This window comes from Cellulomonas sp. URHD0024 (assembly GCF_000426185.1).
Lineage (GTDB): Bacteria > Actinomycetota > Actinomycetes > Actinomycetales > Cellulomonadaceae > Cellulomonas.
Genome location: NZ_KE384506.1, coordinates 1 through 115,343, shown reverse-complemented (window position 1 = coordinate 115,343; position 115,343 = coordinate 1). Strand labels below are relative to the sequence as shown.

107 protein-coding genes and 3 tRNA genes (1 of these 110 running past the window's edge) are annotated in these 115,343 nt (G+C 69.9%); 40 read left to right on the top strand and 70 right to left on the bottom strand.

From position 1 onward, the window contains the following. Together I847_RS0120200 and map are read right to left on the bottom strand one after the other, a co-directional pair. Nucleotides 1-1,009 carry the 5' portion of a CoA-acylating methylmalonate-semialdehyde dehydrogenase gene (locus I847_RS0120200; RefSeq protein ID WP_028051151.1) on the bottom strand. Its footprint begins 509 nt before the window's first position, so 1,009 of the gene's 1,518 nt are visible here — the first part of the coding sequence; its start codon is at nt 1,007-1,009; its stop codon lies beyond the left edge, outside the window. Nucleotides 1,010-1,232: 223 nt separating this feature from the next. Continuing rightward, nucleotides 1,233-1,997 carry a type I methionyl aminopeptidase gene (map, locus tag I847_RS0120195; RefSeq protein ID WP_028051150.1) on the bottom strand — a complete coding sequence of 255 codons (765 nt, stop codon included), beginning with the start codon at nt 1,995-1,997 and terminating at the stop codon, nt 1,233-1,235. A 315-nt stretch (nt 1,998-2,312) separates the two neighbouring features. On the opposite strand from map, the gene I847_RS0120190 reads away from it, so the two are divergent. Then, nucleotides 2,313-2,720, top strand: coding sequence for a VOC family protein (locus I847_RS0120190; protein ID WP_028051149.1), 408 nt, complete (start codon nt 2,313-2,315; stop codon nt 2,718-2,720). Nucleotides 2,721-2,742: 22 nt separating this feature from the next. On the opposite strand, the gene I847_RS0120185 is transcribed toward I847_RS0120190, so the two are convergent. The 10 genes from I847_RS0120185 to I847_RS0120140 form a co-directional block, all read right to left on the bottom strand. Beyond that, nucleotides 2,743-3,513 (bottom strand): SDR family oxidoreductase, encoded by a 771-nt coding sequence (locus I847_RS0120185; RefSeq protein WP_028051148.1) that lies wholly within the window; start codon nt 3,511-3,513, stop codon nt 2,743-2,745. 38 nt (nt 3,514-3,551) lie between these two features. Beyond that, entirely contained in the window at nt 3,552-4,103 is a 552-nt protein-coding gene (locus I847_RS0120180) for a hypothetical protein (protein WP_028051147.1), read from the bottom strand. After that, nucleotides 4,100-4,780, bottom strand: coding sequence for a pyridoxamine 5'-phosphate oxidase family protein (locus I847_RS25050; protein WP_051275118.1), 681 nt, complete (start codon nt 4,778-4,780; stop codon nt 4,100-4,102). Before I847_RS25050 ends, I847_RS0120180 begins: the two co-directional genes overlap by 4 nt. Nucleotides 4,781-4,829: 49 nt before the next feature. Continuing rightward, nucleotides 4,830-5,150: a hypothetical protein gene (locus I847_RS0120170; RefSeq protein WP_028051146.1), complete on the bottom strand. Its 321-nt coding sequence runs from the start codon at nt 5,148-5,150 to the stop codon at nt 4,830-4,832. 38 nt (nt 5,151-5,188) lie between these two features. After that, nucleotides 5,189-5,752 (bottom strand): hypothetical protein, encoded by a 564-nt coding sequence (locus I847_RS27250; protein ID WP_028051145.1) that lies wholly within the window; start codon nt 5,750-5,752, stop codon nt 5,189-5,191. 145 nt (nt 5,753-5,897) lie between these two features. Beyond that, entirely contained in the window at nt 5,898-6,437 is a 540-nt protein-coding gene (locus I847_RS26930; protein ID WP_028051144.1) for a hypothetical protein, read from the bottom strand. Beyond that, nucleotides 6,437-7,186, bottom strand: a complete 750-nt coding sequence (locus tag I847_RS0120155) for a hypothetical protein (protein ID WP_155856244.1) — start codon at nt 7,184-7,186, stop codon at nt 6,437-6,439. The genes I847_RS26930 and I847_RS0120155 overlap by 1 nt, the downstream gene beginning before the upstream one ends. Before the next feature lie 13 nt (nt 7,187-7,199). Next, nucleotides 7,200-8,483, bottom strand: coding sequence for a WXG100 family type VII secretion target (locus tag I847_RS0120150; protein ID WP_028051142.1), 1,284 nt, complete (start codon nt 8,481-8,483; stop codon nt 7,200-7,202). Beyond that, on the bottom strand, nt 8,480-8,779 hold the full coding sequence (locus I847_RS0120145; protein WP_028051141.1) for a hypothetical protein: 300 nt from the start codon (nt 8,777-8,779) through the stop codon (nt 8,480-8,482). Before I847_RS0120145 ends, I847_RS0120150 begins: the two co-directional genes overlap by 4 nt. Before the next feature lie 29 nt (nt 8,780-8,808). Further along, nucleotides 8,809-9,252 (bottom strand): hypothetical protein, encoded by a 444-nt coding sequence (locus tag I847_RS0120140; protein WP_028051140.1) that lies wholly within the window; start codon nt 9,250-9,252, stop codon nt 8,809-8,811. A gap of 188 nt (nt 9,253-9,440) precedes the next feature. Here I847_RS0120140 and I847_RS0120135 point away from each other — a divergent pair, with 188 nt between their 5' ends. From I847_RS0120135 to I847_RS0120125, 3 genes are all read left to right on the top strand, one after another. Beyond that, nucleotides 9,441-9,809, top strand: coding sequence for an HNH endonuclease (locus tag I847_RS0120135; protein WP_028051139.1), 369 nt, complete (start codon nt 9,441-9,443; stop codon nt 9,807-9,809). Nucleotides 9,810-9,919: 110 nt separating this feature from the next. After that, nucleotides 9,920-10,648 carry an ABC transporter ATP-binding protein gene (locus tag I847_RS0120130; RefSeq protein WP_028051138.1) on the top strand — a complete coding sequence of 243 codons (729 nt, stop codon included), beginning with the start codon at nt 9,920-9,922 and terminating at the stop codon, nt 10,646-10,648. Between the two features lie 28 nt (nt 10,649-10,676). Then, nucleotides 10,677-13,478 carry an FtsX-like permease family protein gene (locus tag I847_RS0120125; RefSeq protein ID WP_028051137.1) on the top strand — a complete coding sequence of 934 codons (2,802 nt, stop codon included), beginning with the start codon at nt 10,677-10,679 and terminating at the stop codon, nt 13,476-13,478. A 3-nt stretch (nt 13,479-13,481) separates the two neighbouring features. On the opposite strand, the gene I847_RS0120120 is transcribed toward I847_RS0120125, so the two are convergent. The 6 genes from I847_RS0120120 to I847_RS0120095 form a co-directional block, all read right to left on the bottom strand. Continuing rightward, complete coding sequence (locus I847_RS0120120; protein WP_034611356.1) at nt 13,482-15,047, bottom strand: AMP-binding protein; 1,566 nt, start codon at nt 15,045-15,047, stop codon at nt 13,482-13,484. Between the two features lie 132 nt (nt 15,048-15,179). Continuing rightward, nucleotides 15,180-15,812, bottom strand: coding sequence for a GyrI-like domain-containing protein (locus I847_RS0120115; RefSeq protein ID WP_196804636.1), 633 nt, complete (start codon nt 15,810-15,812; stop codon nt 15,180-15,182). Between the two features lie 44 nt (nt 15,813-15,856). Next, entirely contained in the window at nt 15,857-16,333 is a 477-nt protein-coding gene (locus I847_RS0120110) for an SRPBCC domain-containing protein (RefSeq protein WP_028051134.1), read from the bottom strand. Then, a complete protein-coding gene (locus I847_RS0120105; RefSeq protein ID WP_028051133.1) occupies nt 16,330-16,698 on the bottom strand; it encodes a helix-turn-helix transcriptional regulator in 369 nt (122 codons plus the stop codon). The genes I847_RS0120110 and I847_RS0120105 overlap by 4 nt, the downstream gene beginning before the upstream one ends. 91 nt (nt 16,699-16,789) lie before the next feature. Continuing rightward, nucleotides 16,790-17,224 carry an NAD(+)--rifampin ADP-ribosyltransferase gene (gene arr / locus I847_RS0120100; protein ID WP_028051132.1) on the bottom strand — a complete coding sequence of 145 codons (435 nt, stop codon included), beginning with the start codon at nt 17,222-17,224 and terminating at the stop codon, nt 16,790-16,792. Nucleotides 17,225-17,539: 315 nt separating this feature from the next. Continuing rightward, a tRNA-Leu gene (locus I847_RS0120095) sits at nt 17,540-17,622 on the bottom strand. Between the two features lie 227 nt (nt 17,623-17,849). Between I847_RS0120095 and I847_RS0120090 the strand changes: the two genes are divergently transcribed. The 7 genes from I847_RS0120090 to pknB are packed head-to-tail and all read left to right on the top strand — an operon-like array spanning nt 17,850 to nt 26,515. Continuing rightward, nucleotides 17,850-18,560, top strand: a complete 711-nt coding sequence (locus I847_RS0120090; RefSeq protein ID WP_028051131.1) for a DUF3662 and FHA domain-containing protein — start codon at nt 17,850-17,852, stop codon at nt 18,558-18,560. 9 nt (nt 18,561-18,569) lie between these two features. Continuing rightward, nucleotides 18,570-19,061 carry an FHA domain-containing protein gene (locus I847_RS0120085; RefSeq protein ID WP_028051130.1) on the top strand — a complete coding sequence of 164 codons (492 nt, stop codon included), beginning with the start codon at nt 18,570-18,572 and terminating at the stop codon, nt 19,059-19,061. Nucleotides 19,062-19,065: 4 nt separating this feature from the next. After that, entirely contained in the window at nt 19,066-20,289 is a 1,224-nt protein-coding gene (locus tag I847_RS25045) for a Stp1/IreP family PP2C-type Ser/Thr phosphatase (protein ID WP_081681190.1), read from the top strand. Nucleotides 20,290-20,323: 34 nt separating this feature from the next. Further along, nucleotides 20,324-21,751, top strand: a complete 1,428-nt coding sequence (locus I847_RS25040; protein ID WP_034611355.1) for an FtsW/RodA/SpoVE family cell cycle protein — start codon at nt 20,324-20,326, stop codon at nt 21,749-21,751. Then, nucleotides 21,748-23,199, top strand: coding sequence for a penicillin-binding protein 2 (locus tag I847_RS0120070; RefSeq protein WP_028051129.1), 1,452 nt, complete (start codon nt 21,748-21,750; stop codon nt 23,197-23,199). The genes I847_RS25040 and I847_RS0120070 overlap by 4 nt, the downstream gene beginning before the upstream one ends. Then, the gene (locus I847_RS26385) at nt 23,196-24,506 is read left to right on the top strand and encodes a serine/threonine-protein kinase (protein ID WP_081681189.1); all 1,311 of its coding nucleotides are present in this window, start codon (nt 23,196-23,198) and stop codon (nt 24,504-24,506) included. Before I847_RS0120070 ends, I847_RS26385 begins: the two co-directional genes overlap by 4 nt. After that, the gene (pknB, locus tag I847_RS0120060; protein ID WP_034611353.1) at nt 24,506-26,515 is read left to right on the top strand and encodes a Stk1 family PASTA domain-containing Ser/Thr kinase; all 2,010 of its coding nucleotides are present in this window, start codon (nt 24,506-24,508) and stop codon (nt 26,513-26,515) included. The genes I847_RS26385 and pknB overlap by 1 nt, the downstream gene beginning before the upstream one ends. A 64-nt stretch (nt 26,516-26,579) precedes the next feature. Here pknB and I847_RS0120055 read toward each other — a convergent pair whose 3' ends face one another. The 4 genes from I847_RS0120055 to I847_RS0120040 are packed head-to-tail and all read right to left on the bottom strand — an operon-like array spanning nt 26,580 to nt 28,956. Beyond that, nucleotides 26,580-27,203 (bottom strand): aminodeoxychorismate/anthranilate synthase component II, encoded by a 624-nt coding sequence (locus I847_RS0120055; RefSeq protein WP_028051127.1) that lies wholly within the window; start codon nt 27,201-27,203, stop codon nt 26,580-26,582. 1 nt (nt 27,204) lies between these two features. After that, entirely contained in the window at nt 27,205-27,363 is a 159-nt protein-coding gene (locus I847_RS27245; RefSeq protein WP_034611351.1) for a hypothetical protein, read from the bottom strand. Nucleotides 27,364-27,376: 13 nt separating this feature from the next. Further along, nucleotides 27,377-28,120, bottom strand: coding sequence for a class E sortase (locus tag I847_RS0120045; RefSeq protein WP_028051126.1), 744 nt, complete (start codon nt 28,118-28,120; stop codon nt 27,377-27,379). Further along, nucleotides 28,117-28,956 carry a DUF881 domain-containing protein gene (locus tag I847_RS0120040; protein WP_028051125.1) on the bottom strand — a complete coding sequence of 280 codons (840 nt, stop codon included), beginning with the start codon at nt 28,954-28,956 and terminating at the stop codon, nt 28,117-28,119. Before I847_RS0120040 ends, I847_RS0120045 begins: the two co-directional genes overlap by 4 nt. 215 nt (nt 28,957-29,171) lie before the next feature. Here I847_RS0120040 and I847_RS0120035 point away from each other — a divergent pair, with 215 nt between their 5' ends. Next, nucleotides 29,172-29,420, top strand: coding sequence for a cell division protein CrgA (locus I847_RS0120035; RefSeq protein ID WP_028051124.1), 249 nt, complete (start codon nt 29,172-29,174; stop codon nt 29,418-29,420). Between the two features lie 109 nt (nt 29,421-29,529). On the opposite strand, the gene I847_RS0120030 is transcribed toward I847_RS0120035, so the two are convergent. After that, nucleotides 29,530-30,426 (bottom strand): rhomboid family intramembrane serine protease, encoded by an 897-nt coding sequence (locus I847_RS0120030; protein ID WP_028051123.1) that lies wholly within the window; start codon nt 30,424-30,426, stop codon nt 29,530-29,532. A gap of 7 nt (nt 30,427-30,433) precedes the next feature. Further along, complete coding sequence (locus tag I847_RS0120025) at nt 30,434-30,973, bottom strand: peptidylprolyl isomerase (RefSeq protein ID WP_028051122.1); 540 nt, start codon at nt 30,971-30,973, stop codon at nt 30,434-30,436. A 131-nt stretch (nt 30,974-31,104) separates the two neighbouring features. Between I847_RS0120025 and I847_RS25025 the strand changes: the two genes are divergently transcribed. Continuing rightward, the gene (locus I847_RS25025) at nt 31,105-31,974 is read left to right on the top strand and encodes a hypothetical protein (protein WP_196804635.1); all 870 of its coding nucleotides are present in this window, start codon (nt 31,105-31,107) and stop codon (nt 31,972-31,974) included. Nucleotides 31,975-32,077: 103 nt separating this feature from the next. On the opposite strand, the gene hisF is transcribed toward I847_RS25025, so the two are convergent. From hisF to I847_RS25010, 10 genes are all read right to left on the bottom strand, one after another. Next, nucleotides 32,078-32,872, bottom strand: coding sequence for an imidazole glycerol phosphate synthase subunit HisF (hisF, locus tag I847_RS0120015; protein WP_028051121.1), 795 nt, complete (start codon nt 32,870-32,872; stop codon nt 32,078-32,080). Then, on the bottom strand, nt 32,862-33,482 hold the full coding sequence (gene hisH / locus I847_RS0120010) for an imidazole glycerol phosphate synthase subunit HisH (protein WP_028051120.1): 621 nt from the start codon (nt 33,480-33,482) through the stop codon (nt 32,862-32,864). The genes hisF and hisH overlap by 11 nt, the downstream gene beginning before the upstream one ends. A gap of 46 nt (nt 33,483-33,528) precedes the next feature. Continuing rightward, nucleotides 33,529-34,347 carry an ABC transporter permease gene (locus I847_RS0120005; RefSeq protein ID WP_034611348.1) on the bottom strand — a complete coding sequence of 273 codons (819 nt, stop codon included), beginning with the start codon at nt 34,345-34,347 and terminating at the stop codon, nt 33,529-33,531. Beyond that, the gene (locus tag I847_RS25020; RefSeq protein WP_034611346.1) at nt 34,347-35,156 is read right to left on the bottom strand and encodes an ABC transporter permease; all 810 of its coding nucleotides are present in this window, start codon (nt 35,154-35,156) and stop codon (nt 34,347-34,349) included. The genes I847_RS0120005 and I847_RS25020 overlap by 1 nt, the downstream gene beginning before the upstream one ends. Then, nucleotides 35,153-36,079, bottom strand: a complete 927-nt coding sequence (locus I847_RS0119995; protein WP_028051118.1) for an ATP-binding cassette domain-containing protein — start codon at nt 36,077-36,079, stop codon at nt 35,153-35,155. The genes I847_RS25020 and I847_RS0119995 overlap by 4 nt, the downstream gene beginning before the upstream one ends. Before the next feature lie 70 nt (nt 36,080-36,149). Continuing rightward, entirely contained in the window at nt 36,150-37,814 is a 1,665-nt protein-coding gene (locus I847_RS0119990; protein ID WP_028051117.1) for a lectin, read from the bottom strand. A gap of 294 nt (nt 37,815-38,108) precedes the next feature. Beyond that, a complete protein-coding gene (locus tag I847_RS0119985; RefSeq protein WP_028051116.1) occupies nt 38,109-40,130 on the bottom strand; it encodes a glycosyl hydrolase in 2,022 nt (673 codons plus the stop codon). Continuing rightward, nucleotides 40,127-40,858 (bottom strand): HlyD family efflux transporter periplasmic adaptor subunit, encoded by a 732-nt coding sequence (locus tag I847_RS0119980; protein WP_028051115.1) that lies wholly within the window; start codon nt 40,856-40,858, stop codon nt 40,127-40,129. Before I847_RS0119980 ends, I847_RS0119985 begins: the two co-directional genes overlap by 4 nt. Next, entirely contained in the window at nt 40,855-42,411 is a 1,557-nt protein-coding gene (locus tag I847_RS25015) for a glycosyltransferase (RefSeq protein WP_231384309.1), read from the bottom strand. The genes I847_RS0119980 and I847_RS25015 overlap by 4 nt, the downstream gene beginning before the upstream one ends. 452 nt (nt 42,412-42,863) lie before the next feature. Then, on the bottom strand, nt 42,864-43,943 hold the full coding sequence (locus tag I847_RS25010; RefSeq protein WP_051275116.1) for a glycoside hydrolase family protein: 1,080 nt from the start codon (nt 43,941-43,943) through the stop codon (nt 42,864-42,866). Between the two features lie 387 nt (nt 43,944-44,330). On the opposite strand from I847_RS25010, the gene I847_RS0119960 reads away from it, so the two are divergent. After that, on the top strand, nt 44,331-46,868 hold the full coding sequence (locus I847_RS0119960; RefSeq protein WP_028051113.1) for a DUF4157 domain-containing protein: 2,538 nt from the start codon (nt 44,331-44,333) through the stop codon (nt 46,866-46,868). 281 nt (nt 46,869-47,149) lie between these two features. Here I847_RS0119960 and I847_RS0119955 read toward each other — a convergent pair. The 11 genes from I847_RS0119955 to dnaA all read right to left on the bottom strand — a co-directional run bounded on the left by I847_RS0119955 (nt 47,150) and on the right by dnaA (nt 59,748). Beyond that, a tRNA-Ala gene (locus I847_RS0119955) sits at nt 47,150-47,222 on the bottom strand. Between the two features lie 33 nt (nt 47,223-47,255). Then, on the bottom strand, nt 47,256-47,375 hold the full coding sequence (locus tag I847_RS27520) for a DLW-39 family protein (protein WP_231384308.1): 120 nt from the start codon (nt 47,373-47,375) through the stop codon (nt 47,256-47,258). Nucleotides 47,376-47,399: 24 nt separating this feature from the next. Continuing rightward, nucleotides 47,400-47,473 (bottom strand) — tRNA-Ile (locus tag I847_RS0119945). A gap of 67 nt (nt 47,474-47,540) precedes the next feature. Beyond that, nucleotides 47,541-48,455: a DUF3566 domain-containing protein gene (locus I847_RS0119940; protein ID WP_231384306.1), complete on the bottom strand. Its 915-nt coding sequence runs from the start codon at nt 48,453-48,455 to the stop codon at nt 47,541-47,543. An 83-nt stretch (nt 48,456-48,538) separates the two neighbouring features. Beyond that, nucleotides 48,539-51,154, bottom strand: a complete 2,616-nt coding sequence (gene gyrA, locus I847_RS25005; protein WP_051275115.1) for a DNA gyrase subunit A — start codon at nt 51,152-51,154, stop codon at nt 48,539-48,541. Nucleotides 51,155-51,254: 100 nt separating this feature from the next. Next, on the bottom strand, nt 51,255-53,228 hold the full coding sequence (gene gyrB, locus I847_RS0119930; RefSeq protein ID WP_231384315.1) for a DNA topoisomerase (ATP-hydrolyzing) subunit B: 1,974 nt from the start codon (nt 53,226-53,228) through the stop codon (nt 51,255-51,257). 276 nt (nt 53,229-53,504) lie between these two features. Beyond that, a complete protein-coding gene (locus tag I847_RS0119925; RefSeq protein ID WP_081681187.1) occupies nt 53,505-54,062 on the bottom strand; it encodes a DUF721 domain-containing protein in 558 nt (185 codons plus the stop codon). Continuing rightward, nucleotides 54,052-55,242 (bottom strand): DNA replication/repair protein RecF, encoded by a 1,191-nt coding sequence (gene recF / locus I847_RS0119920; protein ID WP_028051109.1) that lies wholly within the window; start codon nt 55,240-55,242, stop codon nt 54,052-54,054. Before recF ends, I847_RS0119925 begins: the two co-directional genes overlap by 11 nt. Before the next feature lie 10 nt (nt 55,243-55,252). Continuing rightward, nucleotides 55,253-56,200, bottom strand: a complete 948-nt coding sequence (gene gnd / locus I847_RS0119915; RefSeq protein ID WP_028051108.1) for a phosphogluconate dehydrogenase (NAD(+)-dependent, decarboxylating) — start codon at nt 56,198-56,200, stop codon at nt 55,253-55,255. A gap of 100 nt (nt 56,201-56,300) precedes the next feature. Beyond that, nucleotides 56,301-57,431, bottom strand: coding sequence for a DNA polymerase III subunit beta (gene dnaN, locus I847_RS0119910; RefSeq protein WP_028051107.1), 1,131 nt, complete (start codon nt 57,429-57,431; stop codon nt 56,301-56,303). Between the two features lie 751 nt (nt 57,432-58,182). After that, a complete protein-coding gene (gene dnaA / locus I847_RS0119905) occupies nt 58,183-59,748 on the bottom strand; it encodes a chromosomal replication initiator protein DnaA (protein ID WP_028051106.1) in 1,566 nt (521 codons plus the stop codon). Between the two features lie 512 nt (nt 59,749-60,260). On the opposite strand from dnaA, the gene rpmH reads away from it, so the two are divergent. From rpmH to I847_RS0119865, 8 genes are all read left to right on the top strand, one after another. Further along, a complete protein-coding gene (gene rpmH / locus I847_RS0119900; protein WP_028051105.1) occupies nt 60,261-60,398 on the top strand; it encodes a 50S ribosomal protein L34 in 138 nt (45 codons plus the stop codon). An 11-nt stretch (nt 60,399-60,409) separates the two neighbouring features. Next, nucleotides 60,410-60,775 (top strand): ribonuclease P protein component, encoded by a 366-nt coding sequence (gene rnpA / locus I847_RS0119895; RefSeq protein WP_028051104.1) that lies wholly within the window; start codon nt 60,410-60,412, stop codon nt 60,773-60,775. 7 nt (nt 60,776-60,782) lie between these two features. Further along, nucleotides 60,783-61,079 carry a membrane protein insertion efficiency factor YidD gene (yidD, locus tag I847_RS0119890; protein WP_028051103.1) on the top strand — a complete coding sequence of 99 codons (297 nt, stop codon included), beginning with the start codon at nt 60,783-60,785 and terminating at the stop codon, nt 61,077-61,079. Between the two features lie 25 nt (nt 61,080-61,104). After that, entirely contained in the window at nt 61,105-62,160 is a 1,056-nt protein-coding gene (gene yidC / locus I847_RS25000; protein ID WP_081681186.1) for a membrane protein insertase YidC, read from the top strand. Between the two features lie 22 nt (nt 62,161-62,182). Next, nucleotides 62,183-62,695: a R3H domain-containing nucleic acid-binding protein gene (locus I847_RS0119880; protein ID WP_028051102.1), complete on the top strand. Its 513-nt coding sequence runs from the start codon at nt 62,183-62,185 to the stop codon at nt 62,693-62,695. Between the two features lie 1,671 nt (nt 62,696-64,366). After that, nucleotides 64,367-65,044 carry a 16S rRNA (guanine(527)-N(7))-methyltransferase RsmG gene (gene rsmG / locus I847_RS0119875; protein ID WP_028051101.1) on the top strand — a complete coding sequence of 226 codons (678 nt, stop codon included), beginning with the start codon at nt 64,367-64,369 and terminating at the stop codon, nt 65,042-65,044. A gap of 169 nt (nt 65,045-65,213) precedes the next feature. After that, nucleotides 65,214-67,340, top strand: a complete 2,127-nt coding sequence (locus I847_RS27640) for an AAA family ATPase (RefSeq protein WP_304412693.1) — start codon at nt 65,214-65,216, stop codon at nt 67,338-67,340. Further along, entirely contained in the window at nt 67,337-68,668 is a 1,332-nt protein-coding gene (locus I847_RS0119865; RefSeq protein ID WP_028051100.1) for a ParB/RepB/Spo0J family partition protein, read from the top strand. Before I847_RS27640 ends, I847_RS0119865 begins: the two co-directional genes overlap by 4 nt. A 129-nt stretch (nt 68,669-68,797) precedes the next feature. Here the strand turns inward: I847_RS0119865 and I847_RS0119860 are convergent, their stop codons facing one another. From I847_RS0119860 to I847_RS0119825, 8 genes are all read right to left on the bottom strand, one after another. Continuing rightward, nucleotides 68,798-69,748, bottom strand: coding sequence for a D-alanine--D-alanine ligase (locus tag I847_RS0119860; protein WP_028051099.1), 951 nt, complete (start codon nt 69,746-69,748; stop codon nt 68,798-68,800). Between the two features lie 55 nt (nt 69,749-69,803). Next, nucleotides 69,804-71,153 carry a PLP-dependent aminotransferase family protein gene (locus I847_RS0119855; protein WP_028051098.1) on the bottom strand — a complete coding sequence of 450 codons (1,350 nt, stop codon included), beginning with the start codon at nt 71,151-71,153 and terminating at the stop codon, nt 69,804-69,806. Between the two features lie 129 nt (nt 71,154-71,282). Continuing rightward, nucleotides 71,283-71,612: a thioredoxin gene (trxA, locus tag I847_RS0119850; RefSeq protein WP_028051097.1), complete on the bottom strand. Its 330-nt coding sequence runs from the start codon at nt 71,610-71,612 to the stop codon at nt 71,283-71,285. After that, nucleotides 71,609-72,616 carry a thioredoxin-disulfide reductase gene (trxB, locus tag I847_RS0119845; RefSeq protein ID WP_028051096.1) on the bottom strand — a complete coding sequence of 336 codons (1,008 nt, stop codon included), beginning with the start codon at nt 72,614-72,616 and terminating at the stop codon, nt 71,609-71,611. The genes trxA and trxB overlap by 4 nt, the downstream gene beginning before the upstream one ends. Nucleotides 72,617-72,719: 103 nt before the next feature. Beyond that, complete coding sequence (locus I847_RS0119840) at nt 72,720-74,615, bottom strand: protein kinase family protein (RefSeq protein ID WP_034611429.1); 1,896 nt, start codon at nt 74,613-74,615, stop codon at nt 72,720-72,722. A gap of 68 nt (nt 74,616-74,683) precedes the next feature. Continuing rightward, nucleotides 74,684-76,339, bottom strand: a complete 1,656-nt coding sequence (gene murJ, locus I847_RS24990) for a murein biosynthesis integral membrane protein MurJ (protein WP_034611340.1) — start codon at nt 76,337-76,339, stop codon at nt 74,684-74,686. Beyond that, nucleotides 76,336-78,417 carry a DUF6049 family protein gene (locus tag I847_RS0119830; RefSeq protein ID WP_028051094.1) on the bottom strand — a complete coding sequence of 694 codons (2,082 nt, stop codon included), beginning with the start codon at nt 78,415-78,417 and terminating at the stop codon, nt 76,336-76,338. Before I847_RS0119830 ends, murJ begins: the two co-directional genes overlap by 4 nt. Further along, nucleotides 78,414-78,968, bottom strand: a complete 555-nt coding sequence (locus I847_RS0119825; protein ID WP_081681185.1) for an NUDIX hydrolase — start codon at nt 78,966-78,968, stop codon at nt 78,414-78,416. Before I847_RS0119825 ends, I847_RS0119830 begins: the two co-directional genes overlap by 4 nt. A gap of 82 nt (nt 78,969-79,050) precedes the next feature. Here I847_RS0119825 and I847_RS0119820 point away from each other — a divergent pair, with 82 nt between their 5' ends. Continuing rightward, entirely contained in the window at nt 79,051-80,535 is a 1,485-nt protein-coding gene (locus I847_RS0119820; RefSeq protein WP_051275114.1) for a CCA tRNA nucleotidyltransferase, read from the top strand. On the opposite strand, the gene I847_RS24985 is transcribed toward I847_RS0119820, so the two are convergent. After that, nucleotides 80,522-82,174 (bottom strand): SpoIIE family protein phosphatase, encoded by a 1,653-nt coding sequence (locus I847_RS24985; RefSeq protein WP_034611337.1) that lies wholly within the window; start codon nt 82,172-82,174, stop codon nt 80,522-80,524. The two genes, I847_RS0119820 and I847_RS24985, sit on opposite strands and share 14 nt — an antisense overlap. Further along, nucleotides 82,171-83,481 (bottom strand): MFS transporter, encoded by a 1,311-nt coding sequence (locus I847_RS0119810; RefSeq protein WP_028051091.1) that lies wholly within the window; start codon nt 83,479-83,481, stop codon nt 82,171-82,173. Before I847_RS0119810 ends, I847_RS24985 begins: the two co-directional genes overlap by 4 nt. A 374-nt stretch (nt 83,482-83,855) precedes the next feature. Here I847_RS0119810 and I847_RS27590 point away from each other — a divergent pair, with 374 nt between their 5' ends. The 3 genes from I847_RS27590 (at nt 83,856) to I847_RS0119795 (ending at nt 86,386) form a co-directional block, all read left to right on the top strand. Next, the gene (locus I847_RS27590; protein ID WP_255346403.1) at nt 83,856-83,990 is read left to right on the top strand and encodes a hypothetical protein; all 135 of its coding nucleotides are present in this window, start codon (nt 83,856-83,858) and stop codon (nt 83,988-83,990) included. 430 nt (nt 83,991-84,420) lie between these two features. Further along, nucleotides 84,421-84,975, top strand: a complete 555-nt coding sequence (locus I847_RS0119800) for an RNA polymerase sigma factor (RefSeq protein ID WP_028051090.1) — start codon at nt 84,421-84,423, stop codon at nt 84,973-84,975. Beyond that, nucleotides 84,965-86,386: a hypothetical protein gene (locus I847_RS0119795; RefSeq protein WP_028051089.1), complete on the top strand. Its 1,422-nt coding sequence runs from the start codon at nt 84,965-84,967 to the stop codon at nt 86,384-86,386. Before I847_RS0119800 ends, I847_RS0119795 begins: the two co-directional genes overlap by 11 nt. A 55-nt stretch (nt 86,387-86,441) precedes the next feature. Here the strand turns inward: I847_RS0119795 and I847_RS0119790 are convergent, their stop codons facing one another. Together I847_RS0119790 and I847_RS0119785 are read right to left on the bottom strand one after the other, a co-directional pair. After that, nucleotides 86,442-87,533: an inositol-3-phosphate synthase gene (locus tag I847_RS0119790; protein WP_028051088.1), complete on the bottom strand. Its 1,092-nt coding sequence runs from the start codon at nt 87,531-87,533 to the stop codon at nt 86,442-86,444. Then, nucleotides 87,530-88,180, bottom strand: coding sequence for a PadR family transcriptional regulator (locus I847_RS0119785; protein WP_028051087.1), 651 nt, complete (start codon nt 88,178-88,180; stop codon nt 87,530-87,532). Before I847_RS0119785 ends, I847_RS0119790 begins: the two co-directional genes overlap by 4 nt. A 304-nt stretch (nt 88,181-88,484) precedes the next feature. Here I847_RS0119785 and I847_RS0119780 point away from each other — a divergent pair, with 304 nt between their 5' ends. From I847_RS0119780 to rplI, 5 genes are all read left to right on the top strand, one after another. Then, on the top strand, nt 88,485-90,905 hold the full coding sequence (locus I847_RS0119780; protein ID WP_028051086.1) for a transglycosylase domain-containing protein: 2,421 nt from the start codon (nt 88,485-88,487) through the stop codon (nt 90,903-90,905). Nucleotides 90,906-91,107: 202 nt separating this feature from the next. Beyond that, a complete protein-coding gene (rpsF, locus tag I847_RS0119775) occupies nt 91,108-91,401 on the top strand; it encodes a 30S ribosomal protein S6 (RefSeq protein WP_034611334.1) in 294 nt (97 codons plus the stop codon). Between the two features lie 77 nt (nt 91,402-91,478). Continuing rightward, nucleotides 91,479-92,003 (top strand): single-stranded DNA-binding protein, encoded by a 525-nt coding sequence (locus I847_RS0119770; RefSeq protein ID WP_028051085.1) that lies wholly within the window; start codon nt 91,479-91,481, stop codon nt 92,001-92,003. A gap of 78 nt (nt 92,004-92,081) precedes the next feature. Further along, the gene (gene rpsR / locus I847_RS0119765) at nt 92,082-92,318 is read left to right on the top strand and encodes a 30S ribosomal protein S18 (protein WP_028051084.1); all 237 of its coding nucleotides are present in this window, start codon (nt 92,082-92,084) and stop codon (nt 92,316-92,318) included. Nucleotides 92,319-92,332: 14 nt separating this feature from the next. Further along, nucleotides 92,333-92,782, top strand: coding sequence for a 50S ribosomal protein L9 (gene rplI, locus I847_RS0119760; protein WP_028051083.1), 450 nt, complete (start codon nt 92,333-92,335; stop codon nt 92,780-92,782). A gap of 248 nt (nt 92,783-93,030) precedes the next feature. On the opposite strand, the gene I847_RS0119755 is transcribed toward rplI, so the two are convergent. The 6 genes from I847_RS0119755 to I847_RS0119730 all read right to left on the bottom strand — a co-directional run bounded on the left by I847_RS0119755 (nt 93,031) and on the right by I847_RS0119730 (nt 99,973). Continuing rightward, the gene (locus tag I847_RS0119755) at nt 93,031-93,744 is read right to left on the bottom strand and encodes an ABC transporter ATP-binding protein (protein WP_369751771.1); all 714 of its coding nucleotides are present in this window, start codon (nt 93,742-93,744) and stop codon (nt 93,031-93,033) included. Next, complete coding sequence (locus I847_RS0119750) at nt 93,737-94,738, bottom strand: ABC transporter ATP-binding protein (RefSeq protein ID WP_081681183.1); 1,002 nt, start codon at nt 94,736-94,738, stop codon at nt 93,737-93,739. The genes I847_RS0119755 and I847_RS0119750 overlap by 8 nt, the downstream gene beginning before the upstream one ends. Beyond that, a complete protein-coding gene (locus I847_RS24980; protein ID WP_081681182.1) occupies nt 94,735-96,012 on the bottom strand; it encodes a branched-chain amino acid ABC transporter permease in 1,278 nt (425 codons plus the stop codon). The genes I847_RS0119750 and I847_RS24980 overlap by 4 nt, the downstream gene beginning before the upstream one ends. Further along, nucleotides 96,009-97,049 (bottom strand): branched-chain amino acid ABC transporter permease, encoded by a 1,041-nt coding sequence (locus I847_RS0119740; protein ID WP_051275113.1) that lies wholly within the window; start codon nt 97,047-97,049, stop codon nt 96,009-96,011. The genes I847_RS24980 and I847_RS0119740 overlap by 4 nt, the downstream gene beginning before the upstream one ends. Before the next feature lie 76 nt (nt 97,050-97,125). Then, nucleotides 97,126-98,355: a branched-chain amino acid ABC transporter substrate-binding protein gene (locus I847_RS0119735; protein WP_028051079.1), complete on the bottom strand. Its 1,230-nt coding sequence runs from the start codon at nt 98,353-98,355 to the stop codon at nt 97,126-97,128. A gap of 268 nt (nt 98,356-98,623) precedes the next feature. Then, the gene (locus tag I847_RS0119730) at nt 98,624-99,973 is read right to left on the bottom strand and encodes an MATE family efflux transporter (protein WP_051275148.1); all 1,350 of its coding nucleotides are present in this window, start codon (nt 99,971-99,973) and stop codon (nt 98,624-98,626) included. A 283-nt stretch (nt 99,974-100,256) separates the two neighbouring features. Here I847_RS0119730 and dnaB point away from each other — a divergent pair, with 283 nt between their 5' ends. From dnaB to I847_RS0119715, 3 genes are all read left to right on the top strand, one after another. Further along, nucleotides 100,257-102,854, top strand: coding sequence for a replicative DNA helicase (dnaB, locus tag I847_RS0119725; protein WP_028051077.1), 2,598 nt, complete (start codon nt 100,257-100,259; stop codon nt 102,852-102,854). A gap of 465 nt (nt 102,855-103,319) precedes the next feature. Next, nucleotides 103,320-103,748 (top strand): hypothetical protein, encoded by a 429-nt coding sequence (locus I847_RS27635; protein WP_155856242.1) that lies wholly within the window; start codon nt 103,320-103,322, stop codon nt 103,746-103,748. Between the two features lie 28 nt (nt 103,749-103,776). Then, nucleotides 103,777-104,052, top strand: coding sequence for a hypothetical protein (locus tag I847_RS0119715; RefSeq protein WP_028051076.1), 276 nt, complete (start codon nt 103,777-103,779; stop codon nt 104,050-104,052). Between the two features lie 57 nt (nt 104,053-104,109). On the opposite strand, the gene I847_RS0119710 is transcribed toward I847_RS0119715, so the two are convergent. Next, on the bottom strand, nt 104,110-104,712 hold the full coding sequence (locus I847_RS0119710; protein WP_155856241.1) for a hypothetical protein: 603 nt from the start codon (nt 104,710-104,712) through the stop codon (nt 104,110-104,112). 290 nt (nt 104,713-105,002) lie between these two features. Next, on the bottom strand, nt 105,003-105,647 hold the full coding sequence (locus tag I847_RS0119705; protein ID WP_028051074.1) for a hypothetical protein: 645 nt from the start codon (nt 105,645-105,647) through the stop codon (nt 105,003-105,005). Nucleotides 105,648-106,038: 391 nt separating this feature from the next. Here I847_RS0119705 and I847_RS0119700 point away from each other — a divergent pair, with 391 nt between their 5' ends. Beyond that, nucleotides 106,039-106,251 carry a hypothetical protein gene (locus tag I847_RS0119700; RefSeq protein WP_028051073.1) on the top strand — a complete coding sequence of 71 codons (213 nt, stop codon included), beginning with the start codon at nt 106,039-106,041 and terminating at the stop codon, nt 106,249-106,251. Nucleotides 106,252-106,400: 149 nt separating this feature from the next. On the opposite strand, the gene I847_RS0119695 is transcribed toward I847_RS0119700, so the two are convergent. Beyond that, nucleotides 106,401-107,504, bottom strand: coding sequence for an NADH:flavin oxidoreductase (locus I847_RS0119695; RefSeq protein ID WP_196804634.1), 1,104 nt, complete (start codon nt 107,502-107,504; stop codon nt 106,401-106,403). A gap of 68 nt (nt 107,505-107,572) precedes the next feature. On the opposite strand from I847_RS0119695, the gene I847_RS0119690 reads away from it, so the two are divergent. Next, a complete protein-coding gene (locus I847_RS0119690; protein ID WP_034611424.1) occupies nt 107,573-107,881 on the top strand; it encodes a helix-turn-helix transcriptional regulator in 309 nt (102 codons plus the stop codon). A gap of 342 nt (nt 107,882-108,223) precedes the next feature. Here the strand turns inward: I847_RS0119690 and I847_RS0119685 are convergent, their stop codons facing one another. Then, entirely contained in the window at nt 108,224-108,919 is a 696-nt protein-coding gene (locus I847_RS0119685) for a hypothetical protein (RefSeq protein WP_028051071.1), read from the bottom strand. A gap of 849 nt (nt 108,920-109,768) precedes the next feature. Continuing rightward, nucleotides 109,769-110,170 (bottom strand): hypothetical protein, encoded by a 402-nt coding sequence (locus I847_RS0119680; protein WP_028051070.1) that lies wholly within the window; start codon nt 110,168-110,170, stop codon nt 109,769-109,771. A gap of 65 nt (nt 110,171-110,235) precedes the next feature. Between I847_RS0119680 and I847_RS0119675 the strand changes: the two genes are divergently transcribed. The 4 genes from I847_RS0119675 (at nt 110,236) to I847_RS24965 (ending at nt 114,420) form a co-directional block, all read left to right on the top strand. Further along, a complete protein-coding gene (locus I847_RS0119675; protein ID WP_028051069.1) occupies nt 110,236-110,901 on the top strand; it encodes a TetR/AcrR family transcriptional regulator in 666 nt (221 codons plus the stop codon). Nucleotides 110,902-111,235: 334 nt separating this feature from the next. Continuing rightward, entirely contained in the window at nt 111,236-111,886 is a 651-nt protein-coding gene (locus I847_RS24970) for a PadR family transcriptional regulator (protein ID WP_196804633.1), read from the top strand. Continuing rightward, nucleotides 111,837-112,568 carry an ABC transporter ATP-binding protein gene (locus I847_RS0119665; protein WP_034611330.1) on the top strand — a complete coding sequence of 244 codons (732 nt, stop codon included), beginning with the start codon at nt 111,837-111,839 and terminating at the stop codon, nt 112,566-112,568. Before I847_RS24970 ends, I847_RS0119665 begins: the two co-directional genes overlap by 50 nt. A 1-nt stretch (nt 112,569) precedes the next feature. Continuing rightward, nucleotides 112,570-114,420: an FtsX-like permease family protein gene (locus tag I847_RS24965; RefSeq protein ID WP_034611326.1), complete on the top strand. Its 1,851-nt coding sequence runs from the start codon at nt 112,570-112,572 to the stop codon at nt 114,418-114,420. Nucleotides 114,421-114,833: 413 nt separating this feature from the next. Here the strand turns inward: I847_RS24965 and I847_RS27240 are convergent, their stop codons facing one another. Further along, complete coding sequence (locus I847_RS27240; RefSeq protein WP_196804632.1) at nt 114,834-115,007, bottom strand: hypothetical protein; 174 nt, start codon at nt 115,005-115,007, stop codon at nt 114,834-114,836. A gap of 67 nt (nt 115,008-115,074) precedes the next feature. Then, nucleotides 115,075-115,343 (bottom strand): hypothetical protein (locus tag I847_RS0119650; RefSeq protein ID WP_028051067.1); only part of this gene is annotated, 269 nt, incomplete at its 5' end.

Here is a 115,343-nt window from a genome sequence, read left to right as displayed (position 1 = left end):
GCTGCGCCGCCCTCGTGATGACGGGCCCCATGTCCGAGGCCGGGTCGTTCCCGGGCGCCACGCGCACCTTCAGCGCCGCCGCCTTCAGACGCTCCAGCAGTGCGTCGGCCACCTCGTCGACCACCACGGCCACCGAGATCGCCATGCACCGCTCGCCGGCCGCGCCGAACGCCGCACCGGTCAGGTGCGTCGCGGCGAGGTCCAGGTCGGCGTCGGCCAGCACGACGGCATGGTTCTTCGCGCCACCGAGGGCCTGCACGCGCTTCCCGTGCGCGGTCGCGGTCGCGTGCACATGACGGGCGACGGTCGTCGACCCGACGAACGACACCGCGCTGATGTCCGGGTGCGTGAGCAGCCCGTCGACGGCCACGCGGTCGCCCTGGAGCACCGAGAACACCCCGTCGGGAAGTCCGGCGTCCTTCCACAGGCGCGCGAGCAGGAGCGACGACGAGGGGTCGCGCTCGGACGGCTTCAGCACGAACGCGTTGCCGGTGGCGATGGCCATGGGCGCCATCCACAGCGGCACCATCGCCGGGAAGTTGAACGGCGTGATGCCGGCGACCACACCCAGCGGCTCGCGGAAGGAGAACACGTCGACGCCCGTGGCGGCCTGGTCGGTGTACTCCCCTTTCAGCAGCTGGGGGATCCCGCACGCGTACTCGACGACCTCGAGCCCTCGACCCACCTCGCCGAGCGAGTCCGCGGTGACCTTGCCGTGCTCCGCCGTGATCGTCGCAGCGAGCTCGTCGGTGTGGGCGACCAGCTGCTCCCGGAACGCGAACAAGACGCCGGCCCGCTTCCCGATGGGCTCCTGCGCCCAGCTGTGCGACGCCGCGAGCGCTCCCGCGACGACCGCGTCGACCTCCGCCTGGTCCGCGAGGAGAACGCGCCCGGACACCTCGCCGGTCGCGGGGTTGTGCACGTCCTGGGTCCGTGATCCCTCGGGCGTGCTCACCTGGCCCCCGACGACGTGACCGATGAGCGGAGCGGTATCGACGAGCGCGGACATGACAGCCCTCTTCCGTACTGGCGGTGACGGGTACGCCGGACCGATCCAATCTATCCCCGCCCCAATGCCCCGCCCGGACGCAGCCGAGCCCGAGCCCAACGTCCGCACAAGTTGGCGCTATCACCCTCACGAGTGCGGACGCTGCCGGAGGGCCCGCGACGACGTCCGCACTCGTGGGGGCTGTACGCCACACGAGTGCGGACGTTGCGGGGGGTGGACGAGGTCAGTCGCGGGCCGTCAGCACCAGGGGGCCGTCCGGGGTAATGGCGATCGTGTGCTCGGCGTGGGCGGCCACGGAGCCGTCCGCGGTGCGGATCGTCCAGCCGTCCGGGTCGATCGTGTAGTCGTCGCCACCCGCCATGAACCACGGCTCGATGGCGATCACCAGGCCGGTCTTGAGCTTCAGCCCCGTCCCGGGACGACCGAGGTTGGGCACGTGCGGGTCCTCGTGCATGGTCCGCCCGACGCCGTGGCCGCCGAAGTCGGCGTTGATCCCGTACCCGCCGGCGCGGCCGATGGCGCCGATCGCCGCCGAGATGTCGCCCATCCGCGCACCGTTGCGCGCGGCGGCGATGCCGGCGTCCAGCGCCCGCTCGGTCGTCTCGATCAGGGCGGTCACCTCAGGGGTCGTCGTGCCGATCTGGAAGGTCAGCGCCGAGTCGGCGACCCACCCCTGCAGCTGTGCGGCGAAGTCGATCGACAGGACGTCGCCGTCGGCGAGCACGTGGTCCGACGGCAGTCCGTGCAGCGCTGCGTCGTTCACCGATGTGCACAGGACGCCGGGATACGGCATCGCGCCGAACGAGGGGTGGTAGCCCAGGTAGACCGAGTGCGCGCCGGCGGCGTCGATCATCTGGTGCGCGTGCGTGTCGAGCTGCTTGAGGGTCATCCCCTCTCGCGCGACGTCACGCAGGGAAGAGAGGACACCGGCGACGAACCGGCCGGCGGGACGCATCGCGTCGATCTGAGCGGGATTCTTGAGAGCCACAGCACCACCCTGCCACGGGCAGGCAACAGCCCGTGGGCCGGACCCCTTGACAGGGCCTGCCGCGAAGGACGAGGTCGCGGCTCCCACGGGCTGCGGTGACTGCCTGGATTCGCTCGCCGACCGGGTGGTCTGCGGGCGGAGCAATCCGTCCGAGAACTGACGGGCGACTAGCGGACAGTCACCTCACGCGTCCAAGAAGAAATCATGTCTTGAACCACCTCCTTCCCGTGTGCCTTGAACGTACGTCCGTACGGAGCGTCTGCCAAGACCTTTTCTCCGGTGGCGAACCGGCCGAGCCCCGAGAACCCTGGTGAGATGAGCACGCCACCACCGGCAGCAGCGAACGAACATGCGGGTCGCCGCTTCCTGCTCTCGGCGACCGTCCTGGAGTCGCGGGACGCCAACGCACTCGCGGACTTCTACCACCGGCTCCTCGGCTGGCCCGTCATTGCCGACGAGCCGGGTTGGGTCATGCTCCGCCCGCCGGAGGGCGGCAGCGGGCTGTCGTTCAGCTCCGACCCTCTGTACCGGGAGCCGGTCTGGCCGGCGACGACGGACCAGAACCAGATGCAGCTGCACCTGGACATCTGGGTGGACGACCTGGCCGCCGGCGTCGAGCACGCACTGGCGACCGGCGCCCGCCTGGCGCAGTGGCAGCCGCAGGAGAACGTCCGCGTCCTGCTCGACCCGGCGGGCCACCCGTTCTGCTTCTTCGAGGACTAGTACCGCGCCATGTCAGGCCGCCTCAGTGCTGGAGCCACTCGGCGAAGGTCAGTCGGCCGGTGGCGTGCTCCGGTGCCAGGTGGCCGCCGTCGCGGAAGCGCTTGAGCGGTCCCAGTGCGGGGAAGCTCCAGACGCGGGCGTGCCGGCCCTTCGCGGCGAGGTAGGTGCGCATGAGCTCGTCGACGGTCAGGACCTGCGGCCCGCCCAGGTCCTCCACGCGGCCCGCGGGTCCCGACGCTGCCAGCGTCGCGAGTCGGGCGGCCACCTCGCGCACGTCGACGGGCTGGTCCCGCAGACCTCGAGGCACCAGCGCGACCGGGCCCTTGGCCAGCGCGCCCAGCAGGGTCGCGACGAAGTCGTGGAACTGGGTGGCTCGCAGGATCGACCAGGGGATTCCCCCGTCCTCGACGATCTCCTCCACCCGACGCTTCACCTGGTAGTAGCCGAACGGCACGGCGTCGACGCCGACGATCGAGATGTAGACCAGGTGCGGGACGTTGGCGGCGCGGCAGGCGAGCATGAGCTGGACCGCGGCGTCGAGGTCCTCGTCAGGCTTGCGGGGGTTGCTCGCGCAGTGGATCACGACCGACACGCCCGCGAGCGCCTGGGGCAGCCCCTCGCCCGTCAGCAGGTCACCGACCTGCCACTGGACCTCGTCGGGAACCGCGGGTGTGCGGTCCCTTCGGCTCAGCACCCGGACCGGGCGACCCGCGTCGAGGAGCGTGTGCACCAGGGCGCGTCCGAGGGTTCCGGTCCCGCCGGTGACCAGCACGGGTCGATCGTCGTCAGCCATGGTGGCGATCCTGGCCCATGGCGCGACCGTGCCGCGAGTCACACCGTGCGGGCAGCCTCGATCTGCTCGACGAGAGCGGGCACCTGCGGCGCCTTGAGCAGGACCGCGACCTCCTGCGACCCGCCCTTGGCGAGCGTGACCCGGAGGCCGGTGACCGTTCGCTTCTGCCAGGTGCGGATGTCCGAGGCGGCGCTCACACCGGTGACCTTGGACCACGGGGACGCGAACACCTTCGTCTCGGACTTCTTGCCGGCCCAGATCTCGATCCCGCCGGGGCCGTAGGCCAGGACCGCGGCGACACCGGTGGTCGTGCGCTCGCCGGCCGCCTTGAGGAGCGCCTCCTGCGTCGGTCCGGTGACGCACGGGACGAACGACCAGCCGGGGTGCGTCGCCTCCAGCGCTCGGACCCGCTTGCGGTTGGCCCGCTCGATGCCCCTGCTCGTCATGATCAGGACGACGGGGCCGACGACGAACGCCACGATCAGCAGCGCGGCCGCGGTGTAGTTCCCGTCCGGCACGGTGAGGGCCAGACCGCCCGCGAGCAGGACGAGGTCGATCACGATCAGGACGATCCAACGGCGCGGGGTCACAGGCGGACGGTACCCGAGCCGATCGCAGCGGACGTGAACTTCGCCGTCGCAGCCCTCACCGAGGCAGGGACCTCGGCGTCCGACGACGGCTGGGGCGCCCCCGCCACCAACGCCAGCGGCAGCACGCCCGCCCACACGGAGCGGTCCTCACCGTCGTCCGGCTGCTCGGACGCTCCGTACGCCCGGACCTTGACGGACGCTCGCCCGAGCCCGACACGCATGATCGACGTCGCCGCCAGCTCCTTGCGGGTCGACGCACGCACCTCGTCCCAGCGGCCCGGCATCAGGTGCTCCGAGACGACGAGCAGCGCCGCCTCCTTCTCATCGCCGACGAGCGCGACCGCGCGACCGTGGACGACGACGCTGCGGTAGTTCGCCGAGCTGTCGAACACCGAGCGCGCGAACACCAGCCCGTCCACGTGCGTGACCCCGACGGACACCTCGACGCCCTCCGGCGCCAGGAACAGACCGGCACCGGTCGACCCGTGCAGCAGCAACGAGTCGCCGTCGCGGGCGTAGAGGAACGGGATCACGACCGGGCGGCCCTCCCGCACGAACGCGACGTGCGCCACCAGTCCGGCGTCGAGGATCGCGTAGAGCTCGGCGCGCTCGGTGCGCTGGCGTTCGGGGATGCGCCGGATGCGGGTCTCGTCGTCGACGGGGAGCGGTTGGGCCATGGGCCGACATGCTAGATGTCAGCCTCCTGATCCCCGACTGAATGCCCTTCTAGCGGGTCGTCGCCGGGACGGTCGCCGTCCCGCAGGCACCGCAGAAAGGGTCGTCCTGGGCGAGCCGGTAGCGGGCGCACTGCGGGTCCATGCAGGTCCGCGTCTCGACGCCCACCGGCCGGGCGACCGGCTGAGCCGAACCCTTGAGCGGCATCGGCGACGTGTAGATGGGGCCGATCGGCGCCGGGGCGCCCGGCTGCGGCACGCGCAGAACCGTCCAGACCGTCGGCTTGCCGCAGACCGCGCACGTCTTGCTCGTCTGGACCTTTCCCTGCGCGGCGCAGGCCGGGTCGGTGCATCGAAGGGCCGTGTTGGCCATGGCTTCCCCCGGGGGTGCAGTGGGCGTTGGTTGGCAGCCTAGGAGACCTCGCGGCGCCGCGCTCGGATGAGGAAGCCGGTTCCGACCCCTGCACCGACCACGAGGAGACCGAGCAGCCACCAGACCCACGCCGGTGTCGCGTCGGAGTCGGACTCGGACGCGTCGGACGTCGCGGACGGGGACGGCGCAGGCTCCGTCGCCGTCACCTCCGGGGTCGGCGTGGGGGTGGGGGTCGGCGTCGGCGTGGGCGTCGGGGTGGGGGTAGGCGTCGGCGTAGGCGGTGCCGGTTCCGGTGCGGCGGCCGTCTCGGTGGGCACGACCGGCGCGACCGGTGGGGGTGTCGGCGTGGGAGTGGGGGTCGGCGTCGGGAGCACCGGTCGCTCGGGTCGCGCCGGCAACGTCGGCGTGGGAGTCGGGGTGGGGGTCGGCGTGGGCGTCGGGCTCGGTCGCGACGGGAGCGTGAACGTCGGCGTCGGGAGGCTTCCGGTCGCCGTGATCTCCGGCCGATCGGGCCGATTGCTGCACGACGTCAGCAGGAGCGTGGCCATCACCACCACGACCACACCCGACACCCCGCGGGCAACCTTCTGCGGTGAGCTCACGCCACGCTCCTCTCGGCGACAGTTTCCGACGACGGGTCGTCGGAGGTGCCGACGCGGGGAGGCCCGGCGCGGCGTCGCCCGAACGTATCGATCGGCGATGCCACTGGGAAGGGGCCAGCACCTGCGCGTTCGTCCCACCACACGCTCACGAGACGCTGGCGGCCAGCGGGGACGACCGCGCACTGCCCCCTGCCTCGAGGTGCGCCGCCTGGGCTCGCAGTGCCAGGACGACAGGTCGCGACCCGCCGGTCCCGTGCCGTTCCAGCGCGCCGGCCAGCACCTCGAGCACCTCGGCTGGCTGCGCGCGTTCGACGTGGGGGGTCAGCGCGAGCAGAGGCACATGGACAGGCCGCTCACCGGTCGGTCGCAGGACGAGCAGCAGGCCGCCGACGCGGTTGCCGACGAGGGCCACACCCGTCGTCGGAACGAGCGTGACCCGACGACGCCAGACCCGGCACCGCCGTCGTTCGACGACCCCCGCCACGGGGTCGACCGAGTAGGAGACCCACACGGTCACCACGAGCACCAGCACGACCGGGACGAACAGCCACGCGTACGCGCGGTTCTGCGGCTGCGTGGCGACGACGAACGACACGGCGCCGGCGGTGGCGAGCACCGTGCCGATGCTCCAGGCGAGGTGCGTCCGCGACGTCATCGCCGCGAAGGGGACCGCGTCGTCGGGCATCAGCCGTAGGCCCGCGCCACGACCGCTCGCACTGCGTCGCCGAGCTCCGCCTCGACAGCCGCCCGGGTCGACGGCCGGACGACGACGGCTCCCTCGGTCCCCTCCGACAGCACCCACGCACCACCAGGTCCCGTGAACAGGCCGATCAGCTGCGGGTGCTCGCCGGCGACCGTCCGGACGACCACGTCGGCCCGGACCAGCGCAGCGCCGAGCGCCTCCGCGACCTCGATCGATGGTTCCGTGCTGCCGGCCGGGAGCTCGACGGGCTCCCCGGAACCGTCCCGGGTCTCGGGATGGACGGCCGCACCGACGACGAGGTCGGTGAGGGTGTCGACGGGCGCCAGCGCGAACCGGTGCATGCCGTCGGAACCCACCTCCTCGACGAGGACCACGTCCTCGACGACGTGCGCGTACCAGAAGTCCTGCGTCAGGGCGGTGGTCCGAGCGATCGCGACCACGACCCGGGCGCCGAGCCGCAGCGTCACCAGGGCCTGCACGTCGCCGCGGACCTGGAGCTCCACCGCCGGTTCACCCAACGCCTCGACGCGCGCCTGCGGGGTGGGCGGGTCGACGATCCCGCGCGCGAGCAGGCCGCGGTACGCAGTCCGCAGGACGACGTCGCGCGTCTCTGCGTCCTGGTCGTCGGCGGACCAGAACGGCGACACGACGGTGTCTCCGGGACCGGCGAGGATCGCGAGCTCCTCGTCGGTCAGCACCTCGACGAACACGGTCGACGCCTCGCTGCTCACGCTCACCCCTGCCTCACAGGAACCCGAAGGACGCGACCTTGAGGGCGCCCTTGCCGACGTTGCTCAGGGTGTCACCGACCGAGCTCGCGGCGTCGCTCAGCCGGTCGTGCGCCCAGTCCGTGGCCGACGACACGGCATCCGAGGTGGCGTTCCACGCGGCGCTCGCCCCGTCGGCGATGTGACCGCCGACCGACGAGAAGAACGAGCCGATGGCCTCGCGGTTGTCCCACACGTAGTTGCCGAGGGTCCACGCGCCGTACGCGAGGACCGCAGCACCGGCGACGGCCGCACCCACCGGCGTCAGGGTCGCGAACAGGAGCAGACCGGCGCCGACACCTCCCGCGACGGCGAACCCTCGCGTCGCCCAGCCGCGCGCACCGTCGTACCCGCCCCCGGTGACCACGTCGACGCCGGCCGACACGATGGTCAGCGGGAGGAACACCTTGCCGACGAGACCCGCCGCGCGTGCCCCGATGATCTTGCCCAGCAGCCCCTCGGGATTGCCGAACTTGAGCTGGCTGAGCATGGCGTCCGCCCGGTCGAAGTTCTTCGTCATCGTCGCGATGTCGGTGATGGGCGCGAACTCCGAGGTCAGGAACTTGGCGTACGCCGCCGTCTTGAGGCCCTCCCCGACGCCCTTCTTGATCACCTGGGCGAACGCGTACCCACCGGCGCCGACCAGTCCGAGCGACCCGACGACGTCGTGGCTCGCCAGCGCGCGCTGCAGGTACGCGTCGACCGAGGACCGGAGCGTCTGGGGCACCTCGACGCCGCCGAGCCGTCCGGCGACTGCCTGGTCGACGGCGACCAGCGCGGTGACCGCCTCGGTGATCGCGTCGGCGCGATGCGCAGCCTCGGAGTTGAGCGCCTTCTGCTGCGCTTCCCGCCGGGCGCCGGCACCGGTCGGGTCACCGACGGCCGTCAGGACGGGCGGAAGCGTCCGAGCGGTCACCCGGCCCTCGGGGGTGACCGTGAACCCCGCCGCCTGGGCCTCGGTCACGCGCGAGAGAACCACGTCCCGTGCGGTACCCAGGTCGACGGCGCCGGCCGACAGCGCTGCACGCGCAGCATCGAGCGCGGCGACGAGCGCGAACCCGGTCGTGGCCTCGCGTGCCATGCGTTCTGCGGCCGCGTCCGCCGCCTGCCCCTCCCACACGCTCGTGAGGCGCGCGACGGAGTCCTTCGCAGCCTGGACCTGGCCCTCGACCTCCCGCCGGGCGGACTCGACACCGGTCGAGGCCTCGGCGAGCGCCTGAGGTCGCCAGGAGCGGACGACGTCGAGCGTCAGCCCGGTCATCGCGGCCCGGCCAGCGTGCCGAAGCGACGGCCCACGCCCGAGTCCGTCGACCGGTACGCCGACGCGCTGCCGGTGGCGCTCGCCGCCATCCCGGCCACATCCTCGCCGAAGACCTGGACGGCGGCGCCGAGACGGGTGGACACCCACACGGCCGCCTCCGCCGTCGCCGACCCGGCGAGGGCGTCCCCGATCGGGGCGAACGGACCCGCCACGTCGGCGGCCCGGACCGCCTCCCCGGCGCTGCGCAGCTCCGCAGCTGCGGTCTCCAGTGCCGAGATGTCGGCGACGACGCTCATGCAGTGCTCCTCGGGGCGATCACGCGGACTCAGAGGCTCCAGTTGCCGCCCGCGCCGACCCGCCGCGCGAGCAGGGACGACAGGAGCGAACGATCCTTCTCGACGAGGTTCGCGTTCTCGACGAGCGCCGGCAGAAGCTTGTCCGCCCAGATCGGTCGACGTGCCTCGATCTCGGCGATCAGGGGCCGGACCACCTCGGGCGGCTGCGAGACGTAGTCGGAGCCGACGCTCTCGAGCAGAGGCACGCGCGCCTGCCGCCACCCGTTGAAGCGTTCGACCGACAGGTCGACACCGGTCTTGCGGCCGCGCAGGTGCACGTAGGCACGCCGCTCCAGCCGTACGGGCTTGACCATCAACGACGTCCGAACAGGCGTCAGCACCCCGGTGCCGCAGTCGAAGGTGCCGGCTGGGCTGCCCTTCTCCGGCCCGACGAGGTGCAGGAACACGATGGTCCCCGCGCCGGTCGCACCCATCGCGGCCCCCTTGCGTCGTCCCGGTACCGGCCTGCTCGACCGCCTGCAGGCTATCCCACAGCCGTCACCCGGGTTCGGGTAGAGACCACGACGTGCGCCGTGGTGGGCGGGACACGGCGTGATCCCGTCGGGCCGGCGCCACGCCGTGTCGTCGTCGCGAACCTTTCCGCGCTGTCTACCCTGGCGTGATGCCCGCCTCCCGCAGCCGCCCCGCGCGCTACGCCCAGCGTCGCAAGCGCCGGATGGCCGCCGTCGAGCACGACCTCAGCACCGAGCAGTGGGCCGCCTTGACCACCGCCTGGGGCGGTTGCGCGTACTGCGGCGCCACAGGTGTGCCGATGCAGCGTGACTGCGTGCTGCCGATCTCCCGGGGCGGCCGCTACACGCTCGACAACATCGCGCCGGCCTGCCGCTCGTGCAACGCGAGCAAGTGCAACGACGAGGTCACCGGCTGGCTGCGGCGCAAACGCCTCGACGAGCGGGCGTTCCTCGAGCGGCACGTCCGGATCCAGGCCGACCTGGCGTCCCGGTTCCGGGCGGCCACGGAAGCACCCTGAAGGCCTGCACATAGCGCTTACAGGCCTGTCAGTGAAACTGTTGACGCGCGGGTCGGACATCCGCGAGCCTGGGTCGCCGACGAGGGCGTCGGACGAGACAGGGGGCAACGATGTCGCAGGCAACTCCAGAAACAGCAGCACCCGAGCAGGCCGTGGGTGGTGTCGGTGCTCAGGTCCGGCTCCGGGACGTGGTCAAGACGTTCGCGCTGGGTTCCGGTGCGCGCCTGACGGCCGCGGACCGGGTGGACCTGGACCTGGAGCCGGGGAGCCTGACCGCGTTGACCGGCCCGTCCGGGTCCGGCAAGTCCACGTTGCTGCACCTGATCGGTGCGATCGAGACCGCGGACTCGGGGTCGTTGCTGGTCGACGACCTGGACCTGACCACCGCGAACCGGCGCACGCTGGCCGCCTACCGTTCCGGGGTCGGGTTCGTGTTCCAACGGTTCCACCTGCTGCCCGCCCTGACCGCCCTGCACAACGTGATGGTCCCGGTGCTGCCGTTGCGCCACCTCGACTTCGACCGGGTCGAACGCGCCCGCGAGCTGCTCGACGCCGTCGGCCTCGCCGGTCGTGAGGACGCCCTGCCGTCGCGGTTGTCCGGGGGGCAGCAGCAACGCGTCGCGATCGCCCGCGCCCTGATCAACCGACCGCGGCTGCTGCTCGCCGACGAGCCCACCGGCAACCTGGACTCCCACACAGGCCAGTCCGTCCTCGAGCTGATCCTGGGTCTGCGGGACCGGTACCCGATGACGATCGTGCTCTCCACGCACGACACCGGTATCGCGGCCGTGTGCGAACGGGTCGTACACATCCTCGACGGCCGCGTGAACGCCGAGTGAGCACCATCACGACACCGGGGGGCGCGTCGTGCTGACCGTGATCCTGGCCCAGCTGCGCCACCGTCGCGGGCGGGTCGCCTCGACCCTGGCCGCCATCGCGATCGCCGTGGCGTCCTTCTCCCTGCTGACCTCCGCCGCCCAGGGCTCCCGCCTGGCCGTGCACGCCACCGTCACGAAGAACGCACGCCCGCTGTACGACATCCTCGTGCGCGCCGGAGCCGGCGAGGGTGATGCCGGTGCCCTGCTCGACGCGGACGCCGTCACCGAGACCCAGGGCGGCATCAGCCTGGACAAGTGGCACCAGATCCTGGACATCCCCGGCGTCGCCGTCGCCGCACCCGTCGCCGACGTCGGCTACGTCATGCAGGCCACCCGTGTCGACGTCGACCTGAGCGGCCTGATCGACCCGACCCTCGACCACCAGGTCCTCCGGGTCACCCCCACGTTCGTCTCCGACCGCGGCACCACCCGCGTCACCGACGGCGACCTCTACCTCTACGCCACCCGGAACCGCCTCGAGTACACCCCGTCCCCGCCGTGGAAGGTCGTGGACCACTGGGAGGTCCCCTCGCCCGAAGCACCGGTGGGGCCGACGTCCTTCGAGGTCTTGCCGGACGGCACCCGGCAGAAGTTCTGTCTGTGGGCGAGCCGGGGCACGGAAGGGGCGGCCCCGCTGGATCCGGCCGACCGGCTCGACATGCACTGCTGGTCCTCCGACCCGACGTCGACCGGAGGCGAGGGTGGACACCCTCGGGTCTCCCTCGTGCTCCCGGTGCCGCTGCGCCTGGCCGCCGTCGATCCCGCGCAAGAGGCTGCACTGACCGGTCTCGACACGGCGGTCGTCAAGGGCCACTACCTGCACGCACCCGAGTCGGGCCGGATCCCGGTCGTCGCGGCGAACCGCCTGACGTTGGACCAGACGGTCGACCTCGAGGTCCAGCAGCTGCCCGCGAAGGTCGTCGACGACGTCGCCGCTTCCCAGTACCTCGAGTCCGCCGTCGGGCGGGCGGACGGCACCCCGGGTACGACCGTCGGCACCCGGAGCCTGGACGTCGCGTCGGTCTACCCGAAGATCCTCGACCGCCTGGCCGAGCCGGACCCCGTCCCCGAACCCCCACAGCAGGTGGGTGACATCTACATTGCGCCGTCGAATCCCTCCGATGACCAGGAGCTGGGCGCAGGGAAGGACCTCGACGCGTTCTGGACCGTCGGCCCGCGTGCGACCGAGTCGGGTCCCCCGACCGGCCCGTGGGGTACGACCTCGCACAACAGCGTCGCCGGGCACCCGCTGCCGATCACGTTGAACGACCCCTCACGGCAGGTGCAGGGATACCAGCAGGTGTTCGACGGCGAGACCTTCAACCCGCCGGCGCGACTGAGCCTCGACGGCATCTTCGACACGGACAAGGTGAAGACCGGTCCGCCACTGTCCCGGTTGCCGTTCGACATCCACTCGACCCCGTCGCTGGAGCCTGGCGACGACGCGGCGAAGGCGGCACTCGGTGGGAAGCCGCTCGAGCCCAGCACGGGTTTCAACGGTGCTGTCGCCCAGGCACCCGTGCTCCTGACGAGCCTGGACGCACTCGGTGCCCTGGCCGGCTACACCAACCAAGGATCAGAGCCCGTCGCCGCCGCGACCGCCGCACCGATCTCCACCGTGCGGGTCCGCGTCACCGGTCACATCGGCCTCGACGACGCCTCCCTGGAACGTGTGCGTGCCGTCGCGGACGAGATCAGCTCGCGCACCGGTCTGCACGTCGACCTCCTCGGGGGCTCGTCCACCGCGGGACACGCGACGACCCTCCCGGCCGGGTCCTACGGACGCCCGGCCCTGACGGTCGACGCGCCCTGGACGAAGAAGGGGGTCGCAGCCGCCGTCGTGTCTGCGATCGACGCCAAGAGCCTGCTGCTGGCGATCCTCGCGCTGGTCGCGTGCGCGTTGGCCGTCGGGAACGCGACCTCGGCCGCCGTTCGGTCCCGGTCCACGGAGCTCGGGGTGCTGGCCTGCCTGGGCTGGCGACCGGGCAGGCTGTTCGGGACCGTCATGGGCGAGTCCGCCCTCGTCGGCCTGCTCGCCGGGGTCGTCGGGACCGTCGCCGCCCTCGGCGCGGCACCTGTGCTCGGGGTCGACCTGATGCCCGGGTACCTCGCCCTGGCGGTGCCCGCCGCGATGCTCCTGGCAGTCCTGGCCGCGATCGCGCCCGCGGTACGCGCCACGCGCGCCAACCCCGCCGCCGCAACCCGCCCACCCGTCGTGCTGGTCGCGCGCAAGCGCACACCCCGCACGATCGTCGGCATGTCCACCGGCAACGTCGCCCGCGCCCCGGGACGCTCGCTGGTCGCCGCGCTCAGCCTCGCCCTGGGGGTGCTGTCGATCACCGTGCTGATCATCATCAGCGTCAGCTTCCGCGGCACCGTCTCCGGGACCGTCCTGGGTGACTTCGTCACCGTCCAGGTCCGCTCCGCCGACTACGTCGCCGCCGCCCTGACCGTCCTGCTCGGTGCCGTCACCGTCGCCGACGTGCTCTACCTGAACATCCGCGAACGCGGCGCCGAGTTCGCCCTGCTCGGCGCCACGGGCTGGCGCGACGGCCCGCTGGCCCGCCTCGCCGGCTACGAAGCGTTCCTCATCGGACTGCTCGGCTCCCTCGTCGGCGCCGGCGGGGCCCTGCTCATCGCCCAGCACCTCGCCCACCCTCTGCCGACCCAGACCTACCTGATCGCCGGGGTCTGCGCCGGAGCAGGACTGCTCATCGCCCTGCTCGCCGCCGCCTGGCCCGTCCGCTCGCTACGCCGCCTGCCCATGGCCCAGCTCCTCGCAGAGGAATAAGCCCTAGGAACGCAGCTCCTTGCGCAGGATCTTTCCCGACGAGGACTTCGGGATCGCGTCGACGAGCTCGACCTGGCGGATCTTCTTGTGCGGCGCCACGCGTTCGGCCACCCAGGCCATCAGGGCGTCGGGGTCGAGGTCGTCGCCGGACCGGACGACGAAGGCCTTCGGGGTCTCCTCGCCGTCGGCGTCCGAGACCCCGATCACCGCCGCGTCGAGCACCCCGGGATGCGTGAGCAGGAGCGCCTCGAGCTCGGCCGGCGGTACCTGGTAGCCGTGGTACTTGATCAGCTCCTTGAGCCGGTCGATCACGTAGAACGCACCGCCGGAGTCGACCGTCACGATGTCGCCGGTGTGCAAGAACCCGTCGCCGTCGAGCGTCTCCGCGGTGGCCGCGTCGTCACCGAGGTACCCGACCATCACGTTCGGACCCTGGCACCACAGCTCGCCCGGAGCGCTCATGCCGTCCGACGGGATCGCGATCTCGTGCCCGTCGCCCGGGTCGATCAGCCGCGCCACCATGTTCGGCAGGAGCACCCCGATCGACCCCCGCGGCAGGTCGTCCCGGTCGGCGGGGACCGCGTGCGACACGGGACTCATCTCCGTCATCCCGTACCCCTGCACGACGCGGCACCCGAGGCGCTCTGCCACCGCGTCCGCGAGCGCGCTGCTCAGCGGCGCCGCACCCGACAGGATCGTGTGCACGCTCGACAGGTCGTGCTCGGCCACGAGCGGATGCCGCGCGAGGGCGAGGGCGATCGGCGGCGCCACGAACAGGTAGGTGCAGCGTTGCGTGGCGACGGTGCCGAGGTACTGCGCAAGGTCGAACCGCGGCAGCGTGACCAGGCGCGCCCGTTGCCGGAGCGCCAGGTTGAGGAGCACGGTCAACCCGTAGATGTGGAAGAAGGGCAGGACCGCGGCGACGACGTCCTCGGGCCCGAGCCGGATGAGCACCCGTGACTGCGCGACGTTCGCGACGAGGTTCCGGTGCGTGAGCATGACGCCCTTGGCCAGGCCGGTGGTCCCCGAGGAGTACGGCAGGACGGCCAGGTGGGTCGACGGGTCGAACGAGACGTCCGGTGCGTCCCGGTGCTCGGCGAGCAGGTCCGCGAACGACCTGAACCCCTCGACGCCGTCGGCCACGACGATCCGGTCGTCGTCCAGCCCGACGGCGTGCGCCGCCGCCAGCATCGGCTCCTTGAGGACCGACACCGTCACGACGAACACCGCGTGCGAGTCCGCGAGCTGCCGGCGGATGTCGTCGGCGGTGTACAGCGAGTTCACCGTGGTGACCGTCGCGCCGGCCCGCAGGATCCCGTGGAACAGCGCGGCGAACGCCGCAGAGTTCGGCGCGTGCAGCGCCACCACGTCACCTGTCCGCACACCGCGCGCAGCGAGCGCTCCGGCTACGCGGAGCACCTGCTCGACCAGCTCGCCGTACGTGACGGTGCGGTCCCCGTCGACCACCGCCACGGTCCGGAGCTCGTCGGGCGTGAGGGACGCGAGCACGTAGTCGAAGACCGACTCGTCGGGGATGTCGACGTCGGGGTACGGACTGACGATCGGCACGGTCAGCTCCTCGGGGGGCGCGCACGTCGGTGTGCGCGGCCGTCCTCCCGGACGCTACCGGCTGGACCCGGTCGTGTCCCGACGACCGGGGTGCCCCGAGTGCACGGGCAGATCGCGGCGAGCACCACGTGCTCACGCCGGGGCGACGGGCTGCCTCAGGATCGTCCGCCGCTTCGCCGGGGCGGTCCGGCGCGTGTCGCTGAGGTAGATCTCGTGATGCGTGCCCACCATGCGCAGACCGTTGCCGGGGATGAACTCGTCGTGCATCCGCGCGAGCACCGGTGCCTCGTCGTCGAACGAACCGACGTGCAACGTCTGGACGCACCGGCCCTCGGACAGGGTCTCCAGACGGAGGTCGTCGAGCCGGGCGGGTCGGGACGACGACGCAGCCGCGTGCTCGATCGCGGCGCCGACCATGGTGTCCTCGATCCAGTCGGGCACCAGGAGCATCAGGGTCCAGTCCCACCGGGACTTGTCGCGCGCCGCCGTGAAGGAGTCCATGTCGGTCGCCCACCACAGACCCTCCAGAGGAGGGACGACGTAGTCGCGCCCGAGCTCGCGCTTGCTTGCGAACTTCAGCGGGTACGCCACCGGATAGAGCGCACCGACCGCCTCCGTGAACGCGGACGAGGTGTTCGGGTCGCCGTGGCCGTCGACCATCAGGTAGCGGGAGTCCGGGACGTCGACGATCCGGAACGTGCCCCGTGGCGCCCGGTAGCCGTCCAGGGTCTTCCGGAGGTCGGTCTTGTCCGTCACGGGAGCCATCCTGTCGGGAAGGACGGCGCCGCGCGGACGTGGCGGTGCAGGACCTAGGCGGCGTCGTCCAGGATCTCGCCGAGGCGCGCGAGGATCATGCTGCGCCAGCCACCGGTCATGATGCGCCGGGACAGCTGGTCCACCGCGTCGTCCGCGTCGAAACCCGCCTGCTCGAGCAGCACGCGCGTGCCCGCGCCCTCGGCCTGCAGCGTCCACGTCACGGTCGTCTGCATGGCGTTGCCACCCTCGGCGTCGGCCCAGGAGATGCGCAGCAGTCGTGGCGCCTCGACGGCGAGCACCGTGCTCGCGACGACCCCCGAGAACCCCGTGGCCTCGACGGGCCGGCCGCGCATGGTGAACCGGTGGCCGACCTCCGCGCGGAAGTCGTTCGGCATGAGCCACTGCGCCAGGAGCTCGGGTGTAGTGAGGGCCCGCCAGACCCGCTCGGGCGGGTGCGGGTAGAACTGGTCGACGACGATCGTCGTGAGGTCCTCGTCGTTGCTCTGGGTGGCCGGGTCGGTGCTGGTCATCGTCGTCCTTCGTCGTCGTGCGGATGGTCGTCCTGCTCGAGCTGGTCCAGCACGGTGCCGAGGTCCCGCATCCGACCCCGCCAGAAGCGTTCGTACGGCGTGAGCCAGTCGGCGAGCTCCTGCAGCGGTCCGGGGGTCACCGAGTAGTACCGGTGGCGTCCGCTCGTTCGCTCGTCGACGAGGCCGCCCGCCCGGAGCGAAGCGAGGTGCTCGGACACGCTCGGGCGGGCCATGTCGAACCGAGCGGCGAGCTCAGTGACCGTCTGCTCGCGCTCGAGCAGCGCGTCGAGGATGTCCCGCCGGGTCGGGTTGGCCAGCGCGCCGACGAGGCGGTCCAGTGGTGCGCTCCTGCTGCGGCGGGGCACGTCACGGCGTCCGGTCGTTGGTCACGGCGTCATAGTACGTAGGATTGTTCCTACGTATCAAGCCCGCCCGTCGAGACGAGGGGACGAGCTGCTAGTCCTCGATGACGTCGAGGCCCTGCTCGCGCAGCTGCGCGAGGTGGTCGAGCATCCTCGCCAGCGCGTCGGGCTCGTGGCCGTCCCAGTCAGCCAGCTCCTCGACCACCCGCAGCGGGTGCCGGGTCCGGTAGGACTGCGTCGGGTTGCCCGGGAACCGCTTGTCGGTCACGTTCGGGTCATCCTCGAACGGGCCGAGCGGCTCGACCACGTAGATGTGCCCGCGATCCGGGTTGCCGGCCAGGGCACTGGCCAGCTCCGCTCCCCAGGCGGCGGTGTCGACGAGCGCGGTGAAGTAGATGTTGTTCGACACCCTGCCCGCCTGGAAGTTCGACCCGAAGCCGGCGACCAGCTCCGTCCCGACCTCGACCTCCGATTTCGTGCCGTGGTAGAACGGCCCGGCGATGTGGCCGTAGTCGTCGAACGTGACCATCCGTCGTTCACCTGCGCTGTCGTTCATCGATCCTGTCCTTCGCGAGCGCCCGCTCTGCTGGCCGGCGACGTCCTGGTCGAGGCCGAGCTGCTGGGGCTGGCTTCCCGACGGTCCCCACCAGTCCACCGCGCGACTCCGCAGAATCGTGGCACGGAGCCTGACTCCAGCAACCCCGAAGCGCCCCCCGCACCCTGCCCGTGAGCCGCCGGCACGCCGCGAGGCCCGCCGCCGAGCGGACGACGCGCCGCAGCACCCCACCAACGACGAAACTCCCGGCCAGAGAACCCTGACCGGGAGTTTCGAACTATTCACCTGTGCGCGAGGGGGGATTTGAACCCCCACGCCCTTTCGGACACTGGCACCTGAAGCCAGCGCGTCTGCCGTTCCGCCACTCGCGCGCGCCGGAGAACATTAGCACGGTGCGGCAGGCCACTCGAACACAGCCGTGGCGGGCCAGACGCGACGAGGCACCCGATCGGGCGTACCTCCCGATCGCCGCGCGGGGACGCGCCGACATCCGGGTCCCCGACGCGCGCTGCCCGGATACCATCGAGTGACAACAGGCACAGCCGTGCGCAGGTCAGGCGCGGCACGAGCCGGCGAAGAACGCGTGAAGGAGGTGGGCGTGGGCATCCTCGACAGGTTCGAGAACGGCGTGGAGCGGGTGGTCAACAACGCGTTCGCCAAGGCCTTCAAGAGCGAGCTCAAGCCGCTCGACCTGTCCAGCGCGCTACGCCGTGAGGTGGACGAGCGGGCCGCTGTCGTCGGTCGTGACCGCACCGTGGTGCCCAACGAGTTCACCATCGAGCTGGCCACCTCGGACTACGACCAGGTCGAGTCGTGGGGCGCAGAGGCACTGGCGGACGAGTTCGCGGCGAACGTCACGGACTACGCCGCCGGTCAGCGCTTCGCGTTCGTCGGACCGGTCACGGTGCGGTTCAGCGAGGACACGGAGCTCGAAGCGGCCCGCTTCCGGGTGATCAGCGCGACCGTCCGCGGTGCTGTGGCACCTGCCGCGGCGACCGCGACGCCGAGCGCGCGGCACCCCTTGGTGGACATCGACGGTCAGCGGTACATCCTCACCGGGCCGGTCACGGTGATCGGCCGGGGGTCCGAGGCGGACATCATCGTCGACGACCCTGGCGTCTCGCGGAGGCACCTGGAGATCAAGGTGACGCCGGACGGCGTGATCGCGAGCGACATGGGCTCCACCAACGGGCTCTTCGTCGAGGGCCACCAGGTCCCGGCTGCGACCTTGCTGGACGGCAACACGCTGACCATCGGCCGCACCCGGATCCTGTTCTGGACAGGCGGCGAGCCGGACCTGGACGAGTGACGTCGGCGCATGAGTGAGCTGACGATCACCCTGCTGCGGCTGGGTTACCTGGCGCTGCTGTGGGTGTTCGTGCTCACGTCGATCGCCGTGCTCAGACGGGACCTGTACGGCACGCGGATCACCGACCGTCGTCGCAAGGCCCGCGTCCCCCAACCCGCCGGCGTGACGGCCCAGCCGACCCCAGCCCCGCCCCGGCAGGCCAGATCCGCAGGTCCCAGCCGGCTCGTGGTCACCGAGGGCCCGCTGCGTGGCACGATCATCCCGCTCGGGTCGTCGGCGGTCCTGCTCGGTCGCGCCCCCAGCTGCACGCTCGTCCTCGACGACGACTACTCGTCGTCGCGGCACGCACGGATCTACCCGCAGGGTGGCCAGTGGTTCGTCGAGGACCTCGGATCGACGAACGGGACATTCGTGGCGGACCAGCGCGTCGGGGCCCCAACTCCGCTGCCGACCGGTACACCGGTCCGCGTGGGACAGAGCGTGCTCGAGCTGCAGAGGTAACCCGGTGACCGTCGCACTGAGATATGCGGCACGGTCCGATGTCGGGCTCGTGCGCTCCAACAACCAGGACTCGGCGTACGCCGGGCCTCACCTCCTCATGGTCGCTGACGGGATGGGCGGTCACGCCGGGGGTGACGTCGCGTCGTCTGTCGCGGTGGCGGCGTTCGCGCCGTTGGACGGGGAGTCGCACGGGTCCGACGACGCCCTGGACCAGCTGGAGGCGGCGCTCGCCGACGCGCGCGAGGAGATCATCCAGCGCAGCGAGACCGACCCGGAGCTCGCCGGCATGGGCACGACGGTGCTGGCCATCCTGCGCGCCGGCAACAAGCTGGCGATGGTGCACCTGGGCGACTCGCGCGGCTACCTCATGCGCAACAAGGAGCTCACGCAGGTCACCACCGACCACACCTTCGTGCAGCACCTCGTGGACATCGGCCGGATCACGCCCGAGGAGGCCGAGGTCCACCCGCAGCGCTCGGTCGTCATGCGGGTGCTCGGCGACTTCGACCCGGATGTCGCGCCCGACCTGTCGGTGCGCGAGGCGCGGCCCGGTGACCGATGGTTGCTGTGCTCCGACGGCCTGTCGGGGTTCGTGAGCGCCGAGACCATCGAAGAGACCATGGCCACGATCGACGACGTCGACAGCTGCGCCGACCGGCTGGTCCAGCTGGCTCTGCGCGCCGGCGGCGGCGACAACATCACCGTCGTGCTCGCGGACGTCATCGAGCTCGACGACGTCGCGGACGGCCAGGGCCCGACGACGCACGCGACCGTGGTCGGCGCCGCGGCCCTGACCCGCAACGACCCGACGGCCGCCGACGACGGACCCGCCGCCCGCGCAGCCGGCCTGACCAAGCCTGACGAGCCCGAGCCGGTCGAGGAGGACCTCGACGAGGACGACGAGCCGGAGCCGCGTCGGCGCTGGCCGGTGCTGATCGCCTGGGTCGCCGGCGTCCTCGTGGTCCTGGGTGGCATCGGCCTGGCGGTCGCGTGGCTGAACACGCAGTACTACGTGGGCGTCGACGACGGCGAGATCACCATCTTCCGCGGCGTCCCGCAGAGCCTCGGCCCGATCGACCTGTCGTCGCCGATCGAGCACTCGGGCACGGTCGTCGACGACCTGCGCTCGGCATACCTGCGCCAACGTCTCCTCCAGACGATCCAGGCAGACTCGCTCGACGACGCACGCGCCCAGGTCGTCATGCTCCAGGACGACACGGGCTCGTGAGCACCCGTCTGAGCGGGCCCGTGAGCAGGCTCTGATGGCAACCGTCCAACCGCACGCGGTGCGAGCCGGCCGCGGCGTCGAGCTCGGGTTGCTGGTGCTCGCGCTCGCGATCGGCGTGGCGTCGTACGTGCTGGTCGGCATCGGCACCACCGACAAGGTTCCACCCGACGTCCTCGAGTACGGCCTCGGCATGGCCGTGCTCGCCGTCGGCATCCACCTGGTCCTGCGCTGGCGGGCGCCGTACGCCGACCCGGTGATCCTGCCGATCACCGTGGCGCTCAACGGCATCGGCCTGGCGATGATCTACCGCATCGACTTCGCGTACGAGGCCCGGGGGCGGCCGCACGGGTTCGCCGACCGTCAGCTGGTGTGGACCGCGATCTCGGTGGTCCTCGCGGCCGCCGTGCTGATCCTGCTGCGTGACCACCGCACCCTGCGCCGGTACACGTACACCGCAGGCATCGCCGGCCTGGCCCTGACCCTGCTGCCCCTGGTGCCGGGAATCGGGGTGCTCCTCAATGGTGCACGGATCTGGGTGCGCGTCGGTGGGGTCGGGTTCCAGCCCGCCGAGTTCGCCAAGATCGCGTTCGCCATCTTCTTCGCGGGGTACCTCGTGACGCACCGGGACGCGCTCGCGCTCGCGGGTCCCAAGGTGCTCGGGCTGCACCTGCCGCGTGCGCAGGACCTCGGTCCCATCCTCGTCGTGTGGGCTGCCTCGGTCGCCGTCCTCGTCCTCGAGCGCGACCTCGGCACCTCGCTGCTGTTCTTCGGTCTGTTCGTCGCCATGCTCTACCTGGCCACCGAACGCCTGTCCTGGGTGATCATCGGCCTCCTGCTCTTCGTCGTCGGCGCGGGCCTGGCGGCCACGGCGTTCTCGCACGTCGGCGCCCGGTTCGACGCGTGGCTGCACGCGTTCGACCCGGCCGTGTTCGACAAGGCCTACGGCGGGTCCGGGCAGCTGGTCCGCGGCCTGTTCGGCATGGCCAGCGGCGGTCTGTTCGGCACAGGCTGGGGCGACGGCCGGCCGGACCTGGTGCCCTTCGCGGAGTCGGACTTCATCGTCGCGTCCCTCGGCGAGGAGCTGGGCCTGACCGGCCTCATCGCGATCCTGATGTGCTACCTGATCCTGGCCCAGCGTGGCTTCCGCACGGCAATCGGGGTGCGCGACGGGTTCGGCAAGCTGCTCGCGGGCGGGCTCGCGTTCATCGTGGCGCTGCAGACGTTCGTCGTGGTCGGAGGAGTGACGCGGGTCATCCCGGTGACCGGCCTGGTGACGCCGTTCATCGCGTACGGCGGCTCGTCGCTCGTCGCCAACTGGGTCATCGTCGCGCTCCTGCTCCGGATCTCCGACGAGGCCCGCCGGCCCGCCCGGAACGTGCGCGTGGCGACCCCGATCGCCGGCGTACCGCAGGTCGCGGCGGGCGGCGACCAGCCCACCGAGGTCATCGGCGGGATCTCGTGAACACCCCGCTACGCCGGCTCGCCACCGTGGTCATGGCCATGTTCGTCGTCCTCATCGGCAGTGCGACGTGGGTGCAGTACGCCCAGGCGGACAAGCTCAACAACGACACCCGCAACGTGCGCGGCCTGTACCGGGAGTACGGGAACGCGCGCGGCCCGATCGTCGTCGGTGGCAAGGCGATCGCCTTCTCGACGCCGGTCGACGACCCCTACGGCTACCAGCGCCAGTACACCGACGGCACCACGTACTCGGCGGTCACCGGCTTCTACTCGATCGTCAACGGCAAGTCCGAGCTGGAGAACGCCGCGAACGCGGCACTCACCGGCAAGGGCGACCAGCTCTTCTTCACGCGGATCCGGGACCTCATCACGGGGCGCAAGCCTGAGGGCGCCGCGGTCGAGACGACGATCAACGCCGCCGCGCAGGCGGCCGCGGTCGCCGGGCTGGGCGACCAGCAGGGCGCGGTCGTGGCGATCGAGCCGTCGACCGGGAAGATCCTCGCCCTCGTGAGCACCCCCGGCTTCGACGCGAACGCCCTGGCGACGCACGACACGGCGGCCGCGAGCGCCGCGTACCAGGCGCTCGACGCCGCACCCGGCAACCCGTTGCGCAGCAACGCGATCAAGGAGCGGTACGCGCCGGGCTCGACGTTCAAGCTGGTCACCGCGGCGGCAGCCCTGGAGAGCGGCGAGTACACCCCCGCCTCGACCCTGCCGGCACCGCTCGCACTGGACCTGCCGCAGACGACTGCGACGATCGGCAACTTCGGTGGCGAGGGGTGCGGGACCGACCCCATCACGCTCGCCGACGCGCTGCGCGTCTCGTGCAACACCGCGTTCGCGCAGCTGGGTCTGAACGTCGGCGCGGACGCGCTGCGCACGCAGGCCGAGAAGTTCGGGTTCAACGACCCCGGTCAGACGATCCCCATGGGCGTCGTCCAGAGCATCTTCCCCGCCGACCTCAACGCGCCCCAGACCGCCCAGTCGGCGATCGGTCAGCACGACGTGCAGGCGACGCCGATCGAGATGGCCATGGTGTCCGCGGCGATCGCCAACGACGGCCGGCTGATGACGCCGTATCTCGTGGACACGGTGCGGTCGGCGGACCTCACGACCGTCCAGGTGACCAAGCCACAGCTCTACTCGACGGCGGTCTCGCCCGCCACGGCCGCGGCTCTGACGCAGATGATGATCGGCGTCGTCCAGTCCGGGACCGGCACCGCCGCGCAGATCCCCGGCGTGCAGGTGGCCGGCAAGACTGGCACGGCGCAGACGACCGCCGACCAGCCGCCGCACGCGTGGTTCACCGCGTTCGCGCCCGCCGACAACCCGAGGGTCGCGGTCGCGGTCCTGGTCGAGCACGGTGGCAATCTCGGCAACGAGGCCACCGGGGGCCATGTGGCCGCGCCGATCGCCAAGGCCGTCATCGAGGCGGTGCTCGGCTCATGAAGACGGCGGCGGGCGTGGCCCTCGGCGAGCGCTACCGGCTGGTCCGGCAGATCGCGGTCGGCGGCATGGGTGAGGTGTGGGAGGCGCACGACGACGCCCTCGCGCGGCCGGTCGCGGTCAAGGTGCTGCGCTCGGAGTTCGCCGGTGACCGAGGGTTCCTCGAGCGGTTCCGCACGGAGGCGCGCAACTCCGCGTCCCTGTCGCACCCCAACATCGCGCAGCTGTTCGACTACGGCGAGCAGGACGGTTCGGGGTTCCTCGTCATGGAGCTCGTGGTCGGGGAGCCGCTGTCCGACCTGCTCGAACGGGAGCCGGTGCTGGCCACGAGAAGGCTGCTGCCGATCCTCGCGCAGACCGCCCGCGGCCTGCACGCCGCCCACATCGCTGGCGTCGTCCACCGTGACGTGAAGCCGGGCAACATCCTGCTGGGACGGGGCGGCCGCGTGAAGATCACGGACTTCGGCGTCTCGCTCGCCCGCAACCAGGTGACCATGACGGCGACCGGCATGGTCATGGGGACGGCGCAGTACCTCTCGCCCGAGCAGGCCGTCGGGCACCCGGCGACCCCGCTGTCGGACCTGTACTCCTTGGGGATCATCGCGTACGAAGCCCTCGTCGGGCACCGACCGTTCACCGGTCCGACGGCCGTCGACATCGCCGTCGCCCACGTCAACAACCCGGTGCCGGCACTGCCCGCGAGCGTCGACAAGCCGTTGGTGGACCTCGTCATGAAGCTGCTGTCCAAGGAGCCGGCCCGCCGGCCGCAGTCGGGCGAGGAGCTCGCGGAGCTGCTGGACAGGCTCGTCCCGCGCACACCGCCCAGCGGGGTCCCGATGGTGGTCGAGCAGAATCCGACACGCCCGCCGGACGCCTTCGCGACCGCGGCGACGCCCACGACACCGGCCCTGCCCGCCGACCGGCCACCGTCCTACCCCCCGCGCCGCACCCGGCGGCTCGAGGAACCGGCGGCGCCGCGCCGCTCGCACGCGGCACCACCGCCTCCCACGGCCGACCACCGGTGGTTCTGGCCCGTCCTCGCCCTGGTCCTCGTGCTGGTCGCCCTGCTCGGTGCGTTCGCCGCGAAGGTGCTCCTCAACGCGGACGGTCCCCCCGGGGGAACAGCGACGCCGACGGCGGTGCTGGTGGCAGGTCCACCGCCGGGCCGGGCCGACCCGCGCACGATCACCGCCGGATACTCTTCTGCCGTGGGTGGGGATGCGATGATCGGCCCGTACGGTCGTGCCCAGTACCGCCTTACCGCGCCGACCATGACGGGCACGGCATCAATGGAAGCAGAGGACGCCTAGTGGTGGACGACGGATCCCGGATCCTCGCCGGACGGTACGAGGTCGGCGAGCTCATCGGGCGTGGCGGCATGGCCGAGGTGCACATCGGCCACGACACCCGGCTCGGTCGCACGGTGGCCATCAAGATCCTGCGTTCCGACCTGGCCCGCGACCCGAGCTTCCAGAACCGGTTCCGCCGCGAGGCGCAGTCGGCCGCCTCCCTGAACCACCCCGCGATCGTGTCGGTCTACGACACCGGCGAGGACGTGTTCACCGAGCCGACGGGCGTCGTCGCGCACGTGCCGTTCATCGTCATGGAGTACGTCGAGGGCCACACGGTCCGGGACATCCTTCGCGACGGCCACGCCGTGCCCATCGAGGAGGCCGTCGACATCGCGGCGGGCGTGCTGTCCGCGCTCGAGTACTCCCACCACGCGGGCATCGTGCACCGCGACATCAAGCCGGCCAACGTGATGCTCACGCCCACGGGCGCAGTCAAGGTCATGGACTTCGGCATCGCCCGGGCCGTCGCCGACTCCGCGGCGACGATGACGCAGACGCAGGCCGTGATCGGGACGGCGCAGTACCTGTCGCCCGAGCAGGCCCGCGGCGAGACCGTCGACGCCCGCTCCGACCTGTACTCCACCGGCTGCCTGCTGTTCGAGCTGCTCACGGGGCGCCCGCCGTTCACCGGGGACTCCCCGGTGGCCGTCGCCTACCAGCACGTCCGTGAGGCTGCGCCGGTCCCCAGCTCGTTCGCGTCGGACGTGCCCGACACGCTCGACCGGATCACCCTCAAGGCCCTCGCCAAGGAGCGCGACTCGCGCTACTCGTCGGCAGCCGAGTTCCGTGCCGACCTCGAGGCCGCCGTCCGAGGCGGGGTCGTGACCGCACCCGCCGTCGGAGCTGCGGCGGCCGCGGCCGTCGTCGCGGCGTCGGCCGTCGACTCCACGCAGCTCATGGCTGCACCCGTCGCGACGACCCAGACCCTTCCGCCCGCCACGCCGTGGCAGGCGACGGGCACGCTGGCGACGATGCCGGACGACGACCTCGACGACTCGCGCAGCAGGGTCTGGCTCTGGGTCCTGATCGCGATCGCCGCCCTGGCGGTCGCGGGCATCCTCTGGCTGCTGCTCGGTGATCGTCGCGACGAGCCCACCCTGGTGGCGGTCCCCGACGTGACGAACCAGCAGGCCGCCGCCGCGCAGAGCGCCATCGAGGAGGCGGGGTTCGTCTGGGGCACCCCGGTCCAGGCGCCCAGCGAGACGGTGGCCCAAGGTGCTGTGATCAGTACCAACCCCGAGGCCAACAAGGAGATTGCCGAAGGCGACACCGTCACGGCGACCATCTCGTCGGGCAAGGGCGCCGTCGCCGTGCCTGACGTCACCGGGAAGACCGAGCAGGACGCCGTCACCGCACTGACCGACCTCGGGCTGACGGTGAACGCGACCAGGACGCCGGTGAACGATCCGAAGTACCCGCAGGGCCAGGTCACCGCCACGGACCCCGCCGCGGGTACGAGTGTTCCGACCGGCACCGCCGTGACGCTGTCCGTGTCCAGCGGCAACGTCGAGGTCCCGAACGTCGAGGGCAAGCCGAAGCAGGAGGCGCTCGACGCGCTGAACGCGGTGGGACTGCTGGGCAACACCTCCGAGGAACCGTCCGAGGAGGTGCCGGGAACCGTCGTCTCGCAGGACCAGGCACCCGGCACCCTGGTGAAGCAGGGGCGCACGATCACCCTGGTGATCGCGATCGCGAAGACCACGACCACGGTCCCCGAGGACCTCGCCGGCCAGACCTACGACCAGGTGGTGTCCGCCCTCAACGCCGCGGGCCTGGAGAACATCAACCGGATCGACGAGGCCTCGGATCGGCCCAAGGACGAGGTGCTCCGCACCGAACCGAACGCCGGCGACGAGGTGACGTTCGACCAGCAGATCAACGTCCACGTCTCGAAGGGGCCGGACCCGGAGGCCCAGAACAACGGCACCGGGACCGGGACCGGTACGGGGGACAACCCCAACCCCTGACGGCTGACGCACGACGCGACGAAGGGGCCGTCCAGCGATGGGCGGCCCCTTCGTCGCGTGCGGGTCAGAGTCGGACGAGCGGGTGCAGGCCCTGCGAGCGGGCGACGGCCTCGTCGTCGCCGCAGATCTCGAGCCAGTTGGCCAGCAGTCGGTGGCCGCCCTCGGTCAGCACGGACTCGGGGTGGAACTGCACGCCGAACAGCGGGAGCTCTCGGTGCTGCAGGCCCATGATGATGCCGTGAGCGGTCGCGGTGACGTCGAGCTCGTCGGACACCGTGTCGTTCACGACCGCCAGCGAGTGGTACCGCGTGGCGGTGAACGGGTCCGGCAGGCCGGCCAGCACGCCCACGCCCTTGTGCTCGATCTGGCTGGTCTTGCCGTGCATGAGCTCGGGCGCGTGCGTCACGACGCCTCCGAACACCTCGCCGAGCGCCTGGTGACCGAGGCACACGCCGAGCATCGGGGTGCCCGACGCCGCGCACTCACGGATGACCTGCATGCTCGCGCCGGCCTCGGCAGGCGTTCCCGGCCCGGGCGAGACGAGGACGCCGTCGAAGCCGCCGCGTTCGGCGACCGGTGGCACGGCGTCGTTGCGCACGACGACCGTCTCGGCACCGAGCTGGTTGAGGTAGCCGACGATCGTGTAGACGAACGAGTCGTAGTTGTCGATCACCAGGATGCGCGTCATGTCACTCACCTACTGTCGTCTCGTTGAACGGCATGTGCGGCGCCACCGCCGGGAACACCCACGCGAAGCAGACCACCAGCACCGCGGCCGCGGCGACCGCGAGGATCAGCACACGAACGACCACGGGTCCCGGCAGATGCCGCCAGAGCCATCCGTACATCAACGCCCTCCGCTCATGATGCGCCACCGGCAAGCTCTGCGGGAATCCCGTCCGCGGTGGGGGCCCAGTAGTCGAGCACGCCGTGCACGATGTACCGCTGCCGCGCCGAGAACATCGGGTGGCAGGTGGTCAGCGTGATCATCCGCTCGGTCGGTGTCTCACCGGGCTTCCCGGGCACCGGTGCGATGACCCCGATGTCGGACGGCTCGACGATCTGCGTCGACGTGACGCGGTAGACGTACCAGATGTTGTCCGTCGTCCGGACGACGATCGGGTCGCCGGCCTTCAGCTCGGCGATCCGGTTGAACGGCTTCGCGTACGTGGTGCGGTGGCCGGCGACGGCGAAGTTGCCGACACCCCCTGGCATCGCGGTGCCCTTGTAGTGCCCGATGCCGAGGACGTCGAGCACGCCTGCGCGGTCGGTGCCCTCACTGACCGGCCGAGCAGGTTCCCCGTCCCAGCGCGGCACCTGCATCGTCGCGAACGTGGTCGCGTGCGGCGGCTCGTCCATGACCGGTGGGTCGTCGTGCCGGGGCGGCGCGATCACGGGCACTGCCGCCAGGGTGCCCGACGGCGTGGGCGACGGCACCGGCTCGAACGGCAGCTCGGCCACGATCTGGGCCTGCGCACGGTTGCCGACGACGTCGGTCCACCAGAGCTGCCAGACGAGGAACGCGAACAGCAGCACCCCGATGGTGATGAGCACCTCGCCGATCACGCCGATGGTGCCGAACACCGCGTTCCGCGTGCGGCTCACGGAGCCGCCTGCCCGGTCCGTGCTCGGGCACGGCTCGACGGGTCGCGCTCGCGCGCCTCGGCGTCGGCGAGCCCCGGAAGGATCTCCGTGCCCTCCGGGACCTGGGCCGCCTCGAGGTCCGTGGGGCCCGAGTACGCCGACAGCTTCAGCGGCGACGACCTGTTCGAGTCGGACACCGACCAGCCCAGACCCACTCGATCCGAGTCCTGGACGTAGTACTGCACCTCGTCGGACGCCGAGAGTGCTCGGCGGAGCTTGTCGGGGTTCCCGATCGCGCGGATCACGTAGGGCGGCGAGTAGATGCGACCGTGCAGCCGCAGGACGTTCCCGGCGCAGTGGATGGCACTGGTCGAGATGATCCGCTGGTCCATGATCTCCATCGCCTCGGCACCGCCGGCCCACAGGGCGTTCATGACAGCCTGGATGTCCTGCTGGTGCACCACCAGGGTGTCCGGGCTGACGTCGTCGCGACGAGGCGAGTCGGGCGGCGCGTCGTTCATCCGTACGGTCAGGCCCGGACCCTCCACGGGCACGAGCCCGCCCTCGACCAGGTAGCCCTCGCTCGGCTCGCCGACCTCGGTCCCGGACTGGGCGTTCTCCGCGTCCGTCAGGCCGACGACGTCCGCGTGCAGCCCATCCACCTGCGTGGACAGCCGTTCGACCCGGCTGGCCTCCGCCTTCGTCAGCTCCACGAGGTCCTGCGGGTGCCGCTCGCCGGAGCCGTGCGCGAACTTGGCGTTCGCTGCGAACAGAGCCCCGGAAAGGGCGAGCACGAGCGCCACCGAGAGGGTCCCGCGCGCGATCAAGCGGCGGGCCCGGTGCGGGTGGTCGGTCACGTTCGGCTCCTGGAGCGGGAACTGGAGGACAGAAGAGAGCGGCGCCAAGCGGAAGGAGCACGTGCTGGCGCCCACTACGCTAGGTCACGATGTGCCGGCTCCGTGACGATGCGGGTTCGACGCACCAATGATCGCCCGCCCGCCGACCGAGTCGTCCCCCGCTCGGTCTCCTCGCGGCCCACGCGCCGCGCACCCGTTGGACAGGAGTACACGACGTGCCTGAGTCGAGCTCACGCAAGAAGGCCGCGTATGTCCCGCCGCCCGCGAAGTCGTCCGGCCCGAAGACGAACCCGCCGTGGTTCCTTCCCGTCATGCTCACCCTGATGCTCGTCGGGTTGGCCTGGATCGTCGTCACGTACCTGACGCAGTCCGACTACCCGATCCCGGGCATCGACCAGTGGAACCTGGCCATCGGCTTCGTCCTCATCCTCGGCGGCTTCGGGATGACGACCCGCTGGCACTGAGCCCGCTGATCGACAGGCGCCGTCCACACCCGTGTGGGCGGCGCCTTCGTCGTCCCCAGCGGTGCACAAGTCTGTGGACAACTACAGCGGTGTAACTTGCGCCGACCGGTCAGAAGAAGATGCCGAACGACTGGTACTTCAGCGTCGCCACGACGAAGAGAGCGATGACAAGGACCGTCGGCGCGACGAGGGCCACGAGCGTCCTGCGCTCCTTGGGTGCGTACGCGTAGGCCGCAGCGAGCAGACCACCGGTGACGAGGCCTCCGAGGTGCGCCTGCCACGCGATGCCCGGCGCGATGAACCCGATCACGAAGTTGACCACGATCAGGCCGATGATCCCGCGGTAGTCGCCGCCCAGCCTGTGCGTCACGACGAGCGCCGCGCCGAACAGCCCGAACACCGCGCCGGACGCGCCGAGGCTCGCCTGCGCGAGACTGGACCGGAGGATGAGCTCCGGGTCGGCGACGAGCAGGTGGGGGTTGGCGGTCAGCAGCACCAGACCGACCGAGCCGCCGACGGCGCTCAGCAGGTACAGCGTCAGGAACCTGATCCGTCCGAGGACCTGCTCCAGCATCGGTCCGACGAACCACAGCGCCACCATGTTGAAGACGATGTGCAGGTAGAGAGTCTGCGAGTGGAGGAACGCCGCGGTCAGGAAGCGCCAGGGCTCGTGGAATCCCGCATAGGGGGAGAAGGCCCAGCGCTCGGTCCAGCCGGGCACCACCAGCTGGAGGATGAAGCTGGCCACGCACAGCCCGATGAGCGTGAGGGTGACCACGGGCCGCCCCGGACGGATCACGCCGCCGAGCGCGGTGCGCTGCGTCGGCAGGGCCCGTGCGGCCTCCGCGACGCAGTCCACGCACTGGATCCCTACCGCTGCCGCCCGTTGGCAGTCCGGGCACGTCGGCCGGCCGCACCGCTGGCACCGCACGTACGACACCCGGTCGGGGTGGCGTGGGCAGACCGGCGGCGCGGCCTGCGCGCCGTAGGGGGACGTCTCGCTGATGGCGGTCTCAGTCCTCGATGTCGATGGACTGGATCACGATGTCCTCGACGGGACGGTCGCCGGGGCGGACCTTCGTGCTGGCAATCGTGTCGACGACCGCGCGGCTGGCGTCGTCCGCCACCTTGCCGAAGATCGTGTGCTTGCCGTTGAGCCACTCGGTGGCACCGACGGAGATGAAGAACTGCGAGCCGTTGGTGCCGCCGTCCTTGCCGGTGACGGGGTCCCGACGCTTGCCGGCATTGGCCATGGCGAGCAGGTACGGCTGGTTGAACGTCAGCTCGGGGTGGATCTCGTCGTCGAAGTTGTAGCCCGGGCCGCCACGGCCGGTGCCCAACGGGTCACCGCCCTGGATCATGAATCCGGCGATCACGCGGTGGAACACGACGCCCGCGTAGAGCGGGTCCGTGCGCTGCTCACCGGTGGTCGGGTCCGTCCACGGCTGGCTCCCCGTGGAGAGTCCCACGAAGTTGGCCACCGTCCTCGGTGCGTGGTTGGGGTAGAGCTCGATCCGGATGTCGCCGGCGGTCGTGTGCAAGGTCGCAAACATGTCCCCAGTCTGGCACGCGGCATCGGTCGGATCGCCTGTGAACCGCAGATGTGCAGGCCAGCGGTCCTGCGCAGGTGCCGTCGCGGTGGCAGAGTGTGAGGTCAGTGCAGCCGACGAGCCGGGAGCCCGATATGCCGTTCACCAAGAGCCGCCCGAACATCGACGTCGATACGGAGAAGATCAAGGACCAGGCCGCAGACCTGGGCGCCGCGATCGCCGACGCAGCCAAGAGCGCCAAGGGGACCGCCAGCGAGGCGGCGCTGCAGGCCAAGGACTGGACGACCCCCAAGGTGGAGGCGTTCATCGACTGGCTCCTCCCACGCCTCGAGCACGCGTACAAGGAGTCGGTCAAAGCCACCGCCCCCAAGGTGGAGGCCGCTGCGGATGCCGCGGGGCCCGCCATCGACAACGCGCACGACAAGCTGGTCGAGGAGGTGCTGCCCAAGGTCGTCGAGGCGCTGCACCAAGCCGCGTCCAAGGCCGGCGAGCTCGCCGAGAAGGCAGCCGACAAGGCGGGCGACAGGGCAGCCCTGGCGAGCGCGGCCGTCGCGGCGGCCGCCGCGGAGCAGTCGAAGAAGAAGCACACCGGCGCGAAGGTGTTCTGGCTGGTCGCCGCGCTCCTCGCCGTCGGCGCGGGGGTCGTGGCCTGGAGCCGGACGCGCTCGACCGTCGACCCGTGGGCCGAGCCGTGGGAGCCCGTCGAGCACGACGTGCACGGCCGCGTGGCCGACGCCGCGGACGCGGTCGGGGAAGCCGCCGGGAGCGCGGTCGCCGGTGCCCGCAAGGCGGCCGGCAAGGTCAGCGACGCCGCCACCAAGGTCAGCGACGCCACCGCGTCGCTGAGCGAGAAGGTCGTCGACGCCACCGAGGACCTGTCCGAGAAGGTGGTCGACGCGACGAAGAAGGTCACGCGCCGCGCGCCGAAGCCCGCACCCGCGCCCGTCGACGAGTCGCCCGAAGCGGCGCCGGAGCAGGCACCGGAGCAGGCGCCGGAGATCTGACGGTCCGTCCGCGCAGAACGACCCCCGGGATCCGTCGGACCGGGGGTCGTTCTCTGTCTCCGGCAGCTCGCCCTCGTCGCGAGCCGAGGCCGAGGCGGAGCCGTCAGGCGCTGTGCACGGGCCGGACCCGCTCGCCCTGCTCGCCCAGCTGCTCCTTCATCTCCTCGACGGTCAGGTTGTGCTCGACCCGCGGCGAGTAGAGCATCGAGCTGACGATGGCCCCCGTGGCGCCGATCGAGAAGGCGTCGCTCACGTGGCTGATCCGGCCGGCACCGCCGGACGCGATGACCGGCAGGGACACCGCCTCGGTGATCAGGCCCGTGATCTCCAGGTCGTAGCCCTCGCCCGTGCCGTCACGGTCGATGCTGTTCACGACGATCTCGCCGGCTCCCAGGTCCTGGCCGCGCCGAGCCCACTCGACGGCGTCCATCCCGGTGAAGGTGCGGGCGCCGTCGATCGCGATCTCGTAGCCGCTGGGGATGGCCGCCGTCTTCTCGACGCGCTTGACCTGCATGCTCAGCACGATGCACTGGCGGCCGAACTCCTTGGAGCCCTGCGTGATGATCTCGGGCTTGCGCACGGCCATCGAGTCGATGCTGATCTTCTCGGCGCCGGCGCGCAGCACCAGGTGCATGTCCTCGAGGGACCGGATGCCACCGCCGACGGTCAACGGGACGAATGTGCGGTGGGCGATCCGACGGACCATGTCCAGGTCGATCTGCCGCTTCTGCGCGCTCGCCATGATGTCGTAGGTGACGATCTCGTCGATGTCGTCCCGGTACAGCCGGTCGGCCAGCTCGGCGGGATCGCCGACGTCGATGTTGTCCTGGAACTGCTGGGCCTTGGTGACGCGCCCGTCCTTGACGTCGAAGCAGGCGATCAGTCGGTTAGCGAGCAACGGAGACCTCCAGGTCGCAGAAGGCCTTGAGCACCTGCAGGCCGGCCCGCGCGCTCTTCTCGGTGTGGAACTGCGTCGCCATGATGTTGTCCTGCGCGACGGCCGCGGCGAACGGCTGGCCGTACGTGGTGACGCCGACGAGCGCGTCCGGGTCCGTCGGCACCGCGTAGTACGAGTTGACGAAGTAGTAGTACCCGCCCGGCGTGAACGACTGGGCCAGCGGGTGCTCGCCGCGGACCTCGACCGTGTTCCAGCCCATGTGCGGCACGCGGACCTCGGTGTTGTCGAACTGCCGGACGGTGCCCTTGATCCAGCCCAGGCACTCCTGGTCGTCCTCGGCGCTGTGCTCGAACAGGACCTGCAGCCCCACGCACACGCCGAGGAACCCCTGCTTGTCACCCAGCACCTTCTCGCCCAGGTGGCCGACCCAGCCCTCGGCGGCCAGCGACTCCATGGTCACGCCGGCTGACCCGACGCCCGGGAGGATGTACTTGTCGACGGCGTCGCACTCCGACGGCTTGGTGACGAGCTTGTGCGGGACACCGAGATGGCCGAGTGCGTAGGAGACGCTCTGGGAGTTACCGGTGCGGTAGTCGATGATCCCGATCACTGGTCGATTCTATCGTCGGGCACCATGTCTCCCGGGGTGGCGTCCATCACCCGAGGAACAGGGTGCGCAGCCGCCTCGTCGTGAAGGTCAGACCGAGCGCGATCATGACGACGAAGTACGCGACGTGCCCCAGCAGCTGCGAGTCCAGCACGCCGAGCGTCAGGCCGCGGACGAGCTCGACGGCCTGGTAGAGCGGGAGCGCCTTGATGATGCCCTGCAGCCAGCCTGGGTAGACGGTCACCGGGTAGAACGTGGCGGAGAACAGGAACATCGGGAGCATCACGAAGGTGACCCACTCCAGGTGCTGGAACGTCTTGAGGTAGCTGGTCACGGCCATCCCGACGCTGGCGAACCCGAAGGCCACCAGCAGGACCGCCGGGACGGCGAACACAGCCGACAAGGCGAGATTGAGGCCCATGACCTGCATGACCGTGAGAAACCCGGCCGCGTACGCGCCACCGCGAAGCAGGGCGGTGAGGATCTCGCCGAGTGCGACGTCCAGCGGCCCGAGGGACGTGGTGAGCATCGCGTCGTAGAGCTTGCCGTAGTGCATCTTGAAGAAGACGTTGTTCGTCGAGTCGTAGACGGCGCCGTTCATCGCGCTCACCGCGAGCAGGGCGGGAGCGATGTAGGCGGCGTAGGTCACGGTCTGCCCCGACGGCAGCTCGACGTCGCCGATGTACGTGCCCAGGCCAACGCCCATCGCGAACAGGTAGAACACCGGCTCGAAGAAGCCCGAGAGCATGACGGGCCAGTTCGTGCTCCGGGTCGCCAGCAGGCCACGCGCCACGACGGACCGGGCGTTGCGCGCGTAGAGCGCCCCGACGCTGCCGGCACGACGGGCTGCGTCTACGTCGACCGCCATCAGCGCAGCCTCCGTCGAAACACGCGGTGGGCGAGCACCCAGCCCGTCACCGCGTAGACGACCAGCACTGCGTAGTGCCAGCCGACCGGCCAGCTCCCCGGCGGCAGCCCGTACGACATCGAGCGCCCGATCTCGCTCGCGTGCCACAGCGGCGAGACCCAGCCGATCCACTGCAGCCAGTGGGGCAGCGCGGTGAGCGGGAAGAACGTGCCCGAGAACAGGAACATGGGAGTGACGACGAACCGGTTGACGAGCGCGAACTGCCCCTTGTCCTGCGTGAGCGTGGCCGAGTACGTCATGAGCGGCAGTCCGAAAGCCATGCCACCGAGCACGCCGACGAGCGGCATCCAGGCCGCGCCCCACGGGTCACCGACAGCGCCGAAGGCCACCATGGCCACGTAGTAGACGGCGGTGGTCAGGATCATTCGGATGGACACGGCGAGGATCAGGCCCGTCGCGATCTGACCTGGTTCCACCGGTGAGGCGTTCATGCCCCAGAACACCCGGCGCCACCGGAAGCCGGCCATCACCGCATAGGTGAACTCGCTCGTCGCGACGGTGAGCGCCGAGGTCACCAACAACGCCGGCGCGACGAACACGACGTAGCTGACCGGTCCGTCCGTCCCCTGCGCGATCGGCTGGTCGAGGAACGTCGCCAGCCCGAGCCCTATGCCCAGCAGGTAGAGAACCGGGTTGCCGACACCGGTCGCGACGTTGGTCCAGGCGTACGCGCGCATGGCGCGGAAGTGGTGCTCTGCCACGTACCAGGCACCGTGCCGCAGAGTCCGGTTCTCCGGGGCGGTCGTCATTCGATCAGGCTCCGGCCCGTGAGCCGCAGGAACACGTCCTCGAGGCTGGAGCGTCGCACCAGGCTCGTCGTCGGGTGCAGGCCGAGGTGGTTGACGCGCTCGAGCACGGCCTCGCCGTCGTCGGCGTACAGCAGGACCCTGTCGGGGAGCAGCTCCAGCCGTTCCGTCGCCCCGGCCAGCTTCTCCGCGGCGGACGCGTTGTGGTCCGACCCGAACCGCAGCTCCACCACCTCACGGGTGGAGTACTGGCGGATCAGCTGCGCCGGGCTGCCCTCAGCCATGATCCGGCCCTTGTCGACGACGACCAGTCGGTCGCAGAGCTGTTCGGCCTCGTCCATGTAGTGCGTGGTGAGCACAAGGGTCGTGCCGCGTTCCTTCAGCCGGAACAGCCGGTCCCACAGCACGTGCCGGGCCTGCGGGTCGAGGCCGGTGGTCGGCTCGTCGAGCATGAGGATGCGGGGTTCGTTGATGAGCGCGCGGGCGATCGTCAGCCGGCGCTTCATCCCACCCGACAGGTCGTCGACCTTGGCGGTGCTCCTGTCCTCCAGCTGGGCGAACGCCAGCAGGTCGTCGGCGCGGGTCCGCACCACGGCCCGAGAGATACCGAAGTAGCGGCCGTAGACGATGAGGTTGTCCCGCACGGTCAGCTCGGTGTCGAGGTTGTCCTCCTGCGGCACCACGCCGAGCCGCGACCGGATCTCCGGCCCGTGCGTGTCGGGGTCCAGGCCCAGCACCCGCAGGTCACCGGCCGTCCGCGCGGAGACCGCGCCGATCATCCGCATGGTCGTCGACTTGCCCGCGCCGTTGGGCCCGAGCAGCCCGAACGCCTCACCGGGCGGCACCTCGAAGTCGATCCCGTCGACCGCCGCCATGTCCCCGAAGCGCTTGGTCAGACCGGTCGCGGAGATGACGGGGGCGCTCACAGCGAACAAACCTAGACGCGCCCTGTGACACCCGCCGAGGGAAAAATCGTCAGACCGGGGTCCGGCAGCCTCATCCGGAGACCAGGTCGAACTTCTCCCACGTGCCGATCGCCGTGCGGTTGGCGATCAGCGCTGCGGCGCCGGCGTTCTCGGCCGTGACGTAGGCGTTGTTCGCATGTGCCCGGAGGCTCACGCTGCCGTCTGCGTTGCGGATCAGGTCGAACTTCTCCCAGGGACCGATGGCCGTGCGGTTGGCGATCAGGGCCGCGGCACCGGCGTTCTCGGCCGTCACGTACGCGTTGTTCGCGTGTGCCCGAAGGCTGATGCTGGCGTCCTGGTTGGTGATCAGGTCGAAGGTCTCCCACGGACCGATGGCGGTCCGGTTCGCGATCAGCGCGGACGCACCAGCGTTCTCCGCCGCGACGTACCTGCTGTTCACGCGGGCGCGCAGGCTGACCGTGGTCGTCGTCGACGGTGGCGGGCCGCTGACGACGGGTTGGGTGGGGCGGACGGCGGTCAGGGGGAGGGTGCCGCGCAGCATGCGGCCGCCGTCGCCGGTGAGGCGCAGGTAGTAGTCCGAGGAGCAGGCGGTGCCGTCCTCGTCCAGGGCGCGGCCGGTGAAGTTGGTGGGCTGCCACGCGCTGGTCTCGGCGGTCTTGGCGATCTGGTTGCCCTCGTTGTACTCATCGAACATCGACACGTACAGGCCTGCTGCGCCGACGCGGACCATGTTGTACAGGTGCCGCCAGTAGAAGTCGCCGTGCTTGCGGTGCCCCGCGGACAGGTCGCCGGGCATCACGCACGGCTGGTAGTCGATGCCCCGGGCGGTGCACTCGGCCTGGTCGGGGGTGTTCACGTTCGCGTAGAACCAGTCCAGCCCGGCCACGTCCCCGGTGCGCCCGACCATCCACGGGGACAGCATGTGGAACGCCCGGTACACCTCGGCGAACCCGGGACGGGAGTCGTTGATGCCCTCCCGCCAGTACGTCGGCACGCCGCCGATGACGTAGCAGCCCTGGGCCTTGAACCAGGTGATCACGTCCAGGCACTGCGCCGGGGTGAACGGGCGCCCGTCGTCGTTGAACCCGAACCCCCAGATGCACACCACCGGCTTGCCGTTCTGCCGGGCGTAGGCCGGGGACGCCGTGTACGGCGACATCTTGGTGGTCCAGTCGCTCTTGATCTGCGACTGCATCGCGGTCCACCCCGACACGTCGTACATGATGTAGAACCTGCGGCCGGTGGCCTCCGCGGCGGTGCGGACCTTCGCGGTGACCGCATCCCGGGTCGGGCCCTCCCCACCGGTGGGGTTGAACCGTTGCAGGGCCGCGGTGTCGATCCCGTAGTCCCGCATCCAGGCGAAGTGGGTGTCGATGGTCTGCTGGTCGTAGTTGGAGTACAAGCGGGCCGGCTCACCGTTGCCCAACGCCGCGTAGCCGGTCTGGTAGGCGCGGGTGTACTCGCGCATGTCGGGCCAGGACACCACCGACCCGATGGCCGGGTTCGGCGCCTGACCCCAGTTGTTCGACCAGTGCCACCACCCGTTGATCGGCGACCCGTCCCCCGTCGCGGCGAACCAGCCCTGATAGCCGACCGTGACCTTGCCGACGACGTCACCCGGCGGGCTCGCGGCCGCCGCACGGGTCGCGGAGAGCTCGGCACCGGCGACCGGCACCGCGGCGACCGCCGCTCCCGCCGCCGCGACCCGCAGGAAGGTTCGACGCGTGACAGCCACTGGCTCGCTCCTTTGCGATGGGATGGATGCAGCGCTCGGCGGACGAGCGCTGAGGAACTGGTGTGCCCCTGAGGTCACGGCTGGACGGTGACCTGGACCGCGCCGCTGGCGTCGGCCCCCCCGGGCGTTGGCAGTCTGGCGCAGCCCCAGGGGGTGAAGCAAGAGTTGGACAAATACCCGTGAATCGTCGACAAGCCCCCAGCCTCCGAGCGCCCGCGGCGCCGCGCGATCCCGGAACGACGACGACGCGGGACACCTGGTGGTGTCCCGCGTCGTCGGGTGGTCGGTGCCGCGCTAGCCCATCGGGTGGGCCCGGGCGGCCGCGATGAACGCCAGGGTGGCCGCACGGGACGTCCCGTCGTCGATCGCGACGTCGGGGAGCTTCGACGCCTCCGTCCAGGCTGTCGCGGCGTCGTCGGCCCCGGCCAGCGCCAGGTACTCCAGCAGGTAGCCGCCGAACTGCACGCCGAACCCGTCGGGTGACGCCTCCTGCACCGAGGACCGGATCTGCTCGGGATCCACCCCGTCTCCGACGTTCCGCTGCACGGGTCCCATCGGGATGAGCTGGATGCCCAGGATCGCGGCGGGGTCAGGGCTGAACCACGTGGCGTAGTCCCGCTTGCCGCCCCAGTTCAGGGACACGATCCGGTGGTCGAAGCCCTCCGGCAGCTTCGGGTCCGTCCAGTAGGTTCGTGCCGTCGACGACTCGGTGGACGCGAGCCAGGTCGCCTCCGTCTCCAGCGCGTCCTGCCCGGAGGCCTGCGCCCACAGCCCGAGACCGTTCCAGGCGTTCACGGCCTCCGACGAGGACTCCTGGTTGTTGCCGTCCGCGAACGGTGACGTCCCGGAGGCCCACGAGTGCCCGGCGTACGGGTCGAACGAGCGCAGCTGAGGGAGCTGCTTGCTGGGCTTGGCGGCGGCGATGTCCTGCGCGAGCAGGTTCATCACGGGTGCAAGATCCGATGCCAGCTGGGGATCGCCGTCAGCGAGGAGCCCGGCCGCCGACAGCAGGTAGCCGTAGTGGAAGTGGTGGTCGTTGAGCTCGTCGGACCCGAACGAGGCAGTGAGGCCGATCGCCGACCGTGCGCTCTGGTCGTACACCACGCACCGGGCGTCGCGCTCGGTGCAGCCATTCGGCTGCGCCCACTCGCGCAACGCGTCCTCGGTCTTGGTGCGGAGGTCTGCCACGTCGACGTCCAGCTGCTCACCCAGGACGACGAGAGTGGCGGCGCGGTTCAGCGCCTTCCCCCCGAAGTAGGTGTCGGAGGGGAACGCCGGCGTCGCGGCGACGTCCGCGGTCACCGCCGAGGTGATCGCCGCGCGTTCGTCGTCGGTGATGCCGTCGAGATCGAACGCGCCTGCCGGCGTGACCTTGGGAGCGTACGAGGTGAGGGTCGACCCCGCGCACAGCTCGAGGTCTCCGTACACGCTGGGGTAGGTCCCGAGGCCGCAGTCCGTGCGCTTCGGCTGGTCACCGGTCCGGTGGTGCGGCATGAGCACGTAGGCACCCTTCCCGTCGGACTGGTACGTCAGGCTCGTTCGTGCGGTGTCACCGTCCACCGCGTACGCCACGTCCACACCCGTGACGGGATCCTTGGCGGCGTCGGCCAGGACCGACTTCGCCTTGGACGACGCCTTGGCGGGCAGCGCGTACCAGGTGGCGGACTGCCCCTTGGTCAGAGCCGTCGTGCCGCTCTTCGTCGTACCGCCCACCAGGCCCCAGTCCGTGTCGCCCACGTGGGCCGTGGCGGGCTTCCCCTGGAACGTCCCGCCGGTGGTCCGGGCGCTCACGTCGGTCGACGCGGTGAAGCTGACGAACGGCGAGCCTTCTGCGAGGACGACGTCCCCGAGGGTCTTGCCGGATCCGTCGAGCAGCGCGATCGTGACGCTCACCGGGTCGGCCTTCGTGACCTGCGCGCTCGCCGCGCCGACGTCGATGGTCAGCGCCGGCACGTGCGGGGCGATGATCGTCTTCTCGGAGACGGTCGGGTCCGGCAGTCCGAGCGTGAAGCCTGAGTCGGTGAGCCCGAACGAGAGCGGTTCCGCGAACACCGGTTGCGGCTCGTCACCGAAGACCAGGCCGCTGTACCAGCGGTTGGTCGGCGGGACGACCCCGGAGGCCAGCCGCACCGGGTCGATCTTGGCGACGGACTTGTCCGGGACCGCTCCGACGAGGGCGGCGGTGTTGACGGACGGCACCGCCGCAGCGTGGGTGGCGTCCGTCGCCGTCGACTCGTGGTTGGTCACCATCACGGCAGCGCCCGCGACGACCGCCGACACGACCACAGCACCACCTACAAGGAGTCCGCGCCTCATCCGAACACCCCCTTCAGATAGCTCGAGACCGAGCCGGCGACCGTCGTCACCACCCCACGGTTGTGCAGGGTGAGCTCGGCCTGGACCGGTGCGCCGGCCACCACCAACCCGTTGCGGGAGCCCTCCGTGAGGTCCTTGGCCGTCACCGTCATCACGGCCTGTGCCTTGCCGTCGACCGTCTGCACCTTCACCTGCGACACGTGTCCGGTGACGGTGTGCTGGTCGGGCAGCTCGATCTTGACGGGCGCAGACTCCGGGATGCGGGCGTACTGCTTGGGCGACAGCGTGTACTGCGCCTGCACGTACAGGCTCCCGGTCCGCTCGACGGTGGCCAGGTCGCCCGATGCCCGGACGAAGGTCCCACCGTCGGCGGCCACCTCGGTGACCGTGCCGTCGTCGGTCGCCAGGATGACCAGCCGACCGTCGGCGTCAAAGGTGGTGCCCTCGATCGAGTCACCCACCAGCCCGTGGGCGCGGTCGTAGTCCAACGACGAGGAGTCGATGACGAACAGCTGGTCGCCCTTGTGGACGGTGTCCCCGACCTCGACGTTCTGAGCGGCCACGAGGCCTTCGTACGGCGTGCCCACCGTGTAGGTGCGCGCCATGATCTGGGCAGAGTCGCTTGCGACGTGCCCACGTGTTTCGTTCAGCTTGAAGGTAGCGACGGCGGCCACGGCGAGCACGAGCAGCACGCCGACCATCAGTCGAATTCGGCTTCCCCAGGTCATGCGGTCACCTCCGTTCGTCGAGCGGCGGCCCGCGCTTCGAGCCGACCGTGGTGGCCCTCGCGCCAGGCGGCTGCGAGGAAGATTCCGAGGATGAGCGTGTTCGTCGCGTTCCAGGCGACGGCCAGGCTCAGCGTCCCGTTGTTGATGTCTTTCCAGATCCCTACAAGGGTCGTGATGAGCAAGAACTCGAAGAACAGCACCTGCGGCATCACGAACGCGAAGGGGGATCGGTAGGCGCCCTTGCGCCCGGTGACGTGCCAAACCTGCTCACGCTTGAACATCGCGTTGATGAGGGCACGGACGTAGATCGGGAACGAGACGGCGGCGAGCAGAAGGGTCTGCCACCGGAACGACCCGAGCGTGTAGAACGCCACGACGATCTGCAGCACGTAGAACCCGGCGTAGTACAGGGCCCACGTCAGCGGCGTGACCGTCAGGTCGACAGGCGTCATGTCGAAGTAGATCTGCAGCGGCGGAACGAGCAGCAGCAGGAGCGGCGCGATGCCGGTCAGGTAGTGCGTCGCGGTGACCGTGTACTGCAGCCGCTGGTCCATGGTCAGCTTGCGCTTCGGCGAGAGCGGGTTGTGCGTGAACATGATCTCGAACCCGCCGGTCGCCCAGCGCTGCTGCTGCTTCGTGTACGCCTCGACGGTCTCGGGCGTGTCGCCGACGGCAAGCACGGTCGGGATGTAGATCGTCTTCCACCCCTTCTCGTGCAGCATCAGAGACGTCCACACGTCCTCGGACTTCGAGTCCGCGTAGATGCCGCCCACCGTGTCGATCGCGGCCCGACGGAAGATGACGTTCGTGCCGACGCAGAACGCGGCGTTGAACCTGTTCCGGCCCGGCTGGATGAACCGGTAGAACACGGCCTGCATGTAGCCGGCCCCCTTGGAGACGAGCGTGTGCAGGTTTCCGTACGCCTGGGGCGTCTGCACGAACGCGACGTCGCTCGACGCGAAGAACGGGACGGTCTCGCGCAGGAACTCGGGCCGCGGCACGAAGTCCGCGTCGAACACCACGAACAGGTCGGAGTGCGTGAGGGACAGCGCGTGGTTGATGTTGCCCGCCTTGGCGCCGTTGGTGGACAGCCGGCGGATGTACCGGGCCCCCAACGTGGCCGCCAGGTGGCGGACGTCGTCGGAACGCCCGTCGTCGAGCACGTAGGTGTCGTGCTCGCCGTGCATCGCCACTGCTGCCGTGACCGTCCGGCGGATCGTCTCGAGGTCCTCGCCGTAGGTCGTGATGAAGACGTCGACCTTCACGGGGCGGTCGTTGAGGTACATGGCCCAGCGGTGGGGCTCGCGTTCCGTCTTCTCGCGGATGATCGCGGCCAGGTCGTACATCTGGTCCTGGGCGTGGTGGAAGGCGAAGTTGCGCGGGTCGTGACCGCTCGACAGCACGGTCCACATGGACAGCAACGCGTGCACGACGAGGATCGTCTCCGCCGCGATGACCATGACGTACGGAAGCCAGTCGCCGCGGTTGGCGGGGTTCAGCAGGAACGCCGCGTAGATCAGGATGCCGGCGCTCGCAAGGAGCACGAGAAGCATCAGGGAGGGACTCTGGGCCGACTCGTTCTCGGCGCTGCGAGACGGTGGCGTGCTGGGTAGTTCGGTGGTGCGCGGCTCGACCAGAAGCCGATCGAAGGTTGTAGCCACGGGGATCCTCCTACGGCGTCGACGTGAGATATCGATCGACGCCCGGACTCGGCCGCAGCCGTGTCGGGGTCGCGACGACGCGGTTGCCGGGTCCGCCAGCCGGGCCTTCTTCTAGGACCTTCGGCTGCGGTGGATGTATCCACGGTACGGCGACCCGGGCGGGACCTGTCCAGGCGGGGACGCTGTGTCCCCGATCACGGCATCGTTGTCAAGACCGTCCGGGATGTCCTGTTCGCACTGGTCAGGCTGCAGTCCTCCGGCCCGGTCCGGGCCCGCACTTCCCGCCCATTTTCTGCCGCACGTTCCAGCATGTGGGACACACGGAAGCTCCGGGTGCCGTGCGCCTAACCCGCGGCGCGGTACGCGACGCCGGCGGGCGTCGGCGTCGATCCGTCCCTGTACAGACCCGTCCCCGGCTCGAGAGCCGGCAGCCCGAACCACGCGTACCGCTCGACGTACGGGGTGGACTCGAACATCGCCGTCGACGACGCGATGAACGCCGTCATCTGGTCGTCGGTGGGGAACTTCGGGCTGCCCGAGAAGTTGATCAGGCTGTACTCCGTGACCCAGATCGGCAGCCCGTAGCGCGCGTGGACGCCGGCGACGTACCGCTGGAGCTGGTCGACGGCGTCAGGTCCGAAGTCCGAGCCGTACCAGTGCAGTGTGATGAAGTCGACGCGCAGACCGCGGGCCTTGGCGCCACTCATGAACTGGTCCAGCCAGCCACCCGCGCGATCCCCGCCCCAGGCCACCGCCGGACTGCCCAGCCGCTTGCCCGTCGCCTGGAGCTGCGGCCAGAGCTCGAGCGCGCGGTCGACCGTCATGTTCGCCTGGCCGCCCATGTCGGGCTCGTTGAAGCCGAGCAGCGTCGACCCCGGTGCCCCGAGCGCCGCCGGCGTCACGTTCGACGCACCCCAGATCATCGGCACGAACTCGACGCCCGACGGGGCCGGCATGGAGGCGTTCGACGTCGACCAGTTGTAGTACCAGCCGACGCCCACGTCCTTCAGAGCCGCGGTCGCACCCGTGAACTCCCACGTGGCGACGCCCTTCTTCGCCGTGTGGGTCGCGGGTGGACGTGGCGCGGCCCGCGGAGGGGCCGGCGCGGCCTTGGGCGGGGCGGCCGGGGGCTTCACGACCGTCGTCGGCGTCCCGGCCGTCGGCGTCGGCACCGTCCCGGTGGCGGCTGGCGTCGTGGGTGGCGGTGGCGTCGTCTGGGGCGCCGACGAGGCCGTGGCCGCGGGTGTCGACGCGCTGGACGCCCTGAGTGGTGACGTGTCCGACCCCCGGTGACCCGTCGAGGCGGCCTCCGGTGCCGCCGAGGACCGAGGCACCAGCACGAGCCCCGCGCCGACGCCGAGCAGCAGGAACGCCGCGAGGAGCGCGATGAGCCGACGGCGCGACATCGTCCAGGCGGGGAGCATGCCAGGCATTCTGGCCCATGTGGCCCGCCGACGTGCCGACGACTGCCGCGTGGGATGCGTCGCTAGGCGCCTGACGTGCCTGCGCTCTTCGCTGACGCGACCACGGTGGTGGCACGCTCACGCGGCAAGTCGCCAGCTGCCGCCCCGCTGCCGCAGCACGGCGCCGCGCTCCGGCATCGTCATGCCCAGCTTCGTCGGCGACCTGCTTCAGGAGCCGGCGTTGAGCGGTTCCTTGTCGACTTCCACGTCCAGGGTCGCCGAGGAGTTGAAGCAGACCTGACGGCTTGCTGCTGGCCCGCCGCGCATGTCGCTATTGCGTAGATAGTACGGAAGCGGAGTTGTCGTCCCCGGAACAAGATGGCCGCAAACGGACCGTCGGGGGGCGCCATGTCAGAGCAGGCCGAGAAGCTCGCCGTCCCGGCAGCGCCGGCGCCAGTCGGGACCTCTGGCACCGCCGCCGGACCAGCGCCGTCACCGTTGCGCAGCCTGGTCCCCGTCGCCGGTCTGACGGTCGGGAACGCCGACGACCCCGCCGAGGTCGCTGCCGAGGTGCGCGCTACCTCGGTGCTCTCACGGCTGCGCCGGTTCGACGAGGAGGGGCCGCCGGCCGACACCCAGCGGTCGTCCACCGCGCACGTGGAGATCGGCCGGTTGGGCGGGGCCGTCTCGACGGTTCGCAGCCGCCACATCTCCGACCGGATCGGCGACGGTGCGCCGCTCTCTGAGGCGGTCCGGCGTCGGATGGAATCCGGGTTCGGGACGTCGCTCAGCCACGTCCGCGTGCACGACGGCCCCTCAGCCGCCCAGCACAGCGCAGCGCTTGGTGCGACGGCGTTCACGGTCGGCAACAACGTGTTCCTGGGCACCGGCGTCGACCCGCTCGACGCGCACGGCGAGCACGTGCTCGCCCACGAGATCGCTCACGTGCTCGACGAGGGGCACGCACCGGCGACCTCGGTTCACCCCGAGGCCGGGCTCGCACCGGCACAGCCCGTCGGCGACGGCGCCATGCCCCCTCTCCTGGACGGCTCCTCCTCTGTGCGGCGCACCATCTACAAGAAGGAGAAGGAAAAGAAGAAGAAGACAAAGACGACCACGAAGAAGAAGTTGACACCGCCGGCGCCGCCGGCGCCGATGACGTGGGCCGAGCTAGCGCAAGTGTCGGGCATCAAGAGTGCGGCGCAGGCCCTGCAGATGGTCATCAAGTTCTGGGCCGAGACGAATCACCCTGCCAAGGCGGTGGAGTTCGAGAAGCAGCCAGACCTCGTGGACCTCGCCTACGCGGCCCTCGGGAACATGCCCAAGGAGTTCGTGGACCGGCTCGACCAGAACGGGATCAACGAGCTCAGGGCATCGCTCGGGCGCATGCAGACCCCGCCCCCGCTCACGCCTGCGTTCACCGCTCTGCTCCACGCCCGCAGCTTGGACCTCCATCAGGAGTGGATCGCAAGCCTGGGACCCACGCCCAGCCTCCGTAAGCCTGTGCATGACCCGAAGTACAACACCCCGGCCGCCTTCGCGACCAAGCCAGCCGACACCGAAGGTCGCGCCGACGGCGCATTCCACACGATCAACGTCTCTCTCGCCGGGGTCAGCAACAAGACCGCAAGCTCGGTGGGTAACGCGCTAGCCACGGAGGACATCGCGACGGGAGCCCTGAGGCAGAACGCCGACGGCACGGCGACCCAGATCTGCGCGACCTGCGGGAAGCTCACCGACGCGACGCAGTTCGAGGTAGACCACCAACAGGCGTTCGCCGAGTTGAAGAAGAACCTGCTGATGCTGGCCGACGGCATGGCGGTGAGCGACGGGTTGTACCAGCAGATCAAGAAGACCACTCCCGAATTCGACACCTTCTTCACGACGAATGGGTTGCCGGGTACGGCGGGCTGCAAGGTCGTGCTCACCGCGGCGGCAATCCACGCCTATTCGAACGACATGGACAACCTCATGCGGATCTGCCGCCATTGCAATGGCGGCTGGGGCAAGAGTGATATGGAGATGATGGAGTGGTACCGCTCGTCCCCGTTCTTCGGGGACGCATTCGTCAACGCCAACGTCCCGCCACCGGGGCCCCCGGGGCCTCCACCGTACGTCGAGATCATCGCCAGGACGTCCGTCAAGAACGAGGGCTGGGGCAAGGCGGCCCGCGACTGGTTCGCCACCCACCACCTCCCGGTGCTCAAGCAGCAGTTCATTCTCGACGAGGTGGCGCGTTTTTCTCACGAGCAGATCAAGAATCAATCGCTGACCCAGTTCAAGGCGAAGAACGAGCCGAACGCTGCCAAGAAGGCGGCACTGGAGCGGGATGCTGTATTGCTGGCCCGCTCCAACGAGGCGCACATGGGCATGCTCCAAGTCGACCTGGAGTACCGAAACGGGAAGCAGTTCGGCCGCCCGCCGGCCGATTGGTCACACGGCTCGCCGGCACGAATGATCCAGAAGCGAAAGGGGGACTGGGTCGAGCGGGAGGGCGAAAAGGACTTCAAGACGATGAGCGCAACCCCGAACTACAAGGCCGGTTACCAGGACGGCCTGGCCAACGACCCCAACGTGGTAGCCATCGGTCCGCTAGACGAGGCGTACAAGGCGGGCCTTGATGACGGGCGCAAGGCCTACCATGCAGCGTTCGCGCTGGGCAGGTCCCTGGCAATCGCCGTCCCGACCCCAGACCAGCTTGCCGTGCGCGCCACCACCGTGACCAATGCGGCCGAGGCCGCCGGCTTCCGGGAGGCTGCGGCCGAACGCACCAATGCCGTCAAGTTGGGCTACGCGGCCGGCGTGGCCGGGTCCCTTCCCGACGTGTCGGTCATCCCGTTCGGCACGCCGTCGTCGGAGGTGCTGCTGCGCGACTACATGCGGGCGTACGCGTCGGGGATGACCGCCAAGATCCCGTCGTCGAGCGGTGGAGACCCGATGACGTGACGGGCACCCGTGGATGCTGCCCGACCTCCGGTTCCGCGGCATGGTTTCGGTCCCTGAGCGTCCCGGCGTCCGGCGGGTGAGCCTGTCCGTCTGGCTCGCGCTGGTCGGCGCCTGCCTGGTCGTCGCGGCGCACGCGGTGGGACCCGCGTCGCCTTCTCGGTCGACGACCTCGACGATGCGCTGGCTATGGCCGCGAGGCACGGGTGCCTTCCCCTTCGCCGCGTGGCGACGTGCGAGGACGCCCGCGTTCTGGGCGGCCCGCCCACGCGAACCGCTCGATGTGGAGCCAAGGGGACTCGAACCCCTAACCCCCTGCTTGCAAAGCAGGTGCGCTACCAATTGCGCCATGGCCCCGTTCCCCCGACGCCCGAAGGCCGAGGAGGGCCGTCACTCGAAGGTGTCGGTGACCTCGGCCCAGAGGTCGCGCTCGTCGCGATCCTGGCTGAACTTCTGCCAGGCGATGAACGCGGCGGCGGCAACCGCCACGAGGAGCAGGAGCTTCTTCATCGGGTTCCCCCACGGGGTCGGGAGTGGGCCTAACAGGACTTGAACCTGTGACCTCTTCCTTATCAGGGAAGCGCTCTAACCGTCTGAGCTATAGGCCCGTGCAGTGCCGGATGAGACTACCCCAGGGCCGGGGTCTGTCCCAAACCGGCGGTCAGGAGCGGTTGCTCAGTCGTCGGTCATGGTCACGTGCACGCCGCCCACCAGTGCGGCGACGATGTTGTACAGGAACGCACCGATCGTAGCGAGTGCCGTCAGCAGGAACACGTCGACCACCGCGATGAGCATCGAGCCAGAGACGATCCGACGGAACTCGACGTACTGCAGGATGTCGATGGTGCTCTCCTGGCCGGTGATCTGCGTGACCAGGTCGTTGATCTGCGCGAACACGTGCATCTTGTCGAGCGTGAGCCAGACGACGATGACCGCCACGACGAACATGATGCCGATCGCGACGGAGACCAGCAGCGACAGCTTCATCACCGACCACGGGTCGACGCGTGAGATCGCCAGCCGGACGCGGCGCGGGCCGCCGTGGGCAGAGACGGTGGGGATGCGTCCGGTCGACGGGCGAGGGTTCTCGGTCGTGGTGGACGTTCGCGTGGGAGCCGGCCTGGCCGCGGGTGCGGCGGCAGGATTCGCTGTCATGGTCGGTTCCTCGGAACGGGGACGGGTCAAGGAGGCGAATGCAGCGGTCGTTGCTCCGCCGGCCTTCTTGAACCACGCCGTGGTGGCGTCTACTGCCACCATCATCGGGGACGGGACCACGTCCTCGGACGGATCAGCGGGTGATGTCTCCTGATCCGGTTCTCTCTCCGGCGGCACCGTGACCCCGTCGCCGAGCCGGATCGACGTCTTCGTGGTGCCCGCGGAGCCCGAGGTCCGGCCGGTGCTGGAGGAGCCGTTGCTGGAGGAGCCGTTGCTGGAACCGGAACCCGAACCACCCGCGGCACGCCCGCCGCCCGTCGACGTCCGCACAGGCGGTGCGACACTCGGCGGACCGACGCCGGTCGACGAGCCGTTCGAGGTCGGCGCGTCGAGCTCGTCGGAACCGTTCCACGCAGCGTTCGACCCTGTTCGCACGGGTGACGACGTGGTCTTCCGGCCGGTGGAGGCTGGTGAGGTCGGTCGTGTGCGCGGCGGGATCGAGGGCGGCGTGGAATCGGTCATGCGTCCTCCGGTGACGGATCGGTCTCGGTACCGGAGTCGTCGATCGACGCGTCCGAGTCGACGGGCGTGTCACCGGGTTCGTCCGAAACCAGGGCATTCTCGCCGCCCACGGTACCTGCATCGTCGGCCAGGTGTCGCTCCGTGTTCCTGGCGACCGCGATGATCCGGTCACCGTTGTCGGGCTTCGCGAAGATGACTCCCTGCGTGGTGCGCCCCGTCGCATTCACCTCGGACGTGGCGGATCTCACGATCTTGCCGCGCTCCATGATGACCAGGACCTCGTCCTCGGCGTCGGCAACGAGGGCCCCGACAAGGTCGCCGTTCGCCTCGGGAAGGTTGGCCACCTTGATGCCCAGACCGCCGCGGCCCTGCTGCCGGTAGTTCTCGACCGTCAGGGCGGTGCGCTTGGCGATGCCGCCCTCGGTGACCGTGAACAGGAACGCGTCCTCGCGCACGACGTCCATCGCGAGCAGCTCGTCGTCGTCGCGGAACTTCATCCCCGTGACGCCCGAGGTCGCGCGGCCCATGGGCCGCAGGGAGTCGTCCGAGGCGGTGAACCGGACCGACTGCCCCTTGCGGGAGACCAGGATCAGGTCGTTGTCGGAGTCGACGAGGCGAGCCGAGACCAGCTCGTCCGGCCGGCCCTCCTCGTCCTCGCGCAGGTTGATCGCGATGACCCCGCCCGACCGGTTCGAGTCGTACTCCGTCAGGCGCGTCTTCTTCACCAGGCCGCGCTGGGTGGCCAGCACCAGGTACTCCACCGAGGTGTAGTCCCGGATGTCGAGCACCTGCGCGATCTTCTCGCCCGGCTGGAACGCGAGCAGGTTGGCGACGTGCTGGCCCTTCGCATCCCGACCGCCCTCGGGCAGCTCGTAGGCCTTCGCACGGTAGACGCGACCGAGGTTCGTGAAGAACAGCAGCCAGTGGTGGGTCGTCGTGACGAAGAAGTGGTCGACCAGGTCGTCCTCGCGCAGCTGGGCGCCGCGGACGCCCTTGCCGCCACGACGCTGCGCCCGGTAGTTGTCCGACCGCGTCCGCTTGGCGTACCCGCCGCGCGTGATGGTGACGACCATCTCCTCCTCGGCGATGAGGTCCTCGATGCTGACGTCGCCGTCGAACGGCAGGATCGTCGTGCGTCGCTCGTCGCCGTACTTCGCGACGATCTCCCCGAGCTCCTCGGAGACGATGTCGCGCTGGCGCTGCTCGCTGTCGAGGATCTCCCGGTACTCGACGATGAGCGCCTCGAGCTCGGCGTGCCGGTCGAGGATGGCCTGGCGCTGCAGCGCAGCGAGCCGACGCAGCTGCATGTTCAGGATGGCGTTCGCCTGCAGCTCGTCGATGTCGAGCAGCTCCATCAGGCCCGTGCGAGCCTCGTCCGCGTCGGGGGAGCGCCGGATGAGCGCGATGACCTCGTCGAGCGCGTCGAGCGCCTTGAGGTACCCGCGATAGATGTGGATCTCCGCCTCGGCCTCGCGGAGCTTGAACTTCGTCCGACGGACGACGACGTCGAGCTGGTGCGCGACCCAGTGCCGGACGAACGCGTCGATGCTCAGCGTCCGCGGCACGTCGTCGACCAGCGCGAGCATGTTCGCGCCGAACGTGTCCTGCAGCTGCGTGTGCTTGTAGAGGTTGTTCAGCACGACCTTCGCGACGGCGTCGCGCTTCAGCACGATCACGAGGCGCTGCCCGGCTCGGCCGCTCGTCTCGTCGCGGATGTCCGCGATGCCGGTGATCTTGTTCTCACGGACGAGGTCCGCGATCTTCTTCGCCAGCGTGTCGGGGTTCACCTGGTACGGCAGCTCGGTGACGACCAGGCAGATGCGGTTCTGGATCTCCTCGACGACCACCACCGCACGCATGGTGATCGAGCCGCGACCGGTGCGGTACGCGTCCTCGATGCCTCGGTGGCCCAGGATCGTCGCGCCCGTCGGGAAGTCCGGGCCCTTGATGCGCTGCAGGAGCGCATCGAGCAGCTCCTCCGTCGACGCCTCCGGGTGGCTGAGGTACCACTGGACGCCGTCGGCCACCTCACGCAGGTTGTGCGGGGGGATGTTGGTGGCCATGCCGACCGCGATGCCGGCCGAGCCGTTGACCAGCAGGTTCGGGAACCGGGACGGCAGGACCGCGGGCTCCTGGGTGCGGCCGTCGTAGTTGTCCTGGAAGTCGACGGTGTCCTTGTCGATGTCCCGGACCATCTCCATGGACAGCGGCGCCATCTTGCACTCGGTGTACCGGGGCGCGGCGGCGGGGTCGTCGCCCGGGGATCCGAAGTTGCCCTGCCCGGAGACCAGCGGGTAGCGCAGCGACCAGTCCTGGACCAGGCGGACGAGCGCGTCGTAGATCGCCGTGTCACCGTGCGGGTGGTACTTGCCCATGACGTCGCCGACGACGCGGCTGCACTTGGAGAACTGGCGGTCCGGTCGGTAGCCGCCGTCGTACATCGCGTAGAGCACCCGGCGGTGCACCGGCTTCAGCCCGTCACGGACGTCGGGCAGCGCGCGCCCGACGATGACGGCCATGGCGTAGTCGAGGTAGGAGCGCTGCATCTCGAGCTGCAGGTCCACCTGCTCGATGCGGCCGTGCTCGATCTCTCTGCCGGGGGTCTCGCTCAACGTTCTTCCTTAGGTTCGGCCCTACGTGCCTGGTGTATGGGCATCGGACTCGATGGCTCTGTCTTCTGTCGATGACGTGCAGGGCTCGCTGCGCCGGCCCTCAGATATCGAGGAACCTGACGTCCTTCGCGTTGCGCTGGATGAACGAGCGGCGGGACTCGACGTCCTCGCCCATGAGTACCGAGAAGATCTCGTCGGCCGCGGCGGCCTCGTCGAGCGTGACCTGGAGCAACGTGCGGTGCTCGGGCGACATGGTCGTCTCCCACAGCTCCTGGTAGTCCATCTCGCCCAGACCCTTGTACCGCTGGATCTGGTTCTCCTTCGGCAGCCGCTTCCCGCCGGCCTGCCCGTCCGTGACGACCGCGTCCCGCTCGCGGTCCGTGTACACGTACTCGTGCTCCGCGTTGGTCCACTTGATCTTGTAGAGCGGCGGCTGCGCCATGTAGACGTGCCCGTGCGTGATCAGCTCGGGCATGTAGCGGAAGAGCAGGGTCAGCAGCAGGGTCCGGATGTGCTGGCCGTCGACGTCGGCGTCGGCCATCAGGATGATCTTGTGGTACCTCAGCCGGCTGAGGTCGAAGTCCTCGCCGATGCCGGTCCCGAACGCCGTGATCAGGGCCTGGACCTCCTGGTTGCCGAGGGCGCGGTCCAGCCGGGCGCGCTCGACGTTGAGGATCTTCCCTCGGATCGGCAGGATCGCCTGCGTGCGCGGGTTGCGACCGCGGACGGCGGAACCGCCGGCCGAGTCACCCTCGACGATGAACACCTCGCACTCGTCCGGGTGGTTCGACTGGCAGTCGCGCAGCTTGCCGGGCATGCCGCCGGACTCGAGCAGGCCCTTGCGCCGCGTGGCCTCTCGGGCCTTGCGCGCGGCCATCCGGGCGGCGGAGGCCTGGATCGACTTGCGGATGACGTCCCGCGCCTCGGTGGGGTGGGAGTCCAGCCAGTCGCCCAGCTGGTCGTTGACGACCCGCTGCACGAACGTCTTGGCCTCGGTGTTGCCGAGCTTGGTCTTCGTCTGACCCTCGAACTGCGGCTCGCCGAGCTTGATGGAGATGACGGCCGTGAGGCCCTCGCGGATGTCGTCTCCCGTGAGGTTCTCGTCCTTCTCCTTGAGGATGCCCTTGTCGCGCGCGTAGCGGTTGATCAGCGAGGTCATCGCCGCACGGAAGCCCTCCTCGTGCGTGCCGCCCTCGGTCGTGGAGATCGTGTTGGCGTAGGTGTGCACCGACTCCGAGTAGGCGTTGGTCCACTGCATCGCGATCTCGAGCGACAACCGGCGCTCGGTGTCCTCGGACTCGAAGTCGATGATGTCGGGGTGCACGACCTCGACCTTCTTCGCGCCGTTGAGGTGGCGGACGTAGTCGACGAGCCCCTGGTCGTACTTGTAGACGACGTTGCGGAACGGAGCCGGCGCGCCCTCGGCGAGCTCGTCGGCCGACCCTGCGACCTCGTCGGCCGTGCCCAGGTGCTCCGGACGCTCGTCGGTCAACGAGATCTGCAGGCCCTTGTTGAGGAAGGCGTACTGCTGGAGCCGGGACCGCAGCGTCTCGAAGTCGTAGTCGGTCGTCTCGAAGATCGCGGGGTCGGCCCAGAACGTCTGCGAGGTCCCGTTGTCGTCGGACGGCTCGCCCTTCTGCAGCTCGCCCAGCGGCTTGCCGCCGTCGGAGAAGTCCTGCTGCCAGACGAAGCCGTCGCGCTTGACCACGGTCTCCACGCGCGTCGACAGCGCGTTCACCACGGAGATACCCACACCGTGCAGACCACCCGAGACCGCGTACCCGCCACCGCCGAACTTGCCGCCCGCGTGCAGGATCGTCATGACGACCTCGACGGTCGGCCGGCCCTCGGTCGGGTGGATCGCGACGGGGATGCCACGGCCGTTGTCGACGACGCGCACGCCGCCGTCGGCCAGCAGGGTCACCTCGATGTGGTCGCAGTACCCCGCGAGCGCCTCGTCGACGGAGTTGTCGACGACCTCGTAGACCAGGTGGTGCAGGCCGCGCTCACCGGTGGAACCGATGTACATGCCCGGACGCTTACGAACCGCCTCGAGCCCCTCGAGGACCGTGATCGCGGACGCGTCGTACCCGCCGTCCCCCGTCTTGACGCCGTTCGTTGTGCCTGTGCTTGTCGTGCCGGACGGGGACGTGCTCTGCTCGGCCACGGGCGGTAGTACTCCTCAAGCTCTCACACGCGACGGAGCGCGCCCGCCACCGTTCTCCGGGGCGGATCACTCCATGACGCTGGAGTTCCGGGCACACATGCGCCAGGAATGACCTTCACAGTCTACCTGGTGGAACGGCTCAGACCCCCTTTCCCACACCCCTCACGGCGGGAGATTCGCTCCTCAGCGGAACGTATCGCGTTCGCCCCGGCCGACGACCCGCTTCGGGCCCGTGCGGAACCGGGGGCCGCCGGGGTTGAGCACCGTGATCTCGACGACGACGCCGTCGCCGAGGTCCGCGGCGAACCGGCCCAACATCGACGGCGCCAGGAAACGCAGCTGGGTCGCCCAGGAGGTCGAGCTCGCTCGCACCGTGAGCGCACCGCCGGAGAAGGACACGTACTCGCAGTGCTCGGCGATCTCGGGTCCGACGAGATTCACCCAGGAGTGCTTGAGCACGCCCGCGACCTGGTCCGAGGTGCCGCCCAGCTGGTCGAGGAGCCCGCTGACCGTCGACCCGATGAGCTGTGGGTCACGTGCCCCCGGACCGGCCGACCCGGTGGTGTCGACCAGCGGTCGGCGTCGCGCCGGGTCGCCGGGGCGGAATCCCCGCTGCGCCGCCGCCTTCTTCGCGCGCGCCAGCGCGCCGGCCGCAACCTGACGCGGCGAGGTCAGCTCGACGATGTCCCGGAGCGGCCGGTCGGCCAGCGCTCGGTCGGTGCCCTGCCGGTCAGAGGACACGGGACACCTCGCCGCCCATCACGTCGACGCGGGCACCGGCCAACGGCTCCGGGACGTCGCCCGGGACGGCGGCCGTGATCAGCACCTGCCGGGCCGGCGCGACGAGCTCCGCCAGGCGCTCCCGCCGACGTGCGTCGAGCTCGGCGAACACGTCGTCGAGGATGAGGACCGGCTCGCCGTCCGGACCCCAGTCCCCGGCCTCGTCGAAACCGTTGGTCAGGAGCTCGTAGGACGCGAGGCGCAGCGCGAGCGCGAACGACCACGACTCGCCGTGGCTCGCATAGCCCTTGGCAGGCAGGCCACCGAGCGTCAGCACCAGATCGTCACGGTGCGGCCCGACCAGGCTGACGCCGCGCTCGATCTCCTTGCTGCGCAACCTCCCCACGGCCTCGAGCAGCTGGGCCTCGACGAGCTCGACGCTCGCGTCGTCGTCACCGAGGTCGTTGCCGAGCGCCTGGTCCAGTGAGGCCTTGTAGGTGATCACCGCGTCGCCCTGCCCGGAGCTGACCTGCGCATACGCCTTCTCGACGTGCGGAGCCAGCGCCTGCGTCAGCGCCCGGCGGGACACGATGATCTGCGCACCCGTCTGCGCCAGCTTCGCGTCCCACACGTCCAGGGTGCGCAGGTCGGCACCGGTCCGCCCGCCGCGCATCGCGGCGCCCGCCGACTTCAGCAGGGCGGATCGTTGCCGCAGGACCCGGTCGTAGTCGGCGACGACGCCCGCGATCCGTGGGGTGAGCTGCACGAGCAGGTCGTCGAGGAACCGTCGGCGTCCGTCCGGGTCTCCCTTGACCAGGGAGAGGTCCTCGGGCGCGAAGAGCACCGTGCGCAGGATGCCGAGGATCTCGCGCGCCCTCGTCGGGGAACCGCCGTTGATCCTGGCGCGGTTGGCCTTGCCCGGTGTCACCTCGACCTCGACGAGCGTCGGACGTGGTTGGCCGGCGTCGCGCTCCCGGATCACCCGCGCTCGCACCACGGCGCGCGAGGCCCCCGCCCTGACCAGCGCCGCGTCGGTGGGCACCCGGTGACTGCCCAGCGTCGCCACGTACCCGAGCGCCTCGACGAGGTTCGTCTTGCCCTGGCCGTTGGGTCCGACGAGCGCCGTGATCCCGGGTTCCAACGGGAGCTCGACCTGCGCATACGAGCGGAAGTCGGTCAGGGAGAGGTGCGCGACGTACATGCGTCCCCGGTCAGGCGGACGGCGGGACCGCGGCACCCGCCGCGGGCGTCGTGCTGCTGACCGGACCGGTCGTCCCGGCCGGCTTGACCGCGTGGCCGCCGAACTGCTGACGCAGCGCGGCCACCGCCTTCATCGCGGGCGACTCACCCTGGCGGCTCGCGAATCGCGCGAACAGCGCCGCCGAGATGACCGGCGCCGGCACCGCGAGGTCGATCGCCTCGTCGACGGTCCACCGACCCTCGCCCGAGTCCTCGACCCAGTCGTCGATCGCACCCAGGCCCGGGTCCTGCTGGAGAGCCTGCACGAGCAGGTCCAGCAGCCAGGACCGCACAACGGTTCCTCGTTGCCACGCCTTCATCGTGCCGTGCACGTCTGTGACCAGGTCTTTCGCGGCCAGCAGCTCGTAGCCCTCGGCGTAGGCCTGCATGAGTCCGTACTCGATGCCGTTGTGGACCATCTTCGAGTAGTGCCCGGCGCCCACCGTGCCGGCGTGCACGAACCCCTCGTCGCGCGGACCCTCCGGACGCAGAGCGTCGAACACCGGCATGACCTTGGCGACGACGTCCGCGTCCCCGCCGACCATGAGCCCGTATCCGTTGGCCAGCCCCCAGACGCCGCCCGAGACGCCCGCGTCGATGAACCCGACCCCCGTCGAGGCGAGCAGCTCGGCGTGCGGGAGGTCGTCCTGGTAGTACGAGTTGCCGCCGTCGATGAGGATGTCGCCCGCCGTCAGCAGGCCGGCCAGGTCGGCGATCACGGCGTGCGTGATCTCGCCCGACGGCACCATGACCCAGACCACTCGCTCGCCCGCAGGCAGCGCCTCGACGAGCGCCTCGAGCGTCGGGACGTCCGTCACGTCGGGGTTTCGGTCGAACCCCGTGACGTCGATGCCCGCGGCACGGATGCGCTGCCGCATGTTCGCGCCCATCTTGCCGAGACCCACCAGACCGATGTGCATGACGCCTCTTCCGGTTCTCTTCGGTTCCGTCGCTACGCGGCTCGTCGCCTCTGGCGTGCCTCTGCCCTCAGCCTGCCGCAGCTGGGAGGCGGGCGCGCTGTCAGCTGGCGAAGCGGATGGGCACCAGGAGATAGCGGTACTCCTGGTTGTCCTCGCCGTCGAGGGCCTGCTGTCCCGTGAACTCCACCGGCTTGTTCGGGTGCGTGAACGACAGGCGCACGAACGGCGTGCTCAGCGCGCCCAGGCCGTCGAGGAGGAACTGCGGGTTGAACGCCACCGAGATGTCGTCACCGACCAGCGTCGACTCGATCGCCTCCGAGGCCTGCGCGTCGTCGCCCTGGCCCGCGTCGAGGACGACCTGGCCTTCGCTGAACGACAGGCGGATCGGGGTGTTGCGCTCGGCGACGAGGCTCACGCGCTTGGCGGCATCCGCCAACGCGTGCGTGCTGACGACCGCGTGGATGGGCGTCTCGTCCGGGAAGAGCCGACGGACCGCGGGGTAGTCGCCGTCGACGAGCAGGCTCGTGGTCTGGCGGCCGGCCGCCTCGAACCCGATCATGTCGACACCCGTCCCCGTAGCCAGGGCGACCGTCACGGAACCGGCGTTGCCGAGCGACTTCGCGGCGTCGAGCAACGTCCGCGCACGGACCAGGGCGACGGTGGAGATGTCCGGCGACGACGGCTTCCACGTGAGCTCGCGCAGCGCGAGCCGGTAGCGGTCGGTGGCCAGGAGCGTGACCTTCTCACCCTCGATCTCGACGCGGACGCCCGTGAGCAGCGGCAACGTGTCGTCCCTGCTGGCTGCGACCGAGACCTGGGCGACGGCGTGCGTGAGCTCGTCGCCGTCGACGGTGCCCGTGGTCGGCGGCATGACCGGGAGGTTGGGGTAGTCCTCGACCGGCATCGTCAGGAGGGTGAACCGGCTGGCTCCACACGTGACGATCACCTTGGTGCCCTCGAGCACCACGTCGACAGGCTTGTCCGGGAGCGCCCGCGAGATCTCGGCCAGCAGCCGGCCGCTGACCAGGACCGAGCCCGGGTCGCTGACATCGGCCGGGATCTGCGACCGGGCCGACACCTCGTAGTCGAAGCTCGACAGCTGCACGGTGCCGGTGGTGTCGGCCTCGAGCCTCACCCCGGCCAGGACGGGAACCGGCGGCCGGGTGGGCAGACTGCGTGCCGTCCACGTGACGGCGTCCGCGAGAACATCACGGTCGACCCGGAACCTCATGCCTCAACCTCTCGTCGTGCGGGCCTGTCTGCTGTTCATCCGACGGAGCTCCTCGTGTTTTCGAAGGAGGCGGGGCGGACAGGCGTCAGGCGAACACTACGCGTTTGCTCCGACGCTCGGTGCGGTCTCGGACACGGTTGTGGTTCGTGAACCGCTCGGCACGTTCTGGCGGTGTGTGGATCCATCACAGAGAGAGTTGTCGTCATCGTCATCGGTGCTGTGCATCGTGTGGACGACGCTCGTCGGCGCAGGTCAGGCGTCGAATCACATGTGTACGGCACCTGTGCGCCAAATCGGACGGTCGGTGGACGACGGTGGGCGCCTGCGCACGACCCGATTCGCGTCCACCGACGGGCTGCTTGTCATCCACATCGCTCGGGGGGTCGTCCACCGCTGTCCACAGGTGAACACACAGGTGTGGAGATTCGTCCCATGGATGCTTCAGGAGCGGGATGAAGGTTGGCGTCAAGAGGGTCAAATCGATTCGACGGTGAGAGTCGCCTCATGAACTTCACCCGGTCTTGCCCGGATTTCGGCCGTTTCGCGTGTCCGGAATGGGTAGGTCCGCAGCGACTGTGCAGGTCAGCGATTGGTTCGGCGCGCGAAGTCGGGAATTCGTCCGATCAGGTGAATCCCGTCACAAACATCCCCAGGTTCCTGTGGACGGCTGTGGATAACCATGTTGAGCAGGTCAGTCATTTCGGGTCAGAACGGACATGGACAGGGGTGCTTCGACCCCCGTCGAGGCGCGTCAGCCGCGGTTCTGCTGCTTGATCCGGTTGGTGAGCTCCGTGACCTGGTTGTAGATGGACCGACGCTCGGCCATGAGCTCGCGGATCTTGCGGTTCGCGTGCATGACGGTCGTGTGGTCGCGGCCACCGAACGCCTGGCCGATCTTCGGGAGCGACAGGTCCGTCAGCTCGCGGCACAGGTACATCGCGATCTGCCGGGCGGTGACCAGTACGCGTGACCGGCTCGAGCCGCACAGGTCGTCGATGCTCAGTCCGAAGTACGCGGCAGTCTGACCGATCACCTGCGTCGCGGTGATCTCGGTGGTCTGGTCGTCGGTGATCAGGTCCTTCAGGACGATCTCCGCCAGCGAGAGGTCGACCTGTTGCCGGTTGAGGTTCGCGAACGCCGTGACCCGGATCAGTGCACCCTCGAGCTCGCGGATGTTCGTCGAGATCTTGGACGCGATGTACTCCAGGACGTCCGGCGGTGCCTGCAGCCGCTCGCTGCCGGCCTTCTTGCGCAAGATGGCGATGCGGGTCTCGAGGTCCGGGGGTTGCACGTCGGTGATCAGGCCCCACTCGAACCGCGAACGCATCCGGTCCTCGAAGCCGTTCAGCTGCTTGGGCGGCAGATCGGACGTGATCACGACCTGCTTGTTGGCGTTGTGCAGCGTGTTGAACGTGTGGAAGAACTCCTCCATCGTCTGTTCCTTGCCCTGCAGGAACTGGATGTCGTCGATGAGGAGCACGTCGACCTCGCGGTAGCGGCGCTGGAACGCGCCGGCCTTGCCCTCGGAGATCGAGTTGATGAAGTCGTTGGTGAACTCCTCCGAGTTCACGTACCGCACGCGGACGCTCGGATAGAGGTTCTGGGCGTAGTGACCGATCGCGTGGAGCAGGTGCGTCTTGCCCAGGCCCGAGTCGCCGTAGATGAACAAGGGGTTGTAGGCCTTGGCCGGCGCCTCCGCGACCGCGACGGCGGCAGCGTGCGCGAACCGGTTCGAGCTACCGATGACGAACGTCTCGAACAGGTACTTCGGGTTCAGCCGAGCCGGCTCGGCGGGCTGCTTGCGGTTCGACTGGCGGTCGTCGTTGCTGCTCGGGAACGGGCGTTCGGTGCGCTGGGTGTCGCGACGAGCAGTCGAGGAGCCGTCATCGTGGTTCTGCACCAACGACAGGTCGGCCCGTGAGTCCCGTCGCGACTCGTCGAGCTCACGGTCGTAGTCGCGGAGCTGGTCGTTGCCGCTGCGTTGGTCGTTCCGCTGCTCGTCGTAGCGCGGTTCTGCGGTCACGACGCGCAGGGCCGGCGGCGCGTCGTCCGCGAGCTCGGGGTCGACGGTGATCGCGAACCTGGCCTCACGATCGAGGGCTGTGCTCAGGGCGTCGGTGACCTCGCCGCGGACGCGCGACTCGAGGTAGTCCTTGGTGAGATCGTTGCCGACGGCGAGAAGCAGCGTGCCGTCCAGGAGGCCGAGCGGCCGAGCGAGTCGGACGAACGCGATCTGCCGCGGCGTGATGTCGGGGCTCTGTTCCAGCGTTGAGACGACGTGGCCCCAGACCCGTGCGAGCTCTTCGTCCTGTGACACGTGCTACCTCAGCTGTTCGTTCGCGTGGGTGGTCGAGTCTCGCACGGTCGTGCGTTGTCCACACAGTTGTCCACACCTGTGAGCGGCTGATCGTGTCGGCTCCGACCACCGTCTCCGGCGGTGAGGACGGGTACCTCCGACGTCGCGTGCATCGCCTCGGTCGCCCGTCCCCAGCTCATCAACGTGCGCATGGTCCACAGGCCGCTGCCCCTGGCGACGAGGTACGAGCGTAGTAGCCGCGCATGAGGCGCGGCAGTTCTCGACCGGGTGACGTCCGGTTCGTCCTGTCGGCACGTGCTGTGCAACTCGGTGTTCGCGACTCGCGCGCATTTGACCCGCCATCGCGGGGGGAAGTACGGTATTGCAGCCTTATCGATGGCCTCCTGCTGGCGCGCCTAGACGCCGCACGCGTACTTGTTGCACTGCGTGTTCGTGGAATCAGTCGATCTTGGCAGCCCGAACCCCGGTCGCGCGGTACATGCGAGGCCCACCCGATGTAGTTGGAGACTCTCGTGAGCAAGCGCACCTTCCAGCCGAACAACCGGCGTCGCGCCAAGACCCATGGCTTCCGCCTGCGCATGCGCACCCGCGCCGGCCGCGCGATCCTCGCGGGCCGTCGCCGCAAGGGCCGCGCGGAGCTCTCGGCCTGACATCACCGTCGGTGCTGCCCGCCGCGCATCGGATGCGCCGAGCTGCCGACTTCGAGCAGGCGGTGCGCCGAGGCGCGCGCGGCGGACGGGACACCCTCGTGGTGCATCTGACGACCAAGACCGATCACGTCCCTTCGGGGCCGGTGGTCGGTCTTGTCGTGTCCAAGGCCGTTGGTTCCGCGGTGACGCGGAATCTCGTCAAGCGGCGGTTGCGAGAGCTCGTCCGAGCCCGACTGGCGGACCTTCCGCCGGACGCCGGCATCGTGGTGCGCGCACTGCCGCCGTCGGCGACCAGCAGCTACGCCCGGTTGGGATCGGACCTCGACGCGGCGCTCGAGACGGCCGCGCGACGTTCGGCGCGACGGATCGGTGCGTAGTCATCCCATGACTGTTCTCTCGACGCTGCACACGGTCGCACGGGTCCCGTCCAGGTTGCTCCTGATGGCGATCCGCGGATACCAGCGGTACATCTCGCCGATGACACCGCCGACGTGCCGGTTCTACCCGTCGTGCTCGCAGTACGCCGTCATCGCAGTTCAGCGCCACGGAGCGCTGCGCGGCACCTACCTGGCGGTCTGGCGGATCCTGCGCTGCAACCCCTGGAACCCCGGTGGCGTGGACGACGTTCCCGCTGCGCACCGTTCACACCGTCACCTCGGTGCGGCTCCGTCCGCGCACTGATCCACGACTGAGGAGTCTCGTCCGCATGGGCTTTTTCGACAACCTGCTCCATCCGATCATGCTGGTCGTCAGCTGGATCCTGGTCGAGTTCCACGCACTGTTCACGACGCTCGGTCTCGACAAGGACAGCGGTGCAGCCTGGACGCTGTCGATCGTCGGCCTCGTCGTCGTGATCCGGATCGCGCTGATCCCGCTGTTCTTCCGTCAGATCAAGGCGTCACGAGGAATGCAGCTCCTCGCGCCCGAGATGCAGGCGATCCAGAAGAAGTACAAGGGGAAGTCCGACCCAGCGTCGCGCGAGGCCATGAGCCGCGAGACCATGGAGCTGTACCGCAAGCACGGCACCAACCCGTTCGCCTCGTGCCTGCCGATCCTCCTGCAGTCCCCCATCTTCTTCGCGCTCTTCCGCGTGCTGAACACCGTTCCTGAGATCGCGTCCACCGCTAAGCCGCCGCTCGGACCGATGACTCAGCCGCTCGCTCAGTCCTTCGAACAAGCGACGATCTTCGGTGCTTCACTTTCCAGCTCGTTCAGGAACCCAGGCACCGGAGACCCGACCAGCGCCAAGATCGTCTCGGTCGTCCTGATCATCTGCATGTCCGCGACGACGTTCCTGACCCAGCGCCAGCTGACGATGAAGAACATGCCGCCGGCGGCCCTCCAGGGTCCGATGGCGCAGCAGCAGAAGATCCTGCTCTACGTCCTGCCGCTGATCTTCGCCTTCTCCGGCGTCAACTTCCCGATCGGTGTCCTCATCTACTGGACCACCACCAACCTCTGGTCCATGGGCCAGCAGTTCTACACGATCCGCCGCATGCCGGCACCGGGGTCGCAGGCTGAGATCGCCATGAAGGAGCGCAAGGCGAAGAGGGCGGCGGCGAAGGGTGTGATCGAGGACGCCCCCGTACCGCAGATCGAAGAGAAGCCCCGCGGTCAGCGTGAGCAGCCCAAGCGCAAGGACCGCGTCAAGCCCAGTCCGACTGGTGACGGCAGCAAGCCCCGGACTGCGCCCGGGATCGAAGAAGATCCCGGGCCCACGGACGCCGCAGTCGCCAAGCCCCCCACCAAGCCCAAGAAGTAGACGTTGATCGGAGTGCCGTTCCATGACTTCAACTGATCCCGAAGCCCCCGTCGAGCTCACCAGCACCAAGCGCCTCGAGGAGGAGGGTGAGATCGCTGCCGACTACCTTGAGGAGCTTCTCGACATCGCCGACCTCGATGGCGACATCGACATCGACGTCGACCATGGTCGTGCTGCCGTCGAGATCGTCTCGGAGGACCCCGCCGACGGGTCGCTCCGTCGCCTTGCCGGTGCCGATGGCGAGGTGCTCGACGCTCTGCAGGAGCTCACCCGCCTCGCCGTCCAGGCGAAGACCGGCGAACGTAGTCGACTGATGCTCGACGTCGCTGGGTACCGGTCTGCCCGTCGGGCCGAGCTGGTGACCGTCGCGACGGAGGCGATCGCGCGCGTCAAGGAGTCCGGCGCACCCGTCGCACTCGCTGCCATGAACCCGTTCGAGCGCAAGGTCGTGCACGATGCTGTTGCCGCAGCCGGGCTGACGAGCGACTCCGACGGCGTGGAGCCCGAACGCCACGTGGTGATCCGGCCCGCCTGAACCGGGGTCGAGTAGGCGCACTCTGATGTGCGGTGTACCGAGGGGGCGTGCCAAGCGGCTCGCCCCCTCGGTCGTTTTGCCATTGCCGCCAGGCGCAGATTCACGTGATACGCCGCCGTGAGGGGGTCCGACAGCGGTTGATGTCCCCCTTCCTTGCTGGGCCGGGTTGCGGCTGTGGATCCGTTGATAGCTCGGCGGCCGGATCCCTGTTTCACGTGAAACGACGAATCCACACGCCGGCGCTCGTCTGGGGCCGGGGCGGAATGCCCGGCGTCGGACGCCTGACAGTGGGAGCTGCGGTGTCGAGGGTCCCCGGCCCGTGTCCGCGGCAGATGGTTTCACGTGAAACCTGGGGCGACATGAATCAGCCTTCAGTCCACGCGTCCTCGAGAGACAAACCTCCGTACGCGCGCCGAGAGTCGGTTCGCGACGACGTGCAAGAGTCGCGCGCGACCAGAACGGGCTGGTCCCCGTATGCCCGAGGTTCACAGCGCTTCATCGGTACGGCTCCAACCGGCCATGCGGTATCGGGCCGCTGTTTCACGTGAAACAGCGCGCCTCGCGTCCTCGCCACACACGACGCGGCATGGGCTGACAACCGCTGTACATGTCCTGGCGGATCACTGGGCCGGGCCATGTCCCACTGGTAGGTGGTGCCAGCGGTGCGCGGTAGCGAAAGGTAGGGCGCTGCGATTGCTACGCGTCCCCCGGAAGGACTGTCCCGGATGTGCCAGGGACGTGTTCACCCGGGCGCCGGGTCTGCGTTTCACGTGGAACGTTGCTCCTCGCGCAGTCACGTGGTTCATCGCGCAGGGCGGTGGCGTCGATCGGCCGGGAGGGTGCAGGCCGGGTCGCGGTGGAGTTGGGCGATCTGGCGGAAGTGGTGGCGGGGTCTCGGTGGAGTTGGGCGATCTGGCGGTAGTGGTGGCGGGGTGTCGGTGGAGCTGGGGTTCTGGCGGTAGTGGTGGCGGGGTCTCGGTGGAGTTTGCCGATCTGGCGGTAGTGGTGGGGTCTCGGTGGAGTTGGCCGATCTGGCGGTAGCGGTGGCGGGGTCTCGGTGGAGTCGGCCGATCTGGCGGTAGTGGTGGCGGGGTCTCGGTGAAGCTGGGCGATCTGGCGGAAGCAGCGGCTAGGTGTGCGTGGGCAGGAGTGGCAAGACGCTCCGCGACCCACTGGGCTTCCAGCGAAGCCCTACGTGCCGACGCGGCGCCAGGAGACTACGGGCCCTGTTGTGGGGCCAGGAGCGGGTTGCGGCTCGCGGTCTCGGATGCGGCCGCAGCGGCCGATGCCCGGGCGAGTCGCACACATGGCCGGCAGATCGCCGCTGTGGCTCGCGCTCGTCGGCGTGGTTGCCGCTCTTTGCCTGGTTCACGGCACGTCGCCCGGCGCCATGGCACGCAGGGTCCAGTCGTCAGGGTCGGTGTGACCCGCGTTGGCATGTGAACCGGACCGGTACTCGATGGGAAGGGTGGCGCGGCGCTTCCTTCTTCTTGGTCCGGACCCGTCCACGAGGTGAACCCATCGCTGTGGATGGCGAGCTCGGCAGCCCGCGCACGGTACGGTAGGCGTCGCGATCGGACGGCCTCGACGGGTCGTTCGACGCACCGCTGATTGGTCGCGATCGACCGGTAGCCACAGGTTCGTTTCACGTGAAACCGAGGAGATCTGACTGTGACGGATGCTCGGTCGACGGACGTCGACGGAGCCGACCCGCTACAGGGCGATCCCCGCGTCGAGGCCTACTTCGGAGCCGCGTGGCCGGCGGTCCTCGGTTTCCATGACCTGCTGGTCCGTCAGGGCGAGCTGCGCGGACTTGTCGGCCCTCGGGAGTTCTCGCGTCTCTGGGAGCGGCATCTGCTCAACTCCGCGGCCGTCGTTCCCTTCCTCCCGGACACGGGTCGGATCATCGACCTGGGCAGTGGAGCAGGGCTCCCAGGCGTCGTGGTCGCCGCGATGATCCCCGAGGCGGAAGTCGTGCTCCTCGAACCCATGGAGCGGCGCACCGACTGGCTGAGCGAGGTTGTGGCCGAGCTTCGCCTGAGCAACGTCGTCGTTCGGCGCGGTCGAGCTCAAGACGTTCATGGAGACCTGATCGGCGATGCCGTCACGGTTCGCGCCGTGGCTTCGCTCGACAAGCTGTACCGGTGGGCCATGCCGCTACTGGCCAGGGGTGGAACGTTCGTCGCGCTGAAGGGCAGCAAGGCGGAGGCCGAGGTTGAGGACGCACGGCACCTAGGTCGCAAGCTCGGCGCCGGGCCCGCGACCGTGCTGGATGCACCGACGATCGAGGGAGTCGACGTGACGAGGGTTGTCCGAGTCGTACGGGAGGCTGTGCCTGGTGTTCGGTAGAAAGAAGGAGCGGCCTGACGAGGCCCAGTCGACGCACGCGGACGCCGAGGCAGCTCAGCGCACTGCTGGCCCCTTCGACGGAGGAGGTGTGACCGTCGAGCCTCCCAGTGCGCCGTTTCCGGGCCGCCATGACATCGGGGAGTCAGGTACCACCCCAGGTGGCGACCCGGTGGCCACTCCCACGCTTCCGGCACCCGTGACAGCCAGCCCTTCTTCGGTCTCCAGCAGTTCCTATCCGGCGGCCGCGCCCGTGACCCCACCTGCATCGTCCAGGGCAGGGGGAGCATGGGCGAGCCAGGTACGGTCCCTGACCGCTGATGACGGGGCCGCTTACCCGAGTGCGCAAGGGTTCCCGACTGAGTCCGGAGACGTGGCGGTCGAAGCGGCGATTCCGCTCCCGCCCCAGGGACGTGGGCGGGACGTTTCCGGGACGCCCGCCGTTTCACGTGAAGCGGCTCATGCAACTGACACCGTGGTGACGTGGGCCGACCCGGTTTCACGTGAAACGGCTCCTGCAACCGACACCCCGGCGACGTGGGCCGACCCGGTTTCACGTGAAACGGCTCCTGCAACCGACACCCCGGCGACGTGGGCCGACCCGGTTTCACGTGAAACGGCTCCTGCAACCGACACCCCGGCGACGTCGGCCGACACGGTTTCACGTGAAGCGGAAGCCGCGGGGAGCCTCGCGGTCACGTCGCCCGACCTCACGGCACGCGAGACAGGCAACGACCTCGACACCGCGGTGACGGTGGCTGGCGCTACGGGCGACGTCAAGCCCACCCTCACTTCGTGGTCTGAGGCGGATGCGCGTCAAGCAGCCAGCGTCGGAGGCGATCCCGCCATGACGCGACCTGGTTCAGCTCCACGTGACACTGCGGTTCCACCAGAAACGGCCGGCTTCAGCACCCACGCTGCAGCGACTGCCAGCGCGGTGTCGACCGAAGGGGCCATCGAGGGCGGTCAGACGCCCGAGCCGGCCGACGCTGCCGTCCCGGCGGACGGGTTGGGTACATCCACCGTTTCACGTGAAACGGAGGCAATCGGCGCCGGCGCAGCCCTGACGGAGGGCACGACCGGAGCGGCGTCCGTCGTCGGGGCTGACCACGGGCTCGAGCGACGCGAGACAGCGAACGGCGACGGCGCGGCGAATGTCACCAGGACTCGGTCGGGGCGCGATGGCGATCCGGATGAGAGGCGACGGGCCGCTCTGGTCGACAGCCTCCCTGAGGCCTCGGACGACACCCCGCTCATGGCGCAGCTGCAGCAGGACGCGCGACGCCGGATCGAGCTCCGTGGACGCCGGTTCCCGCGGCCGCCGAGCACGCGCGTCATCACGGTCGCGAACCAGAAGGGCGGCGTCGGCAAGACGACGACAACCGTCAACCTGGCAGCCGCGCTCGCGCAGTCCGGCCTGACCGTGCTCGTCCTGGACAACGATCCCCAGGGAAATGCGTCGACGGCGATCGGGATCGAGCATCGTTCGGGCACCCCGTCCATCTACGAGGTCCTCGTGGATGGCGCGCCGATGTCCGAGGCGGTGCAGGAGAGCCCGGACGTGCCGAATCTGCTGTGCCTGCCGGCGACGATCGATCTGTCGGGCGCCGAGATCGAGCTCGTCTCGATGGTGGCGCGGGAGACGCGCCTGCGGAACGCTCTCGACACCTACCTGGCGTGGCGCAGTGCGACCGGGCAGTCACCCATCGACTACGTCTTCGTGGACTGTCCACCGAGCCTCGGCCTGCTGACGGTCAACGCTTTCGTGGTGGCGCGCGAGGTTCTGATCCCGATCCAGTGCGAGTACTACGCGCTCGAAGGGCTGAGCCAGCTGCTCAAGACGATCGAGCTCATCCAGGCACACCTGAACCCCACCCTGCACGTCTCCACGATCCTGCTCACCATGTATGACGCGCGGACGAACCTTGCCCAGCAGGTGGCCAACGAGGTTCGGACGCATTTTCCGGAGCTCACGCTGCGGACGACGGTCCCGCGATCGGTGCGCATCTCCGAAGCGCCGAGCTACGGCCAGACCGTCATGACCTACGACCCCGGCTCCACCGGCGCGTTGGCGTATCTCGAGGCAGCGCGGGAGGTGGCGGAGCGCGGCGCGGCAAGCAAGGACGCCAACCGCCCAGCAGCCGGTGACGAGGCCGGACGACGGTCCGACGTCGACGCCACGCGAGCCGCCGGAAGTGACGTCCCCAACCACGAGCAGGAACGCGAGCAGGCTGGGCCTGTCGGCCAAGTCATCCATGCGCAGTCGGCGGCGATGGCCGCCCACCAGGAGGAACAGTGAGCGAGAAGCGACGCGGTCTGGGCCGGGGTCTCGGGGCCCTTATCCCGACCGGACTGGACGGTCAACGTCCGACGGGTGCCGAGCGTCCGGTCGACGTGTTCTTCCCGGACTCCAAGCGCGAGGCCGCAGCTCTCGAGGCGGCGGAGTCTGCCGCCGCGCAGGCGGTCGTTGTCGACGCAGCCGCCGGGGGCCAGGCGGGACAGCCCAGCGCGCCCACGGCCGCCGCGACGGAGGGCGTCGGGGCCGCCGCCGTGACGGGGACACTGACGGAGGAACGGCCTGTCGACGGTGCCTCGGAGGAGTGGACTGTCGAGTCGATCACGCAGCAGACCGCAGCGGCCGGCACCGACGGCCCGGGCACGGTCGCCGACGGCACGGTCGCCGACGGCACGGTCGCCGACGGCACGGTCGCCGACGGCACGATGAATGGCGGCGCAGCGCACGACGGCGCGGTCGCCGATGGCGCAGTGCACGACCGCGCGGTGGACGACGGCACGAGCCTCGTGCCCGTGCCCGGCGCACGCTTTGCTGAGCTGCCGGTGCTGTCCATCCGCCCGAACCCGCGCCAGCCCCGGACGGTGTTCGACGAGGACGCTCTCGACGAGCTGGTCGGCTCGATCACAGAGATCGGCGTCCTCCAGCCGATCGTCGTCCGTGACGTCGGGGACGGCTACGAGCTCATCATGGGCGAGCGTCGGTGGCGGGCGACGCAGCTGGCGGGCCTCGACACCGTGCCGGCGATCATCCGCGACACGGATGACGCGGACCTGCTGCGAGACGCGCTCCTGGAGAACCTGCACCGTTCGCAGCTCAACCCGCTCGAAGAGGCGGCCGCATACCAGCAGCTCCTCGACGACTTCGGCTGCACGCACGAGGAGCTCGCGACGCGCATCCACCGGTCGAGGCCGCAGATCTCGAACACGTTGCGACTGCTCAAGCTCCCGCCGCTGGTCCAGCGCCGCGTTGCGGCCGGCGTGCTCTCGGCCGGTCACGCTCGGGCGTTGCTCGGCCTGCCGGATGCGGCGGCGCAGGAGCGGCTCGCCCAGCGCATCGTCGCGGAGGGCCTCTCGGTGCGTGCGGTCGAGGAGATCGTGTCGCTCGGCGGGGATCCGGAGCAGCCGGCGCGTCGATCGGCGCCGGTCGCAGGTCAGCGGAACGAGGCGTTGGACAACCTGGCCGCGCGGCTCTCGGACCGCTTCGAGACGCGGGTCAAGGTCAGCCTCGGCAAGTCGCGGGGTCGACTGACCGTCGAGTTCGCCTCGGTCCAGGACCTGAACCGCATCCTCGCGAGCCTGGCACCCGAGGACCCGGGCCTGCTCAAGGGGTGACCCGCGCGGGCATCACGTACGAAATGCTGGGCGCATTCCGTACATATCAGCGTCCCTGCAGGTCAGCGCGCTGTAGCCACGTCAACGGACGGAGTTCAGCGCGCTGGACCAGCATCGACCAACGGCAGGTCAGCGGCTGAGCGCGGCGTCCACCATGGAGCGATACAGCGCACCGAGCGAGAGCCCGGCGGCCTCAGCGGCCTGCGGCAACAGGGACGTCTCGGTCATTCCGGGCGCCACGTTGACCTCAAGGAACCACACCGTCCCGGCCTCGTCGACGATCAGGTCGGTTCGTGAGATCCCTTCGAGCCCGAGGGCGCGGTGCGCGGCTAGAGCGGCGCCGATGACCGAACGCGAGACGTCCTGCGACAGCCGGGCCGGTGCGAAGTACTCGGTCCGGCCAGGGTTGTAGCGGGCGTCGTAGTCGTAGGGACCGTCGGTGACGATCTCGACCGGGGGCAGGGCGAACGGTCCGTCGCCGATGTCGACGACGCTCACCGCCACCTCGGTGCCGACGACGGCGGTCTCGACGAGCGCGGTGTCGCTGTAGGCGAAGCAGTCGACCATCGCCTGGGGGAGGTCGTCCGGGCTCGTCACCAGTGTGACTCCCAGAGCGGAGCCACCCCGCGACGGCTTGATGACCAGCGGTAACCCCAGGCGGGCGACGATGACGTCGAGCACGTGACGAGCCCCCAGCTCGCGAAACAGCGACTGCGGCAGCGTGACGAAGTCGGGCGTCGACAGGCCGGCGCGCGACACGACGGTCTTGGCGATGGGCTTGCTCCACGCGACTCGGCTCTCGCGAGGGCCGGCGCCGAGGAGGCGAAGTCCGAGCATCTGGACGACGTCCCGGACCGAGCCGTCCTCGCCGCTGGTCCCGTGCAGGAGCGGCCAGACGAGGTCGGGCTGCAGCTGGACGAGCGCCGGGACCAGGTCCGAGTCGACGTCGTGCACGCTCACGTCGACCCCGACCGAGCGCAAGGCGTCCGCCACGCGGCGGCCGGACCTCAGCGAGACGTCACGCTCGTGCGAGAGGCCACCGGCCAGGACGACGATCCTCGGTGACGAGGTGGTGGTCACGAGATCGACTCCATCGTGAGGTCTGTGCGGTCGATGAGCGTGAGCATCGACCGGGTCACGCGATGTCGGGGGCGGGTGACTGGACGTCGTCGGGACCCGCCGAGCCGCTCGTCCCGAACAGCTCGACGAGCTCGCGTTCGCCGGCGACGACCCCGGCGAGGCGGCGGACGCCCTCCCGGATACGGTCAGGCGTCGGGTAGCAGAACGAGAGCCGCAGGTGGTCGGAACCGGCGCCGTCGTAGTAGAACGCGGTGCCTGGCACGTAGGCGACGCGGGCAGTGACGGCCCGCGGCAGCATGTCCTTGGCGTCGAGACCCTCGGGCAGGCGGACCCAGGTGTAGAACCCGCCGTCGGGCACGTTCCACGACGCATCGGGGAGGTGCTCGGCGAGTGCGGAGATCATGGCGTCGCGTCGCTCCCGGTACTGCTCGCGGTAGCTCTTGATCTGTCCTCGCCAGTCGCACGTCGACAGGTAGGTCGAGATCGCGATCTGAGAGGCGTTGGACGGGCACAGGATCGCGGACTCGCTGGCCAGCACGAGCTTCTCGCGCACCGCATGGGGAGCGACCACCCAACCGACGCGGTACCCGGGCGCAAAGGTCTTGGAGAACGACCCGAGGTACAGCACCCCCTCGTCGTCGAGGGACCTGATCGCGGGGACGGGATCGCCGGAGAAGCCGAGCAGACCGTAGGGGTTGTCCTCCAGCACGAGGACGCCGTAGCGGCGGGCGATCTCGAGGATCTGGGGCCGACGAGCCACGGAGAGCGAGACACCGGCCGGGTTGTGGAAGTTGGGCACGGTGTAGAGGAACTTGACCCGGCGCCCGGACGACGCGAGCGACGACAGCGTCTCCTCCAGCGCCGAAGGGATCAGCCCGTCGGCATCGATGGGGACGTGCACGACGTCGGCCTGGTAGGCACGGAAGACGCCGAGCGCCCCCACGTACGAGGGCGCTTCCGCGACGACGACGTCGCCCGGATCGATGAAGATGCGGGTGACCAGGTCGAGCGCCTGCTGCGAGCCTGTGGTGACGACGACGTCGTCGGGGTGCGCGCCGATGCCCTCCAGCGCCATGACCTCGAGGATCTGCTCCCGCAGCGTCTCGTCACCCTGCCCTGAGCCGTACTGGAGTGCCTGCAGGCCACGGGTCGCGACGACGCGCTGGGCCAGCTCGCCGAGGATGTCGAGCGGCAGTCCTTCGAGGAACGGCATCCCGCCCGCCAACGAGACCACCTCGGGCCGGCTGGCGACGGCGAAGAGGGCGCGGATCTCGGAGGAGCGCATGCCGTGCGTGCGTTCGGCGTAGGAGCCGAGCCACCGGTCGAGGCGGGTGCCCGTGCCGGCGGCGGCGGAGGACGTGGGGTGGCCCGACGTCTCGCCGGCGGGCAGGGGAGTCTCGATCATGCGCACGAGTTTCGCACGGCGCACGGCGTGCACCTCGCACCGTCCCGCGAGCAGAACCGACGGCGGCGACACGTGCCCGACGCGAACGCCCTCGGCACCGCGGTGCCGAGGGCGCTCGAAAGAGGCTTCTCAGACGGTGGCCAGGACGCTCTCGATGTCCTCGGCGATCATCGACTTCGGACGAGCGCCGACGCGGGAGGTCACGAGCTCGCCCCCCGCGTAGAAGTTCAGGGTCGGGATCGAGACGACGTTGTAGTCGGCCGTGACCTTGGGGTTCTCGTCGGCGTCGACCTTCACGATCTTCACCCGGCCGGCGTACTGCTCGGAGAGCTCCTCCAGGACCGGCGCAACCATGCGGCAGGGGCCGCACCAGACCGCCCAGAAGTCGACGATCACCGGGATCTCGGACTCGAGGACCTCGGACTGGAACGTGGCGTCGGTGACGACGGTCGTGCTCATGCGATCTCCTCGACGAGGCCCTCGACGGGCGGGACGGGTGCGACCAGGTCGCCCAGAGACGCCAGGAAGTGCTGGGCGTCCAGGGCGGCGGCGCAGCCGGAGCCGGCGGCGGTGATCGCCTGACGGTAGGTGTGGTCGACGAGGTCGCCACAGGCGAAGACGCCTGTCACGTTCGTGGCGGTCGAGCGACCGACGACCTGGACGTAGCCCTCGTCGTCGAGATCGACCTGACCGACCAGCAGCTCGGAGCGGGGGACGTGCCCGATCGCGACGAAGACACCGGTCGCGGGGTGCTCGACGGTCTCGCCGGTGAGCGTGTTGCGCAGGGTCACACCGGTGACCTTGGCATCGCCGTGGATGGCGACGACCTCCGAGTTCCACGCGAACTCGATCTTCGGGTCGTTCGCGGCGCGGTCGGCCATGATCTTCGAGGCCCGCAGCTGGTCGCGACGGTGGACCATCGTGACGCGCTTGCCGAACCGTGTGAGGAACGTGGCCTCCTCGACGGCGGAGTCGCCGCCGCCGACCACGAGGATCTCCTGGTCGCGGAAGAAGAACCCGTCGCAGGTGGCGCACCAGGAGACGCCCCGGCCGGACATGCGCTTCTCGTCCTCGAGCCCGAGCTCGCGGTACGCAGAACCTGTGGCGAGGATGACGGAGCGCGCGCGGAACGTGTCTCCGCCGAGCGTCTCGATGACCTTGACGTCACCGGTCAGGTCGAGCGAGGACGCGTCGTCCCACAGCACCTCGGCACCGAACTTCTCCGCCTGCTTCTGCAACGACTCCATGAGTTCAGGGCCTTGGATCCCGTCCGGGAAGCCCGGGAAGTTCTCGACCTCGGTGGTGTTCATGAGCGCGCCACCGGCGGTGACCGAACCGGCGATGACCAGCGGGGCGAGTCCTGCACGCGCGGCGTAGATCGCGGCTGTGTAGCCGGCGGGGCCCGACCCGACGATGACGAGGTCGCGCACGGAGTCGGGCGCGGAGGTGCTCTGGTCGGTCACGATGTGGGTCCTTGCGGGTCGGCTGGTGAGGCTCTCGGGCTCAACAGATCCTAGGCGCCAGATGTTCCGCCGACATCACCGGGTACCGCCTGCTCGAGCGCGCTCAGGACAGCGAGATCTCGGCCAGCTCGAGCCGGAAGGAACCGTCGGCGGTGGTCGGCAGCTGTGTGATCCACAGGACGAGGGACTGCGTGTCCGGCGGCGGGACGAGCCCGAAGGTGACCTCCGCGCCGAAGGCTCCGGACGCGAGCACCGGTCCGTCGGTGGGGTGCGCGGCGTCGGTGGCCCGGATCTCGACCTGGCCGCCTGTGCTGTTGGAGTGCAGGGTGACCGTGTTGACGGTGGTCTTGGTGGTCAGCGTGATCGCGTAGCCCACGGCCGGCTTGAAACCTGCGAAGTCGGCGCTCTTGTAGGTCTGGGTGTACCACCACGTCGTCGCGTCACCGTCGTACGCCTTGGCGACGTCCTCCTGGTGCTCACCGTCGGTGTCGGAGGGGTCGATCGTCGTCGCTGAGGCGATCACCGGCGGCCCGCCGGCGGCAGGTGCGGCCGGGGTGGCGGGTGCGACGGCCCCGGGTGTCGACGCCGGCGCCGACGCGCTCGACGACGGCGTGGACTTGTCGTCCGAGGAGGGCGACCGCGGGTCGAATCCCGAGAAGAGGATCTTGATGGCGATGATGACACCGACGATCACCGCGATCACGACGATCGTCAGCACCAACGCCGTGGGGTCGAAGCGACGCGCGACGATGGGGATGTCCCGCGTCGCGGCGCCCATCACCTCGTCGAAGTCCGCGGCTGCGGTCGCCTGAGCGACCGGACGACGCGACACCGTCGGGGCGGCCCCCGCGGGAGCGACGGAGGCGGGCGGGTACGCCGTGCTGCCAGCCCGTGGAACGGGCGGCGCGGTGGCCGGCGGGACTGCCGCAGCGGCGGCCGCAGCCGCTGCAGCGGCCGACGCCTCGGCAGACGGTGGCGGGCCGCTGAGCGTGCTCCCCTTGGCGGGGATCGCCGGCGGAGGGGTACCGGGCAGGTTGGCACCCGGCGGCTGCTCCTCCTGGACCCGGAACGCGGACCGCACGGACTGCCGCTGCACGACGACCGGAGCGACCGCGGCAGCCGCGACGGCCGCTGCTGACGGACCGACCTCGGGTGCGGCGTCGCCGGTCGGTGGGAACTGCGGCACGGCAGCGGCCGCGACGCCTTCGGCGAGACCCGATGCACGGATCTCGCCCCACGGCTCGAGCTCACGCACGAGCTCGCCGGGACTGTGCGGTCCGTCGTCGTTCGGGCCGAGCGTCACCGCACACAGCGTGTCGAGGTCGTTCGGCACCGTCGGCACGAGCTGGGCAGGCGGGACCGGCGCACCGTCCACGACCGGGGCCGGCGGCAGGGTGCCGCCGCCGGTAGGCAGCAAGGAGCCGGGGTCGCCGGGCCAGTGCCCGGTCAGGGCGGCGTACAGGAGGCGGACGAGGCCGACGGCGTCGGCTCGCGTGGTCGAGCGGGCGTCGCCACCGACATCGCCGAGTAGGGCGGCATCGAGCGCGAGCCCACCGACGAGCACTCGGCCGTCGGGGCTCACGTGCACGACCGAAGGTCGAAGGGCGAGGTGGTGGACGCCCCGGCGGCGAGCCACCTCGAGCGCTGCAGCGGCCTCCCCGATGACGGCTCGCGCCTGCTCGGCCGTCAGGGGTGCGCGCGAGGCGAGCTCGGCGAGGGACGGGCCGACGAGCTGCTCGGAGACCACGTAGCCGTACCCGTCGTGCGAGCCGACGTCGAGCACGCGCACGAGCCGGGGATCCGCGACGAGCGCAGCGCGACGGGCGGCGTCGAGGGCGGGTGCGACGGCACCGGACTCGAGCACGCGGACGCGGACCGGCCGGTCGAGGATCTGGTCGGTGGCCTGCCAGGCGCTCGCGCCCTGGAGATCGGAGTCGACGGAGGACAGCACGCGGTACCGTCCCGCGAGCACCGTGCCACGACCGACGACCTCGCTCACCAGCACCTCCGTTCGACGAGCTCGAGGACCACGGATCGAACAATGGTCACGGGCAGAACTCCTGCATGCTAGCGGCGTCGGCCGGGAAGCCTCCGCAGAACGGGTTGCAGCAGCCCGTCGAGCTCTCGCACCCGGAGCACCCGCAGCGCACCGACGTACACCAGCGCCATCAGGGTGCCGACGACCGCGCACTCGGTCACGGCGCCGACGAACCGGTCGGGCAGAACCTGCGCGAGCACGAAGAGCACCGGCATCCCGACCGCCGCGGACACCAGGGCGGCCAGACCAGCCCGCGCGTGCACCCGCAGGACGCGCGGGCCGTCGAGCGAGCCGACCCGTCGACGCAGCAGGATCTGCGCGTAGACCATGCCCACGACGTACGACACGCTCATCGACACCCCGATGCCGACCACCCAGTGCGTCGGGGACAGGACCGCCTTCGACGCGAACGCTCCGCTGACGACCACGGCGGCCATGACGATCTGCACGGGCAGCATCGACCGCGCATCCTCGTAGGCGTAGAACACCCGCTGGTAGATCGACCAGACGCCGAACGCGGGCAGGCCGAGGACCATCGCGAAGGTGACAGGCGCGACAGCGTGCGCCGACTGTGCCGCTGCGGTGAAGAGCAGGACGCGGGTCAGGGGAAGGGCCAGGACGGCGATCGCCACGGTCGCGAACACGGTGAACACGCCGACGGTCCGCAGGCTGTAGGAGATGTTGCTCCGGACGCCGGCGGTGTCGTTGTCGTGCGCGTGCCCGGACAGGCGCGTGAACATGGCGGTGGCCAGGGACACGGTGACCAACGAGTGCGGCAGCATGAAGATGAGGAACGCCATGGTGTAGGCGGCCAGGCCGGCAACGGATCCCTTGGGCGCTCCGAGGGCTACGGCGGCGTTCGGTGCCGAAGTGGACACGTTGGACGAGGCGAGGTAGCCGAGCTGCCCGATGCTCAGACCGGCGAGCGTCCAGGTGGCGACCCGGCCGGCGACGCCGAGACCCGAACCGCGCAGTCCCCACCGGGGGCGGTACCGGACGCCGGCACGGCGCAGTGCGGGAAGGAGAACGGCGGCCTGCGCGACGACGCCGAGGGTCGCGGACAGGCCGAGGATCGTGGTCTCTGCCGTGGTCATCGAGGTCGCCTCGAGGACGCCGTTGTGCTTGACCCCACGGAACAGCACGACGAACAAGGCGAACCCGGCGATCGAGACGACGTTGTTGACGACGGGTGCCCACATGTACGGCCCGAAGGACCCGCGCGCGTTCAGCACCTGGCCCAGCAGGCCGTAGGCGCCGTAGAAGAACATCTGCGGGATGCACCAGAACGCGAACGTGATGGCCAGCTGGGTCTGCGCGTGGTTGTCGAAGTTGGCGTAGAGGCCCACGAGGATCGGCGCGGCGAGCGTCAGGAGCAGGGTGATCGCCGCGAGCGACAGAAAGCCGATGGTGAGCAGGCGGTCGACGTACTCCTGGCCGGCGTTGCGCTTGTAGGCACGCACGACCTGCGGCACCAGGATGGCGTTCAGCACGCCGCCGATGAGCAGCATGTACAGGATGTTCGGGAGCTGGTTGGCCACCGCGAAGGCGTCGGCGACCTGCGTCGTGCCGCCGATGGCCGCCGCCAGCACCATGACCCGCACGAACCCGAGGACGCGTGAGGTGGCGGTGCCCGAGGCCATCAGGGCAGCCCCGCGGCGAATGCCGCCGGCGGTGTCGTCGGTCACGAGTCGGGCTCGCTGGGCACGGGCTCCTGCGTCTCCACGCCCGTCTCGCCGGGCTGCGGCGTCCGAGCCGGATCCTCCACGTCGACGCGGCTGCCTCGTCGCGAGCTCTGACCGCGGCGGATCGTGCGGGCGATGCCGAGGATCAGTCCGATGGCCAGCAGGCCACCGACGATCTTGGTGCCCACGCTCTCGATCGTGGGCGCCACGCGAGCGACGAAGGAGACGGGCTCCGACACCGGAGTGCCGTCGGCCGAGGTCAGTCGTGCGACGACCGTGACCTCGCAGTTGGCGCGGGCGTTCAGCGTGACGGGGACGACCGTGTTCCGCTTCGCGGCGACGGACACCGGCGGAACGTCCTCCGCCGCGAGGCACGGCTTGCGAGGCTGGACCGTGAGGTGCACCGTGACCGGCACGGTCAGGTCGTTGAAGACCGTCATCCGGATGACCCCCGTGGAGCTGATGACGGCCAGGTCGCTCAGCGCCGCGATCGACAGCCCGCTGGCGCGCTGGCTGACGTCGGCGAGGACGCGGGCCACCAGGTCCGTGCGTTGGCCGGGTACGGGGCGCCAGGCGACGGCCAGCGGCGCCACGACCTCGGCGTCCACGCCCACGAGCAGCCGGTCCGGCTCGTCGGTGACGGTGGCGAAGGCGATGGCCCGGTCCCGGGCGGCCGCCAGGGCGCGGACCGTGTCGGGCGCGAGCTCGGCGGGGTCGGCGGCGCTCGCGGGAACCGACCCCTTTCCCGCGGCGGTGTCGCCGAGCAGGGACGACGGGTCGGTGAGGTGCACCCAGGGCGCGTCGTCGAGCGCGGTGAGCAGCGCGGCGACCGAGGGGCCGTCCGGCGACCAGCTGCGGTCCGCGGTCATCAGCAGACGGGGTTGGTCCGACGACGTCTCCCGGGTCACCACCGCGAGCTCGCTGAGCGCACGCTGCACGGTCGTCGCGGGCGTCGCCTGGGGATCGACCGACGTCGGGTCGGTCATCAGCGCGCTGAGGCGGCTGTCCGGCACGAGCGCGTGCACCGTGCCGGCTGGGGTGCGCACGGCTGTCCGGGCCTGCGGCGTCCGCCCGTTCTTGGGCCGGTCCACGTCCACGGCGCCGGGCGCGACGACGACCGCAGGCTCACCGACCTGCGCGGTGACGCCGAGGGTGGTCTGGTCGGTGGCGCCGCCCGACGGCGTCCACAGCACGCCCGGGCCGGAGGCGTCCGTGGCGGCCGACGCGTCGACCGCGAGCTTGACCAGGCCGGACTGTCCCGCGTGACCGGCGGCGCCGACATCCGGGTCCGACCAGGGCAGAGTCAGGACGTCGTGATGGACGAGGTCCGCGTCGAGGGCGGAACCCCAGGCCTGCGCCCGGGTGCTGCCGGTCGCCGCCTGGGCGAGCAGGGCGGGGTCGACCGCGACGCCGATCCGGGGGTTCGCCGCCAACGTCGTCGCCAGGTCGTCGAGCCGTCCCCCGTGCGCCACGAGCCGGTCGAGCGCGTTCTGGTCCGGGTTCAGGGGGTCAGCACCCGGCCCGACGACCGGGACCAGGACCGAGACCGGTGTCCGCTCGAGCTTGGCGTCGTCGGTCAACCAGAGCAGGAAGGTGCGTTCGAGTCCGACGCGCCTGCGCCCTGCCGTCACCTCGACCGAGATTCCGCGCGGCCCCCAGGTGTCCGGGAGGTTCTTCAGCCTGAGGTCCTTCGCGGGCACGTTCAGCTCGACCGGCGCGGACTGACCCGGAGCGAGGGGCCCCGGTAGCGCTACCGAGGTGACCTGGGGGCACGGGCGGTTCGACGCGCACGTGGTCGACGACACCCAGGCCTCGAGGTCGTCGCGGGTGCTCACCGTGAAACGGCTGAGCCGCACGGTCGCGACCGGCTCGTCGATCACCTCGGTGCTCGTGTTGGTCACCGTCGCCCGGACGGTGAGGGGATCGCCGGGACGCACCACGACGGGCGAGATCTCGTCGACGTGGACGGCCACCGGGTACGTGTCCTCGTCGGCGGCCTGAGCCGGGGTGCCGGCCGGGAGTGCAGCGCCCAGCGCCAGGGCCACGCAGAGCACCCGGCGCAGCGTCGTGCGCGCGCTCATGCCTCGTCGACGAGGAGCAGAAGGGCCGCCTCGGCGAGTCGACGCTCGTTCGGGTAGGCCAGGACACCGTTCAGCTCGGTGACCGGGACCCACGCGGCCTCCTCGGCCTCGCTGTCCGGGTCGCCCTCGACCGACAGCTCGCCGCCGACCGCGCCGAGCAGGAAGTGGTGCACCACCTTGTGCACGCGGCGGTCGTCGCCGCTGAACCAGTAGTCGATGACGCCGAGCCGTCCGACGACCTCACCGACGATGCCGGTCTCCTCGGCGATCTCCCGGATCGCGGCCTCCTCGGGCGTCTCCTCGCCCTCGAGGTGCCCCTTGGGCAGACACCACTCGAGGCGACCGGCGCGGTTGCGGCGGGCGATGACGGCGGCGTGGTCGACCCCGTCCCGCTTGCTCACGACGATCCCCCCGGCGGACGTCTCGTCGACCACCGGAAGCGGGGGCGACGGCGGCTTGGCGGCGGTCAGATGGGGGTCGATCCGCAGCGCGTGGCCACCCGGCGGCGCAGGTACGCCCCCGGGCAACGATGGGCGCGCCGGGCTCGACATCCCGCCACTGTAACGACTCGGCGGCCGTGCGAAGGCCTTCCGGCGCGTGGGACCGGCCGCCGCGTCTGGCAGGCTTGGACGAGTGCCCGTCGAACAGCCCGATCCGTCTGCCCTTGCCGCTCTGCGCCGTCGCGCCCTCGGCGTCCTGAGCAGCCTCCCGCCCGACGCGCTCGAGCTCGGCGAGATCTTCAAGGCCGCCGGGCACGAGCTCGCACTGGTCGGTGGACCGGTGCGGGACGCGTTCCTCGGGCGGGCGTCGGCGGACCTCGACTTCACGACGTCGGCGTCGCCCGACCAGACGCTCGCGCTGCTCGCCCGCTGGGGTGATGCGCACTGGGACATCGGCAAGGAGTTCGGCACGATCGGCGCGCGACGGTTCGCTGGGCGCCGCTCGTCACAGGCCGAAGACGTCGTCGTCGAGGTCACCACCTACCGCACCGACGAGTACGACCCGACGAGCCGCAAGCCCGTGGTGGCCTTCGGCGACTCGCTGGAGGGCGATCTCTCCCGCCGCGACTTCACGGTCAACTCGATGGCGGTCAGGCTGCCGGAGCTGACGTTCGTCGACCCGTTCGACGGGCTGACCGACCTCGCGGCGGGCATCCTCACGACACCCGTCGACCCGCGGCAGTCCTTCGACGACGATCCCTTGCGCATGATGCGCGCTGCGCGGTTCGCCGCGCAGCTGGGCTTTGCCGTGGACGCGGCCGCGCGCACGGCGATCGTCGACATGGCGGACCGCATCGCGATCGTCAGCGCCGAGCGGGTGCGCGACGAGCTGAGCAAGCTGCTGGTCTCGTCGTCCCCCCGGGACGGCCTGCAGGTCCTCGTCGAGACGGGCCTGGCCGACCATGTGCTGCCGGAGCTGCCGGCGCTGCGCCTCGAGATCGACGAGCACCACCGCCACAAGGACGTCTACGAGCACTCGCTGACCGTCCTGGACAAGGCGATCGCCCTGGAGACCGGCCCGGACGGCCCGGTTCCCGGTCCGGACCTGGTGCTGCGCCTGGCCGCCCTGCTGCACGACATCGGCAAGCCGCGGACGCGCCGGTTCGAGGAGGGCGGCGGCGTGAGCTTCCACCACCACGAGATGGTCGGCGCGAAGCTCGTCGCGAAGCGCCTGAAGGAGCTGCGGTTCGACAAGGCGACCGTGAGCGCGGTCGCCCGACTCACCGAGCTGCACCTGCGGTTCCACGGGTACGGCGAGGGTGCGTGGACGGACTCGGCCGTGCGCCGCTACATCACCGACGCCGGACCGCTGCTCGAGCGGCTCCACCGGCTGACCCGGTCGGACTGCACCACGCGGAACCTGCGCAAGGCGGCCCGGCTCTCCGCGGCGTACGACGACCTGGAGCACCGGATCGCCGCGCTGCAGGAGCAGGAGGAGCTCGACGCGATCCGCCCGGACCTGGACGGGACGCAGATCATGGCGATCCTGGATCTCCAGCCCGGCCGCGAGGTCGGTGAGGCGTACAAGTTCCTGCTCGAGCTGCGGATGGAACGGGGCCCGCTAGGTCCGGACGCCGCACGCGAGGAGCTCCTCGCGTGGTGGGCTACTCGCCCCTGACCACCAGCAGGCACACGTCGTCCTCCTGGTGGGTGCCGACGAGAGTCGCGACGAGGCGGTCGCGGATCGCCGCCGCGGACGACCCGTCGGGTGTGCCGGCGAGCTCGGCGGACAGGTCGGTGATGCCGTCGCGCAGGCCGCGGTCACGGCGTTCGACGAGGCCGTCGGTGTACAGGACGAGGACGGCACCGGGCGGCACGTCGATCGACGCCTCGACCCCACCCGGCCCGGCGAGCCCCACAGGTGTGGACAGGCCGCCGTCGAGCGGGACCACCGAGCCGCCTGGGAGTCGGAGCAGGGGCGGCGGGTGGCCTGCCCGGGCATAGCTGATATCCGCTCCGCCGTCGTCGCGGGTCGACCACCGCAGGTAGACGCACGTGGCGATGTCCGCGATGTCGAGCCCGCGGACCAGCTCGTCTGCGCGAGACAGGACCTCCGCCGGCGACGAGCCCTCCCACGCGTAGGACCGCAGCAGGGAGCGCAGCTGGCCCATCGACGCGGCGGCTCGCAGGTCGTGACCGACCACGTCGCCGACGGCCAGGCCGACGGTCCCGTCGGGCAGCGGTAGCACGTCGAACCAGTCGCCTCCCACCTGCGCGCGGCGCGCCGAAGGGACGTACGCCGTGGCGACGTCCAGGCCGGGGATGGCGGTGATCGTGGGCAGGAGGCTCTGCTGCAGGGTGAGGGCGGCGGACCGCTCCGCCACGAGGAGCCGCACGTTGTCCAGCGCGAGACCTGCCCGCCGCCCGAGGTGCGCGGCGGTGACGACGGCGTCCGGGCTGAACTCGTCGGCGTGCACCAGGCAGAGCACGCCGATCACCCGGTCGCGGGCCCGCAGGGGCACGAGCATCGCCGACCGCAGCCCCAACTGCTGCATGATCTCCAGCTGTACCGAGGTCATGCGACTGGGCAGGTTGGGGAGGTCGACGAGGTACGGCCGCGCGACGAACCCGGGAGCGCTGCGCAGGGCCTCCAGCACCTTCGGCGCCCGGGACAGCCATCCGAGGTCCTCCTCGGCCAGCCCTTGCGCGAGCCCGCGGAGGGTGGGGTCGCCGGTCACCATGTGCACGCGGGAGAACCGTCCGCGCTCGTCGGTCATCGCGACGAAGCCCCAGGTCGCCAGTGCGGGGATCGCGATGTCGCCGAGGGCGTCGACGGCCGCGTCGTAGTCGAGGATGCGTGTCAGCTCGTCGCTGACGCGTGCCAGCAGGTCCAGCCGTGCGGCGGCCTGCTCGTCGAGGTTGGGCTCGAGCTCACGCGCGCGCTCGGTGGGGAGCTTCGTGCTGAGGAGCGCCTGCACGCCGATGAAGTGGGTGGTCGTGCCGGTCTCGTCGGCCACCGGGCTGATCACGACCTGGTTCCAGAACGACGAGCCGTCCCGGCGGTAGTTGCGGATGACCGTGGCGATCGTGCGGCGCTCGTCGAGCGCGGTCCGGATGCGCGCGACCTCGTTGGGATCCGTGTCCGCGCCCTGCAGGAACCGGCAGTTGCGGCCCAGCACCTCGTCCTCGGGGTAGCCGGTCAGCCGCGTGAACGCCGCGTTGACCCAGACCAGCGGTGTGTCTGGCGCGCCGGCGTCGGCGATGCTCAGCGCGAGGTCGCTGTCCAGGACGGCGCGCAGCGGCAGCTCGTCGCTCACGCCGTGACTGGTTCCTGTGCGACCGCCTTGGAACCGACACCCCGCGACGCGAGACCAAAAGCGAGGGCACCCGCCGCGTACCCGCCGGCCAGGATGACGAAGAGCCTCTGCGAGTAGCCGGTGTCCGGCAGCGTCAGCGCGCCGAGCGCCGCGGCGCCGACGAAGGCCGCGTTGTAGAGGACGTCGTAGAGCGCGAACGCCCGGCCGCGGTAGATGTCGTCGGTGTCCCGCTGGACGATCGTGTCGACCGCGATCTTCGCGCCCTGCGCCGCGAGGCCGAGCAGGAAGGCCGCGACGAGCACGACCACGCGGGACGGGCTCGTGGCGAGCAGGAGCTGGCTGGCCGCGGCCAGCACCAGGCACAGGACGATCCAGACCTGCGGTCCGGTGCGCCGCGCGACCACGGGCGTGATGATGACCGAGAGGAAGAACCCGAGGGCCGAGGCGCCCAGGATCGTCGCGAACGTCTTGAGACCGTCGCTCGTGTTCGCCGGGTCGCTCAGCAGGTTGCGCGCGATGAGGATGCTCGCGATGAACGTCACGCCGTAGAGGAACCGGTGCACGGCCATGATGGCCAGAGCCCGCGCCGGCGTGCGCCGCGCGATCAGGTACTTCGCGCCGACGACGAAACCGCGGACGATCAGACCGAGCTGCGCGCGGAGCTGGGCGGCGTCCGCGCGCTCGTCGGGACCCAACCGGTCCTTGGCCAGCCGGGTGGAGAGCCATGCCGCGACCGCCATCACGCACGCGGCGACGACGAGCGCCGTCGCGTCGCGCGGGCGCCCTTCCGGGACCACGAACCCGAGCACGAGCCCGATGGCCCCACCCAGGCCGGCGGCCGCGGCCCCGAGCGTCGGGGTCAAGGAGTTGGCGGTGAGCAGCAACGGGCCGTCGACCGTGCGCGGCAGCGACGCGGACAGCGCCGACAGGAGGAACCGGTTCACCGACAGGTTGACCAGCGCCAGCACGTAGACCGCCGGCGTGACGCCTGCGGTCAGCATGATGATCGCGATCAGCCCGGTGAGCCCGACCCGCACGAGGTTGCCGACGAAGAGCACCTGCCGCCGCCGCCAACGGTCCAGCAGCACCCCGGCCCACGGCCCGACGATCGTGAACGGGAGCAGCAGGGTCGCGAACGCGATCGCGACCCCCGACGCCGTGCTCGCCTTCTCCGGGGAGAAGAAGAAGAGCGTGGCGAGGCCGACCTGGAACATGCCGTCGGCCGTCTGGCTCACGAGCCGGACGGCGAACAGCTTGCGGAAGTCCCGCAACGGCCACAAGGCCCGGAGATCGGCGATCACCTGCACGCGGACATCCTCGCACCCGACTCCCACGATTCCGGAGCCGTCGACCCGCCGACCGATCGACGGGCGAGCCTGCCCGCCGATCGGTGGAAGACAGTTCGACGTCGGCACAACCCTGCCTCGGTCTGGGATCGTTCTTCTCTCGTCGGCGCCGGTCGGGTCGCGCGGGAACCAAGGGGGATGCGTGGGTAGGTGGGAGCCGGTGCTGGAGCGGATGGTGCACGAGCGCTATCCGCAGCCGGTCGCTCGGGCGATGTTGCTGTGCACCCCTCGGCCACGCAGGTGGGGCGGGCGCTCGACGTCGACGACTACGCGTACGACGTGCAGGTCGCCGGCGACGTCGTGGTCGCCCGCGAGACACCGGCTCGGACGTGCTCGTGGCGCACAACATCGCCGCCGGCACCGACTCCGTCATGATCCCGCAGCACAGCGAGACCGGTGCCGAGTACGGCCTCGCCCAGGTCGACTGGTTCGCGGGGCTGGCCAGCTGGGTCGTCGCGACCGCGCGGTAGGGGTCGAGAAGAGCGCACCTCGCACCAACCGGACGTAGGCATGTACGCACCAAACCCAACCTTTTTGGCGCCTCGCACGTTCTCTCATGTGGAGGGTGACCAGATCAGGCGCAGGGGGCCTTGTCCGGTGAACGGCGAAGGGCGCACATCGATCAGGATGTGCGCCCTTCGACATGTCCTTGGGCCGCACGGGCGACGCCGCTTGCGCGGACTGCCCACGACCCGCCCGGGCAGTGCATCGTTCTCTTCTCAGCAGATCGACGTGGCGGCGGCATGCGGCGCCCGGGGATCGCGTCGAAGGCCATCGGCGGCTGGGGTCGGTTGGAGTTCGCGCGGGTCCCGTGACTGTCCACCCCATCCTTTTGGGGGCGCCGTTCCGTTCTTGTTGGCGACGACGGCAGTGTCCATCGACGAAGCGAGGGAAGATCCGGTGAGCGCACGATGGGAGGCGTTGCTCGAGCAGCTGGTCCGCGAGCGGTACACCCGCCTCGTCGGGCACGCGATGCTCGTGTGCGGGTCGCGCGACGATGCCCAGGACCTGGTGCAGGAGGCGCTGATCGCGACGTTCGCCGGTCGGGCGCGGTTCACGACGATCGCGCAGGCGGAGCAGTACGTGCGCCGGGCGGTGGTCACCCGGTCGATCGACGAGTCCCGTCGGCGGACCAGTGAGCGGGGTGCGGTCGCGCGCCTCGGTGCGCGGCCTGCCCCTGCGCAGGAGGTCCAGCCACCGGGACTCGGTGCGGATGTGCAGCGCGCACTGCAGACGCTCGCTCCCCGCGAGCGGGCCTGCGTGGTCCTGCGGCAGGTCGAGGACATGTCGATCCGCGACACCGCCGCGGCACTCGGCCTGAGCGAGGGTGCCGTGAAGCGGTACACGACGGACGGGACACGGCGACTCGACGCCGCGCTCGGCACGACGACGAAGAACTTGGAGTCGGTCGACGTGCGGCTGACCGACGCGACGGAGGTGCGTAATGGGCGCTGAGCTGAGCTCCTTGCTGGTCCGGGCGGCGGAGGACCTGTCGCCGACCGATGGTCTGGACGCTGTCGGACTGTCCCGTGTGGTGCGGTCGGTGCGTCGTCGGCGCGCCCGGCGCCACACGTTCGAGTCCGTCGCGGGCGTGGCCGCTGCCGGCGTGCTGGGCACGGCGGTCTGGGCGGGGGTGCGACTGGCGCCGGAGCCTCAGCCGGCGACACCGCCGGTCTCTGTCACGCCGAGCCCGAGCGTCACCCCGACCCCGAGCCCGACGCCGGCACCGACCCCGTCCAGCACGCCGTCGGCGACGGCGACCAGCACCCCGCCCGTGACGCAGTCGTACCCTCCTGTGCCGCCGTCGTTCGGCCAGCCCACGTCGGAACCGGTCACCGACGCGCTCCTCGCCTCCGCTGGTGAGGGCTGGACGCTCGTGACCTACGCCCCGCGGTACACCGTCGACAGCGAAGAGCACGACTCGGACACGCAGGTGCTCTACCTCGTCTCCCCCAAGGGGTCCCGGTACAAGGTGCTGGAGCTCCCGTGGAACCAGGACGTGGCCGTTTTGGAGCTCGTGCACTGGAAGGCGGGCGACCATCGTGTGCTCGTGACGCTCTTCGACGGCACCTACAAGTGGCTCGACCTGCACACCGGCAAGTTCACGGGCGTCACGCGGCCGTCCGCCGACGCACGTTGGCTCGGTGTTGCGTCGACCGGGTCGACCATCTGGGAATCGGCTTCGGGCTCCGTGTTCTCGGTCACCGGCGACGGGACGGTGACCGACTTCCAGGACACGATGGACACTCGGGTGAACGGCGATGTTCTGAGTCCCGGCCGGACCTTTGCCGACATCGGGATCCCGGTCGATCTGCAGACGGGTCAGAAGCGGTTCTACTACGAGCCGCAGGGGACGTCGGGAGGGTGCACGTTCGCCGGGTGGCTCTCCGAGTCCGAGCTCGTGCTCGGCTGCACCAGCGCCAGCAGCGGCGCACGGGTCCTCTACTCGACCGTCTTCAGCACCCTCGACGCGGTCCAGGGTCAGCCTGAGCCGAAGCTGCTGTTCACCGATCCCGGACTGGCCGCGGCTGACCGTGTCGACGGCCTGCCCGACGGTCGGTGGCTGTTGACCGGCGCGACCTGGAACGGCACGTCCGGGGTGTTCGTCGTCGACGGGAGCGACGTGACCACGCTGCAGACCCCGGGCGAGTCGGGCTACGTCAGCACGAGGATCGTGGGGAACACGGTGTTCGTCGAACAGTGGCCGCAGGACGGGCCGGGCACGACGCTCACGGCGCACGACCTGAGCACGGGGCGCTCCGTCGACGTCGCCCCGTTGCCCGCTGACACGGGTGAGGCATTCGGGCTGGGGCCGATCACGTGGGTCAACGGCTTCATCTCGTGGACGGCGGCGGCCGGGTACTGACGACGAAAGAAGGCGCGCACCCCGTCAGGGGTGCGCGCCTTCAGTGCACGTCAGCTCAGCGGTCGCGCTCGCCAGCGATGAAGGCCTCCAGCTCGGCGCGGCCGAGGGTGTCCTCCATCTGGACGGGCGGGGACTTCATGAAGTACGTCGAGGCCGACAGGATCGGGCCACCGACGCCACGGTCCTTGGCGATCTTTGCCGCGCGGAGGGCGTCGATGATGATGCCGGCCGAGTTGGGCGAGTCCCAGACCTCGAGCTTGTACTCGAGGTTCAGGGGCACCTCGCCGAACGCGCGACCCTCGAGGCGGACGTAGGCCCACTTGCGGTCGTCGAGCCAGGCGACGTAGTCCGACGGGCCGATGTGGACGTTGCGGTCCTCCTTCTTGCCGCCCAGGGGGCCGGTCAGGTTGGAGGTCACGGCCTGCGTCTTGGAGAGCTTCTTGGACTCCAGGCGCTCGCGCTCGAGCATGTTCTTGAAGTCCATGTTGCCGCCGACGTTCAGCTGGTAGGTGCGGTCCAGGACGACGCCGCGGTCCTCGAAGAGCTTCGCGAGGACGCGGTGCGTGATGGTCGCGCCGACCTGCGACTTGATGTCGTCGCCGACGATCGGGACGCCGGCGGCCTCGAACTTCGCGGCCCACTCGGGGTCGGACGCGATGAAGACGGGCAGGGCGTTGACGAACGCGACGTTGGCGTCGATGGCGCACTGCGCGTAGTACTTCGCCGCGACCTCGGAGCCGACGGGCAGGTAGCAGATGAGGACGTCGACACGGGCCTCACGCAGGGCGGCGACGATGTCGACCGGCTCGGCGTCCGACTCCTCGATGGTCTCGCGGTAGTACTTGCCCAGGCCGTCGTTGGTGTGGCCGCGCTGGACGGTCACGCCGAGCGGGGGCACGTCGGCGATCTTGATGGTGTTGTTCTCCGACGCGCCGATGGCGTCGGACAGGTCGAAGCCGACCTTCTTCGCGTCGACGTCGAACGCGGCGACGAACTCGATGTCGCGGACGTGGTAGTCGCCGAACTGCACGTGCATCAGGCCGGGCACGGTGCTGGCGGCGTCGGCGTTGGCGTAGAAGTGCACGCCCTGGACAAGCGACGCGGCGCAGTTGCCGACGCCGACGATGGCGACGCGGATGGAGGTCATCCTCGCTCCTTCTCGGTGGTTCGCGGTGGTACGACGTCGTCGTCACCAGCGGTGGTGTCAGCAACGGCCGGACGACCGGTGCCTGCAGGACGGACGCGACGTACGCCGCGCTCGTTGTCGATCAACCCGTCGAGCCAGCGGACCTCACGCTCGACCTGTTCGAGGCCGTGCCGCTGGAGCTCGAGGGTGTACTCATCCATGCGCTCGCGGGTGCGGGCGAAGGACAGGCGGATCGTCTCGAGCCTTTCGGTCAGGCGCGTGCGCCGACCCTCGAGGATCCGCAGCCGGGTCTCGGCGTCGGTCTGCGCGAAGAACGCGAACCGGACGTCGAAGTTCTCGTCCTCCCAGGTGGCCGGGCCGGACGACGCGAGGATCTCCTGGAGATGCTCTTTACCGTCGGCGGTCAGCTGGTAGACGATACGTGCGCGCTTGGACGCCACGGCATGGGGTGCGACGACGGACTCCGTGCCCTGGATCCAGCCCCGGTCGACGAGCGACTTGAGGCAGGGGTACAGCGAGCCGTACGACAGGGCCCGGAACGAGCCGAGCACAAGGTTGAGGCGCTTGCGCAGCTCGTAGCCGTGCATGGGTGCCTCGTGCAGCAGCCCGAGGATGGCCGGCTCGAGCACGTCGGAACGACCGCGCACGGGGCACCTCCTCAGACTGTTGGGTTGTCGATGTATCAACTCGATACATCCGGAGACTATGTCGAGTTGAACGATCAGGGCAAGTGACGTGGCCGCCAGGTGACGTGGGCCACCTCGGGAGCGTCCACCTGCGACGGCCGTCGGGGCAGGCCGTAGTGATCGTGTGAAGGCTGCGCCATCAGGCCCGACGTCCCAGGGTCCGCCCAGGAGGCTCCCCCATACTGGGCACCGTCGGCAGAGGCCTGCCCGGAATCACGCGGGCCTCACGTCGCCGCGACCAGCTGATCTGACGGAAGGCAACGCCTTGGCTAGCACGAACCGGAGGGCCGCGCCCGCACGGAGCAGGCGCAGTGCACCCCGTGGCTCGAAGCGCCGCACGGGTCCGAAGCAGAAGACGAAGTTCTTCGACTACCCGCGCACCGGCTATCACGGCCTCCACCGTTGGCTGCCCTCGTGGCGCGTCGTCGTCGGGACGATGCTCGGCTTCCTCTTCCTCGGCGCGGGCGTCGTCGTCGCCGCGTACGCGTTCACGGAGGTGCCGACGGCGTCGGCCGCCGACGTCAAGGCGCAGGCGACGACCGTCTACTTCGCACCGCACGACGACGGCACACCCGGCAAGGTCATGGGCACCTTCGCCGCGCAGAAGCGCACGCTCGTCGACTACGACACGCTGCCCAAGTACGTCGGCCAGGCGACGGCGGCCGCCGAGGACAAGGAGTTCTACTCCAGCCGCAGCGGCATCTCGATCAAGGGCATGGGCCGCGCGCTGATCAACAACCTCAAGGGTGGCCAGACCGAGGGAGGCTCGACCCTCACGCAGCAGTACGTCGAGCGGTACTACGTGGGCACGACGACGACGGACTACGTGGGCAAGGCCAAGGAAGCGCTCGTCGCGATCAAGATCGCCCAGACGCAGAAGAAGCCCGAGATCATGGGCAACTACCTCAACTCGATCTACTACGGCCGCGACTCCTACGGCATCCAGGCCGCCGCGAAGGCGTACTTCGGCGTCGACGCGTCCGCGCTGACCGTGGAGCAGGCCGCGCTCCTGGCCGGCATCATCCCGTCGCCCAACAACTGGGACCCGCAGGTCAGCCCGAGCAAGGCTGAGGCCCGCTGGAACATCGTCCTCGACTCGATGGTGGACAGCGGATGGCTGGACGGCGCCAAGCGCGACGCCATGGTCTTCCCGCAGACCATCCCGTACGAGCGGAGCAACACCTTCGCCGGGACGAACGGCTACCTGCTCGACATGGTCGAGACCGAGATGAAGGCTGACTACGACGTCGGCGAGGACAGGCTGTTCAAGTCCGGCTACTCGATCGTGACGACGATCAAGGAGGACATGCAGGACGCTGTCGTCGACCAGGCCAACCAGTACGCTGCCGGCACGCTCGACGGTCAGCTGGGTGCGGTGCCGAACGCGGACGTCCGTGCGTCGATCTCGACGATGGACCCGAAGACCGGCGCGATCCTGGCCCTCTACGGGGGTCCGGACTTCCTGACGGACCAGCGCAACCGTGTCAAGTACGACAAGATCCAGGCGGGGTCGACCTTCAAGCCGTTCGCGCTCACGGCCGCCCTCGAGCAGGGCGTCCCGCTGACCACGAGGTTCAGTGGCCGGAACAACATGAAGATCACCGGCTGGGACCCGAACGGGGACGATGTCGTCTCGAACTTCGGCAACGAGAACGAGCCGAACATCGACCTGATCAAGGCCACCGCGATGTCCGTCAACACCGTGTACGCCCAGCTCAACATGCAGATCGGTGCGGACAAGACGGCCGACGTCGCCGCTCGGGCGGGTGTGCCGGAGCCCGACCGGAACAACGGCAACGTGCTGGGCACCCAGACGGTCAGGCCGGTCGACATGCTCAACGCCTACGGCACCCTCGCCTCGGGCGGGACGTACCACGCCTGGCACGTCGTCGACACCGTCAAGGACTCCAAGGGGAACGTCGCGTACACGGCGGACACCGAGGGCAAGAGGGTGTTCGCGGAGGACGTCATGGCGGACGTCACCTACGCGATGCAGCAGGTGGTGCAGGACCGCAGGGGCACCGCCCACCAGTGGGTCGCGCCGCTCGACCGGCCGATCGCCGGGAAGACCGGGACGACGCAGTTCAACAAGGCGGCCTGGTTCATCGGCTTCACGCCGGACGTCGTCACCGAGGTCTCGCTGAGCCAGCAGGTCCACGAGCCCCCGCACAACGGCACGGTGTCGATGGACAAGGTGCTGGGCAAGGACGTCACCGGTGGGTCGTGGCCGGCGTTCCTGTGGCAGTCGTACATGAAGAAGGTCTTCGCGATGCCGGCCTACTCGCAGGTGGTCCCCTTCCCGGACCGCGCGAATGTCGGCAGCAAGGCGAAGCCCACCCACGCACCACCCGTGCCCTCGCAGACGGCACCTGCTCCGATCGTGACCGAGGAGGCGCCGACCCAGGTCGAGGTGCCCGGCGGTCTGGAGAACAAGCTCGAGGCCGACGCCACGGCCGCGATCGCCAAGGTCGGTCTCACGGCGAACATCTCGGCGGCGTCCTCCGACACCGTGACCGTGGGCCGCGTGATCCGGGTCGACCCCGGCGGCGGAACCATGCTCGACCGCAACGGGACCGTCACGCTCGTCATCTCGACGGGCCCCAAGGTGGCGCCGACCCCGACGCCGACTCCGACGCCGACCCCGACACCCTCCCCGACGCCGCCGGCCCCGCCCGCGGCACCCTGATCCGCTCCCGGCAGCCCGGCGCGGTGCACAGCCGATTTCGGCAGGTGCCCCGGGCCGGGTAGCCTTGGGGGCTGCTGTGCCCGCAGTGACCGCCGCCATCGGTGGGAGGTGTGGGGTGTCGTCGACTCGACGACGCGCAGCGACGCACGAGAACCCTCCTGCCACGGATCGACCGTGGCCGCTGAGACCAGAGGAGGTGGGTATGAGCCTGCGTCAGTACGAACTCATGATCATCCTTGACCCCGAGATCGAGGAGCGCACCGTTGCTCCGTCGCTCGACAAGTACCTGACGGTCGTCAAGACCGACGGTGGCACTGTCGACAAGGTCGACATCTGGGGCCGTCGTCGCCTGGCGTACGACATCCAGAAGAAGTCCGAGGGCATCTACGCCGTCATCGACTTCCACGCGACGCCTGCGACCGCCAAGGAGCTCGACCGCCAGCTCGGCCTCAACGAGGTCGTCCTGCGGACCAAGGTCCTGCGCGCCGACGCCTGATCTCTTCGTGTGGGTGGTCGCACGTAGCGTGCGACCCCACATCAACCGACTGATTCCGAACGAGCGAGGAGCTGGGCATGAGCGGTGAGACCGTCATCACGGTGATCGGGAACCTGACCGGGGATCCCGAGCTGCGCTTCACCCCCTCGGGGGCTGCGGTCGCGAACTTCACCGTCGCGTCCACCCCCCGCACGTTCGACCGCCAGAGCAACGAGTGGAAGGACGGCGACACGCTGTTCCTGCGCTGCTCCATCTGGCGGGAGGCGGCCGAGTCGGTCGCCGAGTCACTCACCAAGGGCACCCGCGTCATCGTGACCGGCCGGCTCGTGCAGCGCTCGTATGAGACCCGTGAGGGCGAGAAGCGCACCGTGTACGAGCTCCAGGTCGACGAGGTCGGCCCGTCCCTGCGCTACGCCACGGCCAAGGTCACCCGGACTCAGCGTTCGGGTGGCGGCGGCGGTGGCTTCGGCGGAGGCGGCGGTGGCGGCTACAACGGTGGCGGCAGCAGCGGTGGCTCCGGTGGCGGTGGCCAGCAGCAGGACGACCCGTGGGCGACGCCCGCTGGTGGTTCCGCCGGCTACGCCGACGAGCCCCCGTTCTGATCGGCGCTCTAGCACCCTGAACTTCCCCATCCCTGGGCACGGCAACGCCCAGGGCTCCAGCAGACAAGGAGCACCACGATGGCCAAGGCCGTGGTCCGCAAGCCAAAGAAGAAGCAGAACCCGCTCAAGGCGGCGAAGATCGACGTCGTCGACTACAAGGACACTGCGCTGCTGCGCAAGTTCATCTCCGACCGCGGGAAGATCCGCGCTCGCCGGGTGACCGGTGTGTCCGTCCAGGAGCAGCGCGCAATCGCGCGTGCCGTCAAGAACGCCCGCGAGATGGCACTCCTGCCCTACTCGTCGTCGGCACGCTGAGAAAGGAGACCATCATGGCGAAGATCATCCTGACCCACGAGGTCACCGGTCTCGGTGAGCCCGGCGACGTGGTGGACGTGAAGGACGGGTACGCCCGGAACTTCCTCCTCCCGCGCAACCTTGCGACGCCCTGGACCAAGGGCGCCGAGAAGGACGTCACCGCGATCCGCAAGGCCCGCAAGGCCCGCGAGATCGCCACGCTCGACGACGCCAAGGCGATCCGCGACTCCCTTCAGTCGAAGGCCGTCGTCGTGACTGCCAAGGCTGGGGAGTCGGGCCGCCTGTTCGGTGCCGTCACGACCGCCGAGATCGCTGACGCGGTCAAGAAGTCGGGCGCGCCGCAGATCGACAAGCGGAAGGTCGAGATCGGTCAGCCGATCAAGGCCCTCGGCGAGTACCAGGTGTCGGTCCGTCTGCACGCAGACGTCGCCGCGACGGTGACCGTCAAGGTCGTCGCAGCCTGAGCTGAGCACGCACGAAGAAGCCCGCACTCCCTCTGGGGGGTGCGGGCTTCCTCGCGTCCAACACACCCCGCAACGTCCGCACTCCGTGGGCCTCTGGCACCCACGAGTGCGGACGTTGGCGGGGGTGGGAGTGGTGCGTCCGCGCTCCGTGGGGCTGTGGCACACACGAGTGCGGACGTTGGCGTGGGTGGAGATGGTGCGTCCGCACTCCGTGGGGCTGTGGCACCCACGAGTGCGGACGTTGGCGGTCAGGCGACGCCGAGGTAGGCCTGCTTGACGGCCGGGTCGGCGAGGAGCTCCTTGCCGCCGCCCGACAGGATGACCTCGCCGCTCTCGAGGATGTAGGCGCGGTCGGAGCGGGACAGGGCCTGCTGCGCGTTCTGCTCGACGAGCAGGACCGTGGTGCCGGCGGCGTTGATCTCGGTGATGATCCGGAAGATCTGCTGGATGACCAGCGGCGCGAGCCCCATCGACGGCTCGTCGAGCAGGAGCAGGCGCGGGCGGGCCATGAGGGCGCGGCCGATGGCGAGCATCTGCTGCTCACCGCCCGACAGGGTGCCGCCGACCTGCGACCGGCGCTCCTCGAGGCGCGGGAACAGCTCGAACACGCGTGCAACCGTGGCGTCGTGCTCGGCCTTGGTGTCGAACGTGCGGGCGTAGGCACCCATCTCGAGGTTCTCGATCACGGTCATCCCCGGGAAGACACCGCGACCCTCGGGCGCTTGCACGATCCCGGCGAGGACGCGCACGTGCGCCTTCATCTTGGTGATGTCCTGACCGTCGAACCAGATCGACCCGGTGGACAGAGGGCGGATTCCGGAGACCGCGCGCATCGTGGTGGTCTTGCCGGCACCGTTGGCGCCGATGAGCGTGACCAGCTCCCCCTCCTCGACGGTCAACGAGATCCCGCGGACCGCCTCGATCCGCCCGTAGGCGACGGTCAGGTCCTTCAGCTCAAGCAGTGGCATCGTCGGGAACCCCCAGGTAGGCGGCGATGACGGCCGGGTCCGCGGAGACCTCCGCGGGCAGGCCGTCGGCGATCTTGCGGCCGAACTCCAGGACGACGACCCGGTCGGTCACGCCCATCACCAGTCGCATGTCGTGCTCGATGAGCAGGACGGTGAAGCCGTCGTCGCGGATCTTGCGGATCAGGTCCATGAGCTGCTGCTTCTCGGCGGGGTTGAACCCGGCGGCGGGCTCGTCGAGGCAGAGCAGCTTCGGCTCGGTGGCCAGCGCGCGGGCGATCTCGAGCCGACGCTGGTCGCCGTACGGGAGGTTGCGGGCCTGCTGGGTGGCACGCTTGCCGATTCCGACGAACTCGAGCAGCGCCATCGCGCGCTCGAGCGCGTCTCGCTCCTCGGCACGGTGCCGACGACTGCGGAAGAGTGCCCCGGGGACGGAGGTCTTGTGTCGGGCGTCCGTCCCGACCACCACGTTCTCCAGGGCCGTCATGTCGCTGAACAGCCGGATGTTCTGGAACGTGCGGGCGATGCCGAGCCGGGTGATCTGGTTGCGCTTGATCGAGCCGATGGTCTGCCCGTCGAAGACGACGCTCCCGGAGGTGGGCCGGTAGATCCCGGTCATCGTGTTGAAGCACGTGGTCTTGCCGGCGCCGTTCGGTCCGATCAGGCCGAGGATCTCTCCGCGTCGGATGTCGAACGAGACGCCGTCGAGGGCGGTCAGGCCGCCGAACTGCACGGTGACCTCGTTCATCGAGAGCAGCGACTGGCCGACCTCGGTCCGGATGGCGCGCTCGGAGGCGACCATCTCGGCGACCTTGTCGGGATCGGCGAGGTCGGGGTTCACGTCCGCGACGTCGACCGACACGGCGATCTCCACCTCGCCGTCGGGCAGGTAGATCTCGTTCAGGTCCGCGCGGGTCGTGATCACGTCGTCGGGAGCCCGGAACTGCTCTTCGTCCTCCGAGCCCGCACCCATGCCTCCGGGAATGCTCATCGGGCGCCTCCCTCGGTGTCGTCGGACGACGACGACACAGCAGCCGGGACCGGGGTCTTCGCGGCGAGCGCCGCCGCCGCGAGGTAGGCGCGCCGCGAGGCGACGTAGACCTGACGCCCGTACGCGAGGAGCTTCTGGCGTGCCGGGAACAACCCTTGAGGTCGGAAGATCATCAGCACCATGAGGGCGATCCCGAAGAACAGGTACTTGTAGTTGGCGATCTCGTCACCGTTGATCGGGATCCCGAACAGCTGCGTCCGCCCGAGGAAGAAGTTGGGCAGGTAGACGATGATGAACGCGCCGGCGATCACACCGAGCTTGTTGCCCTGACCGCCGAGCACGACCGCGCACAGGAACAGCATCGAGTTGATGACGTTGAACGTCGACGGGACCACGAACTGGACCTGGCCGGCGTAGAGCGCCCCGGACAGGCCACCGATGGACGCGCCGATCACGAACGCCCACAGCTTGAACTTGAAGGTGGGCACACCCATGATCTCGGCGGCGTCCTCGTCCTCGCGGATGGCCACCCACGACCTGCCGACGCGGGACCGCTCGAGATTTCCGACGAACACCAGCGTGACGATGATGAGCACCATCGACAGCCAGAACCAGAACGCCCCGGAGTTGAGCGGTGCCAGGGTGTTGCCGGCCGAGAAGACCCCGTTGGGTCGCTCTTCGCTGACGCCGGCGACGGGGTAGGCGATCTGCGAGAGGCCGCGGCCGCCGCCGGTCAGCCCGGTGAGGTTGTCCGCAAGGAGCCGCACGATCTCGCCGAACCCGAGGGTGACGATGGCCAGGTAGTCGCCGCGCAGCCGCAGGGTCGGTGACCCGAGCAGGAGGCCGGACAGGGCGGTCACCGCGATCGCGACCGGTACCGCGAACAACCAGGCCCAGTTCCTCGAGAGCCAGTCGTCGGTGAGGTTCCACGGGCTGTCGGGGCTGGTCAGCAGGCCGACGGTGTAGGCGCCGATGGCATAGAAGCCGACATAGCCGAGGTCCAGGAGACCTGTCTGGCCGACGACGACGTTGAGCCCGATCGCGAGGAGTGCGTACATCCCGAACTGCGCGAGAACGCCGCCGAAGTCGGTGCCCACCGTCGTGATGACCGGCAGCTGCAGCACAGGAAGGAGCGCGATGAAAATGACGATCGGAGAGCCGACGAGCCACTGCATCGGGCGCGGTAGGGCGTCCCACCACAGGCGCAGCCGGTCGCCCAGGCCGAGGTGCAGGCCGTCGTAAGCCGTGGTGCTCGTCGGGATGTCGGTGCTCATACTCGTGCCCTCCCCAGGGACTCACCCAGGATGCCCGTAGGCCGGAACATGAGCACCAGCACCAGCAGGACGAAGGCGACGACGTCGCGCCACTCGGTGCCGAAGACCGCCTGCCCGTAGAGCTCCATGACGCCGAGCAGCAGACCACCGAGCAGGGCACCGCGCAGATTGCCGATACCGCCGAGGACTGCCGCGCTGAACGCCTTGATGCCGAGGATGAAGCCCCCGGAGTAGATGATCCCGCTGGGCACGCGCAGCGTGTAGAGCAGCGCCGCCGCGCCGGCGAGGACGCCGCCGATGAGGAACGTGAGCATGATGACGCGCTCGCGGGACACGCCCATGAGGGTTGCCGTCACGGGGTCCTGTGCGACGGCGCGGATGCCGCGGCCGAACTTCGTCGCGTTGATGAAGCGGTCGGTGGCGAAGGCCAGGACCAGGGCCGAGAGGATGATGACGATCTCGATGTTGGTCACCGTGGCCCCGAAGACGCTGAAGACGTCGACGGGCTCGACCAGCCGGATCGGCTGCTGTGCGTTGACGCCGCCGAGCTTGCCGTTGGTCAGCTTCGGGAGCACGAAGTGCACGAACTCCTGGATGACGAACGAGGCGCCGATGGCGGTGATGAGGAAGACGAGCGAGGGTGCGCCACGCTTGCGCAGCGGCCGGTAGGCGACGCGCTCGAGCCCGACGGCCGAGGTGCCGGCCACGATCATGCCGCCGATCAGGGCGATGCCGAGATACATGATCGTGAGCGGGATGCCCTCGTTGTACGCGTTGCCGCTCGGCGTGAAGCCGAGCAGCAGGAGCGTGCCGTACACCCCGAACATGCCGAGCATGAAGATCTCGGAGTGCGCGAAGTTGATGAGCCGCAACACTCCGTACACGAGGGTGTAGCCGACGGCGACCAGGGCGTAGATGGAGCCGTAGGTCAGGCCGTCGATGGTCAGTGCCCAGAAGTTCCGAGCGAGGGCGCCCAGGTCGAACCCGATCATCGGATCGGTCAGAACCTGCGCGCCTGGCAGCAGGACAGAACTCATGCGGCTCCTTGTGCGGGGTGCGGCGACAGTACGGCACGACGGCCGGGTCCCAGCGGACCCGGCCGTCGTGTGCGCGCTACTTGACCTGGTAGATCCAGATCAGGGCCGAGGCGAGCTCGCCGGTCGACTCCCACTTGTAGTGACGGGCCAGGCCGTCACCGTCGTAGTTCTTGACCCAGTCGATCAGGCCGGCACGGTCCTTCACGCCTGAGTCGATGCCCAGGAGCATGATCGTGGCCAGGTCGTAGGCCTCGACCGAGTACACGCCCGGGGCCGTGCTGAACTTCGCCTGGTAGTCCGTCGCGAACTGGTCCGGCGCGGGGCCGCACGGGCAGGACAGGTAGGCGTCCTTGGCGGCGTTTCCGGCCTGCTTGACGAACTGCGGGTCGTTGGTGCCGTCGGCCGAGACGAAGGCAGCCGTGACGCCACTCTCCTTGAGCTGCGACGCGAACGGCGCGCCCTCGGCGTAGTAGCCGGCGTAGAACACGGCGTCCGGCTCGGCGTCCTTGACCTGCTGGACCGCGGCGTCGAACTGCTTGTCACCGGTCTTCACCTTGGCGTTGCAGCTGGAGTCGGCTGCGTCACCGAGGCCTGACGTGATCTGCTCGGCAAGGCCCACGCCGTAGTCGGAGTCGTCCTGGACGACGCAGACCTTCTCGTACTTGAGCGTGTTGACCATGTACGCCGCGACCGACGGGCCCTGGACCGCGTCGTTGGCCAGACCTCGGAAGAAGTTGGTCCAACCGTTCTTCGTCAGGTCGGGGTTCGTCGCCGAGGCCGTCAGGGACAGCAGGCCGGCCTGGTTGAACACCGGGCCGACGGCCTTCGTCTCGCCAGAGAACGCCGGGCCGAGCAGGCCGATGATGGACGCGTCGCCGACGATCGTCGGCGCCACCTGCGTGGCCTTCTGCGGGTCACCCTCCGTGTCGAACTGCTTGATGGCCACCTGGCAGTCGGGCGCCGCGGCGTTGTGCGCGTCGATCGCGAGGGTGGCGCCGTTGAGGATGTTGATGCCGAGAGCGGCGTTCGGGCCCGTCAGGGCACCGGCCATCGCGATGGTCACAGGGTCGCACTTCGCGCTGGCGTCACCGGCCGGGTTGGCGGGAGTGCCGCTGTTGTCGACCTTGACCTCCGCACCCTTGTTGTCGATCTGGACGAGCGGCTGGATGGACAGCGCCGCCGTACCGCCGGTCGAGGATGCGCTGGAGCCCGTGTCGTCCGAGGACTTGGACGAGCACCCGGCGACGGCGAGGCCGACGACCAGGACGAGCGCAGTTCCCGCGAGGCGCGGAGTCGATCTACGCATGTGTGATACCTCCGTGGATATACGTGGCCACCCGTGCGGGCGAGCCGCTTCCCGACGGTGCCGGGCTGAACGCAACGTAAGCCCGTGGGGTTACCGGGGCGTTTCAATTCCCTCGAAAACCCGGTTTCAGATCGAGAACGCGCAGGTCACAGAACGGTCACGGCGCGGCTGATCATCGGCGCGGTGGGGTCGACGGCGTCGTGAACCCCGCCGCGGGCAGTCTTGCGCGTTGTCGACCAGGGCGCCACCGGCAGGCTGCAGATACGTGTCAGGCGCCGGTGATCATCCAGCGAGTGCCGCGGGCGCGCAGGCCGGTGGTGACGGCTCGGGCGAGCATGAAGACGCCCGCGAACGCGGCCCACAGCCACGTCAGGCCCGCGTCGTCGTGCTGGACTGCCAGCGCGCAGGGGACGTAGACGAGGAAGGTCCCGATACCGGCCCAGGCGAGGAAGCGCCCGTCGCCGGCGCCGATCAGGACCCCGTCGAGCACGAACGTCCAGCCGGCCATGGGCATCGTGACGCCCGCGACGACGAGCGCGGCAGCCGCGGTGTGCTGGACGCTGTCCGACGACGTGAACAGCGGGACGTAGAGCCATGCGAGCCCACCGAGCACGAGCCCGAGCAGGGCGCCGGCGCCCACGCCCCACTGCAGGGTCCGACGCAGGAGGGCGCGCACCAGAGGCACGTCGGTGGCGCCGAGGGCATGGCCGACGAGGGCCTGCGCGGCGATGGCGAGCGCGTCGAGCGCGAAGGCCGCAAGGCCCCAGACGGCGCTGACCACCTGGTGCGCCGCGAGAGGAACGGGGCCGAGGCTCGTCGCGACGACGACCGTGAGCAGGATGGCCAGGCGCAGCGACAGGGTGCGCACGAGCAGCGGCGTGCCGGCGCGTGCGTTGGCCAGGATGCCGCCGGCTGCCGGTCGCAGAGCCGCGCCCACCTGCCGGGCGCCGCGCACGACGACGACGCTCAGCGCGATGCCCATCGCGACCTGGGCGACCGCTGTCCCGAGCCCCGAACCGGCGATGCCCATCCCGACGCCGTAGACGAGCAGGATGTTGAGGATCGCGTTGCCCAACGCTCCGAGGCTGGCGACGACGAGCGGGGTGCGCGTGTCGAGGAGACCGCGCAGGGCACCGGTCGAGGCGAGCACGAGGAGCATCCCGGGCAGGCCGGGTGCCGACCATCGCAGGTACGTCACGGCCTGTGTCGCGACCTCGTCGGAGGCACCCAGGGTCCCGACGAGCCACGGCGCCGCGAGCCAGGTGCCGACGGCCAGCACCGCGCCGAGGCCGAGCGCCAGCCACATGCCGTCGACGCCGAGCTGCAGCGCGCCGGTGCGGTCACCGCTGCCCAGGCGGCGTGCGACGGCCGCGGTCGTGGCGTACGCGAGGAAGACGCACAGGCCGATGACCGTGATGAGGATGGTCGAGGCGAGCGCGAGACCGGCGAGCGGCGCGGTGCCCAGGTGGCCGACGACGGCCGAGTCGACCAGCACGAACAGCGGTTCGGCGACGAGTGCACCGAGCGCGGGAACGGCGAGGACCAGTATCTGCCTGTCCACGCCCAGGGGTGTGTGTCCGACAGGTGAAATCCCGGCCAACCTTTCCTCGATCCACAGGAAGAACTCAGCGTTTATGCCGGTCCAGGCGCCGTACCGTGGCGAAACCACGTCGTCGTCCACACCTCTGTCCACGGTCTGTGGGCAACTCGCCAATGTTATCCACAGGCCATCGACAGCTTTCGGCGGCCGTCCACAGCACGCCGCACAGGGTCCGGAGACTGCGTTTGGACGTGCGCCCAATCCCGCCTACCGTCCAAGTGCGAGACGTTCTGTGGGCCTCGCGCGGGCGAGTGTCACACCCCCAGAGTACATATGTTCGAACGATGACGATGGGGAAGCGATGACGATCGAAGAGCTCGAGTACGGCGCGCCGGCCGGCTCGAACCGGGGTGGCGGCGGCTACGACCGGACCCCGCCGCAGGACCTCGACGCCGAGCGCTCGGTGCTCGGCGGAATGATGATCTCCAAGGACGCGATCGCCGACGTCGTCGAGCAGATCCGCGGCACCGACTTCTACCGCCCCGCGCACGAGGTGGTCTACGACGCGATCCTCGACCTCTACGGCCGCGGCGAGCCCGCTGACGCGATCACCGTCGCCGACGAGCTGACCAAGCGCGGCGAGATCGGTCGCATCGGCGGGGCGCCCTACCTGCACACGCTGATCTCGTCGGTCCCGACCGCCGCGAACGCCGGCTACTACGCGCGGATCGTGCGCGAGCGGTCCGTGCTGCGCAAGCTCGTCGAGGCCGGTACGCGCATCGTGCAGCTCGGCTACGGGACCGACGGCGGCGACGTCGACGAGATCGTGAACAACGCGCAGGCCGAGGTCTACGCCGTCACCGAGCGGCGCTCGTCGGAGGACTACCTGATCCTCGGCGACATCATCGGTGGCACGGTCGACGAGATCGAGGCCGCGGGTCACCGCGGCGAGGGCATGATCGGCGTGCCGACGGGCTTCTCTGACCTGGACCGGTTGACCAACGGACTGCACCCCGGGCAGATGATCGTCTTGGCGGCTCGCCCCGCCATCGGCAAGGCGCTCGCGCTCGACACGCCGCTGCCGACGCCGACCGGCTGGACGACGATGGGGTCGGTCCAGGTGGGTGACCTGCTGATCGCCTCCGACGGCACCCCGACCCGCGTTGTCGCCGCGACCGGTGTGATGACCGGGCGGCCGACGTACCGCGTGACGTTCGACGACGGCACCGAGATCGTCGCTGACGCCTGGCACGAGTGGGAGACGAGCACGCGCGCCGAGCGCCGCGGCATCTCCGGACCGGTCTCCGGCATCCGCACCACGGAGGAGATCCACGCGACGGCCCGCTGCGACACTGCCGACGGCCGTGCGAACCACTCGATCACCACTGCGCGCCCACTGGATCTGCAGGCGGCAAGGCTGCCGATCGATCCCTACGCGCTAGGCGTCTGGCTCGGTGACGGGCATTCCGCCTCCGCGCGATTCACGAGCGCGGACCCGGAGATCGCGATGATGATCGAAGGCCGTGGTCTGGTCGCTCTCGACATGGGCGCGGCCGGTGCCGGGCCGGCGCGGCTCTATCAGATTCAGCTTCCCGTCGATCCCGTCCCTGAGCGCTCATGCGAGGTGTGTCGCACGGCGTTGGTGCCCCGCCGGTCCCAGGTCCGCACCTGCGGTCGCTCCTGCGGGGGCAAGGTCAAGACGCTCTCGGCTCCGGTAGCCGTGCCGACCTGCCCGGAGTGCCGTGTCGCGACGACCGGCCTCCTGCGGTGCCAGGCCTGCCACGACGCGAACGGCACGGTGCACGGCCGGCTCCGGACCCTGGGGGCGCTCGGCGCCAAGCACATCCCGGCGTCGTACCTGCGGGCGTCCGAGGCCCAGCGCCGGGACCTGCTTGCCGGACTGCTCGACACGGACGGCACCGTGAACCCGACCGGGAGCGTGCAGATCTCGCTCACCAACCGACGCCTCGCAGAGGACGTCCGGGAGCTCGTGCACTCGCTCGGCTATCGCACCGGCTGGTCGACGAGGCCGGTCAACGGCCGCTCTGCGGACTCGTCGACGGCTTTCATGCTCACCTTCACGACCGATGACGACGTCTTCGCCCTGGAGCGCAAGCGCCTGGTCCACAAGGAGCGTCGCCGTCCCTCGACCGCTCGGCTGACGCAGCGCTTCATCGTGTCGGTCGAGCCCATCGAGAGCGTTCCCGTGCGGTGCGTGCAGATCGATCACGAGTCGCACCTGTACCTCGCGAGCCGCTCGATGATCCCGACGCACAACTCGACCATGGGCATCGACATCGCCCGGTCGGCGTCGATCAAGCACAACATGACGTCCGTCGTGTTCTCGCTCGAGATGAGCCGCAACGAGATCACCATGCGCCTGCTCTCCGCCGAGGCACGCGTGCACCTGCAGAAGCTGCGCAACGGTCAGATGGGCGAGGACGACTGGGCCAAGATCGCCGCGACCATGGGCAAGATCTCCGAGGCGCCGCTCTTCATCGACGACTCACCGAACATGTCCCTGATGGAGATCCGCGCCAAGTGCCGGCGCCTCAAGCAGCGCCACGACCTCAAGCTCGTCGTCATCGACTATCTGCAGCTGATGTCGTCGGGCAAGCGCGTCGAGTCCCGTCAGCAGGAGGTCTCCGAGTTCTCCCGAGCCCTCAAGCTGCTGGCCAAGGAGCTCGAGGTCCCGGTCATCGCCATCAGCCAGCTGAACCGTGGCGCCGAGCAGCGCACGGACAAGCGCCCGCAGATGAGCGACCTGCGTGAGTCGGGCTCGATCGAGCAGGACGCCGACATCGTCATCCTGCTCCACCGCGAGGACGCCTACGAGAAGGAGTCCCCTCGCGCCGGCGAGGCCGACGTCATCGTCGCCAAGCACCGAAACGGGCCGACCGACACGCTGGTCGTCGCGTTCCAGGGGCACTACTCGCGTTTTGTGGACATGCAGGCCTGACGACCCGCCGATTGCCGAGATGCAGGCTGATGCAACTGCAACTGAGATGCAGGTGCTGTCGAGATGCAGGGTTCTTTTTCTGAACGAGCGTCCTAGTTTAACTACCCGATGTGTCCGATTCGATGGCTTGGGGGACATACCACCACCGCTGTCATATGCCGGATACAACGACCGCCCGTGCCGTGCTACGACCCCGCCGCCGCACCCGCGCTGGTCTCACCGCCGCCTCGTCGTTCGCGTCGCTTGCCACCAGCTCTTGTCCCGATTCCCGGGCGGTGCGTTGCCTGCGGAGGTGTCGGTGCAGCCACTCAAAGTCCACCGGTACGGAGATCCGGCCGCCGGCCCGGTCCTGCTGGTGCATGGGTGACCGAGGCGGGGACGGCCTGGCCGCACCTGGTGAGCCACTGGGGTGGTCGGTGGGACTTGCACGCGCCCGATCTGCGAGGTCATGGACTCTCGCCGCGCATGACCGAGGACGAGCTGGTGGACGCTTCCGCGGTCCTCCTCAGCGACGTCGTCGCCATCGTCGATGCGCTGAGCGAGCCGGTTGCGCTTGAAGAGCTCCTCCCACGCGGCATCGCCGAGCGACAGGCCTCGTCGGACGTACTGGCGGTCGACGGCTGGCTTGCAGGCCGCCCAGGCTTCTACCTCGCTCCGGCTCCACGTCGTCTGGGCCAGCATCAGCTCCACACGCTCGGGGTGGCGGTCCATGTCGCTCATGGAGTCGATGAAGGCGTCGTTCGCCGCGACGAACTCCTGGCCGAGGCCGCCGCCAGCGGGCCTGGCAGGGTCCTCAAGCACCAAGGCCCACACCTTCTCCGGGCGCGCCAACGCCGTACGAAGCGCCACGAGACCACCGAGCGAGTGCCCCACCAACAAGTCCTACTCCGGTGACGACGACTGCGGCGGGAACGTCATCAAGGTGCCGTTCACACCGACCGGCTGGGGCGACAACGACGGGTGCCCGGCCATTGGCGTCTACATCACGCCGGGCTCCGCATCGAACTGGCTGGTCCGGCACTCCGCGGTCAACACGTGCCTTCTGAAGTGGTACGTCACGGCGGCTGGCGCGGACGAGCCCAACGGCATCTACGAGAACGACGTGACAGCCACGGGAACACTGTCGATCGCGGCGCACCCTGGCAGTTGCACGCGCACCAGCGGCTCGGCCGGCCCCATGGGACCGCTGGTCTGGTAGCGCACGACAGCAGAAGGGCCCCCGGAAATCCGGGGGCCCTTCTGCGTGAGTCGGGGACTATCGGTTGACCACGATGAGGATGTACTCGGCGCGGTCGAGCGTGCGGCCGTCGACAACCTTCGGAGCGTCGAGCGCCGCCTGAGCCGACGGGTACGGCTCGGTCTCGTTGTAGCCGCCGTGCGCGAGGTCGCGGTAGCTGCCGTGCTCGCTCATGCCGAACACCTTCCACTTGTAGCCGCCCTCAGTCGGCGAGACCGACACGGCGTACTTGTTGTTCGCCACCACGTAGTCGCCGCCGCCAGGGCCGGCAACAAAGCCAGCCTCGGCGGCCGGCGCCTGGCCGGGGGTGTCGGTGCCGATGCGGACCGGCGCCTCCGGGGTGCCCTGGATGAGGGTGCCGTTGATGACCTGCGAGAACTCGTCCGCGACGGGTGCGGCCGGGGTCTCCACGACCGGGGCCGCGGTCTCGACGGGAGCCGCTGCGGCAGGCTTGCTGGTCGGATGATCGGCCGAGATGTCCGAACCTGGGCTGCATGCGGTGAGCGTGAGGCCGAGCGCGATGGTGGCGGTGATGCTGAGAAACTTGGACACCCTGGTCGGATCGGCTGCCGGCGGGTCGGTCTTGACCGTCGTCAGACCCGACTGGGCCACAGGACTCACCCCGGGACGAGGTTGGGGTGCTCCATCGGTCCGGACTCTGATCGACCGCGCGCGCCCGACTCCCGGTGGTCAAAGTACGACGCTCAGCTTCGGTCAACCTGTCCTGCATCTCGACACGTGCCGAGGTGACGCGCGCGAGGCCTCGCTGAGAGGCGGCCTCGAATCGCCCGTCCGCCACATTCAACGTAGGGCTTTGTGCCGAGAGATTGGGGGGACATACCGCGCGGGGCGCGGCGTGAGCAGGCTGCCGCTGCCGCTGCCGCGGACGCCGCCCAGCAGCTGTGAGCTATTTATCCAACCGCCACGACGATCTCGTACGCGGAGGCGTCGGGCTGGGCCGTGACCCACGCCTGGGTTGTAGCCAGCGTTTGGTCGAGCGACGCCGAGACGCTCGCTGCGCCGAGCTCGGTGTTCTGGTCGAACGAGTAAGCCGAGTACAGCATTGTCGTCTCCTCGGCGTCGGGGTCGATCATGCCCTCGTGGGCGAAGACCACGATGACCTTGCGGCCCGTGGTCTCCGTTGCGCTCGCCGCGGCCTCGTGGGCGGACGAGTACAGGGAGGTTGAGCCGGGCGACGTGCGCAGGACCTCGATGACCGGTGCTGCGATGTCTGCCTTGATTACCTCGGGCAGTGGCTGGGTCGGGTCGAAGGCAATGAGGCCGTCCGTGGACATCGGGAAGACCTGCAGGCCGGCAGCCTTGGCTGCGTCCGACTCGGCGACGGTCGTGAGGAACTGGCCAGCGGTCGGGGCGGGGGCCGGGGCCTCGGCTGCTGGCTGGGTCGACTGAGGGTTCAGAGTGGTGTGGGCTGGGCTGCATGCGGTGAGCGTGAGGCCGAGCGCGATGGTGGCGGTGATGCTGAGGACCTTGGACACCTTGGTCGGATCGGCTGCCGGTCGGTCGGTCTTGACCGTCGTCGGCCCCGGCTGGGTCACAGGAGCAACCCGGGGAGGAAGGCATGCGCGCAGTGGGCCACGGACTTTGACCGGTGGCCTGTGCCGGTGGAGGGACCCGCGAGCGGCTTCGTACTTTGACCAGTCCCGGCAACGCCCGATGGCTGAACTGGTCGTCGACGTCGCTGCTCATTGACGTGTGCCCTCACCGCAGGTGTGACCTTCCCCGAGTGTCCCGTGAGCGAACTGCACCCGCAACGCCCCTGCCGGCGAGCTCGAGGCGGGAACGAGCCACCGCCGGAGGGTCGATACGCGATGTTGCGTATCGCGAACCGGGACATCACCCAGCGACGATGCGTCGAGTGGTCGGCCGCGACGGGCCGGGCGACCACCCCGTGTCCCGGCCCGTCGTTCAGCATCCGGAGGACTCAGCATGAGCGTGCCGAATAAGGTCAAGGGGATCGCCGACCTGATCGAACCGACGAAGGTGAAGGGGTCCACCGGCAGCCTGGTGAACCTGGTGAACAACGAGGGCCTGGTCGAGCACCTCGCCCACTACGTACCCATCGCCGGGGTCGGCGTGACGATGCTGGTGGCGGCGGTCTACGTCGTGCGGCCCCGGTTGGGTGGGACTCGCATCCGCTGACCTCACCGGCGTCGGCGTTCACCGACCGATCACCGACCGGGCCGCTATGCCCGTCCGTCGGGCTGGCACCGACAGGTGCGCGTCGTGGTCGTGGTGGCTCTGTGTCAGCGACCGTGGCACCACTCGCCCTAGCTGAGCGGGTGGTTAGGTCAGGCAAGCTTCTGACGATCGGCAGCGTCGAAGGAGCGCAGGTCTTGGAATCGGCCCTGCTGCACCTTGAGGACCCACTCGGGGTCGCTGAGCAGTGCTCGCCCGACAGCGACGAGATCGAACTGCCCATCGTTGAACTGATCTAGCAACTGATCCAGCGGCACCGTGCGGGCGCGGCCTCCGGTGGTGTAGGCAGTCATGAGGTCGCCGTCGAGCCCCACCCCTCCGACGGTGATCGTGGGTTTGGCGGTGATCTTCCTGACCCAGCCAGCCAAGCCGAGGGGTGAGCCCGGGAGGGCAGGCTCGAAGTGCCGTCGGGTGGAGGCGTGGAAGACGTCCACTCCGGCGGCGAGCAGGGGTGTCAGGAGTGCTTCCAGCTCGTGGGGCGTTTGCGCCAGGCGGGCGTGGTAGTCACCAGCCTTCCAGTTCGAGAGACGGAAGATGATGGGGAACGTAGCGCTGGTAGCGGCTCGGCAGGCAGCGACGACTTCGGCGGCGAAGCGCGCTCGGGCAGCGGGTCCACCGCCGTAGAGGTCGGTGCGGAGGTTGGTGCCCGACCAGAGGAACTGGTCGAGGAGGTAGCCATGCGCTCCATGCAGCTCGATGCCATCAAAGCCCAGGCGCTGCGCATCGGCGGCGGCTCGGGCGTAGGAGGCGATGACCTCGTCGATGTCAACGACCGACATGGCCTGGGAGTCGGTCAGACCCGGGTAGCTGCCCGAGGGGCTGATTGAGCCCGTTTCCGGGTGGGGGCCGCTGCCGGGGGGGCGCTGGGCGCCGCGGTGCCATAGCTGCGGCACGATCCGGCCGCCGGCGGCATGTACCGCCTGCGCCACCTCCCGCCACGCCTGCAGGGCCTGCGTGCCGTAGAACTGCGGCACATCCGTCCTGTCGCCGGCGGCCGCGTGGTCGATGAAGGTCCCCTCGGTGACGATGAGCCCGACGTGACCTGCGGCGCGACGGGCGTAGTAGGCGGCTACGTCCGCACCCGGGATGCCTCCCGGGGAGAACTCGCGCGTCATCGGAGCCATCACGAAGCGGTTGGGTAGCTGCAGGCTTCCCAGCTGGAAGGGCGTGAACAGCGGCGCGACGTCAACGGTCACAGCGGCACTCCTTGGATCAATAGATCGCGATAATCTAATATAACAGGAAATCGCGATATGCTCTGCCCATGGTCGATCTCGACACTTCACTGATCTTCAAGGCGCTGGCGCACCCGGTGCGCCGACAGATCCTCACCTGGCTGCGTAGTCGGGAGGGGTTCGAGCCCCAGGAGCATCCCGACTCGGCTGTGTATGGGATCTGTCTCAGCAGCATCCAGCACCGTGCGGGCACATCTCAGTCGATGACCTCGCAGCACATGGCCGCCCTCGAACGCGCTGACCTGGTGAGGAGCCACCGCTTGGGACAGTGGACGCACTACCGTCGCAACGAGGAAGTGCTGCAGCGCTTCGCAGCCCACGTCGCCAAGGATCTGTAGCAGCCTCCGCTGCCGCGCCGTGATGACGTACTCGGCAGAATCCCGCGCCGCGGTCGCCTCCACGAGGGTGTCACCCCCGAGGGTCCGTACTTTGACCGGGGCTCGCCGCCGCGCGTCGCCGGTCAAGGTACGCCGCTCCAGCGCGTTCAATCTGTGATGCATCTCGACACCGATGCATTACCCACGGCGCTGCCGAACGGGGTTGGCGAGATCCTCTGTCGAGATGCGGCCTACTTTGAACTTCGCACCTGAAACTTAAGTGGGGAGTCCTCACAGAAGGTCACCGGAGTAGAGGTACCCAGCGGCTCCCCCTCCTCGGAGAGGATCCCGGCGTCTGTCGGCTCAGTTGGCGACGACGACCTCATAGTTCGTGGCGTCCGGCTGGCCGGAGATCCACGTCTGCGTGAAAGCGATCGCCGCGTCACGCGATGTCGACACCGAGCCGCCACCGAGGTCCGAGTCTCCACCGGCGCCGTACGCCGAGTAGTACATGGCCGCCTCGCCGCCGGGAGTCAGCGAGGCCAAGGCGCCATAGATGACGATGACGTTCTTGCCGAGTGCCGTGGAGGCGTTGTCGCTCGCGCTGGCGACCGCCTGCCACACTGCCTCCGTCGCGCCGCCCTCGGACTGGGTAACAGCCTGAACGACTGGCGCCGTGATGTCAGCCTTGATGGCGTCCGGGAGCGGCTGCGTCTTGTCGAACACGATGCCACCCGTCGTCAGCGGGTAGAACCCGAGACCGGCAGCCTTCGCTGCATTGACCTGGTCCATCGTCGTGATGGTGTCGCCAGGCTTCGGGACCGCAACCGCGGCGGGCGTGGTCGCGACAATGGTCGGCTCCGCCGCCACGGGCGTGCCTGATCCGGAGCACGCGCTGAGCGTGAACCCGAGGGCGAGGACGATGCTGGCGACGAGCGCCTTGTTCATGAAGTCTCCTCGTCCGGTCTGTGGTGGGGTTGGCCATCGGTCAGCGGGATGCCCGCCGAGCAGCCGGGCCAGCAGGGACGCGCCGACGACGAACACGCCGACGGTCCTCATCTGAGAATCACAACCGTTCCTACGGCCACGGCGATCGGCTCCGAAGTTTCCTCAACGCGGCTTGGTGCTGGCTTGCCCGACGGCGTAACGCTCGTCTGCGCCGTGGAGCTGAGCGCGGCGGGGGCGGAGCACGCGGTCAGACTGAGGCTGAGAGCACGTGCCAGGGTCATGCGGGTACGCGTCGTCATCGTCCGTTCGTATCGGCTCACCAGCACTCGAACTAGAGACGCCGGGGTGAGTGTGGCGCATCGCACTCGCGCTGTTCTCGAGTCGGTCGGCCCTCTACTTTGACCGCATCCGGGGTCATCGCCTCGTACAGGCAAGTCCACCGTTCCGCTTCAGCCAATCTGTGGCGCATCTCGACACTGCTCGCCGACTGTGGAGATGCAAGACACTTGGACTATCCGGGCCGCCTAGTTCAACTACCCGATATGTCCTGATTTCAGATCGGCCGGCGCTCCGGCGCTCGCCTCCTCTGCGATCGCTGTCGGACCAGCCGCGGCTCCACCCTGTGGCCCGAGAGCTACACGAACTGGGCGGCGGTCACGCGTGCCTACCGCACGATGTCCAGTTGCCCGACCGCCCCTCTGTCGAGATGCGCGATTCTTTGACTACACGCCCTCGATAGTCCGACTCCCGAGTCGTTCGGTTTGAGCCACGCTTTCCTCACGTGGCAGTCAGCTCAGGGCGCGTCGACGTTCGTCCCGCCCGCCGGCCGCGAGATTCTCACGATCTCGACTATCGCGTCCCCCTGCCCGTCGACGCGCTCGCCCTTTCGTCACCCCACAGGGGCGCCGCGGTCCCGACTGGCGCCGACTCGCGGCCGGAGGGAAGTGGGGCAACACGGCCTCACGACGAAGGGACGGCCCCGTGCGTGGCTGTTGTGAACGCGGAGCGCCACGCTGGCGCCTCGAACGGATCAGCGTAGAAGCGGGTCTCGTGAACGATCGCGTCCGTCTCGATCTCGATCAGGGTGATCACCCAGGACTGCTTCCCATCGGGGTAGGTCAGAAGTGCCTGCCCGGTCCAGTTGTCGCCGGAGCCAAAGATCCCGCGATCCTCGATCGTCGGGCCGCCGGCGGGGTAGTTGGCTTGCATGGCGGCGACGCCGCGCCGGTCGAAACGCTCGCCGCTCTGCGGCCAATACATCTCGTACCGATCCGCGCGGAGGTTGTCGAGCGCCTGCACGTCGTGCGCCTGAGAGGCCGCGAGGTAGGTCGCTACGACGGGCGGCACCGAGAGTGTGGACATGAGCGCGTCTCCTTCTCGTGTTCAGTACAGCGATACTGTACTGAATACAGTGTTACCGTACTGACATGCAGGACGTCAACCCCCGGGGCAAGACCCTTGGTCTACGAGAGCGGCAGAAGCAGGCAACTATCGACGGGATCCTCGACGCTGCCCGAGTCCTGTTCCGGGAGTCCGGGTTCGTCGGGGTCACCATCCAGGGAATCGCCGACCGCGCCGGCGTGTCGCCCGAAACGGTCTACCAGCGGTTCGGCAGCAAGCTCGGCGTCCTGGATGCCCTGATTCGACGGACGGTGCGGACCGACGGTGACGAGTTCGGCACCGGCATCCCCGCGCTTGTCGAGGCAATGGTCAACGAGGCGGATCCACGGGCCCAGATCGACCGTTGGGCCGCGCTGGGCAGGCAGGTCAACGAGGATGCCTGGGACCTGTTCGATGTCGCCCGCGCGGCGGCCGCCTCCGACGCAGCCTCGGCGGCCCGCTGGGACACTGAGCAGCAATGGCGGTACGCGGCCCAGCAACGTCTCGCTCGTTCCCTCGCATCCAGGGCAGCCCTGCGCCCCGACGTGACGGAAGGGGTTGCTGCCGACCTGCTGTGGACCTGGTGCGGGCACGATATGTACCGGCTCCTTGTGATCGAACGCGGGTGGACGCCCGACGACTACGAGGAATGGCTCCGACGCATGTCCCGGAGCATGCTCCTCGACGACCACTCGGGCTCGCTACTGAGCTGATCGGGATGTCGACTTCATCAGGGCCAACCACACCCGCAAGCGGTGGCCGGCGAGGCGTTCTCGAGCTGACCAGAGATCGTGGCGGGCTCTCCTGATGGAACCCGCCGCGGCGCAGGAACGATCGCGATTCGCGCCCGGAACTCCAACATCCTGGAGCTGTAGATCGACCCGATCGCCTGCGGTCCACCGGACCGAACCGGCCTTGGCAAGTCGGGGGTCAGGTTTCGCGTCGACACGGTGCGCTGCGTGAGCGTCGTTTCTGCCAAACCGCGTCGCGCTCTTGACCGGCTGTCCCCCGACGAATAGGTTCGGGCCCAACCGTTAGGGGTATCGGATGCGGGCAACGGTCGCAGCAGGCGGGCAGGCGTCGCACGGGATCCAGCTCGGCGTGGTGCAAGAGGTGCTGCTCGCCCTGCTGGCACGGGAGCCGTCGCACGGCTACCAGCTGCGAGCGGGCCTGCAGCTCGCGTTGGGGCCGCTGGCCGACGCCCTCAAGGAGGGTCAGGTCTACGTCACCCTCACGCGCCTGGAGCGAGCCGGTCTGGTCAGCTCCGAGCGCGTCGGTCAGGCCAACCAGTCCGAGCGCAAGGTCTACGACCTCACACCCGCCGGCCAGCAGCGGGTCGTCGACTGGCTCGCCGACACGACCTGGCCCAAGCCGGCTCCGGCCGAGTTCCATCTCAAGCTGGTCGCCGCTGCGGCCGCCGGCCTGGCGGACCCGCGGCGCATCGTCGACGCGCAGCGGAACGTGGTGCTTACCGAGCTGGTCGTGGTGCAACGGGCGGCCCTCTCCGAGCCGCCCCTCTCCGTGGCCGGCCTGCTGCTGGAGGGCGTCGTGCTCCGTCTGCAAGCGGACCTTCACTGGCTGGAGGCCTGCGCCCGCTTCTGGGCCGAACCGGCGGCCCCAAACCGAGCAACGTCCAGGGAGGACGGCCATGAGCGAAGTGCTGCGCGCCCGCGACCTGCGGATGACGTACGGGCGTGACACGGGAACGGTGCACGCGCTGGAAGGCGTGGACCTGGACGTCGAACGTGGCGAGACGGTGGCCATCATGGGCCCGAGCGGGTGCGGGAAGTCGACGCTCCTGCAGCTGCTGGGCGGGCTGCAGCGCTCCACCCGCGGACAGGTGTGGGTGGACGGGCGGCAGATCGACGCCCTCAACGAGCGCGCCCTCTCACGGATGCGGCAGCGGGCGATCGGGTTCGTGTTCCAGGCGTTCCACCTGCTGGAGGAGCTGACCGCCGTCGAGAACGTCGAGCTGCCGGCCCTTCTCGCCGGCCGGTCGCCGTCCGCGGCCCGCCACCGGGCTGCCGAGCTGCTGGACCAGGTCGGGCTGGCCGAGCATGCCGGGCGGCTACCCGTGTCGCTCTCGGGCGGGGAGCGGCAGCGCGTGGCGATCGCCCGTGCGCTGAGCAACGACCCCTTGGTCGTGCTCGCCGACGAGCCCACCGGGAACCTGGACAGCGTCGCCACGTCGGAGGTGCTGCGGCTGCTCGACGGCCTGCGCGCGGCGGGTCAGACCCAGGTGATCGTCACGCACGACGCGCGGGTCGCCGCGACCGCCGACCGGCTGATCTCGATGCGCGACGGCGTGTTCGTCGAGGAGACACGGCTGGATCGAGGCCCGAGCGGGCCACTGAGCGAGCTCGCCGGTCTGGAGGGTTGAGATGGGCAAGGCCGTGCTCGTCCTCCGGCTGGCGGTCCGTGACCTGCGGCGGCGACCCGGGCACGCGGCGCTGCTGCTGGTCGCGATCGCGGCGGCCACCACCACGCTCAGCCTCGGGCTCGTGCTGCGCGGGGCCGCCGAGCAGCCGTACCAGAGCACACGGGCGGTGACCGCGGGACCGGACGTCGTACTGTCGCTGGCACCGCAGCCCGGGAGCACCGTCGATCCGTCCTCCCTGAGCGAGCACCTCACCGCACCTGGGGTGACGGCATCGAGCGGGCCCTTCCCGTACACCCAGCGGGTGGTGAGCATCGGCGGCCTCTCGGTGCACACGTGGCTGCAGGGCCGGGACTCCGACGTGGCGAAGGTCGACCGGCCGGTGCTGTTGACCGGGGAGTGGACGAGGCCGGGCGGCGTGGTCGTGGAGGCCGGGCTGGCCAAGGCGATCGGCGCGGAGGTCGGTGACGCGGTGGACATCGGCGGCCGCCCGTTCACGGTGACGGGAACCGCGGTCACCGCGGCCGCCGAGCCGTACCCGAAGGCAGCCTTCGCGCCCTTCTTCTCCGGCGCGGCCAGGCCTCCGCTGCCCACCGGGGGTATCGATCGGGGGCCTGTGCACGGTGCCCCACCGGCCGACGGCTTCCAGCTTGTCCCGACGGGCCTGATGTGGTTGACCGAGGCCGACACCCGCACAGTGGCGGAGCCGAGCATGCTCGCCTACGTGCTCAGCCTCAAGCTGGCCCACCCCGACGGTGCACCGGCCTTCGCCGCCGCGCGCAGCACGGTCACCGAGCGGACCGTCCTGGCTGCGGAGACCTGGCAGGACGTCGAGGCCAGCGACGGCTGGGCGCTCTCGAAGAAGCAGTTCTCGCTGATGCTGGGAAGCTCGCTCCTCGTGCTCGTCGCCGTCGCCAGCATCACGGTGCTGGTCGGGGGCCGCATGGCCGACCAGGTGCACCGGGCCGGTCTGCTCAAGGCGGTCGGCGCGACCCCCGCGCTCGTCGCCGTGGTCCTCCTCGCCGAGCATCTCGCGATCGCGCTGCTGGCCAGCGGGCTAGGGCTGGCCGCCGCGCGGCTCCTGGATCCGGTGCTCTCCGACCCGGGAGCCGGTCTGCTGGGCGGGGCCGGTCAGGCATCGTTCACGCCGGGCATCGTCGCTGTGGTGGTCGGGGTTGCGCTGAGCATCGCTGCATTGGCGACCTTCGTCCCCGCGGCCCGCGCCGCCCGGATCAGCACCACCCAGGCGTTGGCCCGCACCGTGCGGCCACCGCGGCGCAGCTCCTGGCTCATCACGCTCTCGGCCCGTATGCCCGTTCCCCTGCTGCTCGGGCTGCGGATCGCTGCGCGCCGGCCGCGCCGCACCTGGCTGGGAGTGTTCGCGGTGGCAACGGCGATCACCGGGATCGTGGCGTCGCTGGCCGCCCGGGCCAGTCGATTGGCGGAGTCGGCGCCTGGCCTCGACCCCAGGCTGGCGATGACACAAGGGCTGCTCGTGATCAGCGTGATGCTGGCGGTGCAGGCGACGGTCAACATGATCTGCGTGGCGTGGGCCACCATTCTGGACACCCGGCGGTCGGCCGCACTTTCTCGTGCGCTCGGAGCGACGCCGGGCCAGGTCAGCGGCGGCCTGTCCGTGGCCCAGCTGCTGCCGGCGCTCGGCGGTGCGTTGATCGGGGTCGCCTGCGGGCTGGGCCTCGCGCAGGTCCTCGACGACGACCCACTGGCGGTACCGCCGTACTGGCAGCTGGCCGCGGTCGTGCTCGGCACCGCGTTGATCGTCGTGATCTGCACCGCGATCCCCGCCCGGCTCGGCGCGACCCGGTCGGCCGGGGAGCTGCTGCACGCCGCCTGAACCGCTTCGTTGGGCGGCCCGCGCGAGGACCTTTGCGGCACTGGCGGCATCGATCGGATCATCGCGACCGACGTAGGGCGCGACGAGCGCCTCATCTGCGTGCCCCGGTAATGACACTCGCCTTCGCGATGGGCTTGAGGCTCTGCTGCGGCTGGGAGACAAACCTTGACCGCAGCGGTTCCGTGAGCGAGCACCGCGCTGGTGCAGCGACTGGGCCGCCTGTTCCGGGACGGAGTACGCGCTCAACGGTGCGGCGAAGCGGTGCACCGCTGGTCGACGAGGCGCTAGCCCTCTGCTGATCCCGCGCTCACGCCGTCGCCCGTGTCTCCTTGCACGCCCGGAACACTGACCGGACGGGCAAGGCGGCGTCGGCAGTGGCAAGTTCGACCATGGCGTCAGACACGCCGCAGGGCTCACGCGTCGCATGAGCAGACGAAGTTGCGCTCGAGCACCTCGTCGCCCTCCTCGGGGCGTGCCCACGCCTCGGCCTCCGCGCGGTCGGCGAACGTGCGCGGCGCGAGCCGGCCGTTCGCCATGCGCACCACTGTCTCGGTCTGCTCGCGGGGGTCGGTGCCCGTGGATGTCATCGAGGTCTCGTCGTCTGTCGGGGGTGACACGCCCGGGTGGGGCTGATTCCGCCCGGGCGCCGGGCGGTCAGGCGGCGCGCTGGAGCCCGACCCGGGGGAAGTCGACCGGAACGGCCAGGGCGACGTTGACGTAGTTGGTGAACAGGTTGAGCGCGACCTGCGCGATCGTCTCGACGATCTGCTCGTCGTCGAACCCCTGGTCGCGGACGGCCTGGACGTCGTCGGCGGTGATGTGCCCGCGCTCGTCGGCCACGAGCAGGGCGAACCGCAGCAGCGCGGCGGTGCGGGGGTCGTCGGACTCGCCGCCCTGCGCGGCGGCCATGGCTTCGCGTGAGA

Excerpts from the sequence above, each read along its gene's own strand:
- I847_RS0120150 (WP_028051142.1), bottom strand. The coding sequence starts at position 8,483 with ATGACCGGGCTGACGCTCGACGTCGTCCGCTCCTGGCGACCTCAGGCG.
- I847_RS0119750 (WP_081681183.1), bottom strand. The coding sequence starts at position 94,738 with ATGAGCATTCCCGGAGGCATGGGTGCGGGCTCGGAGGACGAAGAGCAG.
- I847_RS27635 (WP_155856242.1), top strand. The coding sequence starts at position 103,320 with ATGACCGAGGACGAGCTGGTGGACGCTTCCGCGGTCCTCCTCAGCGAC.
- I847_RS0119735 (WP_028051079.1), bottom strand. The coding sequence starts at position 98,355 with ATGCGTAGATCGACTCCGCGCCTCGCGGGAACTGCGCTCGTCCTGGTC.
- I847_RS25015 (WP_231384309.1), bottom strand. The coding sequence starts at position 42,411 with ATGCTTCTCGTGCTCCTTGCGAGCGCCGGCATCCTGATCTACGCGGCG.
- I847_RS0119665 (WP_034611330.1), top strand. The coding sequence starts at position 111,837 with ATGAGCGAAGTGCTGCGCGCCCGCGACCTGCGGATGACGTACGGGCGT.
- I847_RS0120115 (WP_196804636.1), bottom strand. The coding sequence starts at position 15,812 with ATGGCTCCCGTGACGGACAAGACCGACCTCCGGAAGACCCTGGACGGC.
- I847_RS24970 (WP_196804633.1), top strand. The coding sequence starts at position 111,236 with ATGCGGGCAACGGTCGCAGCAGGCGGGCAGGCGTCGCACGGGATCCAG.
- I847_RS27240 (WP_196804632.1), bottom strand. The coding sequence starts at position 115,007 with ATGACATCCACGGGCACCGACCCCCGCGAGCAGACCGAGACAGTGGTG.
- I847_RS25025 (WP_196804635.1), top strand. The coding sequence starts at position 31,105 with ATGCCGTTCACCAAGAGCCGCCCGAACATCGACGTCGATACGGAGAAG.
- gnd (WP_028051108.1), bottom strand. The coding sequence starts at position 56,200 with ATGCACATCGGTCTGGTGGGTCTCGGCAAGATGGGCGCGAACATGCGG.
- yidC (WP_081681186.1), top strand. The coding sequence starts at position 61,105 with ATGGGCTTTTTCGACAACCTGCTCCATCCGATCATGCTGGTCGTCAGC.
- I847_RS0120140 (WP_028051140.1), bottom strand. The coding sequence starts at position 9,252 with ATGGGTGCGACCGGCGCGGGGACCATCGTGTTCCTGCACCTCGTCGGG.
- I847_RS0119825 (WP_081681185.1), bottom strand. The coding sequence starts at position 78,968 with ATGTCGAGCCCGGCGCGCCCATCGTTGCCCGGGGGCGTACCTGCGCCG.
- I847_RS0119985 (WP_028051116.1), bottom strand. The coding sequence starts at position 40,130 with ATGAGGCGCGGACTCCTTGTAGGTGGTGCTGTGGTCGTGTCGGCGGTC.
- I847_RS25040 (WP_034611355.1), top strand. The coding sequence starts at position 20,324 with ATGGCAACCGTCCAACCGCACGCGGTGCGAGCCGGCCGCGGCGTCGAG.
- yidD (WP_028051103.1), top strand. The coding sequence starts at position 60,783 with ATGACTGTTCTCTCGACGCTGCACACGGTCGCACGGGTCCCGTCCAGG.
- I847_RS0120025 (WP_028051122.1), bottom strand. The coding sequence starts at position 30,973 with ATGTTTGCGACCTTGCACACGACCGCCGGCGACATCCGGATCGAGCTC.
- I847_RS0120085 (WP_028051130.1), top strand. The coding sequence starts at position 18,570 with ATGAGTGAGCTGACGATCACCCTGCTGCGGCTGGGTTACCTGGCGCTG.
- I847_RS0120005 (WP_034611348.1), bottom strand. The coding sequence starts at position 34,347 with ATGGCGGTCGACGTAGACGCAGCCCGTCGTGCCGGCAGCGTCGGGGCG.
- I847_RS0119980 (WP_028051115.1), bottom strand. The coding sequence starts at position 40,858 with ATGACCTGGGGAAGCCGAATTCGACTGATGGTCGGCGTGCTGCTCGTG.
- I847_RS0119855 (WP_028051098.1), bottom strand. The coding sequence starts at position 71,153 with ATGATCGAGACTCCCCTGCCCGCCGGCGAGACGTCGGGCCACCCCACG.
- I847_RS0119700 (WP_028051073.1), top strand. The coding sequence starts at position 106,039 with ATGAGCGTGCCGAATAAGGTCAAGGGGATCGCCGACCTGATCGAACCG.
- trxA (WP_028051097.1), bottom strand. The coding sequence starts at position 71,612 with ATGAGCACGACCGTCGTCACCGACGCCACGTTCCAGTCCGAGGTCCTC.
- rplI (WP_028051083.1), top strand. The coding sequence starts at position 92,333 with ATGGCGAAGATCATCCTGACCCACGAGGTCACCGGTCTCGGTGAGCCC.
- I847_RS0119680 (WP_028051070.1), bottom strand. The coding sequence starts at position 110,170 with ATGTCCACACTCTCGGTGCCGCCCGTCGTAGCGACCTACCTCGCGGCC.
- I847_RS0119960 (WP_028051113.1), top strand. The coding sequence starts at position 44,331 with ATGTCAGAGCAGGCCGAGAAGCTCGCCGTCCCGGCAGCGCCGGCGCCA.
- I847_RS0120145 (WP_028051141.1), bottom strand. The coding sequence starts at position 8,779 with ATGAGCGTCGTCGCCGACATCTCGGCACTGGAGACCGCAGCTGCGGAG.
- rpsF (WP_034611334.1), top strand. The coding sequence starts at position 91,108 with ATGAGCCTGCGTCAGTACGAACTCATGATCATCCTTGACCCCGAGATC.
- I847_RS0120110 (WP_028051134.1), bottom strand. The coding sequence starts at position 16,333 with ATGACCAGCACCGACCCGGCCACCCAGAGCAACGACGAGGACCTCACG.
- I847_RS26385 (WP_081681189.1), top strand. The coding sequence starts at position 23,196 with ATGAAGACGGCGGCGGGCGTGGCCCTCGGCGAGCGCTACCGGCTGGTC.
- I847_RS25010 (WP_051275116.1), bottom strand. The coding sequence starts at position 43,943 with ATGCTCCCCGCCTGGACGATGTCGCGCCGTCGGCTCATCGCGCTCCTC.
- I847_RS0119685 (WP_028051071.1), bottom strand. The coding sequence starts at position 108,919 with ATGAGGACCGTCGGCGTGTTCGTCGTCGGCGCGTCCCTGCTGGCCCGG.
- I847_RS25050 (WP_051275118.1), bottom strand. The coding sequence starts at position 4,780 with ATGGCCCAACCGCTCCCCGTCGACGACGAGACCCGCATCCGGCGCATC.
- I847_RS24980 (WP_081681182.1), bottom strand. The coding sequence starts at position 96,012 with ATGAGCACCGACATCCCGACGAGCACCACGGCTTACGACGGCCTGCAC.
- I847_RS0120185 (WP_028051148.1), bottom strand. The coding sequence starts at position 3,513 with ATGGCTGACGACGATCGACCCGTGCTGGTCACCGGCGGGACCGGAACC.
- I847_RS0119675 (WP_028051069.1), top strand. The coding sequence starts at position 110,236 with ATGCAGGACGTCAACCCCCGGGGCAAGACCCTTGGTCTACGAGAGCGG.
- recF (WP_028051109.1), bottom strand. The coding sequence starts at position 55,242 with ATGTACGTCGCGCACCTCTCCCTGACCGACTTCCGCTCGTATGCGCAG.
- dnaB (WP_028051077.1), top strand. The coding sequence starts at position 100,257 with ATGACGATCGAAGAGCTCGAGTACGGCGCGCCGGCCGGCTCGAACCGG.
- I847_RS0119690 (WP_034611424.1), top strand. The coding sequence starts at position 107,573 with ATGGTCGATCTCGACACTTCACTGATCTTCAAGGCGCTGGCGCACCCG.
- arr (WP_028051132.1), bottom strand. The coding sequence starts at position 17,224 with ATGGTCACGTTCGACGACTACGGCCACATCGCCGGGCCGTTCTACCAC.
- I847_RS27520 (WP_231384308.1), bottom strand. The coding sequence starts at position 47,375 with ATGAAGAAGCTCCTGCTCCTCGTGGCGGTTGCCGCCGCCGCGTTCATC.
- I847_RS0119880 (WP_028051102.1), top strand. The coding sequence starts at position 62,183 with ATGACTTCAACTGATCCCGAAGCCCCCGTCGAGCTCACCAGCACCAAG.
- I847_RS26930 (WP_028051144.1), bottom strand. The coding sequence starts at position 6,437 with ATGCCCGACGACGCGGTCCCCTTCGCGGCGATGACGTCGCGGACGCAC.
- I847_RS0120055 (WP_028051127.1), bottom strand. The coding sequence starts at position 27,203 with ATGACGCGCATCCTGGTGATCGACAACTACGACTCGTTCGTCTACACG.
- dnaN (WP_028051107.1), bottom strand. The coding sequence starts at position 57,431 with ATGAGGTTCCGGGTCGACCGTGATGTTCTCGCGGACGCCGTCACGTGG.
- I847_RS0119830 (WP_028051094.1), bottom strand. The coding sequence starts at position 78,417 with ATGAGCGCGCGCACGACGCTGCGCCGGGTGCTCTGCGTGGCCCTGGCG.
- I847_RS0119795 (WP_028051089.1), top strand. The coding sequence starts at position 84,965 with ATGGGCGCTGAGCTGAGCTCCTTGCTGGTCCGGGCGGCGGAGGACCTG.
- I847_RS0120170 (WP_028051146.1), bottom strand. The coding sequence starts at position 5,150 with ATGGCCAACACGGCCCTTCGATGCACCGACCCGGCCTGCGCCGCGCAG.
- I847_RS0120135 (WP_028051139.1), top strand. The coding sequence starts at position 9,441 with ATGCCCGCCTCCCGCAGCCGCCCCGCGCGCTACGCCCAGCGTCGCAAG.
- I847_RS0119740 (WP_051275113.1), bottom strand. The coding sequence starts at position 97,049 with ATGAGTTCTGTCCTGCTGCCAGGCGCGCAGGTTCTGACCGATCCGATG.
- I847_RS0120190 (WP_028051149.1), top strand. The coding sequence starts at position 2,313 with ATGAGCACGCCACCACCGGCAGCAGCGAACGAACATGCGGGTCGCCGC.
- I847_RS25020 (WP_034611346.1), bottom strand. The coding sequence starts at position 35,156 with ATGACGACCGCCCCGGAGAACCGGACTCTGCGGCACGGTGCCTGGTAC.
- rpsR (WP_028051084.1), top strand. The coding sequence starts at position 92,082 with ATGGCCAAGGCCGTGGTCCGCAAGCCAAAGAAGAAGCAGAACCCGCTC.
- I847_RS27245 (WP_034611351.1), bottom strand. The coding sequence starts at position 27,363 with ATGTACGGATGGCTCTGGCGGCATCTGCCGGGACCCGTGGTCGTTCGT.
- I847_RS0120130 (WP_028051138.1), top strand. The coding sequence starts at position 9,920 with ATGTCGCAGGCAACTCCAGAAACAGCAGCACCCGAGCAGGCCGTGGGT.
- I847_RS24965 (WP_034611326.1), top strand. The coding sequence starts at position 112,570 with ATGGGCAAGGCCGTGCTCGTCCTCCGGCTGGCGGTCCGTGACCTGCGG.
- I847_RS0119790 (WP_028051088.1), bottom strand. The coding sequence starts at position 87,533 with ATGACCTCCATCCGCGTCGCCATCGTCGGCGTCGGCAACTGCGCCGCG.
- I847_RS0119770 (WP_028051085.1), top strand. The coding sequence starts at position 91,479 with ATGAGCGGTGAGACCGTCATCACGGTGATCGGGAACCTGACCGGGGAT.